General features: G+C 28.8%; 110 protein-coding genes, 1 tRNA gene and 2 riboswitches (2 of these 113 cut by a window edge). Of the genes, 85 read left to right on the top strand and 26 right to left on the bottom strand.

The genetic code is table 11. The features are described from left to right. The 10 genes from frr to JW646_RS02490 all read left to right on the top strand — a co-directional run. A protein-coding gene (frr, locus tag JW646_RS02535; RefSeq protein WP_074918104.1) for a ribosome recycling factor crosses the window boundary here: on the top strand, positions 1-423 show its 3' portion. Its footprint begins 132 nt before the window's first position; 423 of the gene's 555 nt are visible here — the last part of the coding sequence; its start codon lies beyond the left edge, outside the window; it ends in the stop codon at positions 421-423. A gap of 5 nt (positions 424-428) precedes the next feature. Then, positions 429-632 (top strand): hypothetical protein, encoded by a 204-nt coding sequence (locus JW646_RS02530; protein ID WP_074918102.1) that lies wholly within the window; start codon positions 429-431, stop codon positions 630-632. A gap of 30 nt (positions 633-662) precedes the next feature. Next, positions 663-1397: an isoprenyl transferase gene (locus JW646_RS02525; RefSeq protein ID WP_074918099.1), complete on the top strand. Its 735-nt coding sequence runs from the start codon at positions 663-665 to the stop codon at positions 1395-1397. An 11-nt stretch (positions 1398-1408) separates the two neighbouring features. After that, entirely contained in the window at positions 1409-2188 is a 780-nt protein-coding gene (locus JW646_RS02520; protein WP_074918097.1) for a phosphatidate cytidylyltransferase, read from the top strand. 298 nt (positions 2189-2486) lie between these two features. Then, complete coding sequence (locus JW646_RS02515; protein WP_228416470.1) at positions 2487-3638, top strand: 1-deoxy-D-xylulose-5-phosphate reductoisomerase; 1152 nt, start codon at positions 2487-2489, stop codon at positions 3636-3638. Between the two features lie 27 nt (positions 3639-3665). Further along, complete coding sequence (gene rseP / locus JW646_RS02510) at positions 3666-4688, top strand: RIP metalloprotease RseP (protein WP_148557799.1); 1023 nt, start codon at positions 3666-3668, stop codon at positions 4686-4688. Positions 4689-4703: 15 nt separating this feature from the next. Further along, the gene (gene ispG / locus JW646_RS02505) at positions 4704-5765 is read left to right on the top strand and encodes a flavodoxin-dependent (E)-4-hydroxy-3-methylbut-2-enyl-diphosphate synthase (protein ID WP_228108737.1); all 1062 of its coding nucleotides are present in this window, start codon (positions 4704-4706) and stop codon (positions 5763-5765) included. 149 nt (positions 5766-5914) lie between these two features. Next, positions 5915-7072: an ABC transporter ATP-binding protein gene (locus JW646_RS02500; RefSeq protein WP_228416469.1), complete on the top strand. Its 1158-nt coding sequence runs from the start codon at positions 5915-5917 to the stop codon at positions 7070-7072. After that, entirely contained in the window at positions 7065-8624 is a 1560-nt protein-coding gene (locus JW646_RS02495) for an ABC transporter permease/substrate-binding protein (RefSeq protein WP_228416467.1), read from the top strand. Before JW646_RS02500 ends, JW646_RS02495 begins: the two co-directional genes overlap by 8 nt. A gap of 194 nt (positions 8625-8818) precedes the next feature. Then, entirely contained in the window at positions 8819-10954 is a 2136-nt protein-coding gene (locus JW646_RS02490; RefSeq protein WP_228416465.1) for an adenosylcobalamin-dependent ribonucleoside-diphosphate reductase, read from the top strand. A gap of 77 nt (positions 10955-11031) precedes the next feature. Here the strand turns inward: JW646_RS02490 and hydE are convergent, their stop codons facing one another. Then, a complete protein-coding gene (hydE, locus tag JW646_RS02485; RefSeq protein ID WP_331478054.1) occupies positions 11032-12090 on the bottom strand; it encodes a [FeFe] hydrogenase H-cluster radical SAM maturase HydE in 1059 nt (352 codons plus the stop codon). 602 nt (positions 12091-12692) lie between these two features. Here hydE and JW646_RS02480 point away from each other — a divergent pair. The 4 genes from JW646_RS02480 to JW646_RS02465 all read left to right on the top strand — a co-directional run bounded on the left by JW646_RS02480 (position 12693) and on the right by JW646_RS02465 (position 16003). Next, entirely contained in the window at positions 12693-13271 is a 579-nt protein-coding gene (locus tag JW646_RS02480) for a hypothetical protein (RefSeq protein ID WP_228416463.1), read from the top strand. Between the two features lie 86 nt (positions 13272-13357). Next, positions 13358-13461, top strand: a riboswitch (SAM riboswitch). Positions 13462-13550: 89 nt separating this feature from the next. Beyond that, the gene (locus JW646_RS02475) at positions 13551-14516 is read left to right on the top strand and encodes a methionine ABC transporter ATP-binding protein (protein ID WP_228416461.1); all 966 of its coding nucleotides are present in this window, start codon (positions 13551-13553) and stop codon (positions 14514-14516) included. After that, positions 14509-15171 carry a methionine ABC transporter permease gene (locus tag JW646_RS02470; protein WP_074918077.1) on the top strand — a complete coding sequence of 221 codons (663 nt, stop codon included), beginning with the start codon at positions 14509-14511 and terminating at the stop codon, positions 15169-15171. Before JW646_RS02475 ends, JW646_RS02470 begins: the two co-directional genes overlap by 8 nt. Before the next feature lie 28 nt (positions 15172-15199). After that, entirely contained in the window at positions 15200-16003 is an 804-nt protein-coding gene (locus JW646_RS02465) for a MetQ/NlpA family ABC transporter substrate-binding protein (protein ID WP_228416459.1), read from the top strand. A 55-nt stretch (positions 16004-16058) separates the two neighbouring features. Here JW646_RS02465 and JW646_RS02460 read toward each other — a convergent pair whose 3' ends face one another. Then, positions 16059-16979, bottom strand: a complete 921-nt coding sequence (locus tag JW646_RS02460; protein WP_228416458.1) for a Ppx/GppA phosphatase family protein — start codon at positions 16977-16979, stop codon at positions 16059-16061. A gap of 126 nt (positions 16980-17105) precedes the next feature. Here JW646_RS02460 and JW646_RS02455 point away from each other — a divergent pair, with 126 nt between their 5' ends. Continuing rightward, a complete protein-coding gene (locus tag JW646_RS02455) occupies positions 17106-17717 on the top strand; it encodes a DNA-3-methyladenine glycosylase (RefSeq protein ID WP_148557790.1) in 612 nt (203 codons plus the stop codon). Between the two features lie 36 nt (positions 17718-17753). Further along, positions 17754-18554: a pyrroline-5-carboxylate reductase gene (gene proC / locus JW646_RS02450; RefSeq protein ID WP_148557789.1), complete on the top strand. Its 801-nt coding sequence runs from the start codon at positions 17754-17756 to the stop codon at positions 18552-18554. Positions 18555-18598: 44 nt separating this feature from the next. Here proC and JW646_RS02445 read toward each other — a convergent pair whose 3' ends face one another. Then, positions 18599-19858 (bottom strand): DUF1002 domain-containing protein, encoded by a 1260-nt coding sequence (locus tag JW646_RS02445; protein ID WP_148557788.1) that lies wholly within the window; start codon positions 19856-19858, stop codon positions 18599-18601. A gap of 704 nt (positions 19859-20562) precedes the next feature. On the opposite strand from JW646_RS02445, the gene JW646_RS02440 reads away from it, so the two are divergent. Together JW646_RS02440 and JW646_RS02435 are read left to right on the top strand one after the other, a co-directional pair. Further along, on the top strand, positions 20563-21093 hold the full coding sequence (locus tag JW646_RS02440) for an FKBP-type peptidyl-prolyl cis-trans isomerase (protein WP_148557787.1): 531 nt from the start codon (positions 20563-20565) through the stop codon (positions 21091-21093). Positions 21094-21371: 278 nt separating this feature from the next. After that, a complete protein-coding gene (locus tag JW646_RS02435) occupies positions 21372-22256 on the top strand; it encodes a sigma-70 family RNA polymerase sigma factor (RefSeq protein ID WP_074918063.1) in 885 nt (294 codons plus the stop codon). A 116-nt stretch (positions 22257-22372) separates the two neighbouring features. Here JW646_RS02435 and JW646_RS02430 read toward each other — a convergent pair whose 3' ends face one another. Together JW646_RS02430 and JW646_RS02425 are read right to left on the bottom strand one after the other, a co-directional pair. Continuing rightward, entirely contained in the window at positions 22373-22603 is a 231-nt protein-coding gene (locus tag JW646_RS02430) for a hypothetical protein (RefSeq protein WP_074918061.1), read from the bottom strand. Between the two features lie 213 nt (positions 22604-22816). Then, a complete protein-coding gene (locus tag JW646_RS02425) occupies positions 22817-23704 on the bottom strand; it encodes a LysR family transcriptional regulator (protein WP_148557786.1) in 888 nt (295 codons plus the stop codon). Between the two features lie 237 nt (positions 23705-23941). Between JW646_RS02425 and JW646_RS02420 the strand changes: the two genes are divergently transcribed. The 7 genes from JW646_RS02420 (at position 23942) to JW646_RS02390 (ending at position 36934) form a co-directional block, all read left to right on the top strand. Beyond that, positions 23942-25018: an MGDG synthase family glycosyltransferase gene (locus tag JW646_RS02420; RefSeq protein ID WP_074918057.1), complete on the top strand. Its 1077-nt coding sequence runs from the start codon at positions 23942-23944 to the stop codon at positions 25016-25018. Next, on the top strand, positions 25009-25698 hold the full coding sequence (locus tag JW646_RS02415) for a polysaccharide deacetylase family protein (RefSeq protein WP_148557785.1): 690 nt from the start codon (positions 25009-25011) through the stop codon (positions 25696-25698). Before JW646_RS02420 ends, JW646_RS02415 begins: the two co-directional genes overlap by 10 nt. Beyond that, positions 25691-26767: a lysylphosphatidylglycerol synthase transmembrane domain-containing protein gene (locus tag JW646_RS02410; RefSeq protein WP_228416457.1), complete on the top strand. Its 1077-nt coding sequence runs from the start codon at positions 25691-25693 to the stop codon at positions 26765-26767. The genes JW646_RS02415 and JW646_RS02410 overlap by 8 nt, the downstream gene beginning before the upstream one ends. Continuing rightward, on the top strand, positions 26757-27464 hold the full coding sequence (locus tag JW646_RS02405; RefSeq protein ID WP_228416456.1) for a response regulator transcription factor: 708 nt from the start codon (positions 26757-26759) through the stop codon (positions 27462-27464). The genes JW646_RS02410 and JW646_RS02405 overlap by 11 nt, the downstream gene beginning before the upstream one ends. Further along, a complete protein-coding gene (locus tag JW646_RS02400; RefSeq protein WP_228416455.1) occupies positions 27445-29037 on the top strand; it encodes a HAMP domain-containing sensor histidine kinase in 1593 nt (530 codons plus the stop codon). Before JW646_RS02405 ends, JW646_RS02400 begins: the two co-directional genes overlap by 20 nt. A 240-nt stretch (positions 29038-29277) precedes the next feature. Continuing rightward, positions 29278-29468: riboswitch (cobalamin riboswitch) on the top strand. 116 nt (positions 29469-29584) lie between these two features. After that, complete coding sequence (locus JW646_RS02395) at positions 29585-30460, top strand: hypothetical protein (RefSeq protein WP_228416454.1); 876 nt, start codon at positions 29585-29587, stop codon at positions 30458-30460. A 153-nt stretch (positions 30461-30613) separates the two neighbouring features. Next, the gene (locus JW646_RS02390; protein WP_228416453.1) at positions 30614-36934 is read left to right on the top strand and encodes a leucine-rich repeat protein; all 6321 of its coding nucleotides are present in this window, start codon (positions 30614-30616) and stop codon (positions 36932-36934) included. A 96-nt stretch (positions 36935-37030) separates the two neighbouring features. Here JW646_RS02390 and JW646_RS02385 read toward each other — a convergent pair whose 3' ends face one another. Then, complete coding sequence (locus JW646_RS02385) at positions 37031-37600, bottom strand: nucleoside recognition domain-containing protein (protein WP_331478053.1); 570 nt, start codon at positions 37598-37600, stop codon at positions 37031-37033. 40 nt (positions 37601-37640) lie between these two features. Here JW646_RS02385 and JW646_RS02380 point away from each other — a divergent pair, with 40 nt between their 5' ends. The 24 genes from JW646_RS02380 to JW646_RS02270 all read left to right on the top strand — a co-directional run bounded on the left by JW646_RS02380 (position 37641) and on the right by JW646_RS02270 (position 57898). Continuing rightward, complete coding sequence (locus JW646_RS02380) at positions 37641-38096, top strand: hypothetical protein (protein WP_228416452.1); 456 nt, start codon at positions 37641-37643, stop codon at positions 38094-38096. Positions 38097-38394: 298 nt separating this feature from the next. Next, positions 38395-39036 carry a hypothetical protein gene (locus JW646_RS02375; RefSeq protein ID WP_228416451.1) on the top strand — a complete coding sequence of 214 codons (642 nt, stop codon included), beginning with the start codon at positions 38395-38397 and terminating at the stop codon, positions 39034-39036. Between the two features lie 339 nt (positions 39037-39375). After that, positions 39376-40440 (top strand): hypothetical protein, encoded by a 1065-nt coding sequence (locus JW646_RS02370; protein WP_228416450.1) that lies wholly within the window; start codon positions 39376-39378, stop codon positions 40438-40440. Between the two features lie 582 nt (positions 40441-41022). After that, positions 41023-41145, top strand: coding sequence for a hypothetical protein (locus JW646_RS20115; protein WP_255701529.1), 123 nt, complete (start codon positions 41023-41025; stop codon positions 41143-41145). A 122-nt stretch (positions 41146-41267) separates the two neighbouring features. Continuing rightward, positions 41268-41339 (top strand) — tRNA-Phe (locus tag JW646_RS02365). Between the two features lie 24 nt (positions 41340-41363). Continuing rightward, on the top strand, positions 41364-41843 hold the full coding sequence (locus JW646_RS02360) for an HNH endonuclease (protein ID WP_228416449.1): 480 nt from the start codon (positions 41364-41366) through the stop codon (positions 41841-41843). Between the two features lie 129 nt (positions 41844-41972). Next, positions 41973-42467 carry a phage terminase small subunit P27 family gene (locus JW646_RS02355; protein WP_228416448.1) on the top strand — a complete coding sequence of 165 codons (495 nt, stop codon included), beginning with the start codon at positions 41973-41975 and terminating at the stop codon, positions 42465-42467. A 3-nt stretch (positions 42468-42470) separates the two neighbouring features. Then, on the top strand, positions 42471-44138 hold the full coding sequence (locus tag JW646_RS02350) for a terminase large subunit (protein ID WP_228416447.1): 1668 nt from the start codon (positions 42471-42473) through the stop codon (positions 44136-44138). A 42-nt stretch (positions 44139-44180) separates the two neighbouring features. Further along, positions 44181-45425: a phage portal protein gene (locus JW646_RS02345; protein WP_228416446.1), complete on the top strand. Its 1245-nt coding sequence runs from the start codon at positions 44181-44183 to the stop codon at positions 45423-45425. A 75-nt stretch (positions 45426-45500) separates the two neighbouring features. Then, on the top strand, positions 45501-46550 hold the full coding sequence (locus JW646_RS02340; protein ID WP_228416445.1) for a phage major capsid protein: 1050 nt from the start codon (positions 45501-45503) through the stop codon (positions 46548-46550). Positions 46551-46615: 65 nt separating this feature from the next. Continuing rightward, positions 46616-46801, top strand: coding sequence for a hypothetical protein (locus JW646_RS02335; protein WP_228416444.1), 186 nt, complete (start codon positions 46616-46618; stop codon positions 46799-46801). After that, positions 46794-47087, top strand: a complete 294-nt coding sequence (locus JW646_RS02330; protein WP_228416443.1) for a head-tail connector protein — start codon at positions 46794-46796, stop codon at positions 47085-47087. The genes JW646_RS02335 and JW646_RS02330 overlap by 8 nt, the downstream gene beginning before the upstream one ends. 7 nt (positions 47088-47094) lie before the next feature. Beyond that, on the top strand, positions 47095-47412 hold the full coding sequence (locus tag JW646_RS02325; protein WP_228416442.1) for a phage head closure protein: 318 nt from the start codon (positions 47095-47097) through the stop codon (positions 47410-47412). Then, positions 47412-47792: an HK97-gp10 family putative phage morphogenesis protein gene (locus JW646_RS02320; RefSeq protein WP_228416441.1), complete on the top strand. Its 381-nt coding sequence runs from the start codon at positions 47412-47414 to the stop codon at positions 47790-47792. Before JW646_RS02325 ends, JW646_RS02320 begins: the two co-directional genes overlap by 1 nt. After that, on the top strand, positions 47792-48115 hold the full coding sequence (locus tag JW646_RS02315) for a hypothetical protein (RefSeq protein WP_228416440.1): 324 nt from the start codon (positions 47792-47794) through the stop codon (positions 48113-48115). The genes JW646_RS02320 and JW646_RS02315 overlap by 1 nt, the downstream gene beginning before the upstream one ends. Before the next feature lie 48 nt (positions 48116-48163). Next, the gene (locus JW646_RS02310; protein WP_228416439.1) at positions 48164-48751 is read left to right on the top strand and encodes a major tail protein; all 588 of its coding nucleotides are present in this window, start codon (positions 48164-48166) and stop codon (positions 48749-48751) included. Between the two features lie 142 nt (positions 48752-48893). Further along, a complete protein-coding gene (locus JW646_RS02305) occupies positions 48894-49205 on the top strand; it encodes a tail assembly chaperone (protein WP_228416438.1) in 312 nt (103 codons plus the stop codon). Between the two features lie 53 nt (positions 49206-49258). Then, a complete protein-coding gene (locus tag JW646_RS02300) occupies positions 49259-49396 on the top strand; it encodes a hypothetical protein (protein ID WP_228416437.1) in 138 nt (45 codons plus the stop codon). A 141-nt stretch (positions 49397-49537) separates the two neighbouring features. Next, positions 49538-52399: a phage tail tape measure protein gene (locus tag JW646_RS02295; RefSeq protein WP_228416436.1), complete on the top strand. Its 2862-nt coding sequence runs from the start codon at positions 49538-49540 to the stop codon at positions 52397-52399. Positions 52400-52481: 82 nt separating this feature from the next. Continuing rightward, positions 52482-53663, top strand: coding sequence for a phospholipase D family protein (locus tag JW646_RS02290; RefSeq protein ID WP_228416435.1), 1182 nt, complete (start codon positions 52482-52484; stop codon positions 53661-53663). A gap of 73 nt (positions 53664-53736) precedes the next feature. After that, positions 53737-55185 carry an RNA-guided endonuclease InsQ/TnpB family protein gene (locus tag JW646_RS02285; protein WP_228416434.1) on the top strand — a complete coding sequence of 483 codons (1449 nt, stop codon included), beginning with the start codon at positions 53737-53739 and terminating at the stop codon, positions 55183-55185. Between the two features lie 897 nt (positions 55186-56082). Further along, positions 56083-56664, top strand: coding sequence for a DUF3841 domain-containing protein (locus JW646_RS02280; RefSeq protein ID WP_228416433.1), 582 nt, complete (start codon positions 56083-56085; stop codon positions 56662-56664). Positions 56665-57137: 473 nt separating this feature from the next. After that, positions 57138-57518: a hypothetical protein gene (locus JW646_RS02275; protein WP_228416432.1), complete on the top strand. Its 381-nt coding sequence runs from the start codon at positions 57138-57140 to the stop codon at positions 57516-57518. Positions 57519-57580: 62 nt separating this feature from the next. After that, complete coding sequence (locus tag JW646_RS02270; protein ID WP_228416431.1) at positions 57581-57898, top strand: hypothetical protein; 318 nt, start codon at positions 57581-57583, stop codon at positions 57896-57898. Between the two features lie 54 nt (positions 57899-57952). On the opposite strand, the gene JW646_RS02265 is transcribed toward JW646_RS02270, so the two are convergent. From JW646_RS02265 to JW646_RS02250, 4 genes are all read right to left on the bottom strand, one after another. Beyond that, positions 57953-58618 (bottom strand): hypothetical protein, encoded by a 666-nt coding sequence (locus JW646_RS02265; protein ID WP_228416430.1) that lies wholly within the window; start codon positions 58616-58618, stop codon positions 57953-57955. 228 nt (positions 58619-58846) lie between these two features. Then, positions 58847-59638 (bottom strand): UPF0489 family protein, encoded by a 792-nt coding sequence (locus JW646_RS02260; protein WP_228416429.1) that lies wholly within the window; start codon positions 59636-59638, stop codon positions 58847-58849. A gap of 116 nt (positions 59639-59754) precedes the next feature. Then, a complete protein-coding gene (locus JW646_RS02255; RefSeq protein WP_228416428.1) occupies positions 59755-60240 on the bottom strand; it encodes a hypothetical protein in 486 nt (161 codons plus the stop codon). Between the two features lie 281 nt (positions 60241-60521). After that, positions 60522-61130, bottom strand: coding sequence for a hypothetical protein (locus tag JW646_RS02250; protein WP_228416427.1), 609 nt, complete (start codon positions 61128-61130; stop codon positions 60522-60524). A 594-nt stretch (positions 61131-61724) separates the two neighbouring features. Between JW646_RS02250 and JW646_RS02245 the strand changes: the two genes are divergently transcribed. Further along, positions 61725-61997: a hypothetical protein gene (locus JW646_RS02245; RefSeq protein WP_228416426.1), complete on the top strand. Its 273-nt coding sequence runs from the start codon at positions 61725-61727 to the stop codon at positions 61995-61997. 81 nt (positions 61998-62078) lie between these two features. Here JW646_RS02245 and JW646_RS02240 read toward each other — a convergent pair whose 3' ends face one another. From JW646_RS02240 to JW646_RS02225, 4 genes are all read right to left on the bottom strand, one after another. Next, a complete protein-coding gene (locus JW646_RS02240; protein WP_228416425.1) occupies positions 62079-62627 on the bottom strand; it encodes a hypothetical protein in 549 nt (182 codons plus the stop codon). A 5-nt stretch (positions 62628-62632) separates the two neighbouring features. Further along, positions 62633-63328, bottom strand: coding sequence for a hypothetical protein (locus tag JW646_RS02235; RefSeq protein ID WP_228416424.1), 696 nt, complete (start codon positions 63326-63328; stop codon positions 62633-62635). 219 nt (positions 63329-63547) lie between these two features. Further along, positions 63548-64087 (bottom strand): hypothetical protein, encoded by a 540-nt coding sequence (locus JW646_RS02230; protein ID WP_228416423.1) that lies wholly within the window; start codon positions 64085-64087, stop codon positions 63548-63550. 289 nt (positions 64088-64376) lie between these two features. Then, positions 64377-64529 carry a ribbon-helix-helix domain-containing protein gene (locus JW646_RS02225; RefSeq protein ID WP_228416422.1) on the bottom strand — a complete coding sequence of 51 codons (153 nt, stop codon included), beginning with the start codon at positions 64527-64529 and terminating at the stop codon, positions 64377-64379. A 180-nt stretch (positions 64530-64709) separates the two neighbouring features. Here JW646_RS02225 and JW646_RS02220 point away from each other — a divergent pair, with 180 nt between their 5' ends. The 6 genes from JW646_RS02220 to JW646_RS02195 all read left to right on the top strand — a co-directional run bounded on the left by JW646_RS02220 (position 64710) and on the right by JW646_RS02195 (position 71739). Next, the gene (locus JW646_RS02220; protein WP_228416421.1) at positions 64710-65354 is read left to right on the top strand and encodes a helix-turn-helix domain-containing protein; all 645 of its coding nucleotides are present in this window, start codon (positions 64710-64712) and stop codon (positions 65352-65354) included. A gap of 88 nt (positions 65355-65442) precedes the next feature. Then, a complete protein-coding gene (locus JW646_RS02215) occupies positions 65443-66324 on the top strand; it encodes a ParM/StbA family protein (RefSeq protein WP_228416420.1) in 882 nt (293 codons plus the stop codon). Positions 66325-66336: 12 nt separating this feature from the next. Continuing rightward, a complete protein-coding gene (locus tag JW646_RS02210) occupies positions 66337-66648 on the top strand; it encodes a hypothetical protein (RefSeq protein WP_228416419.1) in 312 nt (103 codons plus the stop codon). Between the two features lie 152 nt (positions 66649-66800). After that, positions 66801-69938 carry an RNA dependent RNA polymerase gene (locus JW646_RS02205; RefSeq protein WP_228416418.1) on the top strand — a complete coding sequence of 1046 codons (3138 nt, stop codon included), beginning with the start codon at positions 66801-66803 and terminating at the stop codon, positions 69936-69938. Between the two features lie 147 nt (positions 69939-70085). Then, positions 70086-70256, top strand: a complete 171-nt coding sequence (locus JW646_RS02200; protein WP_228416417.1) for a hypothetical protein — start codon at positions 70086-70088, stop codon at positions 70254-70256. After that, the gene (locus JW646_RS02195; RefSeq protein ID WP_228416416.1) at positions 70222-71739 is read left to right on the top strand and encodes a recombinase family protein; all 1518 of its coding nucleotides are present in this window, start codon (positions 70222-70224) and stop codon (positions 71737-71739) included. Before JW646_RS02200 ends, JW646_RS02195 begins: the two co-directional genes overlap by 35 nt. On the opposite strand, the gene feoB is transcribed toward JW646_RS02195, so the two are convergent. Next, positions 71625-73385 carry a ferrous iron transport protein B gene (gene feoB / locus JW646_RS02190; protein ID WP_228416415.1) on the bottom strand — a complete coding sequence of 587 codons (1761 nt, stop codon included), beginning with the start codon at positions 73383-73385 and terminating at the stop codon, positions 71625-71627. The two genes, JW646_RS02195 and feoB, sit on opposite strands and share 115 nt — an antisense overlap. A 28-nt stretch (positions 73386-73413) precedes the next feature. Next, positions 73414-73641 (bottom strand): FeoA family protein, encoded by a 228-nt coding sequence (locus JW646_RS02185; protein ID WP_074918041.1) that lies wholly within the window; start codon positions 73639-73641, stop codon positions 73414-73416. 253 nt (positions 73642-73894) lie between these two features. On the opposite strand from JW646_RS02185, the gene JW646_RS02180 reads away from it, so the two are divergent. Further along, on the top strand, positions 73895-74362 hold the full coding sequence (locus JW646_RS02180; RefSeq protein WP_083399326.1) for a metal-dependent transcriptional regulator: 468 nt from the start codon (positions 73895-73897) through the stop codon (positions 74360-74362). Between the two features lie 11 nt (positions 74363-74373). Next, positions 74374-75837 (top strand): UDP-N-acetylmuramoyl-L-alanyl-D-glutamate--2,6-diaminopimelate ligase, encoded by a 1464-nt coding sequence (locus JW646_RS02175; protein ID WP_228416414.1) that lies wholly within the window; start codon positions 74374-74376, stop codon positions 75835-75837. A 167-nt stretch (positions 75838-76004) separates the two neighbouring features. On the opposite strand, the gene JW646_RS02170 is transcribed toward JW646_RS02175, so the two are convergent. Beyond that, positions 76005-76931 (bottom strand): LysR family transcriptional regulator, encoded by a 927-nt coding sequence (locus tag JW646_RS02170; RefSeq protein ID WP_228416413.1) that lies wholly within the window; start codon positions 76929-76931, stop codon positions 76005-76007. Between the two features lie 102 nt (positions 76932-77033). Between JW646_RS02170 and JW646_RS02165 the strand changes: the two genes are divergently transcribed. The 17 genes from JW646_RS02165 (at position 77034) to pflB (ending at position 97435) form a co-directional block, all read left to right on the top strand. Next, positions 77034-78059 (top strand): YybS family protein, encoded by a 1026-nt coding sequence (locus tag JW646_RS02165; RefSeq protein WP_228416412.1) that lies wholly within the window; start codon positions 77034-77036, stop codon positions 78057-78059. Positions 78060-78290: 231 nt separating this feature from the next. Next, positions 78291-79925 (top strand): ABC transporter substrate-binding protein, encoded by a 1635-nt coding sequence (locus JW646_RS02160; protein ID WP_228416411.1) that lies wholly within the window; start codon positions 78291-78293, stop codon positions 79923-79925. Between the two features lie 94 nt (positions 79926-80019). Further along, a complete protein-coding gene (locus JW646_RS02155) occupies positions 80020-81012 on the top strand; it encodes an ABC transporter permease (RefSeq protein WP_148557391.1) in 993 nt (330 codons plus the stop codon). After that, positions 81012-81875 carry an ABC transporter permease gene (locus tag JW646_RS02150; RefSeq protein WP_228416410.1) on the top strand — a complete coding sequence of 288 codons (864 nt, stop codon included), beginning with the start codon at positions 81012-81014 and terminating at the stop codon, positions 81873-81875. The genes JW646_RS02155 and JW646_RS02150 overlap by 1 nt, the downstream gene beginning before the upstream one ends. A 9-nt stretch (positions 81876-81884) precedes the next feature. Next, positions 81885-82820, top strand: coding sequence for an ABC transporter ATP-binding protein (locus JW646_RS02145; protein ID WP_074918029.1), 936 nt, complete (start codon positions 81885-81887; stop codon positions 82818-82820). Next, complete coding sequence (locus tag JW646_RS02140) at positions 82810-83442, top strand: ABC transporter ATP-binding protein (RefSeq protein WP_228416409.1); 633 nt, start codon at positions 82810-82812, stop codon at positions 83440-83442. The genes JW646_RS02145 and JW646_RS02140 overlap by 11 nt, the downstream gene beginning before the upstream one ends. A 183-nt stretch (positions 83443-83625) precedes the next feature. Beyond that, positions 83626-86226 (top strand): DUF7948 domain-containing protein, encoded by a 2601-nt coding sequence (locus tag JW646_RS02135; RefSeq protein WP_228416408.1) that lies wholly within the window; start codon positions 83626-83628, stop codon positions 86224-86226. Positions 86227-86395: 169 nt separating this feature from the next. Continuing rightward, positions 86396-87100: a fibronectin type III domain-containing protein gene (locus JW646_RS02130; RefSeq protein ID WP_228416407.1), complete on the top strand. Its 705-nt coding sequence runs from the start codon at positions 86396-86398 to the stop codon at positions 87098-87100. 225 nt (positions 87101-87325) lie between these two features. After that, positions 87326-87862, top strand: a complete 537-nt coding sequence (locus JW646_RS02125) for a CD3072 family TudS-related putative desulfidase (RefSeq protein ID WP_228416406.1) — start codon at positions 87326-87328, stop codon at positions 87860-87862. A 69-nt stretch (positions 87863-87931) separates the two neighbouring features. After that, positions 87932-88756, top strand: a complete 825-nt coding sequence (locus JW646_RS02120; RefSeq protein ID WP_228416405.1) for a transporter substrate-binding domain-containing protein — start codon at positions 87932-87934, stop codon at positions 88754-88756. Between the two features lies 1 nt (position 88757). Beyond that, positions 88758-89423, top strand: coding sequence for an amino acid ABC transporter permease (locus JW646_RS02115; RefSeq protein ID WP_206924823.1), 666 nt, complete (start codon positions 88758-88760; stop codon positions 89421-89423). Continuing rightward, positions 89411-90130, top strand: a complete 720-nt coding sequence (locus JW646_RS02110) for an amino acid ABC transporter ATP-binding protein (protein WP_272491855.1) — start codon at positions 89411-89413, stop codon at positions 90128-90130. Before JW646_RS02115 ends, JW646_RS02110 begins: the two co-directional genes overlap by 13 nt. A 251-nt stretch (positions 90131-90381) precedes the next feature. Further along, positions 90382-91143 carry a DeoR/GlpR family DNA-binding transcription regulator gene (locus tag JW646_RS02105; protein ID WP_074918012.1) on the top strand — a complete coding sequence of 254 codons (762 nt, stop codon included), beginning with the start codon at positions 90382-90384 and terminating at the stop codon, positions 91141-91143. 16 nt (positions 91144-91159) lie between these two features. Next, the gene (locus JW646_RS02100) at positions 91160-92473 is read left to right on the top strand and encodes a four-carbon acid sugar kinase family protein (protein ID WP_228416404.1); all 1314 of its coding nucleotides are present in this window, start codon (positions 91160-91162) and stop codon (positions 92471-92473) included. A gap of 34 nt (positions 92474-92507) precedes the next feature. After that, positions 92508-93506, top strand: a complete 999-nt coding sequence (pdxA, locus tag JW646_RS02095; protein WP_228416403.1) for a 4-hydroxythreonine-4-phosphate dehydrogenase PdxA — start codon at positions 92508-92510, stop codon at positions 93504-93506. Between the two features lie 148 nt (positions 93507-93654). Next, the gene (locus JW646_RS02090; RefSeq protein WP_228416402.1) at positions 93655-95049 is read left to right on the top strand and encodes a GntP family permease; all 1395 of its coding nucleotides are present in this window, start codon (positions 93655-93657) and stop codon (positions 95047-95049) included. A 151-nt stretch (positions 95050-95200) separates the two neighbouring features. Beyond that, positions 95201-97435, top strand: coding sequence for a formate C-acetyltransferase (pflB, locus tag JW646_RS02085; protein WP_228416401.1), 2235 nt, complete (start codon positions 95201-95203; stop codon positions 97433-97435). Between the two features lie 158 nt (positions 97436-97593). On the opposite strand, the gene megL is transcribed toward pflB, so the two are convergent. From megL to JW646_RS02070, 3 genes are read right to left on the bottom strand one after another with little or no spacing between them, the layout of a single operon-like run. Then, positions 97594-98781, bottom strand: a complete 1188-nt coding sequence (megL, locus tag JW646_RS02080) for a methionine gamma-lyase (protein WP_228416400.1) — start codon at positions 98779-98781, stop codon at positions 97594-97596. Between the two features lie 48 nt (positions 98782-98829). Next, complete coding sequence (locus JW646_RS02075; protein ID WP_228416399.1) at positions 98830-99996, bottom strand: iron-containing alcohol dehydrogenase; 1167 nt, start codon at positions 99994-99996, stop codon at positions 98830-98832. Continuing rightward, positions 99989-100786, bottom strand: coding sequence for a DeoR/GlpR family DNA-binding transcription regulator (locus tag JW646_RS02070; protein WP_228416398.1), 798 nt, complete (start codon positions 100784-100786; stop codon positions 99989-99991). The genes JW646_RS02075 and JW646_RS02070 overlap by 8 nt, the downstream gene beginning before the upstream one ends. Positions 100787-101001: 215 nt before the next feature. Here JW646_RS02070 and JW646_RS02065 point away from each other — a divergent pair, with 215 nt between their 5' ends. The 4 genes from JW646_RS02065 (at position 101002) to JW646_RS02050 (ending at position 105527) form a co-directional block, all read left to right on the top strand. Next, positions 101002-101592, top strand: a complete 591-nt coding sequence (locus tag JW646_RS02065; RefSeq protein WP_148557407.1) for a class II aldolase/adducin family protein — start codon at positions 101002-101004, stop codon at positions 101590-101592. 219 nt (positions 101593-101811) lie between these two features. Beyond that, positions 101812-103155 (top strand): Na+/H+ antiporter NhaC family protein, encoded by a 1344-nt coding sequence (locus JW646_RS02060; RefSeq protein WP_074917993.1) that lies wholly within the window; start codon positions 101812-101814, stop codon positions 103153-103155. Between the two features lie 45 nt (positions 103156-103200). Next, entirely contained in the window at positions 103201-104403 is a 1203-nt protein-coding gene (mtnK, locus tag JW646_RS02055; protein WP_228416397.1) for an S-methyl-5-thioribose kinase, read from the top strand. Positions 104404-104474: 71 nt separating this feature from the next. Further along, a complete protein-coding gene (locus JW646_RS02050; RefSeq protein ID WP_228416396.1) occupies positions 104475-105527 on the top strand; it encodes an S-methyl-5-thioribose-1-phosphate isomerase in 1053 nt (350 codons plus the stop codon). Positions 105528-105584: 57 nt separating this feature from the next. On the opposite strand, the gene JW646_RS20280 is transcribed toward JW646_RS02050, so the two are convergent. The 3 genes from JW646_RS20280 to JW646_RS02035 all read right to left on the bottom strand — a co-directional run bounded on the left by JW646_RS20280 (position 105585) and on the right by JW646_RS02035 (position 106295). Continuing rightward, on the bottom strand, positions 105585-105731 hold the full coding sequence (locus JW646_RS20280; RefSeq protein ID WP_074917988.1) for a YvrJ family protein: 147 nt from the start codon (positions 105729-105731) through the stop codon (positions 105585-105587). A 15-nt stretch (positions 105732-105746) separates the two neighbouring features. Next, positions 105747-105971, bottom strand: a complete 225-nt coding sequence (locus JW646_RS02040; RefSeq protein ID WP_074916130.1) for a DUF2922 domain-containing protein — start codon at positions 105969-105971, stop codon at positions 105747-105749. Between the two features lie 102 nt (positions 105972-106073). Continuing rightward, positions 106074-106295 carry a DUF1659 domain-containing protein gene (locus JW646_RS02035; RefSeq protein WP_228416395.1) on the bottom strand — a complete coding sequence of 74 codons (222 nt, stop codon included), beginning with the start codon at positions 106293-106295 and terminating at the stop codon, positions 106074-106076. A gap of 307 nt (positions 106296-106602) precedes the next feature. On the opposite strand from JW646_RS02035, the gene JW646_RS02030 reads away from it, so the two are divergent. Beyond that, entirely contained in the window at positions 106603-107217 is a 615-nt protein-coding gene (locus JW646_RS02030) for a GNAT family N-acetyltransferase (RefSeq protein ID WP_228416394.1), read from the top strand. A 99-nt stretch (positions 107218-107316) separates the two neighbouring features. Continuing rightward, on the top strand, positions 107317-107664 hold the full coding sequence (locus tag JW646_RS02025) for a four-helix bundle copper-binding protein (protein WP_228416393.1): 348 nt from the start codon (positions 107317-107319) through the stop codon (positions 107662-107664). A 75-nt stretch (positions 107665-107739) separates the two neighbouring features. Here the strand turns inward: JW646_RS02025 and JW646_RS02020 are convergent, their stop codons facing one another. From JW646_RS02020 to JW646_RS02010, 3 genes are read right to left on the bottom strand one after another with little or no spacing between them, the layout of a single operon-like run. Further along, complete coding sequence (locus JW646_RS02020; protein WP_083399320.1) at positions 107740-108234, bottom strand: DUF1097 domain-containing protein; 495 nt, start codon at positions 108232-108234, stop codon at positions 107740-107742. Between the two features lie 9 nt (positions 108235-108243). Beyond that, complete coding sequence (hydA, locus tag JW646_RS02015; protein ID WP_228416392.1) at positions 108244-109617, bottom strand: dihydropyrimidinase; 1374 nt, start codon at positions 109615-109617, stop codon at positions 108244-108246. Positions 109618-109666: 49 nt separating this feature from the next. Next, on the bottom strand, positions 109667-110932 hold the full coding sequence (locus JW646_RS02010) for a Zn-dependent hydrolase (protein ID WP_228416391.1): 1266 nt from the start codon (positions 110930-110932) through the stop codon (positions 109667-109669). Between the two features lie 246 nt (positions 110933-111178). On the opposite strand from JW646_RS02010, the gene JW646_RS02005 reads away from it, so the two are divergent. From JW646_RS02005 to preA, 4 genes are all read left to right on the top strand, one after another. Further along, complete coding sequence (locus JW646_RS02005; RefSeq protein ID WP_228416390.1) at positions 111179-112204, top strand: LacI family DNA-binding transcriptional regulator; 1026 nt, start codon at positions 111179-111181, stop codon at positions 112202-112204. Between the two features lie 2 nt (positions 112205-112206). Further along, a complete protein-coding gene (locus JW646_RS02000; protein ID WP_074917975.1) occupies positions 112207-113322 on the top strand; it encodes a nitronate monooxygenase in 1116 nt (371 codons plus the stop codon). Positions 113323-113642: 320 nt separating this feature from the next. Continuing rightward, positions 113643-114848, top strand: a complete 1206-nt coding sequence (locus JW646_RS01995) for an FAD-dependent oxidoreductase (RefSeq protein ID WP_074917972.1) — start codon at positions 113643-113645, stop codon at positions 114846-114848. 46 nt (positions 114849-114894) lie between these two features. Continuing rightward, positions 114895-115343: the start of an NAD-dependent dihydropyrimidine dehydrogenase subunit PreA gene (preA, locus tag JW646_RS01990; RefSeq protein WP_187359262.1), read on the top strand. The gene runs 784 nt beyond the window's last position; only the first 449 of its 1233 coding nucleotides appear in the window; its start codon is at positions 114895-114897; the stop codon falls past the right edge of the window.

The raw sequence follows: 115343 nt of genomic DNA, 5'->3' as shown, positions 1-115343 counted from the left end.
GGCACTCCAACTCCTATTAATCAAGTTGGATCTATCTCAGTACCAGAACCAAGAACTTTAATGATAAGTGCTTGGGACAAAAGCGCAATGAAAGAAATAGAAAAAGCTATAAGAAACTCAGATTTAGGTTTAAATCCAACTAATGATGGAGAAGTTATAAGAATAAACGTTCCAGCATTAACTGAAGAAAGAAGAAAAGATCTTTGCAAGCAAGCTAAAAAAGCTTCGGAAGAATTCAAAGTAAGATTAAGAAATGAAAGAAGAGACGCTAACGACAAACTTAAGAAGTTAGAAAAAGAAGGCGAAATAACTGAGGATGAATTAAAAAAAGCACAAGACAATGTGCAAAAAATGACTGATAAATATATTAAAGAAATAGATGTATTATTAGATGCTAAAGAAAAAGATATAATGGCGGTATAATAACTTTGAAAAAGTACTATGAGCTATTAGGCCTTCCTTTAGATGAAGTTAAAGAATATTTTGATAATAAAGAAATAAAATATACTACAACAATTCTTCAAGGTAAGAAAGATAAGGATAAGTTAATTTATCCTAGAGTAATCAAAATTACACAAAAAGAAAATAACGTAGAGTTATTTGTAACTTACTTTTCTGGCTCCTTAAAATAAGGAGTCAGAAATAATATTTGGAGTATGAATATGAAAAACAATTTGTTTTATGATATAGATTTAAACAGAGTACCTAAGCACATTGCCATCATAATGGATGGTAACGGAAGATGGGCTAAAAGCAAGTTTTTACCTAGAGCTGCAGGACATAAAGCTGGTGTGGAAACTATAAGAACAGTACTTAGAGAATGTAAAAAATTAAGTGTTAAGCATGTTACCTTATATGCATTTTCAACAGAAAACTGGAAAAGACCTAAATTAGAAGTGGATACATTGATGAATTTATTGTCTACTTATTTAAAAAATGAAGTAGCTACATTACATAAAGAAAACGTTAAGTTAACAGCCATAGGAGATATAAATAATTTACCAAACCAATGTGTAAAAGAATTAAATAAGGCCATAGAATTAACTAAAAATAATACAGGGTGTAATTTAAACTTAGCTTTAAACTATGGTGGAAGATTAGATATAAAAAATGCGCTAGTTGATATTATAAAAGATGTTAAAGTTGGTAAAATAAATTTAGATGAAATTGACGAAAATACTATAAGTAATCATTTAAGCACAAAAAGTATTCCAGATCCAGATTTAGTAATAAGAACTAGTGGAGAAGAAAGACTTAGCAATTTTTTATTATGGGAAGTTGCATATGCAGAGTTTTACTTCACAAATGTTCATTGGCCTGATTTTGATGAAAAAGAACTTCAAAGAGCTATTTTTACATATCAAAATCGAGATAGACGATTTGGTGGAATAAAATAAGGAGAATACCTATGAGAACAAGAGTTATAGCAGGATTATTATTAGTTCCATTATTTATCCTTATAATATTTGGAGGAACACCTTTATATATAGGAGAAGCTATAATAATCTCAATTGCCTTAAATGAATTTTATAAGGCATTTGAACAAAAGGATATTAAGCCATTATATTATATAGGTTATATTTTTTCTATTTATTTACTAATTAAAAACTATCTTCAATTACCAATATCTTATACTTATACATTAATATTTATATTATTCTTAATATCTATAATACCAATATTAATTGTAAAAAGAAATATTATAGATATAGTAGTTACTTTCTTTGGAGTTTTTTATGTGGCAGTATTAATAGATTTTATAGTACTAACTATGGATAATTTCTCAAAAGGAGATATTTATGTTTGGTTAATATTTATAATTGCATTTATGACAGATACATTTGCTTACTTTGCAGGTTATTTGTTTGGAAAGCATAAACTAATTCCTAAAGTAAGTCCGAAAAAGACTGTAGAAGGAAGTGTTGGAGGAATATTGGGCTCTACATTAATATGTTTAGCATTTGGGTATTTCTTTAATATTGATTTAAAAGTAATAGTATTTTTAGGTTTCTTTGGAAGTATTGTTGCTCAATTTGGAGATTTATTTGCATCATCAATAAAAAGATATGTTGGAATTAAAGATTATGGGAAATTGATACCAGGACATGGTGGTATACTAGATAGATTTGATAGTGTAATACTAGTTGCGCCATTTGTGTATAGTGTAATTAACTTATTTATAAAATGATTTAGCTTCAGTTAGACTGGAGCTTTTTTGTTTTTAATAATACTTATAAATTTTGATAAGGGTCTTTGTCTGAAATTTCATAGGGCCACCAAGTGGCTTAAAGTGATAGCAAAATGATTGACCCATACGTTGATAAAAGATATGTGGATACCATATGAAGTGTTTGACTCACACGTAGCTTAAGTGAAGCAAATTTTTTATTTGAAATTTTGATGAATATTACAAATAATAATAGTAATAATGATATAATACATAAGTAAAGACAAATTATAATATATCACTGAGAAAGGAATTTTTTATGAAAAGAATTACGATACTAGGTTCTACAGGATCTATAGGTACTCAAACTTTAGATGTGGTTAGAAAAAATAAAGATAAGTTTGAAGTAGTTGCTATTTCTGCAAATAGCAGTGTAGATTTATTATTAAAACAAATATTAGAATTTAATCCTAAATATGTTGCAGTTTACAATGAAGAAAGTGCAAACAAATTAAAGAATATGATTCCAAATAATATAGATATAGAAGTGTTAAGCTCTATGGAAGGACTAGTTAAGATATGCCAACTAAAAGAAGTAGACATAGTATTAACTGCCGTTGTTGGAATGATAGGACTTGTGCCAACTATGGCTGCAATAAAAGCAAAAAAAACAATAGCACTTGCCAATAAAGAAACATTAGTTACAGCTGGTGAGATTGTAATGGAAGAAGCAAAGAAAAATAATGTAGATATTTTACCAGTGGATAGTGAGCATAGTGCTATATTCCAATGCTTAAATGGTGAAAGAAAAAAAGATGTAGAGAAGATAATATTAACAGCTTCAGGAGGGCCTTTTAGGGGTAAAAGTAAAGAAGAGTTAATTAATGTTACAAAAAATCAAGCACTTAAACATCCAAACTGGGATATGGGAAGAAAAATAAGTATAGACTCCTCAACACTTATGAATAAAGGCTTAGAAGTAATAGAAGCTAAATGGTTATTTGATGTGGATGTGGAAGATATTGATATAGTAGTTCATCCCCAAAGCATAATTCATTCCATGGTATCTTTTAAAGATAGTTCAGTAATGGCTCAACTAGGATGCCCAGATATGAGGTTGCCAATAGAATATGCTCTAACTTATCCGGGAAGATCTGAAACAGATTTTGAAAGATTGGATTTAGCTAAAATAGCTACTTTAACTTTTGAAAAGCCAGACATGGAAACATTCCCTTGCTTACAATTGGCATTTAAAGTATTAAAATTAGGTGGAACATACCCAACAGTATTAAATGCTGCCAATGAAGTTTTAGTAAATGAATTTTTAGATGATAAAATTGGATTTTATGACATACCATATTACATAGAAAGAAGTTTAGAGCAGCATAATAATAGAAGTAATCCAACTTTAGAAGATATTTTAGAAGTTGACAAAGAAACTAGAAAATTTTTATCTAACTTACTTAAATAATAGTATTAGAATTAGGAAGGTGAATGTATGACTATAATAGCAGCTTTATTACTTTTTGGAGTAATAATATTAATACATGAATTTGGGCATTTTATTTTTGCAAAGAAAAATGGAATTACAGTTCATGAGTTTTCAATAGGTATGGGACCAAAATTATTTGGAAAAGAAAAAAATGGAACTATGTATTCTATTAGAATTTTACCAATAGGTGGGTATGTATCTATGGAAGGTGAAGATGAAGAATCGAATAAACCAGGTTCCTTTGGGACAAAATCCATACTTCAAAGAGCTAGTGTTATATTTGCAGGACCATTTTTTAACTTAGTTTTAGCTGTGATTTTTTTAATTCCAGTGTTTATTTACATGGGATCTCCAACTACTACTTTAGAAATATTGGATAATTCTCCGGCGTCTAAGGCCAATTTGCAATCGGGAGATATAGTAAAAAGTATAAATGGAAAAGAGGTAAATTCATGGAATGAGTTTACTAAAATAATATCCTCTTCTAAGGGAGAAGAATTAAGCATAGCTGTTGATAGAAATAATAAAACAGTAAAAGTAAATGTTATGCCAGAAAAAAATGAAGAGGGAACATATAAGATAGGTGTAACCTATAAAAAAGATAGAAGTATAATTAGTGCAATAAAACAATCATTTATACAGACTGGACAAATAACAATTCAAATGATAACTTTCTTAAAGCAAATGATAACAGGAACGGTGCCAGGTGGACTTACAAATTCTGTTGCAGGACCAGTTGGAGTAATTAGCATAGTATCAGGAGCAGCTAAAACAGGTATAATGAACTTACTATATCTAGGTTCAATAATAAGTTTAAACCTTGGAATAATAAACTTAGTCCCATTCCCTGCCTTAGATGGAGGAAGATTATTATTACTTTTCATTGAATGGATAAGAGGTGGAAAGAAAATAAATCCAGACAAAGAAGCTATGATCAATATGATAGGTTTTTGTGCATTAATGGCATTTATGGTTTTCATCACTTATAATGATGTAACTAAATTATTTAAAGGCGTAATTAAATTCTAAATAGAAGGTGAAGTTTTGAGTTATAATAGAAAAAAAACAAGAGAAGTATCTCTAGGTAATATAAAAATTGGAGGAGATAATCCAATTGCAGTTCAGTCTATGACAACAACAGATACTAGAGATGCTGTAAAAACTATAGAACAAATAAAAAGATTAGAAGAAGCAGGATGTGACGCAGTAAGAGTTGCTGTTCCTGATATGGAAGCTGCTGAAAATTTAGGTAAAATAAAAGCAGGAATACATATACCTTTAATCGCAGATATACATTTTGACTATAAGTTGGCTTTAAAAGCTATCGAAGAAGGCGTAGACGGTATTAGAATAAATCCAGGAAACATCGGAAGTATTGATAGAGTAAAAGCCGTAGTTGAAAAATGTAGGGAGAAAAATTTAAAAATAAGAATTGGAGTAAATGGTGGTTCTTTAGAAAAACATTTATTAGAAAAATATGGCCATGCCACACCTGAGGCTCTTGTGGAAAGTGCTTTAGCACATATTAAAATTCTAGAAGACTTAGATTTTTATAACATAGTAATATCTTTAAAATCTTCAGATATATACACTGCAGTAGAAGCTTACACTCTTATGAGTGAAAAAGTTGATTATCCTCTTCATTTAGGTATAACTGAAGCTGGTGGAATTAAAAAAGGAACGATTAAGTCATCTATAGGTGTTGGTTCACTTTTAATGAATGGAATTGGTGATACTATAAGAATTTCATTAACAGGAGATCCTGTAGAAGAAGTTCATGTAGGAAAAGATATACTTAGAAGTTTAAATTTATTGAATGATAAAATAAAAATAGTATCTTGCCCAACTTGTGGAAGGTGTAATATTGATTTAATAAGTGTAGCAAATGAAGTAGAAGAAAAAATAAAAGATATAAATAAAAATATGACAGTAGCTATTATGGGATGTGCTGTCAATGGTCCTGGTGAAGCTAGAGAAGCTGATATAGGTATTGCTGGTGGAAAAGGAGAAGGTCTTTTATTTAAAAAAGGTGAAATTGTTAGAAAAATAAAAGGTGATTCATTAGTAGAAGAGTTATTAGAAGAAATAAATAAATTTGATAAATAGAATTTGTAAAAGACGAACTTTAACTAGTTCGTTTTTTTTATACATTTAGTAACTTATTAATAGGCATTTAATTAGAAATTAAATAAAGTGTTGAATGAATATAATAAGAGTGTTATAATATAAACTAACAACTTTAAGAAAAATATAAGTTGTTAGCGAAGGGGGAAGTTATGATAGAAGTTAAAAACATTTCTAAGATAGTAGGAAAAAAGACAATACTAGATGATGTTTCCTTAAAAATAGAAGATGGTAGTTTTGTTGTTTTAATAGGACCTAGTGGCTGTGGAAAAACTACTACTTTAAAATTAATAAATAAGTTAATCCAACCAACAAAGGGAGAAGTTTTTATAAACAATAAACCCATATCTAAGGAAAGTTCTATAAGCTTAAGAAGAAATATTGGTTATGTTATACAAAGTGTAGGATTATTTCCTCATATGACAATAAGAGAAAATATAGAACTAATACCAAAGTTAAAGAAGGAAAAAACTGAAAAAGAAATTGAGGAAAAAACAATAGAATTGATGAATATGGTAGGCCTTAATTCTAAAGAATTTTTGGATAAATATCCAAGTGAACTTAGTGGTGGTCAACAACAAAGGATAGGACTTGTAAGAGCTATTGCAACTGATGCAGAAATTATTTTAATGGATGAACCTTTTAGTGCCCTAGACCCAATAACTAGAACTCAACTACAAGAGTGGTTATACTCACTTCAAGAAGAGTTAAAGAAAACTATTATATTTGTTACTCATGATATGGACGAGGCATTAAAGCTTGCAGATAAAATATGTATTATGAAAGATGGGAAAGTTCAGCAGTATGACACAGTAGAAAATCTACTTAGAAATCCTGCTAATGAATTTGTTAAGAACTTTATAGGTAGCGACAGATTATGGAATGTACCAGAATATATAAAAGCAAGAGACATAATGATTAAAGAGCCTATAAGTGTAAAAAAATCAAGAACTGTTATACAAGGTATGGAAATTATGAGAACAAACAAAGTTGATAGTTTATTAGTAGTTGATAAAGATGAAAATTTCCTTGGTATTGTAACAATAAAAGAGCTTAGAAGAAATGGAATTCAAAACCATTATTTAAGTGAAATTATGAATAATCACCCTGTATTTGTATATGATGACAATAATTTAGTTGAAATATTGGAAGTAATGAACAGAGAAGGAATTGGACATGTACCTGTAGTTACTCGATATAATAAGTTGGTAGGTCTAATAACAAGAAGTAGTTTACTTTCTGTTTTAAGTGAGCAATTCCTTGAAATGGAGGTGAGTATACTTGACTAATTTTATAAATTATTTAGTACAACAAAAAAATCAAATCATATCCTTGTTAATGCAACATATACAATTAACAGTTGTAGCAATTGTTGTAGCTATAATTATTGGTATACCTCTTGGAATATTAGTTTCTAAAAATGAAAAACTTAGAAAGTATATCATAGGTATAATCAATATATTTCAAGCAATACCGTCAATGGCACTACTTGGTTTATTAGTTCCGGTGCTAGGAATTGGTAGTAAACCAGCCATAATGATGGTTGTTTTATATTCTTTATTACCTATAGTAAAAAATACTACAACAGGAGTTCTTAGTATAGATGAAAATATAATTGAATCTGCCACAGGAATTGGTCTTACTTCAAAGCAAATTTTATATAAAATACAGTTGCCATTAGCTCTTCCAATAATCATGGCAGGGATAAGAATTTCAGCAGTAACTGCTGTTGGACTTATGACTTTAGCAGCATTTATAGGAGCTGGGGGTCTTGGCTATTTAGTATTTTCTGGTGTTCAAACTGTAAATAATACAATGATTCTAGCAGGTGCTATTCCCGCTTGTATCTTAGCTCTTTTAGTAGATTATATATTCTCAAGAGTAGAAAAAGTAGTTATGAGCAAATATTCATGTCAAAAATCATCTACTGAAAAAAGAAAAAGTACTCATACGGGCCTAAAAGTATGTACGGCTATAGTTGTAGCGGTTATATTAATAACATCAATAGTGCCTAGTTTTGGGAAAAAAGATACTATAGTAGTAGGTTCAAAGGACTACACAGAGGGTCTTATACTTGGGAATATGTATGCTGATTTATTAGAAGAGTATACAGACTACAATATTGAGAAAAAATTAAATATGGGTACAACAGTTCTTTGGAATTCCATAGTAAATGGTGATATTGATATGTGTGCTGATTATACAGGAACTATTTTAATGAATATTATGAAAGAAGAAGCAAAAGGTGATGCTGATGATGTATATAATCGTGTAAAAGATCATCTTGACAAAGAATATGATATTAAAGTATTAGATCCTATTGGTTTTAATAATACTTATACTTTAGCAATGGAACCTAAAGTTGCTAAAAAATACAATATAGAAACTTATTCTGATTTAGTTAAACATTCACAAGAACTTGTATTTTCACCAACACTAGCATTCCAAAATAGAGAAGATGGGTTACCAGGATTACAGAAATATTATAATATGAAATTTAAAGAAGTTAAAAGTATGGATGGAGGGCTAAGATATCAAGCCTTAAAAAGAGGAGATGCTCAAGTAGTAGATGCGTTTTCTACTGATGGGTTATTAAAGAAATTTAATCTAAAAGTATTAAAAGATGATAAGGAATTTTTCCCACCTTACTATGCTATACCATTAGTTAGGGATGATTTAATAGAAAAATATCCTGAAACAGAGGAAGTTCTAAATAAACTAAGTGGTGTAATAAATGAAGAGGAAATGATTGAATTAAACTATAAGGTTGATGAAGAAGGACAAACTCCAGAAAAAGTAGCACATGATTATTTAGTAGAAAAAAATTTAATAAAAGAATAATTATAAATGACCCTTTTAAGTTATATCTTAGAAGGGTTTTTATAATGAAAAAAATAAATAATTCTTTGTATAATAAATCAATGAGTACAAAATATATTAATATGAAATTAATAATAAAGTACATAGTATATATGTAATAAAATTAAATTAAATGTAATGAAGGAATTTTAATATAATATTTAGGAGCCCAAATTATGATTAAAGTATCTAAAAGAGATGGAACAATAGAAAAATTTGATAAAAGAAAAATTTTTAATGCTGTATATAAATCATCAATTAATAGTAAGTTTGGAACAGATAGGAAATTGGCTAATGATATAGCAATGATGATAGAAGAAAAAATACAAAATAAAGAAATAGAGGCAACTGTAGAAAACATACAAGATGAAGTAGAAGACTTACTAATGTCGTCAAACAGAAAAGATATTGCAAAAAAATATATTATTTATAGAGATAGAAGAACAGAAATTAGAAACTCCAAGTGGAATATGGATGAGTTACAAAAATCCATTTGGAAAAATAAATATCAGTATAAAGATGAAAGTTTCAATGAATGGGTAGCTAGAATTAGTGGTGGAAATCCTAAAATTGCAAAATTAATAAGAGAGAGAAAATTTTTATTTGCAGGGAGAATTTTAGCCAATAGAGGCTTGTATAGAGATAATATAAAAGTTACTTATTCAAACTGCTATGTATTGCAACCACCGGAAGATAATATAGAAAGCATATTTGATACAGCTAAAAATTTGGCAAGAACTTTCTCTTATGGTGGAGGTGTGGGAATAGATATTTCAAAACTTAGACCAAATGGGGCGGCAGTGCACAATGCAGCGAAAACCACATCAGGAGCCGTATCATTTATGGATTTGTACTCAATGACAACAGGTCTTATTGGGCAAAAGGGGAGACGTGGAGCACTTATGATTTCTATGGATATAAGTCATCCTGATATTGAAGAGTTTATAGACGTGAAAACTGATTTAGAAAAGGTTACTAAGGCTAATATATCTGTAAGAATAAGCGATGAATTTATGGAAGCTGTTAAAAACAAAGAAACATATACTTGTAAATTTATAGTACAATCAACAAAAGAAGAAATAATAAAAGAAGTTAATGCTTATGATTTATTTATGAAATTAGTGAGAAATAATTGGGACTATGCAGAACCAGGAATGTTATTTTGGGACAACATAAGTAAATACCACTTATTAAGCGAAGATAAAGAATTTAAACATGATGGTGTGAATCCTTGTGCAGAAGAACCTCTTCCTGCAGGAGGAAGTTGTCTACTTGGTTCCATAAACTTATCAGAATTTGTTGTAGAGCCATTTACAGATAATGCAATATTTGATATGGAAAAATTCAAAGCCTGTGTAGAAGATTGTATACTAGGACTAAATGAGGTGTTAGAAGAAGGGCTTTCTCTACATCCTCTAAAACAACAACAAAAGAGCGTTTCTGAATATAGACAAATAGGCCTTGGTGTTATGGGAATAGCTGATATGCTTATAAAATTAAATATTAGATATGGGTCACAAGAATCAATTAATTTATGTAATGAAATTTCCAAAAATATGTTAAATAGTGCAGTAAAAAAATCAGCGCTATTATCAAAAGAAAGAGGGCCTTTTGAAAAATACAATGAAGAAGCAGTGTTTAAATCTCCTTTCTTTATAAACAACATAAAGGAAGATATTAAAGAACTTGTAAAGAAATATGGACTTAGAAATTCACAAATATTAACAATACCACCAACAGGCTCCATATCTACAATGCTTGGTATAAGTGGAGGAATAGAGCCTATGTTTAATATTTCATACACAAGAAAAACAGAAACACTTCATTCACAAGATGTTTATTACAAAGTATATACTCCAATAGTAAAAGAATATATGAACTTAAAAGATATTACGGAAGAAAGTGAATTACCAGATATATTTGTAACAGCTATGAGTCTTAAGCCAGAAGAAAGAATAGCTATGCAAGGAGTTTGGCAAAATCATATTGATGCATCCATATCCTCAACTATAAATTTACCTTATGAAGCTACAGTAGAAGACGTTTATAATATTTATATGTCTGCTTGGGAAAGTAAGCTTAAAGGAATAACAATATACAGAGATGGTTGTGAAAGAAGTGGTGTATTATTAAATGATAAAAAAGCTGAAAAGGATAAAAAGAAAAAAGAAGAAAAAATAGAAAAGTTTGATGAACACCATACTGAAGAGGGTCATGAAAAATTTATTTGCCCAGAGTGCAAAAATGAATCTATTATTCCAACAGGTGGTTGTACAATATGCCTTCAATGTGGTTATAGTAAATGTAACTAAAGAAAAAACAGTTGTTACTTGTATAACAACTGTTTTTTCTTATTTATTCAAAATGAAAAGTTTAAAGTATTTTAAACTTATAAGGGACTAATACAGTTTATATTATCTCCTCTAGATGTGTCTAATACAAAACCAGCCCTATTTATTCTTTGTTCTATGCAATTTCTACATTCGGCGGCTTCATCGCCTATGCAAATTTTATTATCATATAAAGTATATTTTGAACGAACATCTGTAGGTGAAAGATTTGGCATAACCACATTACATCCAGCATTTAAACCTGCTTCACGTCCTTTTGGATCAATAGTTCCAAGGGCTGTAGTTGCAGGTAAAAGAACAGATGGAAGCAAAAGTCTCGTAAGAGCTAAAACAATAATCGATTTTTCAAGAGAGCCTGTAGGTTCATCTTTAAAAATAGTATCCTGATGAGGGATAAAAGGGCCAATACCAACCATTTCTGGATTTAAATCTTTTAAAAAAATTAAATCTTCAGCTATATTTTCATTAGTTTGGTATGGTGAATCAACCATTAATCCTGCCCCAACTTGATATCCAATTTCTTTTAAATTTCTTAGACAATTAATTCTATTTGATAATCTTAAATTTTTGGGATGGAGTTTTTTATAATGTTCTTGTGTGGCAGTTTCATGTCGTAACAAATATCTATCAGCTCCAGCTAAAAAATACTTTTTATAAGACTCATATGATTTTTCGCCTATAGATAAGGTTATAGCACAATCATCATATTTATTTTTTATTGATTTTATAATTTCAACAATTTTGTCATCAGTAAAATAATTGTCTTCCCCGCCTTGTAATACAAAAGTTCTATATCCTAATTTATATCCTAAATCTGCGCATTCTATAATTTGCTTTAAATCTAGTCGATACCTAGAAATATTCTTGTTTGAACATCTGATACCGCAGTAGTAGCAATCATTTTTACAGTAGTTTGTAAATTCGATCAAACCCCTCATATATACCTTATTATCATAAAACTTCTTTCTAGTTGCTAAGGCTTTTTTACATAAATAATCAATTTCATCACTCTTAATATTATCAAGTATATAGATGATCTCACTTTTACTTAGTGAATTTTCATTATATAGTTTGTCAATTAACTTTATTATATTCATATTTTCCTCCCAATATTTTCATATAAACTCAACAAATAATGCTGAATTTTTAATTAAAAAAGAGACAACAAAAGTACGTAACTAACTATTATTTTAAGCAAAATAAAGTCAATTTTAATCTAATAAGGTCCACTTATAATTTAAGAAAATACAACTTTAAAATAAAAAAACTTTTCTCAAAAGTAATTAAACTAATGAAAGAAAAGTTAGTATTTTTGTAAATAAAGTTATGTATTGATATAAACTAATTTCCTTACAGATCAGTAAATACTTTTCTGGTAGGTAGCAAATTTTTATTAAATTATATCTAAAGAAAATCTCTAAATACAATGATTAAAAACATATATACAAAAAGTATAATATGAAAATAAATAAAAAGCCATAATTATTTAAAAAATCAGCTATTAAATTTAGATGAAAAAACAATAATAGACTTAATTATAAAAAATAATACAATTATAAAGCCTTGAATAAAAATAAATATTACAAATACTACCTAATTTTATAGTGGTTATTTTTTGAAAATATTTATTTGCAAATAAAAAAAATAAAAATTGAGATAATAATAATTAAAGACATAATTCAAAATGGAGGATAAAAAAATGAAAAAAATTGTAACCGTAGCTTTATCTTTACTTCTACTTTGTTCTGCAGTGGCTTGTAGTAACAAAACTAATACTAACACTAACAATGAAACTAAGGATGAGGTAGCAGATAAGACATATTTAAACACTTATACAGGATTATACGACAAAAACCTTGAAACATTATCTGACTATAACATGTATACAGATGTTAATACAGTAACTAACACTTATAAAGAAAAAGAATATCCTGGTAATGAAAAATACTTAAATGATGTAAAAGCTGCTTACAAAGATAGCAAAGAAAAAATTCAAGCATTTGTAGATGGATTAAAAAATGATGGAAAAACTGAAGATGCAGAATTAAAGAAAATGAATGAAAGTTTAATTGCTGAGGGTGAAAAATCAATAAAAGATATAGATGCTAAAATAGCAAAATTAGATAAAATATCTAAAGATGATTATAATAAAACACAAGATGAATTTATTAAATTAGTAGATGATACAGTAAGAGCTGGAGAAAATGTTACTAATAATTTCGTAAAAATGTTAAAAGATATGGACACAAAATTAGGAATCACTAGAAAAGCTAAATAATAAAAAATTATTAATGAAAATAAAAAAATGATTGACATTTGAAAAGAAAATGATTAATATTTATAACATAATAAAAATTAAAAAGACTCTTATCAAGAGAGGTGGAGGGACTGGCCCTATGAAACCCGGCAACCAGTACGTTTGTACATGGTGCTAAATCCTGCAACTATTTTTAGTTGAAAGATGAGTATAAATTAGTTATTTAGCCTAAGTTTATACTTAGGCTTTTTTTAATACCATTTTTAGACAAAATTAAGAGGCTTTTGAGGGGGAAATAATATGATACGAATATGTGAAGTGAATAAACATTATGGAAAAACAAAAGTTTTAAATGATATTAATATGCATATAAAAGAAGGTGAGATATTTGGCATAATAGGCCATAGTGGAGCAGGAAAATCCACATTACTAAGATGCATAAATAGACTAGAAACTTATGAGGATGGAAGTATAACAGTACAAGATAGAGAAGTGAAAAATTTAGATGAAAGAGAGCTTAGGTTTTTAAGAAAAGATTTGGGCATGATATTTCAACACTTTTCACTATTGGAAAGAAAAACAGTATTTGAAAATGTATCTCTTCCGCTAGAATGCTTTAAATATTCAAGAAATGAAATAAGCAAAAGAGTAGATGAACTTTTGTCATTGGTAGGAATTCAGGATAAGAAAAATATGAAACCTAGAAACCTAAGTGGAGGTCAAAAACAAAGAGTTGCCATAGCAAGAGCTTTAGCACTAAACCCAAAAGTACTTTTATGCGACGAAGCCACTTCAGCTCTAGATCCAAACACAACAAAATCCATATTAAGTTTATTACAAGATATAAACAAAAAACTTAATATAACAATAATTATGGTTACTCACCAAATGGAAGTAATAAAACAAATTTGCTCTAGAGTGGCTATTATGGAAAATGGAGAAGTGTTAGAAATAGGAGATACAGAAGAATTATTTTTAAAAAACTCTAAAAATTTACAAAAACTAGTTGGAGAAGATAATATTGTACTGCCAAAGGGAACTAATATAAGAATAATATTCCCAAAAGAAATTTCTAATGATTCCATAATAACTTCCATGGCAAGAGATTTGGATATAAATTTCTCTATTATATGTGGAAAGTTAGAAAAATACGGAGAAGATATACTTGGGTCATTAATTATAAATGTGGATAATGATAATAGAGAAAAGATAAAAGATTATCTAAATTGGAAAAAAGTTAGATGGGAGGAAATCATAAATGAATAAAACAAGCTTATATACTTACTTAACTGAAATACTTGGAGATGCTTTGCTTCAAACATTATACATGATAATTGTGCCTACTGTAGTAGCTACAATCTTAGGATTTATAATGGCCATAATATTAGTGGTTACAAAGCCAAAAGGACTTAAGCCAAATAAAGTAATATACAGTATTTTGGGGTTTATAGTAAACATGGTTAGAAGTTTTCCATTTATTATTTTACTAATAGCATTAATTCCTTTCACAAGATTTATTGTGGGAACGTCTATTGGAGAAACAGCAGCCATAGTTCCTATTACTATAGGTGCTGCTCCATTTATTGCAAGAGTAATTGAGAATGCATTAAATGAGGTAGATGAAGGGTTAATAGAAGCTGCAAAATCTTTTGGAGCTACAAGTTTACAAATAATATTCAAAGTTATGATAAAAGAGGCAATGCCCTCAATAGTATCTGGAATTACTTTATCAATAATTTCCATATTAGGATGTACTGCTATGGCAGGAACTGTAGGAGCAGGAGGACTTGGAAAAGTTGCTATAGTATATGGACATCAAAGATTCGACACTTCAGTTATGATATATGTTGTAATCACACTTATTATAATGGTACAGCTAATACAAAGTGCAGGAGACTGTGCATATAAAAAACTAAAATAAAAATTATAAATACAAGGGGGATTTCAAAATGAAATTAAAAAAATTATTAGGATTAACACTAGTAGGAGTTATAGGAGCGTCATTATTTGTAGGATGCTCAAAGTCTAGTAAAGAAGAAGATAAAACTATAAAAGTAGGAGCGTCACCAGCACCTCATACAGAAATTTTAGAGGTTGTAAAACCACTATTAAAAGAAAAAGGATATAATCTAGAGGTAGTAGAGTTTGATGATTATGTGCTTCCAAATACATCTTTATCAGAGGGAGAGCTTGATGCAAATTACTTCCAACATGTTCCTTATTTAGAACAAATGAATAAAGAAAAAGATCTAAAATTAACTTATACAGCGAAGGTTCATATAGAGCCAATGGGAATTTATTCTAAAAAACACAATAAGTTAGATAACATAAAAAATGGGACAAAAATATCTGTACCAAATGATGCAACAAATGAAGCAAGAGCATTACAATTATTAGCTGATAACGGTATTATTGAGGTTGCTGATAAAGAATTAATAACAGCAAAAGATATAACTAAAAATCCTAAAAATGTGAAAATAGTAGAAACTGAGGCTGCTCAAGTACCATCGACGTTAGAAGATGTGGATTTTGCTGTAATAAATACTAACTTTGCTTTAAATGTTAACTTAAATCCAACTAAAGATGCTTTAGCAATAGAATCTAATGATTCACCATATGCTAATATATTAGCTTGTAGAGAAGACAATAAAGATAGTGAAAAAATAAAAGTATTAACAAAAGCATTAACAAGTGATGAAGTTAAGTCCTTTATAAATGAAAAATATAAAGGAAGTATAGTTCCAACATTTTAATTTATAATATATGAATCTCAATAAAAAGGAAGGATTAATATCCTTCTTTTTTAGTTTAAAATAAATAATTATTTTTCACATAGTCATTAATAATACCTTCCCTTATTGTAAACTTGCTAATAATAATTTTGGTTGAGTGGAAATATGATGTAAGGCTACTTAAAATAATTAAGGCACCTAAAAGAATATCTCCTCTACTTTTGGATATGCCTGTAGTACTGACGATTTCTTCTAAAGACATAGGACTGATTTTTTTCAAAAGAATTTCTATATCATTATAATTTAGCTCATAACCATGAATATTAGACATAATATCGTATTCCTTTTGATGAATTCTGCCTATGGTTTTTATGGATCCACCAATTATAACTGTAGGCAAATTTTTACACTCATTAATCCATAAAATATTTTTTAGTTTATTAAAAATGTACTCTTTAATATGGCTTATTTCTTCATTGGAAATTCCATCTTTAATATGAAAGTTATTTGTAATTATTAAAGCACCCATAGGTATACTAACACTTTTTACAAGAATTTTATCTTTTACTAATCCTATCTCCACACTACCTCCTCCTATATCTAAGTGAACATAATTATTTAAATCTTGCGGAATAGAAGAAACATAACCATAGTAACATTCTTCACTTGGAGATAATATTCTTATGCGTACGTCTAAAGAATTAGAAATATCATTTATAATATCTATAGAGTTTTTAATTTGTCTAAGGGACTCTGTAGCTACAGCAATTATTTCATCACAATTAAAGTCGTCACAGAATTTTTTAAAAGTAAATATAATTCCAAAGAAGTTCTTCATACCTTCAGAGGATAATTCCTTATTTTCTCTTCCTACGAAATCAGACAATCTAGTTTGGAACTTCTTATGAAAGATTTCATTATGTATATTATTATTTATCTCTACAATTATTAATTTTATTGAATTAGAACCAATATCAATTATTCCTAAAGTTTTCAATTTAATCCCCCCTGTATATGTCTATAAATAAATTATAGTTTAATATAATTACTTCATCAATAATTGAAAAAAATAGAGTTATACTAATCTTAATAAAGAGAAAATCCTAAGTAAGGAGGATGTAATTTGGATAAAAAATTTTACAATGAAAATGGAATAACTTTAGCTAAGAATCTTTTAAATAAATTTTTAATTAGAGAGTATGATAATAAAAAAATTGTGACTAAAATAGTGGAGACAGAAGCTTATATGGGAACTATTGATAAAGCTGCCCATGCTTATAAAAATAGAAAAAGTACTAGAACAGATCCTCTATACTTAAGTGGAGGTCATATTTATGTTTATTTAATTTATGGTATGTATAATTGCTTAAACCTTTCAGCTAATAAAGAAAACATACCAGAATGTGTTTTGATTAGAGCGGTTGAGCCTATAAATGATTTTGATGAAATATCTTATAATCGATTTTTGAAACCTTATAGTGAATTGACTAATTATCAAAAAAAGAATTTGACAAATGGTCCAGGTAAACTTTGTAAGGGGTTAAATATTGACAGAAGTCTAAGTGGGAAACATATATTTGGAAGTGAACTTTATATTGAAGATAATACAGATGATGATTTTGAAATTGTGGAAGATAAAAGAATTAATATTGATTATGCACAAGAAGATAAAGACAAACTATGGAGATTTTACATTAAAAATAATAAAAATGTTTCTGTTATAAATAAGCAATGATATAATTAGTAGTATTATGAAAAAGGAGGACAGATTATGAAAAAAATAGGCTTTATAGGTGCAGGAAATATGGGAGGGGCAATTTTAGGAGGAATATTAAATTCTAAAATGATTGATAACAATCATATTATTGCTTCTGCAAAAAGTGATAGAACAATTGGAAAAATAAAAAATGATTATAATGTTAATGTGACTAAAGATTCTAAAGAAGTAGTAGAATTTTCAGATCTTATTGTAATAGGTGTAAAGCCAGATATATACGATGAAATATTAGAAGAAATAAAAGATTTAATAAATGATAAAATAATAATTACAATAGCAGCAGGAAAGACTATTGAAGCAATGGAAAAAATCATTGGAGATGATAAAAAAATAGTAAGAACAATGCCAAATACTCCTTCCCTTGTTGGAGAAGGTATGACTTCTTTATCTCCAAATAAAAATATAAGCGAAGAAGAATTAAGTTTTGTAAAATCAATATTTGATTCATTAGGAAAGAGTGAAGTAGTAAAAGAAGATTTAATTCATGCAGTCATAGGAGCTAGTGGATCATCAACTGCGTATGCTTTTATGTTTATAGAAGCAATAGCTGATGGTGCAGTTCGTGCTGGTATGCCAAGAGATAAGGCATATACATTTGCTTCCCAAGGAGTATTAGGAGCTGCAAAAATGGTTTTAGATACAGGTAAACATCCTGGAGAGTTGAAGGATATGGTTTGTTCACCAGGAGGAACAACTATAGAGGCTGTAAAAGTACTTGAAGAAGAAAAATTTAGAGGTGCTGTATTGAAAGCTATTGAATCTTGTATTAATAAAAGTATAGAAATGAGCAAATAATATAAAAACTCCCATTGTAAAATGGGAGTTTTTCTTATGGAAATTTATTGATTTGTATTTTGTGAATCAAAATGTTCTTCAGTTTCAGTTTGAACATTTATAGAATTATCATCAGTGCTTTGGTTATCTTGTTTATTATCAGCACTATCTGTATTATTTTCTACATTGTTATTAGTAGATTCTTCTTTTGATGGTGTTTGAGTATTATCCTTATTTACATCTTCACTGTTATTATTTTTATCAGAGTCATTATTAAATAAATTTGAGAACCAATTAATTATCTTTTGGAAGAAACCTTCAACTTCTTCACTAGAAGGTAAGTTTTCAGCAGCTTTATCTGTAGCATTTATAACTGCATTACTTCCTAACATATCATCTTTAGTTTCACCAAGTATACCTAAATCCTTGCTTCCACCAAATAAGTTAGAGAACCAATCTCCTATTGAAGAGAATAAACCTCCTACAGAATCCATTATTCCAGAATTTTCTACACTTTCACCAGCTTCTTTTAAGTTGTCTTGAACAACATCAGAAACATTGTTTAATGTTTGTTTCATTGAATTATAGTCATATTTTTGAGCAGCTATTTTTTCCATCAAATCAGTTATTTGTTTAATTTGAGCATCTGTTAAAGTAACATTGTAATTATTAGTTACATTATTAATTATATCAGCTATTTGAGTAGCATCACTTGTACCGTTTTTAATAACTTCAGCTTTTATATCATTAACAACACCAGCTGCTTTATCTTGACCTATTTTACCTTGACCTATTTTATCACCAAGATCTCCTGTAGTTATTAATTCTTCAGAAGCTAATTCTTTTTTATCTTTATCTAATTTTTTGCCAGAAGCATCTTCAAATGCTTTCATAACACCTGTCAAAGCACCAGTACCACTTACAGGGAAAACTGCAGCTATTACTGCATTGGCATTAGTCATACCAGCAGTTGATAATGTAGATGCTACCATTGAAGAAGTAACCCAAGTTATATTTGCTGTTTTTACATTTATTCCACCACTATTAGTTGGTTCTACATAAGAACAAGAGTATGTTTTAGTTCCTAGTTGCGCTTCTGTAGCAACTCCTCCTAAGTATTCTCTTTCTTCTTTGTTATTTACCTCTAATACTTGAACTTCATTTTCTTTTACACCGAAATAACTAAATATCTTTTGCCTTTGCTCAGTTGTATTGTTAACACCTATAGTCACTACTCTAGTACCATCAGCAAAAGAAGGCACAATGCTACTTGCTATTATTGTCATTGCTACTAACAGAGAGCTAACTTTCTTTTTAAATTTCATAATATTTCCTCCTAAAATTCCTACCTAAATAATTATATTACTCTTTTAAGTAGTTTTATGTAAAGATTTAATATAGGGTAAAAATACCCTGTGAATATAGTATAATATTTAGCAACTTAATGCGATTACAACATTGTAACTGTAATTACAATTTATACTTAAATCTTTACTAATTATTATTAGATACATATTAATTATATTATAAAAAAAATTATTTGTGGCTATTTTAAGAAAATTGTAAGATTTGCATAAGAAGTGAAAATAAATAAAAATGTAGAATATTTATTTATTATGGAAAAAAAGGGTTTTAATTATATAAAGAATAATATATAAAGGAAGATAATATTTTTAATCTGAAAATAATTATAAATTAAAGGAAGATGTAATATATTATTAGGGGGAGGATTGTTTGAGAAAGTTAAAATTTAATGCAACAACCTTTTATAAAATACCTTAAAAGGTGTTAAAAGAATAAACTATTGTTAATGGTCCATAGCTTAAAATTTAAATGAAGACAGGGGAATACTTTTCTTTATGACAAGGAAAGAAGAAATTGGGTATTTATAAAATATAATATAATACATTTGTTTATCATTAAAGTAGGAAGATGATTGAAAAATGATGAAATGTATTATACTATATAAAGGAAATAAAATATAATAATGTTTTACAATGCAAACTTAAGCATTGAAAGGAGAATAGTAATGTCACAAGAATTAGTAAAAGAAAGAGTTTTAAAATACCTAATAGAGGATTTATTAGTACCTCAAGATATGATAGATACAAATGTATTATTAAGTGAGTTTGAAGAAGGTGCTGAGGGTACATTAGACATAGTTGTAAATGTAAAAGATAAAGAAGGATATTTTGCACCAGTACTAATAGTAAGATGTACAGACGATGATGTAGAATTAGAAGGAGATGTACTACAAAAGGAAATTGAGTTTTTAGAGTATGTTGATAATATAACAACTGCTGGAAGAATGATACTTACAAATGGAGATCAAATGATGTATGCAGACTGGACAGGAGAAGAATATGATACAGAAGCATCTCTACCTACATACGAACAAATGGAAAAAGAGTTCTTCCAAGCAGAAGAAAGCATAGAATTAGAACACCATCACCATGACGGATGCGGATGTGGTCATGACCATAATGAAGAAGGACATAATTGTGGATGTGGAGATGATTGTGGTTGTAACGATGACCATGATTGTGGTTGTTCAAAATAAATATAAAGTTAGATATAATAATATAATTATTCGTAATAAAAAATAGATTTGTAAATATTTTTTATTAATTATAGAATAGGATATATTTTAATAATTTGTAAAACGTAATAACTTAAATAAAGGTTTTTAGGTTATTTTGTTGAATGTTTAATGAATTAGAAAATATACAAAGAACATGCATTTTTTCATGGAGTAAAACATACTATAGTTGATATAGACGAAATATGTTTTTACCAATTTTTTAATGAACAATATGTATAAAGAAGGGGTTAGATTATATGGGGGCTAACAAAGAGCATACTTACGAAAACTATGTTTTTGCAGATTCATCATCTGCATCAAATGCTATGAAAATGTATTTAAAAGAAATTGAAGAATACAAAATGCTAACACCGAATGAAGAAATAGAATTGGCAAAAGATATAGATGATTCTATTCCGGATGCAAAAGAAAAATTTATTAATGCCAATTATAGGCTAGTTGTCAGTATTGCAAAAAAATACAGAAAAGAAAATGTAGATATGCTAGACTTAATTCAAGCTGGAAATATAGGCTTAATAAAAGCAGTTGAAAAATATGACTACAAAAAAGGATTTAAGTTTAGTACCTATGCTACTTGGTGGATAAAACAAAGCATCACTAGATATATTGATGATTGCGAAAACACTATAAGAATCCCAGTACATCTTCATCAAAGAATAAACTACATTAAAAGGAAAAAACAAGAATTGTCTAATGAGTTACAAAGAGAGCCATTATTAGATGAGCTAGCAGAAGCATGTGATATGGAGCCTGATAAAATTCTTGAGATTTTAAAAAGAGATAAAAATGTAGTATCTTTAGATACTCCTATTAAGGAGGATGAAGATAGTTCTTTAGTTGAATTTATACCATCAGATGCCAACTTAGACGATGTTGTAATTCATGAAGTGGAGCAAAAGAATCTTAGAGAAAAGATAGATGAACTTCTTACAGGACTTAATGATCAAGAACAAAGAGTATTAAGAATGAGATTTGGATTAGATGATGATGATCCAAAAACTCTTGAAGAAATAGGAAAAGTATTTGGGGTAACAAGAGAAAGAATTAGACAAATTGAAGCTAAGGCTATTAGGAAATTGAGACATCCTAGTAGACTTAAGCAACTAAAAAATTTCTATTAAATTTAATTTCTATTAAATTTGATCAATGTTAAATGGGTGATTATAAATTTGTAATCACCTATTTTTATGTAAAAAATTACTTTTCACAATAATATACGCATATTATATAGCAAAGGTTAGACCCTTTTATTTGATAAAATATATAGCTGCATAGCAGATTTTTTTATTAAGTGATTGAAATAATAATCATCCTCATGATCATCATCAATATTATAAAGTTTTGTAACATCCATGCCAAGTAATAAATTTAAATTATTTATACGATTAAACTGGATACAAACTTTTAATAAAAAATAAACAAGACTTAAGGATAGTAAGGAAAAAATAACAATAACAGTAGAACTCATAATAAAACCTCCCATGAAATCTTTTATTAAGAAAATTGTACTATACTTATTCCTTACTTTCACTATAAAAAAAACTACATTAATTTTGCAATTATTAAAAAAAAACATAATATATTTAAAAATAAAACAAGAAAATATAAAATTCTACATGAGAAAATTGTAAAAAATTATATTTACACTATGAAAAAAATTATTCATTTAATGATATTTAATCTATAAAGTTAAAACAAAGTCTTTTAATTCTCTAATAAATAAGTTATTTGCTTTTGAGTGGGTAATATTGTTAGCAAGAATATAAGAAAAATTTCTAGTAAAGCTGTAATCCAATGAAATAATTTTTAATTCCTTGTTATAATATGATGGATAAGCTATTAAACTAGACACAATAGTAACCCCAAGATTATTTTTTACAGCTTCTTTTACAGCGTAATTACTTCCAAACACCATAATATTTTTAGGCTGGATTTTGGAATTATTCAAAAACATATCTAAATATTCTCTTGTACCAGATCCCTTTTCTCTACCAATCCAATTATATTTTTTTAATTTATCCAAAGTAAAATTATCTTCTTTTATATCACTATTGTATGGTAATGCTAAAACCATTTTATCTTCATAAAAATATGTTTGATTTAAATTAGGAGAAGAAACAGTTCCCTCCACTAGACCTATATCAAAAGATATGTTTGATAGTTTGTCACAAATAGATTTTGTATTCTCAATAAGAACTTCAATTTGTATATTTGGATATTTGGAACAAAATTTCTTAAGAAAATTAGGTAAAATATATTCACCTATTGTTAAGGAAGCACCGATTTTTAAATGGCCTTCTACATTTTGGGTAGTATTATGTAATTCATCCATAGTCATATCTAATAAGTTTAATATTTCTTTAGCCCTTTTATATAGTATTTCTCCGTTTTCTGTAATGTATATATTTTTTTGTTTAATAGATCTATCTATTATTATGGTATTAAAATATTTTTCTAAGCTTTTTATATGATTACTAACGCTAGGTTGAGATAGATTAAGGTGTTTAGCAGCCTTAGTAAAGTTTTTAAACTCAACAACAGATATAAATGTTTTTAATTCTTCAATCAAAATATCTTTCCTCCTAATATTAACAATAAGTCATTATAATAAGTATAACTTTAATTTATATATTTTAACCATTAATATTTCTTATTATTATCATAAGAAAAATGAATAAAAAACAAATGTGACAAAAATGTAAGCCAAAATACCAGTAATCTTACGTAATCTTACGAAAATGTAAAGGCAATATGAAAATAATTAATGTATACTTTAAATTAGTTAATAGATTGTGAGGTAATTAAAATGAAAGCATTAATATTTACAGGGGCATTTGGAATGGGCCATTATTCGGCAGCAGAAGCGGTGAAAGAAGAAATATTAAGAGAAGAACCAGAAGCAACAGTTATTATAATAGATATGATAGAGTATATATTTCCAAAACTTAGTGAATTAATATATTTAGTTTTTAACTTTATGGTTAATAAATTCTCTTTAATTTATAATTTTTTTAATAAAATTGTAGCAAAAAGAACTAGTGTACCACTAAAAAAATCGGTAATAAAAAAAGTGGATTTATTATTAAAAAATAATGATGTTGATTTGGTAATTTCTACTTTTCCAGCTTGTTCTCAATATTTTTCAGCATATAAAAAAATGAGAAATTGTGATATTCCTCTTTATACTTATGTTACAGATATATCTGTAAATGAAGAATGGATTAGTGAGCAAACTGATTTATATTTTGTAGGTAGCGACATAACAAAAAAATCACTTTTGAGTAAAAATGTAGATAGTGATAAAATAGTAATCAGTGGTATACCTGTTAAACAAAATTTTAAGGAAGAAAAGATAATAGAAAAGTCAAAGGATAAAAAAGAAGTATTAATAATGGGTGGGGGCTTAGGTCTTATGCCTTGTGCAATGGACTTTTTAGAAAAACTTTCAAAAGATGATAATGTAGAAATAACATTTATAGCAGGTAAAAATAAAAAACTACTAGAACATGTAAAAGAAAAGTATCCTAATGTGGAATCAATTGGATATACAGATAAAGTTGACAAATATATGAAAAAAGCAGACTTAATAATTTCAAAATCTGGTGGAATAACATTATTTGAAGCTATTTTTAGTGGAACACCATTATATGTTATTAGACCATTTTTATATCAAGAAATAGGAAATGCTTTATATATACAAGACAGTTGTATTGGTAAGGTAATATGGACAAATGGAACGGATATTTATGAAGATGTAACATCTTTACTAAATAATGAATTGCTTTTAAAAAGCATGGAAGAAAATATAGTAATTGAAAAAGAAAAATTACAAAGTACATCACCACTTAATTACTATTATGGAGGTATAACAGCTTGTTATTAAAAATTATAATAGCTTTGGTTATAATATTGTTGTGTTATAGTATTGTGCCAACTTATTTATATAAACTTCAATATAAACTAACAAAGAAAAATAATTCAAATGATAAAGTGCTATACTTAACTTTTGATGATGGACCAGATGAAAAGTATACGCCTTGTCTTTTAGATTTGTTAAAAAAACATAATATAAAGGCAACTTTCTTTATGGTAGCAACTTTTGCAAAAGAAAATCCTATAATAGTAAATAGGATGAAAGAGGAAGGTCACTGTATAGGTCTTCATTCTTATGAACACAAAAATGCTTTATATCAGAGTAAATCTTATACTTCATATGATTTTGAAGAAAGTGTAAAAGCCATGGAACAACTAGGCGTTAACGTGAAGTTTTATAGACCGCCTTGGGGGCATTGTAATATATTTACAAATCATGAAGCGAAGAAAAATAATTTAATAAAAGTACTATGGGATGTAATGGCACAGGATTGGGAAAAAAACACAACATCTCAAGTTATATGTGATAAATTATTAAGAAGAAGTAAGAATGGAAGTATAATATGTTTGCATGATGGACGTGGAAAAGATGAAGCGCCATCTAGGACAATAAAAGCCTTAGAAAAAGCAATTCCAGTTTGGGAGAAAAAAGGATATAAATTTTTGACTATGGAGGATTATTATGAGTAAAAAAGTTTCTCCAAAGAATATATTAAAAAACGGTGGTTTATTTATTGGATTAATTTTATTAACTTTTTATATAATTTTTAAAAATAACAATATAGAAGAGATTATAAATGCAATCTCTACTTTAAATATAAATTATATAGTAATAAGCATAATTTGTAGTTTCACTTTTGTTATTTGTGAAGGTATAAATATAGGTAGAAGTCTAAAACTTATGGAGTATGAAATTAATTTTATAACTTCCATAAAATATGCAATTATAGGCCTATTTTTTAGTTCTGTAACTCCTTCTGCAACAGGAGGTCAACCAATGCAAGTTTACTATATGCACAAAGATGGAATTCAAGTATCGCATTCATCTTTAGCTCTTCTTATGGATCTTGCTAGTTTTCAGTTTGTAACAGTTACTATGGCCATAATAGGGTATGTAACTCAACATGAATTACTAGTTAATACTTTGGGGAATATTAAATACTTTGTTGCACTTGGAATTTTTTTAAATACAATAGTGATGATATTTATATTAACAGCAATTTTTTCAAAAAGATTTATAGGAAAGTTTATTGATTTTATTTGTTTTATTTTAGTTAAAATCAAATATAAAAAAGTAGATAAATTTAAAGAAATGGCATTATGTCAAGTGAAAGAATATAAAGACAGTGCTAAATATTTTAAAGAAAATAAATTAACAGTTTTAAAAATTGTATTAACTACAACAATACAAATAATAGCTCTTCACAGTATTTCGTTTTGGGTATACAAGGCATCTGGTTTAAGTGGGTATTCTTTTGTGACAGTAGTTATGTTACAATCAGTTTTATACATTAGTGTATCTGCATTACCACTACCTGGAGCTGTAGGAGCTAGTGAAAGTGGATTTATGCTTATTTACAAAACTTTGTTCCCAGTTCAACTTTTAAGCTCAGCTATGCTTGTAAGTAGAGGAATAAGTTTTTATTTATTAGTACTATTAAGTGGCATTGTTCTTGCTACCACTTATCTTTTAAACATCAGAGGGAATCATTACATTAAAGTTACTAGAAAAAGAAGAGGTGAAAATTTTGACATATAATATACTGGTTGTAGAAGATGATATAGACATAATAAAGCTACTAAAGATTTATCTTGAAAATGATGGCCATAGAGTGATTTCTGCTCAGAACGGATTGGATGCATTACAGATAATAGAAAATATAAAAGTTGATTTAGTAGTAATGGATATTATGATGCCAAAAATGGATGGTTATGAATTAACCATGAGAATAAGATCAAAATATACTATTCCAATAATAATTTTATCTGCTAAAAATGAAGATAGTGATAAGATAATGGGATTAAATTTAGGTGCAGATGATTATATAACAAAGCCATTTAATCCATTGGAAATAGTGGCAAGAATTAATTCTAACTTAAGAAGATTTTATGATTTTAACAAAGTAGTAGTACCAAAAGATGAAGAGGTACAGTTAATAGTTGGTGACTTAACTTTAGATACTCAAAAGTTAGCTCTTTACAAAAAAGGAGAAGAAGTTGTAGTCACACCTACAGAATATAAAATTTTGGCTCTTCTTATGAAAACACCAGGAAAAGTATATACAAAGTTGCAAATATGCGAAGCGATTAATGGAGATTATATTGAAAGTGACAATAATACTATGATGGTTCATATTTCTAGACTGCGTGAAAAAGTTGAAGATGATTCTAAAAATCCTAAGTATATAAAAACTGTGAGAGGAATTGGATATAAAATTGCGAAAAAAGAAAAGTAAATTTTTTACCATTTTAGTTGGAAATTACATTGCTTTTACAGTAATAATTATAATTTCTATTATATGTATATTACATGGTATAAATCATAAAATAAAAGATATTGCTAGTGAACCTAGAATTAATGAATTAGTAGATTATGCAAGCTTAATTACTGAAAATGGAAATCATCAAATTAATAAATCACGTATAAAAAAATTAGCTGGAAAAGATACTTTCATTCAATTATTAGATGAAAATAATAAGGTTATATATGAGAGTGTGCCTGGAAAATTCAACAAAGAATTTACAAAGGGAGAGTTAAGCTGTATACATGATTATTATGTGGATCCATATATTGATATTCAAAAATATAAAAATGATAAAAATAAAGAAAATGTATCAGTATCCATAACTTATTATGATGAAAATGACGATATTCATAATAAAATTTACGTGGTAGATGATAAATTAAATTTAATATATACGAATACGGGAGATACTAGAAAATCTTTTACTAAAAATGAGTTTAAATATTTAACAGGAGCTTATCTAAAAGGATATGATATTAGAAAATATTCTTTTAAAGATAAGGACAATGAAAAGTTAACGCTTTTAATAAATACTCCTTCTCTTACTAATGAAATATATAGTAAAATTTTGATTACTTGCATATGCGCATTTGTATTATTTATACTAATATATATTATCTTAATTATAATATTTATAACTTGGCTAAATCATAAAGTAAAAAGACCGATTAATATTTTAAATGAAGCCATTGTCAAGTTTAAAAACGGTGAGCGTGAAAATTATTTAGATTATGATGGACCACAGGAATTTTGTGATATTTGTAGTAGTTTCAATGATATGTCAAGGAAGTTGTATAATAGTGAGAAAAAGCGTGAAAGCTTGGAAGAAGAAAAACAAAAAATCCTTGCGGATATATCCCATGATTTAAAAACACCAATAACAGTTATAAAGGGATATTCAAAAGCTGTTTGTGATAATCTAGTTTCAGAAGAAGAAAAAGATCAATATCTTATGACTATATATAAAAAAGCAGATCACTTAGATGAATTGATTAATACTTTTTATGAATATAGTAAATTAGAACATCCAGATTACAAATTTGTTTTTGAAAAAATAGATTTATGTGAATATGGTAGAGTTTATCTAGCAGGAAAATATGAAGAATTAGATATAAATGGAGTGGAGTTGGAAGCTGATATTCCAGATGACCCTATTTATTGTAAGTTAGACAGATTTCAGTTAAAGCGTGTTTTTGAAAATATTATATCAAACTCATTAAAACATAATAAAAAAGATTTATCCATATTATTTGAAATAGAAGAATATTTTGATATGGTGAAAATAAATATTGCAGATAATGGCCATGGAATTCCAAAAGAAATACGAAAAAATATTTTTAATCCTTTTGTGGTTGGGGAAAAATCTCGTACTAAAAAAGGTTCAGGGCTGGGACTTGCCATAAGTAAAAAAATAGTAGAAGCTCATGGTGGAAGTATAAAAATTGTGGATGCTAGAAAAAACTATAAAACAGAATTTGAAATTATACTTCCAAGAGAAGTATAGAATTTTAATCAAAAAGATTTATTGATGCCAGGTATGAATTTTCATACCTGGCATTTTTTAATTGCATAAAAACATAAGTACAATATTATGAAGGGTGTGAAAAGTAGTACTATGATGGTACTACTTTTATTAGAAAAAAGACTATACCAAAGTCTGAATAAATATACAGTATAATGAATATGAGGTAATAATTTGTAAACTTATTGAATATTATAGATAATAAAAAATAGTAATGTAAATATATAAATAATTAATATATGTAAAAAATGAAAAATATTTTTTATTTTGGAAGTGCGGTGAGATTCCGCCACAGATTATCCCTGCTGTAATAAGTTACGAAATTTGCTATTACCACTGGAGTTATCTCTGGGAAGGAGCAAAGAGTAGGTTTGAGCTTTAGTCAGAATACAGGCATATTGTAAGTTTATGGTGAAAGTTTCCGAAGGCATAATCGGAGGTTTATTTTTCATGTGGTTTTTGATAATTATATGGAAATTAATCTTCCTTATAAATAATAATATTTTTAATAAAGAAGGGGATGTTTTTTATGAACAAAAGATTTAGAAAATTTGCAACTACAGGAATGGCGGCAGCTATAATGTTATCAATGGGGGCAACATCATTTGCAACTGATTTTTTTACAGAGTATCCTAATTTAACTAATTATAATACTGATTATAATTATACTGTTGAAAAAGGAAGTGGAACAAAGGATCAAGCTTTAATGGTTCAAGGCGCAACAAGTAATTGGTATGGCACAAGTCTTTTTAATAATGAAGCAGATGCAAATTCTATTAATTGGAATATTGTACAAGGAAGTACAGATGCTGTAAGTGTTAGCAAACAAGCTCCGAAAGCAGTAGGAAATCAATTTGCAGCTAAAGGAAATGCTGAGATTGATACGTCAAAGAATGCGGGAGTGGCAGTTGTAGAAGCAACAAATACAAAATCAGGATATATGGACTTTACTGTAGTATTAAATCCAAAGGATGTACAAAAAGATGTTTCTGGTGTGAATGTAAGAGCATACGATGCTTCAAGTGGTAGTTTTAAATTTTTAAAAAGTAATAAAGGGTCTGTATCAACAAGTGCTGTATCATCTAAAATAAATTATCCATCTGCAATGGATGCAATATCTGTTGTAGCTGATAATTTTGTTGATGATTTACAATGGGGAAGTAAATTCTTAAAAAATGTAAATATAAATAATAAAGATTATCCATATATGGAAAATGAACTTGGTTGGATGTATAGAGTATATGATTCTGAAGGAAATGCGACTTCTGAACAAAAAATGGTAGATGTTTCTGAAAAAGTTGGCGGAGAAACATTTGATGTGGAGTCAGGACAAACTGTTGTTTGGGCATATGGAGGCTATAGCGTACAATTCCCAGAAAACTTGTCAGGGTTACCTACTAAATAGTAAACAATTAAACCATTTGTGTTAATAAATATATTTATTATTACAATAAGAAAGATGATAAATTTATTACATAATTGGTAATTTGTTATAAAAGGGGTGCTTTCAGAGCACCCTTTTATAGATTTATAATATTTTAATTTTGGGGGGAAAGATATGAGGAATAAAAACACTAAGAAATTAAGTCAAAAAATTATTAGCTCTTTTCTTGCATTTATTATGGTGTTTACCTTATCTACAGTATCATCAATAAAATCTTTTGCACAAGAAGTGTTAACACAAAAAGTACATGTAATAGTAGAAAATACTACGTACTCTAAAAAAGATGGAGCAGCATGGGATGGAACTTTAGTAGATGATTGGGTAAAAATTGAAGACAATATGACTATGATGGATGCAATAGTTAAAGCACTAGATAAGGTGAAAGCTACACAAACAGGTGCAGAAAATAACTACATAAGTGAAATCAATGGACTAAAAGCATTTGATGGTGGATCTAGTTCAGGATGGATGGGAACTAAAAATGATTGGTTTGTTAATCTAGGATTTGGGGCATTTAAAGTAAAAGCTAATGATGAAATTAGAGTAATGTATACTACTAAGTTTGGATCAGATATAGGTGGAAATTATAGTAAGAATGATACATCATTAAAAAATATAGATTTTAGTGAAGGAAGTTTATCACCTAAATTTAGCAGTGAAACTAAAGAGTATACACTAGCACTTGGAGATACTAATAAAATAACTGTAAAACCAACAGCTGCTAATAAAAACTACCAAGTAAGAGTATATAAAGGTGAAGATGTAGACACATCAAAAGAAGGATATAAAAGAAGTGAAGAAATAAAAGTACTAGATGGAGAAACTATAAAGGTTATATGTGGTGATAAGTCTTGGCCAGGATCAGGCCAAAATATAGAATCTAGTACATATACATTTAAAATAAAATCAAATATTAAATCAAACACGGCTCCAGTAACGAGCAAAGAAAGTGACAGTGCTAGTATTAAGCTAGGAGAAACTTATTCCCTAGATTTATCTAAAATATTTAGTGATAAGGAAAATGACAAATTAACATATAAAGTATCAGTTGATAATAAGGAAGAAGTAGATGCGGATTCAAATTATTCATTTAAACCAGAAAAATCAGGGAATTATAAACTAAAATTCATAGCAAATGATGGAAAAGAAGCATCAAAACCTTATACATTAAATTTATCAGTAGATGATGAAAAAGCCTATGAAATAAAGACTTTGGACACAGAAAATGGACAAATATCAGTAGATGTAAAAGAAGGTAAATTAAATACAAAAGTTACTTTAACTGTAAAACCAGATGAAAATTTTGCAATGGATACATTGGAAATAAAAGACAAAGACGGAAATGATATAAAAAGAGAAATAGATCAAGACAAATCTGATGGTATTAATTATATATATACATTTAAAATACCTTCTTCAGCTGTGAAGATAAAGGCCACTTTTGATAAGGCATATACATATAGCATTGAAGGTCATGATTGGTATAATATGTCCTCCTTAGAGGTATACAATAGATACGGTGAAATAGTAAAGCCAAAAAAACTTAAAGAATGCCACGGTAATAGATTTGAGAAAGGTTCTTACCATCTGACAGCAGGTGAATATAAATACACTTTCTTTGGATATGAAAAAAATATAGGTAGAAAAGGAACGTTCCAAGTAGAAAAAACTAAGGAAGAACAATCAAAAACTTTTTTCCCATTTGAAATATATATAAACGAATATAAATTAAATGAAAAAGATAGCAATAAAGTAAATATAGAAATAACAGATCCAGATGGAAAAATACTTGATATAAAGCCAGGATATAAAGAGAAAACATTTCAGGATTATTATTATGTGTTAGAAGCTAAAGGAGAAGATAAGAAATATAAAATAAAAGTTACTCCAGTAGATAAAAATGTAAATTACACATTTACTACTCAAAATTGTGATTCAAACGATCAAATATATACATATGTAAGTGCTGAACTTGATGGATCAAATTGTACAAGTACTAGAACGATAAAAGTATATTTACAATCTAAATCTGAAGATCCAATAGAATATAGAGTAAATAAAGGGGCAGGTCTTCATCTATACAATATATATGGAGAAGCATACAGAGAGCTTTTTGAAGTTAAGCCACTGTCTGTAGATACATCAAACAAAGAATATGATAGTTATAAATTCCAAGTGCCCTCAGATCACTATAAGTTAGTAGCAGGTGGAGGAGATACGCAATACGTTAAGACAACTAAACCATATTTTTATTTAGATACAGAGAAAGTAAAAGAAGCCATTACCCTAGATTTAGTAAAGAAAAAAGACTATGAAGAAAATCCATACTATCGTAATAAGTGGGATGATATCTATACAAATATTACTGATGAAGGTAGTCATGTAAATATGAATGTGGGAGACACCCAAAAGCTAGAAACATTTCGTGTTTGGCAGGGAATGACAAGTCCCGTTTCAAATAAATTTGTTGAACCAGATAAACATTATGAAGTTATATATGGAAAAGACAATTTATCTATAGAAGAAAAAGGCAAGGAAGGTAGAAAATATGTAAATATGACTGGTAAAAAAGAAGGAATAGCAGTTATTAAAATTACATACGATCCTTTAATTGAAGGTCAAGAAGCAACTAGTGATCCTGGATTTGACAAGAAAAGAATATATGGATTTAATGCAATAGATAAAGAACAAACAGGAATAGTTATAGTAAATGTAGGTGGTAGCAGAGGAGATATAGATCCTAATTTTAAAGTAAGAGATAGAAAATGGACAAAATACGATACAGTATATTTTACTGGAGATACAACATATCCAGATGGAACAGTTGTAAAAGGCAAAGGATATGGAGAATATACTTTTACACCATCTAAAGGTGTTACAGTAGAAACACATGATCCAATACATATAGATAGTGATTTTGCAAATAATTGGACAAAATACGAAGCAGATAAAAATGGTTCCTATACTATTAAAGTTAAGACTGGTAGAAATATAATAAGAATGACATCTGGTGATAATGTACTTTATTATGTATTAGACGCTATGGAAAGTGATATAAGCATATCTAATGATAGCAATAAAGGTAAGGAGCTTAAAGTAGGAGATAAAGCAAGTGTAAGCTTTACAAATTTAGAAGTGCCAATTTATAAAATGGCTACTATATATAACCCAGGTTTTCCTGATAGAACATTCTTAGTGTATGATTTAAATGGAGAAACTATAGAAGGTCCTCATAAGCAATATTCTGTAAATAGCCCTTTAACATTTACAATAGATAAAAAGGGTACTTACAAATTATCTAAAGGAAAAGTACATGCACAGCATATGGGAAGTCCTCTAGATACTCATTGCAAAATACCACAAGAGGGTCTATCACCAAACTTTAATGCAGGATATGGAGATAATGATATTTATTTTAATATTATGCCTGATATACAAATAAGTGTAGATGATGAAGATACATCAATACCAAGAGCTAAAGTATTAGTTAATGATGAAAAAGGTGGAAAAGCTACAGTAGAAAAAGTAAGTGAAGATGTAGACAATAAAACAGCAAAATATAAACTGACAGCAACAGCAAATGAAAACTATGAATTTGAAGGATGGAGCCTTAAAGGATCAGATGAAATAGTATCAACAGATGCACAGTACCAAGTAGAAATAGATAAAAATACAGAGTATGTGGCAAACTTTAAGTTAGCATATATACAAGATAAAACATTAAGATATACAGTATTAGAAGATGAAACATTGTCAGTAAAAGAGCCACTTGATGAAAATGTTACACAAGTTGTAATTCCATCAGAAGTAGAAGGAAGAAAAGTTGTAGAAATAGGAGATAGAGCATTTTATTCTTGCCAAAAACTAACTAAAGTAGAATTAGCCCAAGGATTAAAAGTGATAAAAGCAAGAGCATTTATGACTTGCACCTTATTAGAAAGTATAGAAATACCGGAAACAGTAGAAGAATTAGGTCAATCAGTATTTGCAGGTTGTGAAAACATGAAGTCAGCAAAACTACCAAGTAAATCATTAAAAACAATACCAAGATCATTGTTTAATGGTTGTAAGTCATTAGAGAGTATAGAAATACCAGAAGGAATAGCAGTATTAAAAGATTCGGTGTTTACAAATTGTGTAAGCTTAAAAGAAATAAGACTACCAAAGAGTTTGACAAATATAGAATATCCTGAAATGGTATTTAGATATTGCCAAGCACTAAAAACAGTAAAAGGATACAAAGGAACATATGCAGAAGAATTTGCTAAAAAATACAACTATACATTTGTGGACTTAGATGTAAAAATGCCAGAAGCAACAGTATCAGCTAATGATGAAAAAGGTGGAAAAGCTACAGTAGAAAAAGTAAGTGAAGATATAGACAATAAAACAGCAAAATATAAATTAATAGCAACAGCAAATGAAAACTATGAATTTGAAGGATGGAGCCTTAAAGGATCAGATGAAATAGTATCAACAGATGCACAGTACGAAGTAGAAATAGATAAAAATATAGAGTATGTGGCAAACTTTAAGTTAGCATATATACAAGATAAAACATTAAGATATACAGTATTAGAAGATGGAACATTGTCAGTAAAAGAGCCCCTTGATGAAAATGTTACAGAGGTTGTAATTCCATCGGAAGTAGAAGGAAGAAAAGTTGTAGAAATAGGAGATAGAGCATTTTATTCTTGTCAAAAAATGACTAAAGTAGAATTAGGCCAAGGATTAAAAGAGATAAAAGCAAGAGCATTTATGACTTGCACCTTATTAGAAAGTATAGAAATACCGGAAACAGTAGAAGAATTGGGTCAATCAGTATTTGCTGGTTGTGAAAAAATGAAGTCAGCAAAACTACCAAGTAAATCATTAAAAACAATACCAAGATCATTGTTCAATGGATGTAAGTCATTAGAGAGCATAGAAGTGCCAGAAGGAATAACGGTACTAAAAGATTCAGTATTTACAAATTGTATAAGCTTGAAAGAAATAACACTACCAAAGAGTTTGACAAATATAGAATATCCGGAAATGGTATTTAGATATTGCCAAGCACTAAAAACAGTAAAAGGATACAAAGGAACATATGCAGAAGAATTTGCGAAAAAATACAACTATACATTTGTAGACTTAGATGTAAAAATGCCAGAAGCAACAGTATCAGTTAATGATGAAAAAGGTGGAAAAGCTACTGTAGAAAAAGTAAGTGAAGATGTAGACAATAAAACAGCAAAATATAAACTGACAGCAACAGCAAATAAAGGATATATATTTATGGGATGGGCATCTAAAGAAGATGAAAGTAAGATACTATCAGAAGATGAAACATACTCAGTAACTATATCAAAAGACAGTGAATATGTAGCTATTTTCAAAAAAGAAAATAAGGACCCACAAGCAACAATCGCCTCAACTCCTGAAAAAGGTGGAAGTGCAAAAGCTGAAATGAAATCAAACGATAAAAAAGAAGAAACAGCAACATGGATTTTAACAGCAAAAGCTAATACACATTATGAATTTGTAGGATGGATAGTAAAAGGTACAGATAAAGTAGTATCAACAAATGCGACATATGAGGTGACAATAGACAAGGATACACAATATGTTGCAAAATTCAAATATGTAGGAGAATACCCAATAGCAAAAGTTGAAGCAAATAAAGGAGGCCAAGCAGATACTAAGCTAGTAAGTAAAGATGAAGAACAATTAACAGCTAAGTGGATTTTAACAGCAAAAGCAAATAAAAATTATGAATTTATAGGCTGGACATTAAAAGGCTCAGATAAAATATTGTCAAATGAAAAAACATATGAAGTAACAATAGACAAAGATACAGAATATATAGCAAAATTCAAATACGTAGGAGAATACCCACAAGTAAGCTTAGATACAAATGAAGAAAAAGGTGGAGAAGTAAGTTTTGAACTATTGAGCAAAAACGAAGATGATTTAACATCTAAGTGGAAACTTAAAGCCACTACAAACAAAGGATATAAATTTTTAAAATGGGTAAAATCAGGAGATGATGATACTATTTTAAGTGAAGATGCAGAGTATACTGTAACTATAAGTGAGGATACAAAATTTATAGCCGTCTTTGAAAAAGAAGAATTAGACAATGACAATACAGATAACAATGACCCATCAGATAACAAAGACAAAGATGACAACGATAATCAATCAAGTGACAATGACAAAGACAAAGATGACAACAATAATCAATCAAGTGATGACAAGGATGACAATAAATCAGATAATCAAGATAACAATAAATCAGATAATAATACTAATCAAAATACTAACAATAATAATGATTCAAATTCTTCAGTAAAAACAGGAGATCAATCATCAATATGGCTTTACAGTGGAATTTGTATTATAGCAGTTTGTATATTAGGATTTGTTATATTTAACAAAAGAAAGAAAAGTTAAGAATAAATATTAGAAGAATAGTTCAAGCATAGTTATTAAATTTAAAATAAGAAGGATAGATAAATTTGTATAGGAGCAAATTTATCTATCCTTTTTTTAAACAATAATATTATAAATAGTTGTGGTAATAAAACATACAATAAAAGCTATGGCTGTAGGAATTAAAAATCCTAAAGCAGTCCATTTAATACTATTTGTTTCTTTTTTTATAGTTAGCAACGTGGTAGCACATGGCCAGTGGAGCAAACTAAACAACATCATATTTAATGCTGTTAAATAAGTCCAACCATTATTTTTTAGTAACTCGCCCAATGCTGAAAGTTGATCAAACTCGATCATTTTACCAGTAGCCATATAACTCATAATTAATATAGGTACCACGATTTCGTTGGCAGGAAAGCCTAAGATAAATGCCAATAAAATAAAACCGTCAAGTCCTATTAGTTTTCCAAGAGGATCTAAAAAATTAGCAACGTGAGATAATATGCTCATATCACCAATATATATATTTGCAAAAATCCATGTAATAATTCCTGCAGGAATTGCCACTACTATAGCTCTTCTTAGTACAAATAGAGTTCTATCTATAATAGAAGTGTAGATTACTCTTCCAATTTGTGGCGGTCTGTAAGGTGGTAATTCCAGAGTGAAGACGGAAGAATCCATTTACCACTACAATAGAGTTCTATACAAAGGAGATAGAACAATGAAAATAGTCATTAAATTAGAGTATGAAAAAAAGTTAGATTTCAGTAATGAAAAAGTAGTATTACTTAATACTAGAGAAGTATTTGAAAATGCTAAGAAAGCTAAAGAGGAGTTAAGATTGAAAGTCACTACACCTATTATAAGAGTATGTAGGAGCATCGAAAAATCTGCAGGTAAAATAGATGGTAAACCTATGATATGGGTATTTTATAAAGATTACATAAATATGAGTGAAGATGATATAAATAATAGATTAAACCAATCTAACAATAAGTCTGTTATTTGCATAAACACCAAAGAAGTATTTTATTATTTATCTGATGCAGGTAGAAAGTATAATGTAAATCCATCCTGCATTACAAGATGTTGTAAAGGTAAACAAAAGACAACTGGTTTACATCCAATTACAAAAGAGCAACTAGAATGGAAATATTATAGCAATGTAGAAATATGACGAATTAAAATAATTGAAAAGAAAATATGTAGAATATATAATAATAAATGTGAGGTAATCGTATCTCACTAGTGTGAAAACCAATTTTAAATTAGTGTGAATGGTAATCTTGGATGTGAACTTGATTGCCAAAATAAATAATTAAGGATGCGAACTTAATTATTGAAAATATAACTGTGTATTCGTTTTAAAAATGTGTGTTGTTTTTGGAAACAAGAACGGATAAATAGATAGTAGGGTGCGAACTACTATCTATTTTTATGGAAAGAAAATAATAGGGTATAGGGAGTATGACATTATGAAGTTTAATAAAAAATTATTAGGACTAGTTATTGTATCAACATTAACATTATCATTTGTAGGGTGTGGCTCAAGTGAACTAGATGAACAAAAAGAATCAGAAAAACAAGCAGAGCAACAACAAGAAACAAATGTTGATTTAAATAATCTAACATCTTATGAAGATGTAAAGAGTGCATATGATGCAAATATAGAAAAAATAATGAACAAAGAGCAAGTACAAGAATTGGATATGAAGAGTATTAAGTTAGACGATGTAATTGAAAAGGCTAACAAGGCAAAAGATATAGTAGATACTATAGAAAATACGAGTGATAAAATATCAACTATAGATAAATTAGTTTCAATAGATGATTTATCAAATAATACAACAGAAGATACTATGAAAGAAACTTTAAAATACATAATAGCAGAATATGAGAATGGAAATTTAGAAAACAATCCAGAAACAAGTTTATATATAGTAAGATACTTAGATACTAGATTGGATAATCATCCAAATATGAAAGATGCAGATGAATTGGTATTTGACATGTATCAAATATGTAAAGATACAATAAGAGGTATTGAAGATAGTATAGATTCAAATAAAGAACAAATAAATGAAAAGCTACAATCAGTAAAAAGCAGTTTAAATTGATATTGTAATGATTCAAAAGATTAGGTAATAACCTAGTCTTTTTTTATATCTTTTTTTCATTTAAATATTAATATTCATTATATAAATATATAAATAAAAGAAACTGACATTATATTTGACGTTTCTTTTTCGCTTTCCGTTATGTTGTAGTATAAGGTTTTGATAATCTTAAAAATTTAAATACAAAGTATACAAAAGGAGAATTACATGATAAAAGAATCAAATATAACTTTTAGGGTTATAGCAGAACAAAAGAAACAATTAGAAAGAATTGCAAAAGATAGAATTTTTAGAGAAAGATAATGAATTTAAAATAAGTAGATTAGGGAGACTAAGAAAATGAAAAATGTAGAAATACCGAAGATAGAAAAATTAGAAGTGGGACAAGTTATAAAAAATTATAAACAATTATGTGAAATATTAAAGATAAAAACTAAAACTGGTGGTTCTAAGATAACTCAACTAGATAAGTTGCAGGACTTTATATCTTATCATAAAGAAGGTAATAAGTTTATTATGGATGAAATAAAGTCAACTGGTGCTGTATTGATAGATAAAAGGTCTTTAGGAAATAATACAAGCACAAGTATGGAAATAGGAGATATAATACTACATAAACTAATAACAGAATATAGAGGTAAACAAATAAATGTTACCTCTACGGAGTTGTTATATAGAATGATGCTAACATCTAAAGAATATAAGTTGTTATTAAATGATTCTGAAATGTACCAACATTTTACTGGAATAGATTTTAAATATTTAAATTCATTTGTATTAAAAGTTGGATATCAATTAAATAGAAGAGTTGAAAGTGCTTTAAATAGATTAAAAAATAGTGGATATATAATGTATGATAAAAAAATGTATCTTAAATTTAAAGATATAGATGAATCTGAATATATAAAGACACTAGAAAACGAAGAAGAGAAAAGAGTATTTATAGATTCTAGATTGTTAGCATTTAAAAAATTAAACAATATAAGAAAAGAGGAAGATAAAAAAGTAATACCAGACATGAGTATCATATTCGCATATGGAGAATACAAGAGGTTTAGATATCTTGTGTGTGATGAGCTTAATAAATTTTATGATGATGAATGTATAAATTTTTGGAACTTCTATTCAATAACAACTACAAAATTAGCATTAAAAGTTGTTCAAGATGATGTTAAATATAATAAGAATCTAGAATATGTAAAAAATGAATTTTATCAATTATTAGAACGTAATACAAAAGAAATAAAAGATAATGAGATATTAAGATTGGAGCAAGAATTTAAAAATACGATACTAGAAGAAGATAGAAATATACTGTTTGGAGAGTCACCAAGGTACAAAAGTAGCGAAATAAAAAACATTATGTATAATTTAGAGAGCATGAATAAAAACTTAATAGATTAATAAAAGTTGTCAATTAAACGTCGTATATATATTATACAAAACATATATTATATACGATGTTTAATCGACAACTTTTTAAACTAAAAACCCTAAAAACAAACCTCGTTGTAGAGAGCGAAGCGAACGGAAACGAACGACCCAGTGGCGGTCGGTCGCCACGAAGGTAGAGAGCCAAAGGCGAACGACTGGGTTTTGATAGAATAATCATTAATAATATATAAAGCCATTGCAACTCCGTTGCAATAGCTTTTTTTGTTTGTGGAAAGAAGATTGCAAATTAACTTTCCTTTGAGATTAAATTAGTTGGTCTATGCAAATCTCATATAATCTGTAGAAATTTTAGACATTTTCATATGGATTATTCTTGACCAATTTCCAAATAGTTTCTCCTAAAAAATACTATTTGGAAAATATGCAGTCTTTAGATATTAATGTTAGTGCAAATCCAACAGACTGCTTTAGATTTTCTTTTTTTGTTTTAAACTTTTTAACAAAAGAAAATCTCCTTAAAATCATACTTATTGAGTTTGTGTGGTTCTCTATAAAAATCACACACCAATACTTGAATAAAGATGTATTAGAATGATTTATGATAATTTTAAAGAAATGTTATCAAATGAATTTAAAAAGTATAATGTAACAATTGATAATAAGATAATAGCAATTATATTTAAGGTTTTAAGTGACTTAAATATAATTGAATAAATATAAATAAGAAAGTTTTGCACAAATAGGAGTGCGAATCTAATCTTTTTTTCTAGTTATTTTTTGAATTGATTTCATTGTAGCAGTTGATTTTGATAGGTGTAGTAATACACCTTCTATCTATAAATATAGCATAAGTAATGCAACTATAAATGTAGTAGGTGATGCAGGTTCAAGTCCTGCTATTTATACCAATAAAAATAATAAGAGGTAATACAATGTTGATGGAGTTATGTCAAAGATGTGGCACTAAGATAGCATATCGAACTAAGTACTGCGACAGATGCAAGACTAAAGAAGATGAGGAAAGAGTACAAGAGCATAAGATTAGGTCTAAAAAATATAATTTAGATAGGTATATCAAAGATAAAGCTAATGAATCTTATAGGTTGTTTTATACAACACAACTATGGAAGAATAAAAGAGCAGAGATATTAATACGAGATAGCCATGAGTGTCAAATGTGTAAAGCATTATGTAAATATAAACCTGCAACAGATGTACATCATATTCTTAGCTTAAGAGATAACTATGATAAGAGATTAGAGAATAATAATTTAATTAGTTTATGTCATGAGTGTCATTACAATATAGTTCATGCTTTAGATTTAAATAATAAGAGCAAAATTGAAAAATATATTAATCAAAAGATTAATAGTGATAAATTTATAAAAAAATTATTAGAAATTGAAAATTAATATTCAAAATATAGGTGGGGATAGTTTGAATTTTATTTTTTAGGAAGAGAGATTTCCCTAGAGATGGAGTGTCAAAAAAAATATTTTTGCCCCAATGAGGAAAAAGTCGAAAAGGTGGTGTAATAATAAATGGCAAAGCCTAGAGTACCAATGGAACTACAAAGTAAAAAAGTTTCAAAAGAAGAACGTGAACGAAGAATACAAACAGAGAATCAACTAGTTGGTGATAGAAGTTTATTATCTACACCACCAGAGCATTTAAATGAACAAGAGAAAGAAATATATTTGGAACTAGTAGAGCCATTACTACATATTAAAGCACTAGCAAATGCAGATAGAGAAATAATTGCTATTTGTGCTAATGCTAAATATAGGATGTTACAAGCAAATGAACTAATAGAAGAATATGGTTTATTAGTTAGTAAAGAAAATACTAAAACACATCAAGTTGAGTTAGTAGAAAATCCTGCCATAAAGACATTTAAAACCTATGAAGGAATATTTAATAGAAATATGACTGCAATCGGAATGTCTGCATCTGCAAGAAGTAAATTTGCGTTAAATGTAGAGAATGAGAAAAAAGAAAATCAATTAGATAGTATATTATCTGGTTTAAGGGGTTAATAAATGTATTTTGACAGTGAAGTATATAACACAACTGCTTATAAATACTGCAAAAGAATAGCAGATGGCAAAGTTCCAAGTAATAAGTGGATGATTTTATTCGCTAAAAAGTTCATAAACGATATTGAAAGAAGTAAGGATGATGATTATCCTTACTTTTTTGATGTGCAAAAAGCACAATTTATAGAAGAATTTATATATCAACTTAGATATACAGAAGGTCTTAAAGTTGGTAAGAATATAAAATTAGCAGATTTTCAAGCAAATATAGTACAAAATTCTTTCTGTTGGAGATTGAAAGAAGATAAAAGTATCTACAGATATAGAGAAATTATTGTATATCTTCCGAGAAAACAAGGTAAAAGCTACATTTGCTCAATCTTAGGATTAATAGCAATGATGCTAGAACCTAATGCAGAAGTTGTAAATGGTGCAGGTAAATTATCACAAGCACAAATATTAGTTAATATGGCAATTAAACTAGTAAGAAGTAACCCAGAACTAGCAGAACATTTTAAAATATATAAGAAGTACTTAGAGTTTCAAGGTAGTACATTTAAAGCAGTATCATCTAATGCAGAAAGTATGGATGGTATGAATATTTCAAATTGTATTATAGATGAATCAAAGATAGTTGATAGAGCATTGAGAGATTCACTAACAAGTGGTTTTCTTATGAGAAAAAACTATCAAACTTATATGATAAGTACTGAATATGATGTTAATGCAGAGGATAACTGGTTTGAAGAAATGTTGACTTATGGAAAGAAAGTACTAGAAGGTACTGTAGAAGATGAAAGAATACTTCCTATTCTATATATGCTAGATAGTCCAGATGAAATCCATGATAAAAATCAATGGATAAAGGCATGTCCAATATTAGAAGAAGTTCCTGCAACATCTATAGATAATGAATATAAGAAAGCACTAGAAAATCCTGCTATTATGAAGAATCTACTTATTAAGCAATTTAATGTACCACAAAGAGCCAGTAACAAAGAAGGTTACATGGATATGGACAAGTGGAAAGTTTGTGAAGTAGATAAAGTAGATTTTACTGGAAAAGAAATAACTGTATCAGTGGATATGTCTATTAGTACAGACTTATCTGCAATAAATATGATGTACTACGAAGATGGAATCTATTATACAAAGTCTATAGGATTCCTACCAGAAGAATCTTTAGTTGGAAGGAGAGAACGATTCGACTATAGATTATCAGAACAACTGGGAGAATGTCATATATTAGATGGAGCAGTTATTGATTACAACTATATAGAAGATTATATTAGGAATATTAATAAGAAATATAAATGCAAAATTAAATCAATATGTTTTGATGCATACAATTCTAATCAAATGATGATGAATTTAGCACAAGATTTTGATGTCATAGACATTAAGCAAAACTACTTTAATTTAAATACATCAACAAAAGAATTTAGAAATGCAGTATATCTAAAGAATGTTAGATATGAGAAGTCTAAATTATATACATGGTGCATGAGTAATGCAATTACAAGAACAGATGCACAAGAAAACATGATGTTGGATAAGAAAAAGAGTCAGAATCGAATAGATTTAGCAGTTGCTACAATATTTGGATTCAAAGATGTTTATACACCAGAACAAATTAAAAAGTTTAATATTGATGATATTTTCATCATTTAAGAAAACATAGAACCTTTAAAAATACAATAGAAAGGAGAAAATATGGGATTATTCGATAAATTCACTAAATCAGAGAATATACAAATAAATGATACTTCTAAAGATACTAGTAAAGTTCTTGATATTCAATTTAATGGATTCTCTAAAACTAATAGAGATATTGCAATGAAACTACCTGCATTGTGTAGTGGTGTTTCTCTAATATCACAAACTATTGCATCATTACCAATTTACAAATATAAAATATCTGAAGATGGCTCTAAAGTTAGATGTAAAGACAAGATAAACTATTTATTAAATAGGTCATGTAATGGATATGTAACATCATTCGATATGAAAGATGAATTAATAAAATCTGCCATACTCGAAGGTAATGGATTTATATTAATAGTAAGGGATTCAAAATTTGAAATAGAAAAATTAATTCCTTTGAAAAAGTCTGAATGTGAATTAAGACAGATAAATAATAGTGATGAATATATGTACAGAGTAACTAAGGATGGTTATAAAGGTGAATATCAATATTATGAAGTCTTAAACTTATGTGTTAATTCTGAAGATGGAATTAATGGTAAAGGAATCTTAGAACTAGGAAGAGAAACTATAGGGCTAGGTAATTCACAACAAAGATATATTGGAGCAATATTAGAAAATGGCTCATATACTAAGTCAATACTGAATGTTCCTTCCAACACTACACCAGAGCAGATAGAAAGTTTATATCAAAAGATGATGCGATTCTTCAGTAAAGGAAATAGTGGAAAAGTTATGGTATTACCAGAGGATGTGAAATACTCTGGAATAAGTTTAAGTCCAAGTGATTTAGAACTATTGAAACATCAAGAATTTACGATAAGTGAGATTGCAAGACTATTAAAGTTAAGTCCACACATGATAGGTGGAGCAGAAAAATCTGGTAACTATGGGAACTTAGAACAATCTAATTTACAATTTTTACAATATACATTACTACCACACCTAAGAAAAATTGAAGAGTTGTGTAATATGCAATTATTATCAGAAGAAGAAAAAGAAAGTGGAAACTACTTCTTTGAATTCAATATAGATAACTTATTGAGATGTAACAAAAAAGATGAGATAGAGTATTATACAAAAGCTTTAGATGCAGGAATATATAGTATCAATGAAGTTAGAGCTAAGTTAAATGAAAACAAGGTAGAAGGATTAGATATGCACATGCTATCTAAGTTTAATTCAATAGTTCGTGATGGCGAAGTTGTAAATACAATAATGAATCAAATTGTTGAAGATAAAAAAGAAAATTAAAAAGAAAATGAGAAGTCAGTAGCAAAAGCTAGTGACTATTTTTATATGTATTTTTACAGAAAGGGACAAAAGTTAATGAAAAAACTTATAGAGAAAAGAGCCAAAATAATGGCTAAGTTAGACGAGCATCTGGAACAAGATGGCGAAGTTAGAGCATTAGACAAAGAAAAATTAGAAGAAGTTGATGCAATGATAAACGAAGTAAAAGAAATAGATGCTCAATTAGAGCAATCAAAAGAAATAAGAACACTAAAAAACACAAAAGAAATGAAGGTTGAGGACATGAAAGACATGGAAAAAAGAGAATTATTATTAAATGGAACAGAAGTAGAAGTTAGGGATATGACTAAATCTAATGTAGCAGGCGAAACAGTTACTAATGGAGCATTAGTTGTAGATAGAGCCAAAGAATTAGGACTGAAAGACTATGCAAGAATAGAAAAATTCAATGGAAATTCTATAATTCCAGTTCAACGTAATAAAATGGGTAAATTAGTTAAGGCATCTGAATTAGCAGAAATATCTAAGAAAGATGTTTTAGTAGAACAGGTAGACTTAAGACCAGAGAAATATGCTTTATTAACTGTAGTATCAGAAGAATTAATAAATGATGCTAGTTATAATATAGAGTCACTTATAAAAGAAGAAGGAAATCAAGCAATAGATGAAACTGTTGAAGGTATGTTAGCAGATACTTTAAATAAAGCTACTGGTATAATAGAGATATCACCAATAACAGAAGGAGTAATAACTTTAGATGATATAAATAACTTATACTTTGGGTTAAATGCTAAATATAGAAAGAATGCTATATTTGTTGTAAATGATGCCCATTTGAAAGCATTAGTTGGATTAAAAGATAATGATGGTCAACCAATACTTCAAAGAGATTTAACTCAAGAATTTGGATATAAATTAATGGGTCGTCCTGTAATATTCTGTGAAGATGTAACAAATATGATGTTTGTTGATATGGAAAAAGCAGTTGTTGCAGGTATAGGAACAAATGCACAAGTTAAGAGAAGTGATGATGCATACTTTACCACTGCAGGTGTGGCTTTCCGTACTACTATAGCTTTAGATGCAAAAACTTGTATAGAACAAGCAATAGCTAAAATAGCTTAATTTTAAAATACTAGAGTTGTTGTAGTTGTATTACTATGGCAACTCTTTTTATATGAGGTAATAACATGAAATATGAAGTTATAGCAAAGTCACCTTTTTATTGCACAGTTTTACAAAGAGCATTTACTAATGGTTCTATAGTTGAAATAGAAAACACTGATAGAGCAGATATATTAGCAGGTGTAGGATTTTTAAAACCAGTAGCTGAAAAGAAAAAAGCTACAAGAAAAAAGGTGAATAAAAATGTTTAGTATTAAAGATATTAATTTAGATTTTATTAAGCATTATCTAAGAATAGAAGAAGAATTTGAAGAAGATGATAATGAAATAGAAATGTTTATGTATGTTGCTAAAGAGTATTTAATGCAAGTTTGCAGTCTTTCAGAAGAAGAATACTTACAAGCAAATACACTAGTTCCTGCATTGCTTATTTTAGTATCTGAAATGTATGAATATAGGTCAGCCTTAGTACCATCAAATACTAAAGCAAACTATTTAATACAAAGATATATTAATACACACAGAAAGTTCTTATAGGTGACAAATGTTCAATCTAGGAGAATTAAAGGAAATATTAGAGATACATAAGGAACTAAAAGTTATAGATAAAAATACTGGTATGAGTTCTAAAGAATTAAAGAAATTATATAAACTACGATGCAAGAAAACAGTTCAATCTTCTAAAGAGTATTTATATGCAAATAGAGAAACTGAAAATGAAACTGTAAAGTTTCTTATTCATAGTAGAAGACATATATACTTAGATAATCTAGTTATCTATAAAAATGAAATATATAACATAAAGCACATAAGTCCATATGTAAATGGATATGTGGATTTAATCTGTGAGGTTAAAAGATAATGTCATTAGAATTTGATATGAAAGAACTTACTAAAAAGCTATCATCTTTAGAGAAAAAAGTATCCAAAGATATTACAAAGAAAACCTTATTAGCAGGAGCAGAACCTATGGAAAAATCTTTAATAAGCTCTGCACCAAAAGATACTGGAGAACTTAAAGAAAATATTAAAAGTGCAAAGAAAATTCAAAATAAGAAAGGTCGAAGTACTATTGATATAGGTGTAACTGGTGACAATAGAGAAGTTGTAGAAAAAGCTTATTATAATCATTATGGAGCGAGGTCAAAAGCACCAACTTATTTTATGGATGATGGATTCAACAAAGGTATTGAACCTGCGAGAGAAAAAATGATAGAGGTACTACAGAAGGAGTTAAAATAATGATTAACTCAAAAGTTATACAAGCATTAGAACCATTAAATATTCCCATCTATTGGATAGATTATAATGGTGATGAACGTGAATATATAATATTCCAAACAAACAATCAAGATGATATAAAACATCATGATGATACTGCAAGTGCAGAACAAATAGAAATCGGTTTAATCTACTGGTTTAATAGTCCTGCAGGAGCATTAAAGATAAATGAAATCAAAGTTTTAATGAAAGAAAATGGATTCATTAAACTAAATGAAAAAGATATAAAAGATGAAGATTTCTATGGTAGAAGTTTTCAGTTTAGATATGTGAAGAACCTTTAGAGGTTCTATTTTTATGCAAAAAATCAAGAAAAATGAGGTAATAGAAATATGGCAAAAACAGGTCAAATAGGATTAAGTGAATTAAGATTAGCTAAAAGAGCAGGAGATGGAACTGTAGTTTCAGATAGTACAATGAAAGTAGATGGTTTAGTTACTGCAGAAGTAGAAATAGATATGTATAGTGAGTCGTTTTTCTGCGATGATGTTGTAGCAGATGTGTTTACTGGATTTAGTTCGGGGACAGTTACAGTTGAATTATTAGGATTATCGTTAGAAGAGTATGCATTGGTAAGCGGGCAAGAAGTTGTAAGAGGTGTGGTTGTAGACAATGTAAATACTATAGCACCTATATTAACTATGTCTTTTAAATCATTAAAGTCAAATGGGAAATATAGACTAGTATCTATACCACAAGTTAAAGGAACAGTTAAGGGAGAATCATTTCAAACTAAAGAAGATGGTGTAGAAGTTGCAAATGTAGAAATAGAATTCGCTATAATACCATTAGAAAATGGTGTATGGAGAGTCCGTTGTGATGAGGATGCAACTGGTGTTGATGCATCATTTGCTAATTCATTTTTAACTACATTCCCTACAGATGTACCAAGTACAAGTGTACTAAAAACAAGAAAATAATAAAGTTACAGTAAAATCGACCGATTTAAATTGACTCTATGATAGTTTGAATCGGTCACTTGATACTTTATACATATTAAAAATAAGGAATATTTTATATATTCCTTAGAATTTGAAAAATTAAACTTTAAGGAGTATATAAATGCAAAAAATAATAATAAATGGAAACGAATATAAAATAAGTTTTAACTTTGGAGTTATAAAAAATGTTACTAAGGATTGTGGTGGAATAACTGTACCACAAATGATAGAGAAGTTATCTACAGGTGACTTAGAAATAATATCAAGTGTATTGTATCATGGGATAAGATTTAATCATCCAGATTTTGATATTAAAGAAATAGATACACTAAGTTTAGACGAAGTTTTTAAGTCATTTGAAACAATAGGTACATTAATGAATGATAATATGCCTAAAGATAAACAACCTAAAAAAACAGTAAAGAAGAAATAGATAATACGCAGGATTGGAATTTTTTATTCTTAGAGTATATCTGGTATACATTATTGAGTAGAAATGAAGAATTTGAATCAATAAGTGCGAGATACTTATTTGAACAGTATGAGATTTACTTAAAGGTAAATGGATTATCAAAAGAAGAGAATAAATCTAATAAGTTAGATTCGGTTGAAGATTTCTTTTAAGTTAATACGGAGGTAAGGAGATATTATTATCTTCTTACCTCTTTTTTTTAGATAAATTGAAAATTAATATTCAAAACCATAGGAATAGTTTAATCACTATTCCTTTTTTATATAAAACAGAAGAAATGAGGTAAACATATTATGTCGCAAGAAACAATAAGTTCACTGTTAGTGGAACTTGGTTTAGATACAAAAGATTTTGATAAAAGTTTAAAAAATGTAAATAAAAGTACTAAAACTATGGAGCAAAGTTTCAATGGTGCTAAAAAGGCATTATCACTATCAGAAAAAGGTGTTGAAGATTACACAAAAGCAATTAATTCTGGTGAAAGTGTAATAAAGCAATATCAAAGTAAAATTGATGCTTTAGGTGATGCATATAAAGATCAGGAACAAAAGTTAAAGGGTTATTTACAACAACAAAAAGACTTACCTGCAACTATATCAAAAGCAGAGCAAGAACTAAAAGAGCTAGAGCAATCATTAGGTAAAAGTTCTAATGAATATAAGAAAGCAGAAAATGAACTAAAAACATATAAACAACAACTTGCAGGTATGGACACTACTATTAATAAGAGTGTAAACAGTATGAGGTCATTAGAAAACCAAATACAGAATACGCAAAATAAAATGTCACAAGCAGAAAATGAAGTTGGTCAATTTAGAAATGAATTAAGAGAACTTGATAGTTTGGATATAGATGGAGTAGGTTCTATATTTGATTCTATTAAAGAATCTATAGGAAATATAGACTTAGGTAATTTTACTGGACAAATTGATAGTTTGGATGGTGGATTAGATTTATTATCTTTAGGAGCAAAAGGAGCAGGATTAGCTTTAGCAGGTATGCTAGTTACATCAACTATAAATTCTGCTAAAGAATATGATAAGATTCTTACAGACCTACAAATTGAGTTGGGATTAACAGAAGATAAAGCATCTGATTTACAAAGTAAAATTATGAGTTTTTCAGATGGTGGATACAACATAGAAAGTATAAGTGAAGCAGTAAAATTATTAAGTCAAAGATTTAATATGACGGATGATGATATGGAAAAAGTATCACAAGGTATGTCAATATTAAATGATTATGGGTATGAAACTAATGATATGGTTAGATTTATATCTATGGCTTATGATAGTTGGGGAATGACTGCGAATGATGCATTAGGAATGATAATAAGAGGTCAACAGGATGGTATTAACATTGCAGGTGACCTCATGGATACATTCATAGAGTATACACCAATACTAGGTCAAATGGGATTGTCAGGACAAGATGCATTTAACCTAATGTCAAGTGCTATGCAAACTACTGGTATGGATTCAGATAAAGTTGCAGATATGATGAAAGAGTTGACATTAACTATAACAGATGGTTCTACTACATCTGCAGATGCACTATCAAGCATAGGAATAGATGTAAGTGATTTAACATCTAGAATAGATAGTGGAAAAATAACTATGTCAGATGCATTTAAAGAAGTTTCTGGAGCAATATTAGGTGTAAAAGATGAAACATCAAGGGCAACTGCACTACAAGATATATTTAAAGGTACAGTGGAATATGGTAATCAATCGGTATTAGAATCATGGGTAGGTGTTAAAAATGAAACACTAAATACAAGTAGTGCTATTGATGAAGTTGCAACTGCTTATGAAAATTCATATCAAGCAAGTCAGCAAGACTTTAGTAATAGTTGGTCAGAGTTGTCACAGACTTTAGGCTCAATGCTACTACCAGTTTTAACTGCAGTGATGGATTCATTAACTAGAGTTATAAATGTATCAAAACTAGCAGTTACTAACTTTGGAATACAAGTTCAAACTTGGGCAAAACAATTAAAAGTATTCTTCCAAGAGATTGGAATTAGTATATTAGAAAGTTTAGCTAGTTTACCATTTGCTGAAAAGATAATGCCAAATTTAGATTCTACATTATCTTCAATGAAAGCTTCTCATGAAGAAACTATTAAGTATATTCAAAACAATGAACAAAAAATGAAAGAAAACTCTGCTTTAATTAATGCAGAATATCAATCAGATAAAGAGCAAACATTCTCAAATGTAGCAAGTACTGCAGATGCAAAAACTAAAGAGATGGCAAATGCAGTTGATACTAATACTGCTAATGCTAAAAATAGTGCTAAAGCTAATACAGATGCATTAAAATCTGATGTTGAAGGCGCTTTGTCTGGATTAGGCAATATAGCAACAGATACAACAGGTAAAATACCACAAGCTACACAACAAAATTTAAGTGCATCTTCACAGATAATAAGACAATTTGGTAGCGATGCATACAATGGAGTTAGAGTTTCATTTAGTAAATTAGAACAGTCTGCAAAGCAGTCAATGAGTAATTTATACAATGGTTGTAATACAAGTATGTCTAAATTAAAAACTAATGTAAAACAAGATGCTACTGATATGTATAATCAAAGTAGAAAGTCGTTTGATGCATTAGCTAAAGCAGGTAGACAAGCATTTAGTAATTTATATAATGGTGTTACTACAAGTTCATCAAGGATGAAAAATCAAGTTATAGAAGACTGGAATGGTATTAGAAATACACTATCTAAAGGTATAAGTGGTAGGGTTACAGTAACTAAGACTAATGTGAATCAGAATCAAACAGGGAAATCATCTTTTGGCATAACTGAAAAGTCATCTTTAGGGATGATGCAAGGTATGAACACAGGTATGGCTAGACTTAATACAGATGCTATAGTATATGGTGGCTCAACTTATCAAGCACAACCAGTAGTATCTGCATCTAGTAAAGCATCTGAAAAGCTTAATAACGATACTATATCAGAGTTGAAGAATCAAAATAAATTGTTATCAGAAATGTTAGGTGTCCTAATGAGAGAAAGAACTACTATAGTGGAGAATACTATAAATTTAGATGGTAGAGCAGTTGCTAAAGGAACTGCTAAATATATGAATGATGAAATAAATAATTTAACTAAAAGAAGTAATAGATTAGCAGGGGTTTATTAATAATCTAAGGTACTATTTTGATGTATTTAGTCATAGTTATGATATAATTTTATTGAATAAAATTATATTGGGGAGATATATTATGTCGATAGAATTACTTACAAATGAACATATGGTAAGTTTAACAAATGCTTTAAAAAATACGAATAAGCATATAAAAATAATTAGTCCATTTATAGGATTAAATACATCAAAACTAATATCTGAATTTATGAAAAACAATATACAATGTGAATGTACAGTAATTACCAGATTTTACACACAAGATTTCATAGATAGAGTTAGTAACTTAGAAGGATTAAAGTTATTGAAACAATCAAATGCAAAATTATATGCTTTGAAAAATTTACATAGTAAGTTGTATTTAATAGATGATAACTATGGGATTATAGGTTCGGCAAACTTTACTATGGGAGGTTTTAAAAGTAATCATGAACTTTCTCTAGCAATAAAAGATGAAACTTGCTTACTAAATAATTTAAATGAATATTTTGATGAATTAAAGGATGATATACGTCACGCAGGTGATTGGGAAATAACATCTGAAATAATTGAAAAGGAAATCGAACTTACTGATAGAATGTTTAAAAATAGCAATGATAAATCCGTTAAATTTACAAATAGCAAGATATGGGGAGCAGATATAAAAAAAATAAATAATGACAAAACTATAAAAGAAATAGATATTGTAGAAGAATTTTTAAAAGAAGATTTAGCTAAAAGTGGAGAAATAGCTTGGATAAAATTTGAAGGGAAATCCGATAATAGGACTTCTAATAAATTTAAATACTTGCCACACAAAATTATATCTAAAAATATGTATATAACTTGTTTTCCCAAAAATCCAAGGGGGATAGAAAATGGTGTTACAATATTTTTATCAAAGCTTAGTTATGATGAAAATGGAAAATCAGTACCTATGATAGTTGGAAGAGCTAAAAGTTATGGATTTAATTCTTCAAATATAGCAGATGATTTTGATAAAAAACAAGCTAAATGGTTAGAAGATTATCCTTATTATGTTGAATTATATGATATTGAAATAATAGATACTGAAATAGTTAATGGAATCTCCTTAAATACGCTAATAATGCAACTTGGAAATGATGTATTTCCAAACACAGTAGGAAAATGTTTGGAAAATGAAGATATTCGAAAAAGAACACGTAGAAGGTCACACTTAAGATTAACACCTATGTCAAAAAAATATTTAGATGATAAATTAGAATGTTTACTAAATAAATATGGAAAAAGAAAGGTTTAAATATCTTATTAAATAATTTAAATAAAATTTGGATTTTATAAATATAAACTAAAATAAAGGATTTTGCTTATTTATGTTGAAAATTAAAATAGAATGTTTAAATAGGGAGGTGAAAAATATAATTACAACTAGGGCACTAAAACTTACTATAGTTGGAGATGAAGAAACTAGAAATAAACAATATAAATACATAAGAAATGAACAATATGAACAATATAAAGCTTTAAATTTATGTATGTCATTATTGAATACTCACTATGTACTAAATAGTTATAATACTGGAGCAGAAAATAAGCTAAAAAATCAACTTGAAAAATTGCAAAATAAGATTGATAAAAATAATTTGGAGTTAGAAAAAGAAGATATAAAAAACTCTAAAAAAGAAAAGTTGACAAAACAAAATATGCAGTTTAAAGGTGAATTAATAAAGTTGCAAGAAGAGTATAATAAAGCATCAAAATACAGAAGTGATGTTGATTTAGCAATGAAAGATATGTATATAGATGATTTATATATGGCAATTCAAAATCAAGTAACTTTTAAAAATAAAGATTTTATGAGCTTAGTAACTCAAAGAGCTAAAAAAGATTTTAAAAATTGTTTAATAAATGGACTAGCAAGAGGTGAAAGAAGTTTAACTAATTATAAAAGAAATTTCCCACTAATGACAAGAGGTGAAAGGTGGCTTAAGTTTAGGTATAAAGAAGAAAGTGATGATATATTAATTGACTGGATACAAGGTATAACTTTTAAAGTTATCTTAGGAAGTAGAAAGAATGAAAATACTACAGAGCTTAGGCATACTCTTCATAAAGTTATAACTGGAGAATACAAAATATGTGATAGTGAAATGAAGTTTGATAAATCAAATAACTTAATGCTAAACTTAACTATGGATATTCCTGTAAAAGAAAATACTAACTACATAGATGGTAGAGTATTGGGAGTGGATTTAGGAATAAAGTATCCTGCTTATGTATGTCTATCCGATGATACTTATAAAAGGATGGCTATAGGAAGTGCACAAGATTTCATAAGAGTTAGAGAACAAATTAGAACAAGAAGATTCAGACTTCAAGAGCAGTTGAAAATGGTGAAAGGAGGAAAAGGTAGGGAGAAAAAACTAGGTGCATTAGAAAGAATAAAGGATAAAGAAAGAGGTTTTGTTAAAACATATAATCATATGGTATCTAAAAACATTGTAGAGTTTGCATATAAAAATAAATGTGAATATATACATGTAGAGGATTTAAATAAAAATGGTTTTGATAATGCGATATTATCTAAATGGTCATATTATGAACTAAAAACAATGATAGAATATAAAGCTGAAAGAAAAGGTATTAAAGTTAGATATGTAAATCCAGAATATACATCTCAAAAGTGTAGCAAATGTGGTCATACAGATAAAGAAAACAGACAAAGCCAAGAAAAGTTCAAATGTTTAAATTGTGGATTTGAATTAAATGCAGACCATAATGCGTCAATTAATATAGCAAGAAGTAATGATATAAAAAAATAATATAAAATTATATATAGTCGATTCCACGACTAAAGATTGAGGATATAGATTGAATGGCTAGGATTACCTAAAGTCATCTATAATCACTCGATAAGGGTTAATTCTTAGAATTATGTTACCTCTAAGACGTACTATATAGATTATAAATTTGCAGTGAGCAAGTTTAACCTATTACATAGGCAAAATAATTGGTATTACTTAATTAGAAGTATATTAAAAAAATTATATGGAATCCTTATAGGAGGTACACTGCAAAATTTAATATTTAAAGGTGTTTAAAGTATTGAAAATACTTATGTTCATGTTAGGGTTTAAACATTACTATGTAGTATGGGAATGCTACATTATATATAGTGTCCGATAAAAAAATAAATAGTTTAAACATTACTATGTAGTATGGGAATTATATATAGTTGCAGGAATCTCACTTCTAATGAATCGTTCAAACATTACTATGTAGTACGGGAATATACAAAATATTAGTAAATTCGGATTCGAGATAGTTTTTTTAAACATTACTATGTAGTATGGGAATCACACATAGTAAGTAAAATTTAGATAAATAAATTTATGTAATAATAAAAAGAACTGTCAACTAAATGACTGTTCTTTTTTAAATACGTATTAATGTTACACATGCACTTATGACAAATCTCACTGTAGAATCTATTAAAAATATTGAAGCAAAAAACGCAATTAGTAATATATCTTCTATTTCCATATCATCACCCATTAAGAGAATTAACACATAATATAATATTTATACCATTTATTGGATAAAACTAAAGGGATGTAGATTGATTTCTGATTTTTTATAAATAAAATTCAAGTTTTATTATTACAGAAAATGTATAATTAGTATATGAGTATATATAGAGAGAAAGGATGATTTAAGTTATGAAGTTCTATACCATTCAAACCATGGAATTTTGGGAGAATAATAAAAACAATAAATATTTAGAAAATGATTATAAATATGTCACGAAAGAATGGGTTACTCAGTACAAATGGATGTATAAACAGATGTGTGAAAGAATAGAAGAAGTTGATAGTAGCATGATTTGGGTGTGGACTACTCGTCCAGACCTGAGACGTTCCGGTTATTCAGACAAGGGAAATGAATGTGTTTTACTAGAATTAGAATTAGATGAATCTCAAGTATTATTATCTGACTTTGACATGTGGCATCTTCCTTTGAATAATATGACAGTAGATATGTATGATAATGAAGATATTGATAAAGAAAAGAGCTGGGAAAGAATTTTTGATTTTGATTTATGTATGGAGATTAATAAAATAGCAGAAGAAACAATAGCTAAAGAAATTAAAGAAGGCACGTATGAATACTTAGAATATATTTCATTTGAACCAAATACAAATTTTGAACCAAATAGAAATATAGAAATACTAAAACAAGGGGTAACTTCAAAAGTAAGTCTAGATAATGTAAAATTAATAAAAATATTTAAAGCAAGATAGATAATATTATTTGTCTGTACATATATTCTATTATTATAAAAAACTATAGAGCAGTGTAAACTGCGATTAAAAAAGTGGGTGGTACAGAGTACCATCAACCAAATAAGATTGAATAAGTTCAATCAATAAAAGTTGTCATTTAATCGTCTTATATTATAATAAGCTACATAAATATATATACGATGTTTAAATGACAACTTTCTAATATGGAGCAAAAAATGCATAAAATTAAATATGTATTATATAGCTAACTCATATTTATGCAGAAAAAACTCTTTTTAAATAGGTAATGTATTTTGTCTATATATATTAATTATTAAATAGACAAAATACATTACCTATTTTTTTATTATTAATCTTCTATAAGGGACATGGAAGGTGTTGTCGTGTCACTACCGTTCCACTACACCTTCCAGTCCTTGGTGGGTGGACGGTAAGACTAAAATAATAAAGATTATAGGAGAATATAAATTATGAAAATAATCACAAAAGGTAAATTAAAAAGAGAACAAATAAAAAATATAAAGGAAATAGAAGAAGTTGTAGGTGGAAAAATATCTAATTTTAATATAGTTAAAATTGATTTGGAAAATGGAAGATATGCTAATATAATAGCTTATTTAGATTCTATGAGAGGTACAGTAACTGTATCAATACAAGAGATAGGTGTACTAACTAAAGAAATATTCGTAGAAGAAATATATCATATACATCAAGGTGAATATGGAATGGAAATAGTTCCAGATAAGTGTATTGATGAAGAATATCAAACTAAATATATGTTTGATAACTATAAGAAATATCAATCTATTATAGATAAAATAGTATTAGAAACATTTGAATTTAATAAATAGCCATTAGAGCCACCATAGGGTGGTTCTTTTTGAATTTTAAATAAAGGTAGGTAAATAATAACATGAAAACATTAAAAATAGAATTGTGGAGCTTAGCAAAACACATGAAAAGTAATAAGGTAAATATAGAAAATATATATTACATATACAAAGTAAATGAAGAAGTATTAGAGAAACTTTTAAATATAAAATATTATAAAGATAATCCTAGCTTTATGCCCTTAGACAGAAAATATGGACATGAATTTAAGCTAATAAAGACAAACGAAAATATAAAGAATGTAGATGATTATGAAGTCCTAGATATAGATAGTGAAAATATTTATATTGATGATAAATTAATTTATTATAATATAAATGTATATTTAGATAATAAATAAAGATATAGTAAATTTATTATTACTATATCTTTATTTATTGAATATTATAAATACTTATTTGTTTAAATCTGAATTTAATGTGCCTAGGCAATAACTTGCAGTATGAGTACAGTATCCGTTAATGTCCTTTACTACTAAGTTTGGATTACAATTGCGTAATTTTAAAAACTCTTCTTGATTGTTTAGTATAACCTCTAATAACATATGTACAATTTCAGAGTGTATACTATAAAACATATAATCATATTCTAGTTGTTCTATTTGTTGAGTAATAGGAAAAAATTTATCATAAACTTTTAACTTTTCGGTGTTTTTGGAATATGCATTATTTCCTTTATATGTATCTTGTATAGAATCTATTGTTGAAATACATATGTCTAGTTGTGGAATACGACCATCATTTATCCAACCTTTAATCACATTTTCTTTGTCTTCTAATGTGTTAATATAGTATAATATATTTCTCTTTAGTGATTCAGCATATTCATCTTGATTATATGATACTCGTGCCAACTTAGTATTTAAAATATTTCTTAGTCGTGCTTTGGTTTGCATTGCGTCAGAATAATATAAATTACAAGGATGATTAATTAATTTTGCAATAATTTGTTTAGAGTTACTATCTAAGTTATTTAATTCATGTGAGTTGTTTATGCATTCATTTTGTTTCTTGATTTCATCTTTATTTTTATTTTTTGAAAAAATTGAAAAAATACCCATATTTTACCTCCTAGAATTTATGATAATATAATTATATCTTAATAAGATTAAAAAATGTATAATTTATGAAAAAATCATTTAAGTATAACCGATAATACAATTATATCTTTAATTAGTAGGTAATAAGTGCTTATGACATTAAAGTGTATCATAAAAATTATTTTTAATGGTTTTAGATAATGTTTATTTTTATCAGAACTTAAGAAGGTAATAAATTCGATATTTTATTTAAATTATTTCTATATAATCTCTAAAGATGTCAACAATAAAATCTGAACTTTTAGGAGTGTAATTTGGAGATATACAAAATGTAATAAAGTCAAAATCTCCATAATATTTTACATCATTAATATTTTTTTTGACTTCAAATAGAACCTCTGGTTCTGGTATAGAAGTACTTAGATATTCTTTTTCAAATATATTTATATCTCCAACAATACTTGATAGTTTTTGTATTTTACATCTAGGATTATGATACAATTGTATTATTTTACTTGACTCTTCAAAATTCTTCATAATAAACCTTGAGTAGTCATCTCCTCGTTCATTAGGATTAGAAACGTACGTAAGTTTAGAAATCCATCTAAATCCAATCGCAAATAAAAGGTAGTTACCTATACCAGGCATATAAGCTTCTTTAAAGTAACTTTTATAATTTTCAATGTTGATTCTTTCATGTATAGGCAATCCTAATAATTCGTCTGCAATAAAAGCTCGTTGGTGAATTTCAAATGATGCTAAATCAGCATGTGAGTCCACATGTATTACCTCAAAAGGTGTTATAAGTAGTTTTTGGTTTATCAAATCTCTCCAATAATATAACGCTTCATGGTGATGACATATTATTTTACCTTTAATTTTATTACTCTTTGAAAGACCCAAGTTATTTTCAATGAAATCAATAATCTTGTCCTTATCCCAAGGTTTGTAGTCATCACTAGCTCTAGTTGTACACTCTTGTAATATAAAATAAGGTGCTTTTTCTAGAAAATAATCCATATCAATATCTAAAATTTTCATTTAATTCTCCCTTGTATTCAGTGTTATAAATTTAATTATTAATTATATACTAGATAAAGTATAGCTTTATATGAAAAATATATCAAAAATTTTATTTAAAAATACTTTAATAAAAACTATTTTCTTTTAAGCCATTTAGCTCCATTTTTACTTCTAAAGTAATCTATAAAATATGATTCAACGCCTTCTGCCATATATGAAGGTTCAATTCTAAATGTAATTACGTATATAGCTCTTTCGCGATTATTTATGTTATTTAAATAATGACAAATTTTATCTATACTTGAACCTATAGTTGTTTCATTTTTCACTAAATGTAATCCCAATCTATAGTTTATGCCTTTTTCATTACCTTTTTTACCAACATATTGACAAATAAAATTTTCATCAAATAAAAAGTAAATATTATTATTTTTTGAATATGAAAATTTATAATCATGTTTTACAATGTTTCCATCAACACTAATTATATGAGTTCCAGACTTTGTGGCTTGTTTTGTATTGTCAAATACTAGTTTTATAGCATTATCTTTATTCAAATTCATGTAAATATTCTTCAAATCTGTTTGCAGTTGACTATTAAATTCAAAGTATAAACTCATAATAATACCTCCAATAAAAACTCCTATTTATATATAGTAGTATAATATTTATTATTTTATAATATCATACAATTTGAGCAACATAGTATAATTTAAAGTTAAAATAAAATCATACTCTTAATTATGTTGCTTTAATTAACTTTTTAATTTTTGAAATAAATTTTCGTATCTTAATACTCCAAATAAATACAATTAAATTTATATAGGTTACAAATCCAATCTATCTCATTTATAGAATTTAAACAAAAAATGAGGTTGTCCATTTCGGACAACTATATCTTCTACTTAGTATTTATTTCCTTTATAAAATATCCATTTTTAATATTAAAACTATTTTTAACATAGAAATTGTCTAATTTTCTTTCCTCCCCACCTATATATAGAGTTGGAGCAAATCTATCAACTTCTCCTTTTATTTTTCCTTTAAATCCTTTACTTATTAAATATTGCTCTAATTGACCTAATAAAATACTAGCATGTCTTTTTAGTTTGTAAAATTCATTTGTATCAATTGCATCTATGAATACAGTATCATATGTTGAATTTTTTAAATCTTTATCTTCTTTTATATAATTACCTTCTAACTTTGATACCCAATCAACATCTTTACATGACTCTTGACTATAAACCATATACGTATACATTTTAATATCATCAGACTCATTAATAATTACTATTACAAATATTTTATTTTCTTTTTCATAGATATGGATTACCTCCATATTTTTATCTATAGACCTTGTTAAAATACCATTAATAGACCTTATTGTTTCACTTCTAACAACACGTTCTTTATCTATTTCATCTTTCATTTTCTTTTTTACATTTATTATTTGTGAATGTAATATGCTATTTGTTTCATTTAATTTTTTGAATTTTTTCAGAATCATATAAATTTCCCCTTCATATTAGATTTTATTTTAAAAGCTAACTTTAGCTTGAATTTATAATAATACAATCAAAAAATAAAATCCACGTAAAAGATGTCGTATCAAAAACTTTTTGTACTTATTAAAATATAGCCTAATAATTTCAATACTTTCATGTTCGGTATTTTAGTTTTTGAAGTATTTTGAAATGGTATCCACAAATATTAATTAAATAAAAAAGTAATTTTATTATTACAAAAAGGTGTATATTTTGTAGATAGATATATAATATATTTTATAAATTATACATTTTTCTGTAAATCTAATTAAAATTATAAACACACAAAAAATCCAGAGCAACTTTAGTTGCGATTAAAAAGAAGGTGGTGCAACCACCTTCATAAGAAAGATTGAACAAATTCAATCTATGATTTTAATAGGTAATGTTATCTGTCCATATAATAACTAGTATATATAGATAGGTAACATTACCTATTTTTTCATTAATAATCTTCTATATGGACATAGAAGGTGTTACGCTCACTACACTTTCTAATGCTATTGATTGGTGGTCGATAAGACTAAAAATAATAAAGATATAGGAGATTTCAAATTATGAAAATAATTGCAAAAGGTAAATTAAAAAGAGAACAAATAAAAAATATAAATGAAATAGAAGGAGGTGCATGTGGAATGGTTTCAAATCATGAGAATATAGAAAATGCCAGAAAATTTGAATCTAATTTAATAGGTGAATATAAGATATTAGAATATTTAAATAATTATGAGCCAGAAAGACATAAGATTTTTATTATAAATCAAATGGATTCTAATGTGAAAATTAAAGATAATAGAGTAGAATTTAAGAGTAATTTGATTATAGGTTAATTTAATTTTAACTACAAATTGGCAATAGTAGCACTTTCTAGTACTTCTATTGCCAGTTTGATTTGTTACAAATTCTATATTTTATTTTAGCTTTTGCTCTAATTTTTCAGATTGTTCCTTAAGTTTATCATGTATCTGATTTGCCTTCTCCTTACAGTTACAAAGCTTTTCAACATCTTTAAATTTAAACTCATCTTCACAAACTTCTGTTCCTGTTATTAAAGAATTGATATATGTTTGAACGTTAACATCTTGTTTCAGTAATATATCAATCTCCTCCCATTGCTCACAAGATATAAGCTGTCTTATTTTTTTTAATGAATTATCAACTTCTATAGCCATCTCTTTAACTAATATAGTAAAGTTTGCTCCACGCAAATCTTTTTTATCAATATTGGAAAGCTTAAGTAATTCTGAAAATTTATCTGTTAAGTTTTTACATTCATGATATGATTCTTTAATATTTGCAAACTTTGTTATATCTTTAGCCTTTATATAATATTTTTCTGTTTCATCTTTGTTGTTTTTAGAATTTTTTGCACATATCAATGAGATAATCATACCAATTATTGTTATAACAGAACCTAATATAGATATCTTATCACTAACTGTCAAAACTGGAAAATTCATCTATTTTAAATACCTCTTTCTTTTTTGTAATATATTAGAATTTCACATAAACTTTCATATTCATTAGCTAATTCATATGCCTTTTCTTTATCCCAAGCAAAATGTCCAATTACACCAATAAAATCTTCTGCTTTTTTACCCCAATGATTTTCATCCTGTAAAAACCTTGCTAATTTAGCATAATCAAAAACTCTACCATCATCTACTGTTTGGCAAATAAAATCAAACCATCTGTTTCTATCTGATGGATGTGATGAACCTGTAGATTTATTAGCGCTTTTACAAAATTTTTCCAATTTTTTCAATGCAGTTTTTGATATTTCAGATAATGGGTCAAACTCATCACTTGTTAACTCTGATATATTTAAACTAGAGCCACTTTTTTTATATGGTTTTATTACATCATCATAGAATTTTTGTAATACTTTATTATATTCATCAATACTTAGCTGACTTTTTTCTATAGGAATGATATTTCCGACATGAAGTTCACCACTCATTACATCATCTTCGCCTATATAAATAGATACTTTCGATTTATCAACTTCTTTACCATTATAGTTGAAAAACAAATAATTTTTCCAACGACCTTTTCTTTCTTCTAAAAACCAATCCCCTTTTGCATAATAACCAATAGTTTCAATAAATTCATTTAATTCTTCTTGTGTTCCTGTAAATTGTAACTCACTATAAATTTCCATGAATACACCCCCTATTAATTCTGTTTTTTACATTTTTTTACACTTATTTATATATTATCATATATTTAGAAAAAATTTGATAATATAATTTTTATTACAAAAACAAAAATAGGTATAATAACCATAATAGTTATAGTACCTATTTTTATAAATCCAATATTTTATTTATCATTCTTTATGAAAAAAGAGTATTGTGAATGTTTCTTGATTAAGTAATATTTATAAGATTTTTTTATAAATATAATTATCAATTTTTGTAATAAGAGTTTCTATCTTTTTTATTAATGCCATAATATCTTCTGCATAATTATTTATAATTTTAGCTACATCTTCATATTCTAGTAATTCTAAAGTATTTTCCGTATTATATTTTTTGCTTAATTTTAATATTTCTTTTTTGTACTCATCATTCTTCATTTGGAGTCTTATATCTCTACTTCTAATTTCAATAAATTCATCATTGAAATTTGATAAAATGTATTTATTAGTTTCTATTTTTTGAATCAAAATACGTGCTGAATTTGATAATTTATATCCCTTATATTGTTTAACATATTCACACTCACAAAATTCTACACCATTATTTAATAAATCATTTGTCCACTCACTAAGTAATAGTTTTGTTTCTGATAATAAATCAAACATAAATTGATTTTTTAAATTTTTCTTATTTACTAGATTAGATGTTACTATTGAAATAATCCCACCTGCTGAAACTCCTAGTAAAGTATTTACTATTTCTGATAAATTTAGTTCCATTATTAGCTCCCCTTTATAACAATAAGTATAATTTACTACTGGTAAATTGTAGCATAGAATTTGATTTACATAATATATTTCCTAAAAATAGAATAAAATCATACTTTTAAGAGATGAATTCACTTGTGGAAAAGAAATATCCTAAAAGTAGGATAATCCTAAATATATGATATTAAAATACCTAACTTTAGTATATTCATTATCCTAAGTTAAAGGATACTACAATTACTAATATAATTATTATTATAATTACTATCTATAATAAAAAAAGAAGTTGAGCAACTAAACTCTACTTCTTACTTTCTAAATCTTTCAAGATTAAATTAACTATATAATTAGTCATGGTTCTATTATCTTTATTCGCAAGTTCTTGAACTTGTTCTTTAACTTCTTTAGGCAAAGTTATTACAATCCTAGTATTTTTTTCTTTATTTATTGCCATTGAAATTCCTCCAAATACTTTTTAACTTTTTTATTACTTATTTACTTATATTATAACATACTATATAAAACTGATACATCACTTAAGAAAAAAATGATAAAAAAGTGTTTACAAGAGATATCACCATATGATATCATTTAAACATAAAGTGATATCACTAAAGATAAGGAGGTGGAATAAATGTCTTATACGTTAATAGATAATGAAATATTTGAAGATGAAAATCTAACACATACAGAATTTAGAGTACTGTCATATCTAATAAGAAATTACAATTCAAATTTGGGATACTCTTTCCCTACCAGAAAAACTATGGTAGAAAAGTGCAACATGAGCAAAGATACTTTAAATAAAGTTTTGAACTCATTAGAAGAAAGAGGTTATATTACTAGAAAAACTAATCCTTCAAAATCTGGAAGAAATAATATCTATTATATACATAAGTATTTATTTGTACCTTCTATAGAAGAGGTACCAGATGAAATGAAAGAAATAATAGAAGATAAAGAAGAAGTATCGTTAGAAGAAAAAGATGTACAAGAAACAGAAGAATTAATTAGAAAGTTTTATGCAGGTGAAATTAGTGCACCAGAGCAAGTAAAAAAAGAAGAACTAAAAGAAAAGTTAGAAACATTTCAAGTACATCTTAATAGAAAAATGAGTTCTAATCTAAAAGAGATAATAAAAGATTTAGATTGGAGCGAAATAGTAGATGCAGATATGCAAATAAATATAAATAAGAAAGAGAATTATGTGACTGAAAAATACATAATAAATGCTATTTATGATAACAAAAGAAAAGTAAATTTAAAGTTAGTAAAATAAAAAAGAACATAACCAAAATGGTATATGTCCTTTATGTCGCAATAATAGTATATATCATTGGTTAGTCAAAATCAATGGAGGAATACAAATGAAAAAAATCACAATAGATTTGGGAAATGCAAATTACAAAATATTATTAGAAGGAAAAAGAATAATAGATAACTCTAATGTTCAAGAGGTAGCAGAAGGAACATTTGGAGCATTTATGGTAGATGAAAAACATTACATATTTGGAGAGGTTGCAAAAGCTAAAAGGAGCACTAATAAAATTTGTAGAACTAAAAGAGCTTTACTTGGCAGAGCATTATATCCATTAGTTGAAGATAAAGAAAAGATAGAGGTAGTAACTTTATTACCACTAAGTTTATATGTGAACCAAGAAAATAAAAGCAAATATTCAGAGTTGCTAAAAGGAAAATATGTAGTTACCAATCCGAATGGAGCAAAGAAGTCATTTACAATATCTAATGTAAAAGTTAGAGCAGAAAGCTTTAGTTCATTAGCCACAGAACCTTCTCTTTTAAAAGAGCCAATATACCTAATAGACTTAGGTGGAGTAGATGTAAGTGGATGTTTTGTAAATAAAACACCAGATATAGGAAAATCATTTACACAAGAGAAAGGAATGAACATCTTCTACGGTGAACTTGGTAAGGTATTAACTTCTAAGTTATTAGAAACATATTTAGATAAAGATGCAGAATTAGTATTTAATAAATACGATAATTTATCAGAAGATTTAAAATCAATAATAGATGATTTTGCAAAATCATTTATTAAGGAAAATATATATACACCTTTGAAAGAAATTGGTTATCGTGAACTAATCCATAAACTTGTATTTACTGGTGGAGGTTCTAAAGCATTAGAGAGATATTTATTAGAAGATAGCAATGCTACAGTTCTTCAAAATGCATTATGGTCAAATGTTGAAGGTGCAGAAGTATTAAGTAGAAGGACAAGTAAATAGGAGGACTGGGAAATGTATATCAAACTAAAAATAGAAGATGAATTATTAAAAGCATTAGAAACTGATGCAGAAGAATATGTAAGGACTTGTACACAACAAGCGATGTACATCATAAAGTCACATTATAAGAATAAAAATAATAAGAACTTGATAATACAAGAAAGTTCCTCAAATCTAAATATAGATACTGATATGAAAAAAGAGAAACTTTTTAAAGATGAAATAGAAAAAGAGTTTTTAGAAGTATCAAATATAGAAAAAGAAGAATTAGAAAGTAATATTAGTAGTGACGAGTTCATAGGTGAAGAAATATATAACTTTTAGAAAAGGCAGGAATTTCTGCCTTTTTTGCGTTCAGAAAAAAGTAAAAGAATTTTTTACTTTCGAATTTGGCATTCCGTTATGTATCTTATGTATACAAGATATTTAAATGAAAGGTGTACAAATAGGATGAATTTAAGGAGATAAGAAGGATAGTGGAAATAAAAAGAATAACTAAACAAGTAGTAAAATTAAATAAAGACTTAGAAAGGGGATATAATTTTATATCTAATGAAAAGTTGATAGGAAGATGTCTTGATACTATAGAGCTAGATGAATCATTATTCACACATTATTATGCAACATGGTCTGGAGCAACTGGAGAAGTATTTGCAACAGAGGACTTTATAAAAGTTGAATTTGAACATGATATAGAGATTATAGAAAGAAAAATAGTATTAGATGGTGTAGATTATGTATTTTATTTAGCATCTGCAAGTGATTTAAAGAAATCAAGTGCAATATTTATAAAAGAAAGTTTAGCAGATACTTTAGGTAAGGAACTTATTAAAGATGCTACTGGAGATATAGTATCAAGAATTGAAGGAATGGATGTAGTAATTAATAAAATACAAGCATATATATCTTTTATGTTCTCTGGAGCAACTAAAACTAATATAGAGCCTAAAGTGGTGGTTATAGAAGAACCACAATATAAATATACGGGACTGCATACGGTTTTAGAGAGTGTAGAAACCTTAGAGTTCAAAGAAGAAACAATAGAAACTACTTTAAGTGCATTTGATGGACAAGGTGTTATGTCTTTAGGATTAGCAGAAAGAATAAGACAAGAGTTAAATTCCAAGAGAGAAGATAACAAACAATTAGATTATATAAATTGGATTACATTCAGATTATTTATTATAGGTGGTAAAGGGATGTGTATTGCAATTGATATAAAAGAGCAACTGGAAAAAGTATGGATGCAATTTGGAGATTCTGCAGGACTTAAGAAAATAGATGATAAGTTATATATTAAAGATATATATGGTGATTGGCATGATGTAGAATCTATTGATATGATTCTAAATGAATCACAAACTAAGTTAATAAAATACTTTAATTCTAATGAAGATATAGAGGATGCAAAAAATCAAGTACCAGATGATTTTAAAAGTATTGTTAATAGCTTATATATATGTAAACATAATGAAAATACATTAAGAGCAGACAGAACAAGGATGAACTATCAATTTTTACAAGCATTAGCAATAACATCTAATGATATTATTGAACTTACTAAGAATGATAAAGGAATGTTGGAACAAGCCTTAACAGATATAGATAGTATGTTAATAGTGAACAATTTAGCAGAAATACAAAAGGATGAAGAAGATGATACGACTACAACTAATTCATTTAATTTAGCATTAGATTTAGTTAAGTATGATGAATCATTTTTAAAGGATAAGACAGTACTAGAGCAGATAAGAAGATTATATATGTCTAAAATAAAGAAACTATCTTATGGTAGAGTATTTATGAATGACATGGCATATAGATTATGCGTACAAGACCCACAACCATATATGAATTTTATAGCCACTAGAGATATGGAAACTGCGAGAACTGTAGAATGTCTACAAGCAGGGGAATATAGTGTAGTTGATAGACCAGATGGACAAAGAACAGTTATCGGGAGAAATCCATTATCGAGTCATCAAGAGATGATAAAATTTGAAAATACAAGAAATGAGTATATAGAGAGTTTAGGATATGAATGTGATAGTATTATAGTTTTTAATGGTTATGATGCTACACCAAGCAGAATGTCTGGAATGGACTTTGATGGCGATACTTGTGCAGTTATAGTAGATGATACTATTTATAATTCAGTTATAGAACTAGATACACCATTATTCTTTAATACATTTGATGGACAGAAAGTTGAAAATAAATATTCAAAAGAAAATATTATAGCAATAACTAAAGTTACTGCAGGAGATAAAATAGGCTCATTGGCTTTAGGTAATGCAGGATTGATGAACAGAATTAATGAAGTTCCTTTTTACGATACTAGAACAAATGAATTATTATATTTAGATGATATATATGCAAAAGAGCAAGAGGAAGTTTTAAGAACTTGGGATATGGAAAGTAATATAAATAACTTAGTTTGGAATAGAATAAACAAACTAGAGTTAGATGGAACTATTGTAAATGGAATATTCAATATGAATAATAAGCAAATGAAAGAGTATCTAGAGGACAGACATGCTGAATTTAGATATGAACAATATTTGGTTTTATATGCACAACAATGTGCAATAGATGCGTCTAAAACTGGTGTAGATGTTCCCGATAACATTAAACAAGAAATAAAGAAAATATCTGAAAGACCATATTTCATATGTTTTACTGCAGATAATAGAAGGTTTGATAAATATAGAAATACTGTATTAGATGCATATGCAAGATATACATTTAATGAATTTAACCAAAGGAGAATGCACCTATTAGATGAAATAGATGTGGCACTTGGTGAAGATGTAACAAAAGATAAATCTTTTAAGAATACTAATGTAATAAGAGGTTTATTTAAAAGAGCATCTGTAGATGCAAATGAAGATAAGGTTAAAGAATTACTTTATTACATTAAACCTAGGCTTGATGAATATAGTAAAAACAGACAAGAATTAAGACACCATAAAGATAATAAAGGTTATTACTATACTGCACATGAAAAATATTCAAGGGAAATGAGAATGTTCTTAAAAGAATATTATGATAACTGTAAAAACAATGTAAATGGATTCACATTAGAGGATTTAACAAGAGCCATATATATATTAGATAAACCATCTAAATATATATTAGAGTTCATGCCAGAACTTTTAATATACAATGTAGCAAAGTTAAATGATAGAAGAAAAACATTTGAAGTAGGTAATATAAATTATGGTGGTAAAGTTATTACTTTAGGAAATAAAGTATATACAGTAGTTTACAAAGATATAGCCATAGGTGAACTAGAAAGAAATGTACAACCACATAGTCTACAAGTTATGAAGAAAAGAAAATTGGATATGGGAAGTTTATTAGAAATGAAAGCTACATATGGTATAGATTATGATTTAACAGAAAGGTATACTTTAGTAAGAAAACTTGAAAATAGATATTTATTTAAAGTTATAGATTCATCTGGAACAGTAATAGATGAAGTTAGATTAACACAAGGTTCAAAAGAATTTACAGAAGATATAAATGAACTAAAGATAGTTGTAGAATCTCATAAAACAACAAGTAAAAATAAAAAATATGACACATGGTATGTTGAAAGAAGTATCCAATAATGGGTACTTCTTTTTTACAATAATTTCCGGTTTAAAGTTTTTACAAATCCAGAAATCACTCCGTTATGTATCTATGAAGATGTGGTATAAAGTAAGAACTTTATACAAGCCATCTCCATATTATAGGAACTGAAGGAGAGATTGATAATGTCAAGGTGTAATAGAAAGGTTATAATTAGAAGTAGTGGTAAAGAAATGGATAAAACAGTTCTGTACTCTTTATTTTATGACATGATAGAAAAAGACTTAGAAAAGGATATAAAAAAATCAAGGAGGAATGAACATGAGAAAGAAAACAATATGTCTACTAAGAGTTAGTACAAATATGCAAGAAACTGTTGCACAAAGAACTGAAATTGAAAGGTATGTAAAAGAACATAATATTTTTATAGATGAATTTATTGAAGAAGATGGAGTTAGTGGATTCAAAACACGATTAGAAAATAGAAAAGGCTTAATGAAAATTAAGGAAATGGCAGAAAATGAAGAGATTGATACTCTAATAGTTTTTAATTCAGATAGAATAGGTCGTAGAATGGAAATGGCAGGATTTGTATCATTCTTGGATGAATGTGGGGTTAAGATATTATCTGTTACAGAAGGTTATTTAAATCAAGGAGAAGATACAGATGATTTATTAAATGCTATTAAATTCTGGAACTCAAATTATGAATCTAAAAAAACATCTAAGAGAGTAAAAGCAGGTAAAAGAGCAAAGGCTTTAAAAGGTGAATTTCTTGGTGGTGTACCTAATTTTGGATATAGATTAGGAGATAAAAGATTAGTAATAGATGAAGAGGAATCAAAAGTAGTTCAATTATTATTTGATGCTTATATAAAATATGGTACATCTGCAGTTTTAGAATTATTTACAGAAAAGGGAATTAAAAAAAGAGGTCAAGAATGGACTAATACAAAGGTAAATAAAACCTTAAAAAATACAATCTATATAGGTAAAAAACCATTAAACAATGGAATTGAGTTGCCACAAGATGAAAGTCTAAGAATTGTATCAGATGAAGTATTTAATAAAGCACAACAATTATTAAAAGCTAGGAGAGTATCACGAAATTCTGAAAAGAAATTTACAAATACAACAGATGCACTTTTAGAAGGTCTGGTATATCATGAGTGTGCAGATGGAAAGATAAGAAAACTTCATGTAGACTATAACAGAAATAATAGTGGATATAAACTATTATATAGATGCAGTCATTGCAAAAGTGTAGCAACTAGTACTACGAAAAAAGTTCAGAAATCATACGGTGGAAAATCTGTAAATGAAAAGATAGAAAAAGAAGTTATTAATATTATGGAAAATATAAAATATCAAGATGTTGTTGAAAGTTTTTTACAAGAACGACAATCTGATATTCAATCTATAGAAAAAGAAATAAGATACCAAAATGATTTACTTACTAAGAAAAATAAAGTATTAAATAATGCTTACTTAGAGTTAGAAAAAATATTTATGGAAGAAAGTTGTTTAAGTAAAGAAAGTGTAAATAACATGATAGTTAACTCACAAAAAGATATAGTCAATATTAAGCAAGAAATTAATAATTTAGAAGAAAAGATATTAACAATAAAAAGTGAGGAAATAAACGAATTTTATAAAAATGGAAAATATAAAGAATTTAGAAGAATATATAACAGTGCAACTTTTATAGAAAAGAAAATGTTACTTCAACAAGCTATAGATAAGGTTATATATTTTGAAGATAGGATAGAAATATATCTTAACATGAGAGAGAAAATGATAAATGAAGGAAATGAAGAGATACAAGAGGTTATCTTGTAATAATAACAGACGTGTGATATGGTAGATATACCATATAATTTTTTAACTCTATTAAGGTGGTATTTCATATCACACGTCAAAGTTGATGGAATTCCTTTTAACAAAGTTTTAGACAATATAAATGAAACAAGTAAAGTAGTAAGAACACCTACAATTATTAGCAATGTAATAGATATAGCAGTAATGCTACTAGATATAAAATTGCTACTAATAACTGAGCTAAAGAAAATGGTTGATATGGCTATTAAAGTAGGGAATCGTCCATTACAAGGAACAAAGTTATTAGTAATTATAGCAATTAACCTCTCTCTTGGAGAGTCAATTATTCTACAACCAATAACACCAGCAGCATTGCAACCAAATCCCATACACATAGTTAAACATTGCTTTCCGTGACAACAAGCTTTTTTAAATAAATGATCAAGATTAAAAGCTACTCTAGGAAGATACCCTAAATCTTCTAGTAATGTAAATAAAGGGAAAAATATAGCCATAGGAGGTAGCATTACTGATACAACCCAAGCTAAGGTTCTATACATGCCATAAGTTAACATTTCGTTTAACAATAGGGGCAAACCAATACTATTTAAAAAAGCATAAATTTTTGGTTCTATGGAAAATAAGACATCAGATATTATGGAGGAAGGTACATTGGAACCTTCTATGGTAATCCAAAGTACTCCACAAAGTAGAAGTAGCATAAGAGGAATGCCAAAGACCTTAGATGATACAATCTTATCGATTTTTTCATCTCTGTCCATAGCGTTTTTATCTGCAATTGTTACAACCTCATCACTTATAACCTTTGCATAGTCATAAGTAGTCTTTGTAAAGTGACTTCTTATTTTACTTTTATCAAAAATATCGGGAATTTTACTTTTAACATTATTTAAATCATCTAAAATATTATTTTCAGTGTAATCATTTAAAGAAGTTAAAATACTTTCGTCTCCATCAATTAATCTAAGGCCCAACCATCTAGGATTAATGGATGGAATAATATTATACAGATCTTCCTTAATAGAGCTTACTATTTTTTCGATTTCGTCATCATAATATACTGGCTTATTTTTAAATTTATATTCTCCTTTTACTACTGAATTGAGAGTTTCCTTAAGGTCATCCATACCTAGGCCACTTCTAGCTGCAGTTAAAACTACAGGAATACCAAGCTTAGCTTCTAATTTGTCCTTGTCAATCTTGATGCCTTTTTTCTTTGCTTCATCTAATAAATTCAAGCATAAAATTACATTGTCTGTAAGTTCCATTACTTGAAAAACAAGATTTAGATTCCTTTCAATACAAGTACTATCACAAACAACAATAACAGCGTCAGGATTTCCAAAGCAAATAAAATCACGAGCTACTATTTCCTCTTGTGATAGAGGAAACAAAGAATAAGTACCAGGTAAATCTATAAGAGAGTAGTTAACATCCTTATAAGAAAAATCCCCCCTGGCTGTACAAACAGTTTTACCAGGCCAATTGCCTGTATGCTGTTTTAATCCAGTTAAATAATTAAAAACAGTACTTTTACCTGTATTTGGATTGCCAGCTAGGGCAATCATGATTTCATTATCTTTTTTTTCTATATGAAAAATATCTTCTAAAGATTTTATTTTAGTAGATTGTTGTGTCAAACCCATAATGCTATCCCCCTAAAATAATTAATTGTTAAATATAAGATACTAAAATTAAATTACTCTCTTCTTTACGCAAAGCAATCTTACTGCCACGGATGTTATAAACTGTTAAATTATTTTTTGGACCCTTTCTAAGAACATCTATTTCAGCTCCTTCAGTTAAACCTAAAGCTAGCATTCTTTCCTTTAAATTTCCTGTAGAAAGTAACCCTTCTACTTTAACAGTATTTTTTATTTGAATGTCTGTAAGTTTTTTCATAATGCACCTCCATTATTTATAATTAAGAAAAGTCATTACCTAAGATGATTCTAAAACATAGCAATTTTTCACTACAAAGGTAGCGATGATAACTGGCCTTAGCCAATAAATTAAGCAAATATGTGTTGTTAAACTTAGTTTTAGCTTAAGCTAACATTCTTAATTTAAATTATGCACCTTGTTCAAAAATTGTTCAAAAAATATAGTAATATTTAAAACTTATTATAAATATACAATTATAGGAGGGGTTTTTGTGAGTAAAAGAGAGGATTATTACACTTTTAATGAATATATGAAAAACAATAAATTGACACCTAGTGAAGAGGATTATATTGAGATGATTTATAGATTAAATCTTGAAAATGATAAGGTGCAAGTTAAAGATATCTCTAAAAAACTCAATATTAAACCACCCTCTGTAACAAAAATGATAAAAAAATTAAATGATAAGAACATGTTGATTTATAAAAAATATGATAGTATTGAACTAACTTCTTTGGGGGAAAGTGTAGGAGCAAAACTACTAAGTAGGCATAATACCATAAAAGAATTTTTAACTATTCTTGGTATAAACGAATCTATTCATGAGGAAACAGAAACTATAGAACATACAATAAATGTTGAAACGTTGATAAAAATTGAAGAGTTAATAAACTTTTTTAGAAGTAATGAAGATGTTTTAAGTAAACTTAAATCGTATCAAGAAGAAAATAAAAATTGAAGGGTGATATCATGAAATTAGAAGATCTTTTAAAAGATATAGAAATAATTTTGTTATCAGGCCCAAAAGACGTGGAAATAAAAGGGCTAGAATATGATTCACGAAACGTAAAAGAAGGGGATTTGTTAGTTTGTATTAATGGAGCTAATGTTAATGGTCATAAATTCATTGAAAGTGCAAAGGCAAAGGGAGCAGTAGCCTTTGTAATTGAAGAAGATGTACAAAAAGATGATAATTTAACTTATATAAAGGTAAGAAGTACAAATGAAGTTATATCTACTTTAGGAAGAAATTTCTACAAAAATCCAAGTGAAAAAATTCAATTAATAGGTATAACAGGTACTAATGGAAAGACAAGTGTGGCATCTTTTTTGAAAGACATACTTAGTCAAGATGAAAAATGCGGATTTATTGGAACCATAGGCATTTTTGATGGAAAAAATAATTATTTAAATAAAAATACAACACCAAACAATATTGAAATACAAAGAAGTCTGAATAATATGATAAATAATGATTGTAAATATTGTACTATGGAAGTTTCTTCTCATGCCCTTGCGCTGAAAAGAGTAGAAAATATGAAATACAAAATAGGTATATTTACAAACTTGACAGAAGATCATCTAGATTTCCATAAAACATTTGAAAATTATAGAAAAGCAAAGGAATCCTTATTTTATATGACTACAAGTGCAAATATTATTAATATAGATGATATTAATGGAAGAATAATATTAGATAATATTAAAACTTTGGGAGTACCTTATTATACTTATGGTATAAACTATGATGCTACTTTTAGAGCTAAGGATGTAAAACTTTATGAAGACAAGACAGTATTTACTTTGCATGGTCCCAATAATTTTCAAAGAGAAGTAGCTTTAAATATGGTGGGACAATTTACAGTTTACAATTGTCTTGCTGCTATTTGTGCTTGTTATATATTAAATATGGATGTGGATGAAATAGTAAATAGAATAAGTATACTAAAAGGTGTAAATGGAAGATTTGAAAAAGTGGAAAATAACAAAAATATTCACGTATTTGTAGATTATGCACACACGCCTGATGCCTTAGATAATGTACTAAATAGTATAAAAGCTTTTGCAAGAAAAAGAATAATCACAGTTTTTGGATGCGGAGGTAATAGAGAAAAAGAAAAAAGACCTCTTATGGGTAAAATTGCACAAGAGTACTCAGATATTGCTATAATAACTTCAGATAATCCAAGATATGAAGAACCAAATGAAATAATAAAAGATATATTAATAGGTATAAATAAGGAAAAAGAAAATTATGTTGTTATAGTAGATAGAAAAGATGCTATTAAAGAAGCAATTAGCAGGGCAAAAGAAGGAGATGTAGTACTTATTGCAGGTAAAGGTCATGAAAACTATCAAATAATTAAAGATGAAATAGTAGAATTTGATGATAAACTAGTAGCAAAAGAGATTTTAGACAGCTTGGGTGAATAATATAAATTACTTAATATATAAATAGTCTAAATAGAGTTGTTGATTTATTTAATTAGTTAAATAAAAAGATGCTTAAGTCCATATTATGGATCTAAGCATCTTTTATTTTTAATCACTTTACCTGATCATTATTGTTGACACAGCATAATAGTGAATTTTTATAAAAATTATTTTGTCTCTAACAATTTACATAGGGTTTTATTTGTTTGAAACCATTTAGTAGCAAATTCCTTAAATATATGTTCATTTTTACTAAGTCGTCTATTTTTTAATTGGGCTAAAAATATATTTGCTGAAAAAGAATTTTGTAAATGACAAATATGTATGCTATTATCAATATTTTTTTTGTAAGATAAAGCAACATTATAAGGAAGTAAGGTAATACCTATATTTTCACAAACTAAAGCTAAAAGTGTTTTTGTTTGAGAGTCTATATATAAAGTGTTTGGAAAATAATTAAGGTTACCCCAAGTATTTAAAAATACATTATGTAAATAATAATCACCATTGACGCAAACATATTTTTCCTTAGCAGTATCAAAAATGTCTACAGAGGATCTCATTGATAAAGGATGTTTCTTTGATGTTACAAGAACCAACTCATCATCAACTATTTTATTAAGGTTTAAAATGTTTTTATGTTCATAATGGTAATTAATAAACCCTAAATTTACCACAGAACCACTAATGTATTCTATTATTTTACTGTTAGATCTTTCGATTAAATCTACTTGAATATTAGGATATTCTTTTTGGAAATCCCCAATAAGAGATGCTATACCGTATTCAACCATTGTGTCTATAACACCAATGGAGATAGAGCTACTCTCTTCACAAGCGTATTTTTTCATATCTAATAAAATATTTTTGTAATCTGCCATAGATTTGTGTGCAAACTTGTAGAACTCTTCTCCTGCATCAGTGAGTTTTATACTTCTATGTTGTCTATTAAACAACTCAACTCCAAGTTCTTTTTCTAAAGATTTTATATGTTTTGAAATGGAAGACTGAGAAATATATAATTCTTGTGATGCTAGGGTAAAATGATTATACTTTACTATGGCTAAAAAAGACTTTATTTGTTCAAAATTCATAAAAATCCCCCTAACCTTAACCTATACAATATATTATAACAGATAAATTTCCTAAAAAGTGATATACTAGATTTAACTTAAAAGTTTTTGGAGGCATAAAAATTGAATAGTTCAGTAAAAAAATTAACAGAAGCAGCCATATTATCATCTACTTTCATGGTAATTACAATGATTGCTCTTTCAACTGGTTTGGGATATGGACTGTATTTAGATTTTGGAGTGCCAATTATATTTGCACTAATATATTTCAGATGTGAATTCAAATACACATTAATGTGTGGCATTAGTAGTGTAACTTTAATATTACTTGTGCTTGGGAACTTTGCTGCTGCAATATTAGTAAGCCAAAGTTTCCTTTTAGGTATTTTATGCGGCTATTTAATTGCAAAATCATCAGATATTTTTGATGATTTATTTTTAGGTTCTATAGTTGGTGTTATTTTTATGATATTAGTGGATATTTATGCTAGAAATATTATAGGATATAGCTTTATGGAAGAGTTCCAAGGATACATAGACTACTTTAATGGCAATCCAGCAATAGTTGAAAATATGTCTAAGTTATTGCCATTTGTTAATATCAATTTACAAGTTATTTATTATTTATTTATAGCTGTATTTCCTTTTGGAATGGTATTTTCTATATATTTTGTATCAATTATGTTTGCTAAAAAGCTTAGAATACTAAATGAAAATGGTAAAAGAAAATATTTTATGATGAGATCCATAAGAAATTATAGTAATTTTATGTGTATGAAAAAAGAATATTTTTATTATGCTTTAGGATATGTTGCATTAGTCAGTTTATTGAGATATTCTAATATACAAATTAACAATGTTTATTTAAATACTATAATAACTTGCGTAGAGTATTTATCATTATATTTTATATTTAGAGACGCTAATATATTAATAGGAAATTATATAAACATTAAATATAAGAAAAAAAGTTTGAGTTTATTATACTTTGCTATTACAATAGTTTCCTTTTTCAGTGTGTTTAAAGTTGCATTTTTAGTTTATGTAATTGTGGCAATATTTATGGACAAGAAATTTAATTTAAGAGAAAAGCAGAAATATATTGTGGATAGTCATACAGAAAAATTGATGATTAAGTACAAAATATAAGATTTATTTTCTTTATAAAATAAAAAATATTTAATATATGTTTAATATATGTTGAAAATAAGGGAAAGTAGTGTTATAATTTTATCATAATTTGAATATGAAATAGATCTATGAAGATCAAAAAAAGCCATGAAGGTTAATATACTTTCGTGGCTTTTTTTGTCAAAGATTGCGAATTATAGGGAAAAATGAAGGATTATAGGGAAAACAAATACTGGGGGGCTAAAGAAAATGAAATTAAAGAAAAATATTGCTAAGCTATTATCAATGGTATTATTAGTAGGTGCATTAGCCGGATGTTCTAATTCATCTAATTCAGGATCAGACTCAAGTTCTAAATCTGGTGTGGAACAAAGGAAAAAAAATAATGAGTTAGTAGTTGCTGTTGGAGCAGAACCAGAAGCTGGATTTGACTCCGTAACAGGAGGGCATGGATCTATAACTAAGGTGTTCTTCTCAACATTAATGAAAAGAGACAAAGAGCTTGGATGGGAAAATGATTTAGCAACTGATTATAAAATATCAAAGGATAAGTTAACTTGGACAGTTAAAATAAGAGATGATGCTAAGTTTACTGACGGGAAACCTGTAACAGCTCAGGATGTTGCATTTACATATGAAACAACTAAGAAAAGTTCTACAGAAATAGATTTAACAATGATAAAGGAAGTAAAAGCTAAAGATGATACAACTGTTGAATTCAAATTAGAAAGACCAATGTCAACATTTGTAGAGAAATTAGGTGCTTGTGGTATAGTTCCTAAACATGCTTATAATGACTCATTTAAAGATAATCCAATAGGATCTGGACCATACAAATTTGTACAATGGGACAAAGGGCAACAAGTTATAGCAGAAGCTAATTCAGATTATTATGGTGACAAACCAAGTATAAAAAAATTAACTATGGTATTTTTAGAAACTGATGCTGCTTATGCTGCTGTAAAATCAGGTGATGTTGATATGGCAACAATAAATGGAGATCTTGCTAAAGAAAAAGTTGAAGGTACTAAAATTTTAGATATACCAAGTATAGAAACTTACGGTGTTGAATTCCCAATGGTTGCAAATACTGGTAAGAAAACTGAAACTGGTTATGAAATAGGAAACAATGTTACAAGTGACGAAGCAATAAGAAAAGCGTTTAATACAGCTGTTGATAGACAAGGAATGGTTGATGGTGTTTTAAATGGATATGGTTCAGTATCTACAACTGGTCTTGAAAAAATGCCTTGGTTAAATAAAGAAACAGTTCTTGAAGAATCTGACTACAACAATATCCAAGAAGCTAAAAAAATATTGAAAGACGGCGGATGGAAAGATAGTGACAATGATGGAATATTAGAAAAAGATAAAACTAAAGCATCTTTTAAAATATTATATACTCCAGGAAACTATAGACAGGCATTAGGACTAGAATTACAAAAGACAGCTAAAGAATTAGGTATAGAAATAACTTTAGAAGAAAGAACTTGGGATACTATATTAAAAGACATACATAAAGAAGCTGTATTATTTGGATGGGGTTCAGGAGATCCATCAGAACTTTACAACTTATATTATGGTAAAGCTGCAAATACACCAGTTGAGTGGGATAATGCAGGATTCTATGATAATAAAACTGTAAATAAATATATAGACAAAGCTTTAAATAGTGAAGATGAAAAAGAAGCTCTACCTTACTGGCAAAAAGCTCAATTTGATGGAAAAACTGGTGCTTGTGCAAAAGGTGATGCTCCATACTGTTGGTTAGTTAATGCAAATCACGTTTACATAGTAAGTGAAGGATTTGATATAGGCAAACCAGTTGTTCAACCTCATGGTGGAAGAATTTTCGACAATGTTACAGAATGGGCATGGAAATAAGACAAAATAAGCTATAATATATTATGAGGACATTCTTATTTAGGGTGTCCTCACATTTGAATTATAAGAAATACAAAAAAGGGGAGTTTATTGGATGAAAAATAGCAAAAGTATAGGAGTATTCCTATCTAAAAAAATAATAAGACTAATTACCTTATTAGTTGCCCTTTGTATAATTACATTTGTATTAATGGAGCTATCTCCAATAGACCCAGTTACAGCTTATGTGGGAGCTAGTACAAAAGTAAGTGCGGCACAAAGAGAATTAATTGCAGAGCATTGGGGGTTAAATCAGCCACCAGTTGAAAGATTTATGTGTTGGTTTAAGTCTATAGTGGGGGGAGACTGGGGAACTTCACTAATATACAGAAGACCAGTTTTAGAGATTATAGGACAAAAATTTAAAGCATCTTTATATTTAATGATTATAGCCTGGGTTATTTCCGGTATTTTAGGTTTTGTAATGGGAATAATCAGTGGTAGCAATGAAAATAAAGTAATAGATAAAATAATACGTGGGTATTGTTATATTGTTATATCAACACCAACATTTTGGCTAGGTATTTTATTTATTATGGTATTTTCTGTTTCTCTAGGATGGTTTCCAGTAGCCCTGGGAGTTCCAATAGGTGTAAGTACGGCAGATGTAACCTTTATGGACTTACTCAGTCATATGATACTTCCTGCAATCACTTTAAGTCTTATAGGTGTTTCTAATATTTGTTTGCACACAAGGGAGAAAGTAATAGAAGTTATGAATAGTGATTATATTTTATTTGCAAAAGCTCGTGGAGAAAGTAAAAAAAGTATAATTTTTAATCACGTAATAAAAAATGTTTCCCTTCCTGCCATTACATTACAGTTTCTATCATTTAGTGAATTATTTGCAGGAACCATATTTGCAGAACAAGTATTCTCATATCCAGGACTTGGCCAGGCCACAGTTTCAGCAGGTCTTAAGGGAGATTTGCCTCTTTTAATGGGAATAGTAATTATAAGTTGTATTTTTGTTTATAGTGGAAATGTAATAGCAGACTTACTATATAGAGTTATAGATCCAAGAATTAAAGGAGGGGAAGTAGCATAATGAGTCAGATAAATAGCACTGTAAATAGAAAATCTTCATCCTTTGAATTTGGAATTAGAGAAAAAACTATACTATCCCTGGGAATATTTTTAGCATTTTTTATAGCTATCTTAGTTACAGGAAGCGTTATTGATCCGGATAAGTTTAGTATAGATTTAATTAATAAAAACCAGGCACCGTCTCTAACTCATATATTTGGTACAGACTGGATAGGGCGCGATATGCTCTTTAGAACATTAAAAGGTCTTAGTATAAGTATGAAAATAGGAGTTTTATCTTCAATTATAAGTGGAATAATTGCTGTAATACTGGGAATAATCGGACCAACTTGTGGTAAAAAAGTAGACTTAGTTATAACTTGGTTTATAGATTTGGTTTTATCAGTTCCTCATACTTTGATAATAATATTAATTTCTATGGCAGCAGGTGGAGGACTAAAGGGAATAGTACTTGGAGTATCCTTAACTCACTGGACTTCACTTACTAGAATAATTAGAGCAGAAGTTATGCAAGTAAAAGAATCTGAATATACAAAGATTGCAAAGAATTTTGGAAAATCAAATTTATATATAGCTAAAAATCATATTTTACCTCATGTAATACCACAGCTTTTAGTTGGAATTGTATTAATTTTCCCTCATGCTATCTTACATGAAGCATCAGTTACTTTCTTAGGATTTGGTTTACAATCACATGAACCAGCCATAGGAATAATTTTATCAGAAGCCATGAAATACCTAACTAGCGGAAAATGGTGGTTAGCATTTTTCCCAGGATTATCTTTAGTTTTAGTTTCTATGATGGTAGATAATATGGGTAAAAAAATAGGGAAATTAATTAATCCTAAAACAGCTTATAACTAGGAGGTAGCTATGAAGAAGGAGCCAATTTTAAGTGTTAGAAATTTGGAGATTTGTTTTAGCCAATATACAAAGGGATTAAATAGAATAGATTCAAAGGCTATAAATAATTTAGATATAGATTTGTACAAAGGCGAAATATTAGCAGTTGTTGGGTCTAGTGGTTCAGGTAAAAGTTTACTTGCTCACTCAATTCTTGGAATACTACCAAGTAATGCAGTGACAAGAGGAGAGATAACTTATAAAAATGAATTATTAGACGAAAAAAGAAAAGAAAAACTTAGAGGAAAAGAAATTGTATTTATTCCTCAATCAGTAAATTATTTAGATCCACTGATGGAAGTGGGAAAACAAGTTAAGATTTCCATAAAAGATAAAAAGAAAAGTAATAGTATACTTAGAAATGTTTTTAAAAAATATAGTTTAGAAGAAAAAGTAGAAAAATATTATCCTTTCCAACTATCAGGTGGAATGGCAAGAAAGGTTCTTTTATCAAGTGCTTTAGTTAGTGACTGTGAGGTAATAATAGCAGACGAACCAACACCAGGCTTAGATGAAAAATCTTTAAATGAAGTCTTAAAAGATTTTAGGGATTTGGCTGACAGTGGATGTGCACTACTTATAATTACCCATGATATATCTGCTGCTCTAAAAATTGCAGATAGGGTGGCGATTTTTTATGGAGGAACTACTCTGGAAATAGCAAAAGCAGAAGACTTCAAAAACGGTGGAGAAAATTTAAGACATCCATACACAAAGGCACTGTTTAATGCACTGCCAAATAATAGTTTCACACCAATAAAAGGTAGTCAACCACTAGCCAGTGAACTACCTGTAGGATGTTTATTTTATGATAGATGTGAAAAAAGAACACCTGATTGTGAAAACATAAAACCTGAAATGAAAGAAATAAGAGATGGAAAGGTGAGATGTTTATATGCTACTTAAAGCTGAAAATATTAACTTTAAATATAGAGGAGATAAATATATATTAAAAGATATAAATTTATCTGTAAAAAACAATGAAATAGTTGGTATAGTAGCTCCAAGTGGATTTGGAAAGACTACTTTTGCTAAGATTTTGGCTGGATATATTAAACCAGATAAGGGAGAGGTTGTTTTAGAAGGTTGTGAGAAAAAGAAAAATACTTTCAACCCTATACAATTAATTTTCCAACATCCAGAAAAATCAGTAAATCCAAAATGGAAAATGAAAAAAATTTTAAATGAAGCTTACGAACCAAGTGATGAAATGATAGAATCCATGGGGATTAAGAAAGAATGGTTAAATAGATGGCCAAGTGAACTTTCTGGTGGAGAGTTACAAAGATTTTGCGTTCTTAGAGCACTTAGTCCTGAAACTAAGTTTCTTATAGCTGATGAGATGACTACTATGCTAGATGCCATAACTCAGGCTCAAATTTGGAATGTGGTTATTGATTATTGCAAGAAAAACAGTATTGGGCTTATTGTTATTAGTCATGATAAAGACTTGGTTAATATTGTTTGTGATAGAGTTATTAACTTAAAAGGCAATAAAAAAGAAGAGTTAGTTGAAAAAATTGTATAAAGTATAAGATAAGACTGTCTATTTTATGATTAAAATATTATAAATTAGGCAGTTTTTTTACTTATTTCATGTCTTAGTATGAGATAAAATATATTAAAAATATAAAAAATTTTACAAATAGTAACATATTTCTGTTTTAATTCATAAAATATATTGCACTAACTATAATAAGTAGGTGATTTAATGAGTGATACACCAAGTGCAATGAGTTCAATACCCTTTATGTTTGAAAAAAATATAGGACAGCATAAAAATGAGTCAAAGTTTGTTCTTAGAAATAGTAAAAATTCAATATATTTTTTAGAATCTGAAATAGTATTGTCTATAATGAAATTTAAAGAAGATAATAAAGAGAAATCTTATAAATATAAATTTGATACTAAAGAAAATATGTCTCAAAGAGAATTTGAAGTAAACTTATTAAAAATGAAGTTAGAAAACTCTAATAAAGACCCAGAAATAATAGGATTAAATGAGTTTGATTGTAAAATAAATTACTTTAAAGGAAAAGATAAGACTGATTGGAAAACAGGTATACCAGTTTATGAAAAGTTACTTTACAAAGAAGTTTATCCAGGAATAGATTTGGTATACTATGGAAATGAAGGTACACTAGAGTATGACTTTGTTGTAAGCCCAAATGGAGACTTTAGTAAAATAAAGCTAAATTTTGATGGTGCAGACAAAGTACAGTTAGATGAAGATGGAAACCTCATAGTAGAAATAAATGAAAGTACAATAAAAATGTTAAAGCCTAAAGTTTATCAACAGGTAAATGACAAAAAAATAGATTTAGAAAACAGCTTTGTTGTTGATGGAGATAATATAAGATTTGATATACCTAATTATGATAAAAGTAAAGTTTTAGTAATAGACCCACCTCTTTTATATGGAAGTTATTTAGGAGGAAATAATGAAGATGCTGGATATAAAGTAGCAGTAGACTCAAAAGAAAATGCATATATAACAGGATGGACTTATTCAACAGAAGAATTTCCACTACAAAATCCTTATCAAGGAACAATAAAAGGTTATTGCGATGCATTTTTAATCAAAATAGATACAAAAGCAAGTGGAAGTGCAAGTTTAAAATATGCAACCTATCTAGGAGGAAATAATAGTGACTATGGGTATTCAGTAGCAGTAGATGGAAGGGAAAATGCATATATAGTTGGAGAAACTAGTTCAACAGAGCAATTTCCATTAAAAAATGCCTATCAAGTAACTGGTAACGAAAATTCCAATGGATTTTTAATCAAGCTAGATACAAGAGCAACTGGAGATGCAAGTTTAAAATATGGAACCTATTTAGGAGGAAATAACTATACTGTTGGTTATGGAGTAGCAGTAGATACAAGTGAAAATGCATATATAGCAGGTTATACTGGTTCAACAGAGCAATTTCCGTTGAAAAATGCATACCAGGCAAGTTTAATCGGCTCTACAGATGCATTTTTAATAAAAATAAATACAAGAGCAATTGGAAGTGCAAGTTTAAAATATGGAACTTATCTAGGAGGAAATAAATATACCCAAGGATATGGTGTAGCCATAGATGAAAAAGCTAATGCATATATAACTGGATACACTAGTTCAACAGAGCAATTTCCACTACGAAATCCATATCAAGAGATATTAAATGGATATAGTGATGCATTTTTAATTAAGTTAGACACAACAATAAGTGGAGATGAAGGTTTAAGATATGGAACTTACCTAGGAGGAAACGATAGTGAAGTAGGATATTCAGTAGCAGTTGACTTAAATGAAAATGCATATATAACAGGACGTACCAGTTCAACAGAGCAATTTCCATTAAAAAATGCATACCAAGAAACTTTAAATAGTTATTCTAATGCATTTTTGATCAAAATAGATACAAAAGAAGTTAGATTAGAAGTATCAAAAGCAAATGAAAAATCACCTTTCAAATTAAGTTCACAGCAATTTGGTCCATCTAGTCTAAAATACGGAACCTATCTAGGAGGAAGTTATTCATCTTTAGGATACTCAGTAGCAGTAGACTCTGGTGAAAATGCATATATAGTAGGTATTACAGCTCCATCAGATGATTTTCCACTTAAATATGCATATCAAGAGAGTATTGATGGTGACTATGGTGCATTTTTATTAAAGATAAATACAAAACTAATTAAAAGTGAAAGCCTAAAATATGGAACTTACCTAGGAGGAAATAGTTCCACTTATGGAGGCGGAGTAGCAGTAGATGAAAAAGCTAATGCATATATAACAGGAGAAACTTTTTCAGGACAAATCCCTCAATTAAAAAGTGTATCAGGCGGTTTTCCACTAAAAAATGCATATCAAGAGACTTTAAAAGGACAAAGTGATGGATTTTTAATAAAATTAAATACTTTAGTATGTGACTTAAAATTAGAAAAATCTACTTGCAAATGCAATCCTTGTACAGGAGAAAAAATATCATACACATTAAAAATTACAAATAATGGTCCAGATGAATCTACTAATATAGTAATAAATGACATACTTCCAAGTGGTCTAAAAGTAGAGTCTTTTATTTGTACAACAGGAACTATAGGAAAATTAGGAGATAAGCTTGTTTGGAAAATACCAAAACTAGAAGTAAATCAAATTGAAACAGCCATGATAGTAGTAATAATTGATAAAACTATACTTTGTCAAGAAGGTAAAAAAGGTGAATATGTGTTAAATACTGTTACTTTAACATGTGATAATACTATAATAAATCCTTACAATACAATAGACACAGATATAATATATATAAATTGTAATTGTGTATAAGAATAATATAAAATCAATTACAGTATTTCTATATATAATATAAAAGATGTTAAAAGAGACTGTATCTTTATTTTTTAAGGTACAGTCTCCTTATATTTTTATGTATTGAAGGGTAAATTATAAATGAAAATAACCTTGTTACATAAGAATGAAAATAGGAGGAAATGCAATGATACAAAAACTTAAAAATATCACAGTAGTTTTTTTAGCTTTAGCACTAATAATGAGTAATATGGGAAGTTTAGCTTATTCTTTTGGTCAAACAAACATAGCAAAAGATAATATTACTACAGATTATAGACCTGACAAAGTAATGGAACTAAGAGTCACTATGAAAAATTCTGATTGTATAAAATTACAATGGAAAAATGTAGAAGGTGCTAGTGGATATAGAATTTACAGATCAACTATGAAAAATGGATTTTATAGAAAAATTGATGAAGTATGTGGCAAAACTACATGCTATATAGATAAAGAACTGGACAGTGGAACAAATTATTACTATAAAGTTAGGGCTTTCAAAAAAATAGATGACAAAATATGCTTAGGATTGTCATCAGATATACTAGACACTACAACTTGTCCACCAGTTGTAACAAATTTACATGCCAATTGCATATCTAATTGTTTTGTAGAGCTAAATTGGCAAACTGTATACAAATCTTCTGGATATGAAGTTTATAGAGCAAGTGGTGAAAGTGGAAACTTTACAAAAGTAGCAACACTTACAGACAATGGAAGAAGCTGCTATAAAGACAAAAACTTAAAAAGTAGAAAAAAATATTACTATAAAGTAAGAGCATTTAAAGAATTAAACGGTCAAGTATGCTTTGGAGATTTTTCAGATGTTTTAACTATATGTACGGAGAAATAATATACTCACATAAAACAGCACCTATTATAGGTGCTATTTTTACGTGACAAAATAACTATTTTATAGTGAGGAGTGAATTTCCAAGTACTTATATCGAAATAATCTATACAACTAATGTTATATAAAAACATACAATAATGAAAAATTGCCAAACAACACTAAAAAAATTTCTATTATTGTATAATAAAATAGCAATTTAAATAAAAATATCAAAAAGGGGGTGTTATGATGAAAAGGTCGAAAAAAATTGTCTTAGTTAGTCATTGTATATTGAATATAAATTCAAAGGTAGAGGGTCTTGCTACATCAAAAGCCTGTGTAAGAGAAGTTATTGATTATCTTTATGACAATGATTATGGAATAATACAATTGCAGTGCCCTGAACTTACGTGTATGGGAATTAAAAGATGGGGTCAGTCCATAAATCAATATAATAATCCTTTTTACGAAGAACATTGTACAAAACTAGCAGAAGATGTAATTAAAAGTGTTAGAAATTACATAACAAATGGCTATGAAGTTAAGTATGTTATTGGAATAGATAAAAGCCCAACTTGTGGAGTAAATTTAACTTGCTATGGAAATGCAGGTGGAGAAAATTTAGATTTTGATGGATATGAAACAAGAGAGGGTCAAGGTGTATTTATGGATACTTTGATGAAAGAAAATGAGAAGTACAATTTGGGGTTAGAGTTTGTAGGAATAGATGAAGAAGATCCAATTAAAAGTATGAAAGATTTAAAAATGATAATACCTGGATAATTAAACATAAGTCATGGAAAGTGATTGTGTTTAAAAAATAAATATTACATATTAAGAGGGAGTTATGTTATGAAAAAATTAAAAAAATCATTGGCACTAGTATTATCAACAATGCTATGTATAGGAGCGGTAGGGTGTTCTGCTCCAAAAGAAGGCGAAAAATCGGAGTCTAAAGAAAGTAAAAGTACAGCTTGGAATACCATAAAAGACAAAGGTGAACTAGTAGTAGGTATGTGTCCAGAGTATCCACCATTTTCAACAAGAAATGAAGCAGGAGATGTGGAAGGTTTTGATGCAGACTTTGCAAAAGCTTTAGGAGAAGAATTAGGTGTAAAAGTAACAATCAAAGATACACCATGGGAAGGACTAGTAGCAGGATTACAAAAGGGTGATCATGATGTAATAATATCGGCTATGTCACCACAAGAAGCAACATCAGCATCACAAAACGTAAATATGAGTAATCCTTATTATGAACTTAGTGACATTATAATTGTTCAAAAGGATAATAATGATATAAAAAGTAAGGAAGATTTAAAAGGTAAAACTGTAGGACTTCAAGCAACAAGTAGTTGCGAGGTAGCAATAGAAGAGTTAAACAAGACTACAAAGCTTAAAGATATAAGAAAGTATAACAGAACTCAAGAAGCTGTGTTAGACTTACAAAATGGTAGAATTGATGCAGTAGCTGCAGGGATTGCTTTTGCAGCATCTCAAATAAAAGATAATGACGCTCTTAAAATTATTAATGACCCAATTCAAAAATGTGATTTAGTTGTAGTAATGAATAAAGGTGAAGATGAATTAACAAGTAAAATAAATGATGCCATATCAGCAATTAAAGAAAATGGTAAGTATGATGAGCTTGTAAAGAAATGGTTAGATATAAAATAAAATGAATAATTTAGATTTTCAGTTTCTAATGCCGTATATGCATCAATTTGTAGATGCAGGAAAAATAACACTACAATTGGGAATATGGACATTTTTTATAAGTTTATTGCTATCAATTATGATAGGCTTTTTAAGAGCATACAAAACACCAAAAATAATTAAATTTATATTGGGCGTTTATGTTGAAATATTTAGAGGAACACCTTTATTGGTGCAACTATTTTTAATTTACTATGGATTACCATATTTTAATATTACACTGGAGCCTATGACATGTGCAATTATTGGATTATCTTTGAATTCTGCAGCATATATGTCTGAAATAATTAGAGGTGCAATTTTATCCATAGATAAGGGACAATATGAAGCAGCATTTTCCCTAGGGTACTCAAAGGTAAAAACTTATATTCAAATAATACTACCTCAATCATTTAGAGTAGCATTGCCATCATTAATGAATTCTTTTGCCAGCATAATAAAGGAAACTTCTTTAGTATCTATAATTTCAATTGCTGAAATAACTAGGGTAGGAAATCAGATTTATGCTAGAACATTAAGACCTTTTGAAGTATATTTAGTAATTGCATTAATATATCTTGTAATGACTTACTCAATTTCACTTCTAGCTAAGTTTATAGAAGGGAGAAGTACAAGATGGAGTCAATAATAAAATTAGAAAATGTACATAAAAGTTATGACAAATTAGATGTAATAAAAGGAATATCTTTAGATATAAAAAAAGGTGAAATTATATCTTTGGTAGGAGCCAGTGGTTCTGGTAAAAGTACTTTAGTAAGATGTATTAACGGACTTGAAAAAATACAAGGTGGAAACATTTATATAAGTGGTGAAAAAGTAAATAGTCATAGCCCTGTGGCAGGTAGGGTTGGAATGGTATTTCAAAACTTCAACTTGTTTCCCCACTATACTGTTATAAATAATATAATAAATCCTTTAGTTAATGTAAGAGGAATTAAAAAAGATAGGGCAAAAAAAATGGCTGAGTCCTTATTGGAAAAAGTTAAACTAAGTGATAAAGCAAATTATTATCCAAATGAATTATCTGGAGGACAAAAACAAAGAGTAGCTATAGCTAGAGCTCTTTCCATGGAACCAGATATAATACTCTTTGATGAGCCTACATCATCTCTAGATCCTCAACTATCATTTGAAGTTTTTAAAACGATAAAACAATTGGTAGAAGAAGGATATACAATGGTTATTGTGACTCATGAAATAAAAATGGCTTTGGACATTTCAACTAGAGTAGTCTTTTTAGATAAAGGCAAGATATATTTTGATGGGAAACCAGATGAATTTTATACTCAAGAAAGTGAAAGATTAAAGGATTTTTTAGAAAACATAATTATATAAAAGTAATATAATAACAAATCCCAGGGTACTTTGTATCCTGGGATTTATTATTGGTAATTATTAAGGAGTTAACTTAGCTTGCTAAATTAATGTATAATAAAATATGTTCAAATATGTTTGAATTTGTTAGTTATTAAATAAACAAACATAAATAAACAAAATATGTTGCGGATTATAAAAGTTTGTGGAATAATATAAACATAGATGAACATAAACGAACTTCAAAATAAACATGAAAAGAAGGTATGAAAATGTTCCAGTTAGATAGACATAAAAAAATTTATGATTACATAGTGAAAAATAAAAACGCTACAGTAAATGAACTAGCTCATATTTGCCAAGTGGCAACTATGACTATAAGAAGAGATTTAGATAAGATGGAAAAAGACGGTCTTATTACTAGGGTGTTTGGCGGGGCTGTAATAGATAGTTCCATGGTAAAAGAAGTTGACTATGAAGAAAAAGAAAAATGTTATATGGAAGAAAAGGTGAGAATTGCAAAAGAAGCAGTAAAACTTGTCCATGATAATTCCATAGTTATTTTAGATTCAGGTACAACTTGTATGGAGATTGCAAAGTTATTAGTAAAGAAAAATAATTTAAAAATAATTACAACAGACATATTAATTGCAGCTTATTTAATGAAGTATGAAAATTTAGAAGTTTATTGTACAGGTGGAAGAATTCAAAGAAACACAGGAAGCTGTTTAGATACTTATACAATAGATTTTTTAAACAATATAAATGCAGATATATGTTTTGTGGGAGCAAGCGCCATAAATCAAAACTTAGAACTAGCAACATTTGTTCCAAACAAAGCAAAGGTAAAACAAACTATGATAGATGTATCTATGCATAGAGTGCTTGTAACTGATAATTCAAAATTCAACAAAAGAAGTTTTAATAAAATTATAAATTTAAAAGATTTTGAAATAGTTATTGCTAATGAAGGATTAGAAGAAGAGATATTAAAGAAAATGAAAGATAAAGGTGTAAACATAAAACTAGTTTAGAAGATGGGGGAGACATATGAAATTATATGTAATAGCCGATGATCTTACAGGCGCAAATGCAACAGGTGTTTTATTAGCAAAGGAAGGATTTAAATGTTCTACATTTATAGATTCTAGACTTTTAAATGATGAAAATATGAGCCTTTGTGACGTAGTAGCTATAAGCACTGATAGTAGAGGCGTTACAAAAGAAGAAGCCTATGAAAGAGTTAGTAAGGAAGTAGAAAGAGTAAAACATTTAAAACCCATATATACAAAAAGAATAGACTCAACTTTAAGAGGAAATATAGGCTCAGAAATAGATGCTATCTTAGACAAGGATAAAGAATCCATAGCTGTTGTTGTGGCATCTTATCCTGATTCAGGAAGAATTTCCATAGGTGGATTTTTATTAGTAAACTCAGTGCCACTTCAGAATACTTTGGTGGCAAAGGATCCAAAATGTCCAGTTACTAATTCAAGTGTAAAAGAAATAATACAAAGTCAAAGTAAGTATAAGGTGGCGGACATACAAATTAGTGATGTGTTAAGAGGAGAAGAGTTTTTAAGTAGAAAAATAAATTTATTAGTAGATGAAGGAAATAAAATAATTGTTGTAGATGCAGTAACTAATGACGAAATAGAAACAATAGCAAAAGCATCTGAACTGACAAAATTAAATATTATTCCAGTTGACCCAGGACCATTTACTAAATGTTTGATGAATGCTAAATATGGATCATCTCAAGTAGAACAAGGTAAGAAAGTTTTCTTTGCCATAGGAAGTGTAAGTAAAACTACCATAGGCCAAATAGAAAATCTAGTTGCAACAAAATCACCAGCTCTTGTAAAAGTTAATCCATTAAAGCTTATAGATGATGAAAAAATAGATAAAGAGGTTGAAAGAGTACTACACATAATAGAAGAAAAATTAAAACTTAGTACATCTAATATTGTTGGAATAACTACAACGACAAGGGAAGATGAGGTTTTAAATTTAAGTGAACTGTCTAAGAAACTTGGTATAGATGAAGAGGCCATATCAGTTAAGATAAATAAAGGCTTAGCTAAAATAACAGAGCTGGCTTTGGAATTATCAAATTCGTCCATAGGAGCCCTATATACTAGTGGCGGTGATGTAACTATGGAAGTTATGAAAAGGCTAGGTGTTGAAGGTATAGACATAAAAGATGAAATAATACCACTAGCAGTGTATGGCAGATTTATTGGAGGTAAATACCCTAATATGCCAGCAATAACAAAGGGCGGTCTTATAGGAGACAAGAAAACCTTATCCCTTTGTATAGATTACTTGGCAACAAAAATATCAACACAATATTACATTAGATAGTATAAATTATAAAGTTCAATTTGGAGGAATAGTCATGAATAGAGAATATATAGGAGTACCTTTAGGAGATCCAGCAGGAATAGGACCAGAGATTGTGGTTAAATCCATAGCTAAAGAGGAAACAAACACTTATGCGAACATAGTTGTATTTGGAAATAAGGAAATATTAGAAAAAGCCATAGCAGTTTGTGAAGTGGATATGAAAATAAATATTATAGAAAACCCACAAGATGGAGACTACAACAACAAAACATTAAATTTAGTAAATGTTGATAACATAGATATGAACAAATTTGAACCAGGTAAGGTTAGTGGAATGTGTGGAAAGGCTGCTTTTGAATATTTAGCCAAATCTATAGATTATGCAATGGAGGGAAAAGTTAAGGCCATAGCAACTACACCACTGAACAAAGAGTCATTTAAGGCAGGTAATGTGCCATATATAGGTCACACAGAAGTATTAGAAGATTTAACAAAAACATACAACCCTTTAACTATGTTCCAAGTAAAAGATTTAAGAGTATTCTTCTTAAGCAGACATGTATCTCTTAAGAAAGCTTGCGACTTAGTTACTGAGGAAAATATGTATGAATTTATAATAAGATCAAAAGAAGCATTAAGACAACTAGGAATAGAAAATCCTATAATGGCAGTGGCAGGGTTAAATCCTCATTGTGGAGAGCATGGATTGTTTGGAGACGAAGAAAGAGAAATAGAACCAGCAATTGAAAGAGCAAGAAAAGAAGGAATAGACGTGGTAGGTCCAATAGGAGCAGACTCAGTATTTTTCTTTGGGCTTCAAGGAAAGTTTGATGCAGTGCTTTCTCTATATCATGACCAAGGCCATATAGCTACAAAAACTGTAGATTTCCATAGAACTATATCAATAACAAACAACATGCCTTTCTTAAGAACATCAGTTGACCATGGAACGGCATTTGATATAGCTTGGAAAAACATAGCAAACGAAATAAGTTTAGTAGAAGCAATAAGACTGGCAGGAGATTATGCTCCAAACTTTAATAAAAAGTAAACAACAATTTATTTATATAAAACAATGTATCTAAACCAACGCATACGCTAATGGGTGTGCGAAGTTTAGATACATTGTTATTAAAGTTTATTAAATATAATTTATATAAAATTAAAAATTAAAAATTTATTAACTTGGAGGAATCATAATGAATAACGAATTAGTTGTATCAGGACCGCAAATATTAATAGGTCTAGGCCTTGGAATAACATTATTAATATTTATGATGTTAAAAACAAAGATGCATCCATTCTTAGCAATGATAATAAGTGCATCAATAACAGGATTAGTTGGTGGAATGCCAGCTGGAGACGTAGTAAACAGTATAACAACTGGATTTGGGAATACACTTGGTAGTATAGGTATTATTATTGGATTTGGTGTTATGATGGGTGAAATATTTGAGGTATCAGGTGCAGCAAAAAAGATGGCCCAAATATTCGTTGAAAAACTAGGTAAAGGCAGAGAAGAACTAGCTTTAGCTATTACAGGTTTTTTAGTATCAATACCAATTTTTTGTGATTCAGGATTTGTAATTTTATCACCACTTGCAAAATCAATATCAAGAAATACAAAAAAATCAGTTATATCTTTAGGTTTATCACTAGCTATAGGTTTAGTTATTACACATACGTTAGTACCACCTACTCCAGGACCAGTTGGAGTTGCAGGAATATATGGTGCAAATGTAGGTACAACATTATTACTTGGAATTGTTTGTGCAATCCCAATGACTTTGGTAGGACTTACTTATGCTAAGTATATAGGACAAAAACAATATAAAGTACCAGGTGAAGATGGTGAAAGTTATTTAAGTAGTGAAGATTTAGGAGCAATGGCTCATGACGAAGTAGCAGCAACTTTAATAGACAGTGAAGAAGAAGTATTACCATCAGCATTTATGTCATTTATGCCAATATTTGCACCTATAATATTAATATTATTAAAAACAGTTACTACACAAATGGGCCTAGAAGGTGGATATATAGAAGTAATAAACTTTTTAGGAGCTCCAGTTATAGCTGTTGGTTTAGGTTTAATAATAGCAATATATGGTTTAGGTAAAGGCCAAGACAAAAAAGAAATAACAAATACTATGGAAAAAGGTATAAAATCTGCAGGAGTAATAATGTTAGTTACTGGTGCAGGTGGAGCTTTAGGAATGATAATAAGAGATTCTGGCGCAGGAGACTACATAGCAGGACTTATAGCAAATACAGCACTACCAGCAGTAATAATACCATTTGCCATATCATCAATAGTAAGACTAATACAAGGAAGTGGAACAGTTGCCATGACAACAGCAGCATCTGTAACAGCTCCAATGATGGCAACACTTGGATTATCACCAGAGCTTGCAGTATTATCAGCTTGTATGGGTTCATTAGTATTCTCTCACTTTAATGATTCATATTTCTGGGTTGTTAACAGAACTTTAGGAGTTACTGAAGTTAAGGAGCAATTAAGAGGTTATTCTGTAGCAAGTACAATAGTATGGGCTGTAGGATTTGTAGAGTTAATGATATTAAATATGTTTATGTAATTATATTAGGGTGTTTCGCTGAAATAGCGAAACACCTATTTTTTATTTTTTTTGAAAATTTATCATTAAATAATAAGATGCAAATTTGGGGATATTTATTATTAGATAAAAAAATTTACTTATGACATAAATGTGAAAGGATAAACTCAAAATGGAAGTAAATGCTTGGAAAGATTTTAATGATGGAATTTGGCAAGATAAAATTGATGTTAGGGATTTTATACAGGGCAATTACTGCCCATATGAAGGGGACGGTAAATTCCTAGCAAGCGCTACTGAAAATACTAAAAAATTATGGGAACAAGTATTGGAATTAAATAAAAAGGAAAGAGATAATGGTGGAGTTTTAGATGTGGATACTCACACTGTATCTGGTATAAATGCGTATAAAGCAGGATATTTAAACAAAGATTTAGAAACTATAGTAGGTTTTCAAACAGATGAACCATTTAAAAGAGCAGTAATGCCTTTTGGTGGCATAAGAATGGTAGAGTCTGCTTGTAAAGCTTATGGCTTTGAGTTAGATGATGATATAAAAGAAATATTTACAAAATATAGAAAGACTCATAATCAAGGTGTATTTGATGCATATACAAAAGAGATGAGATTAGCAAGAAAGGCTGGAATTATAACAGGTCTTCCAGATGCTTATGGTAGGGGTAGAATAATAGGAGATTATAGAAGAGTTGCACTATATGGTATAGATAGATTAGTAGAAGAGAAAATAGTTGAAAAAGATGAGCTAGATAATGAAGAAATGTCAGAGGATGTAATTAGATTAAGAGAAGAATTATCAGAACAAATAAGAGCTTTAGAACAATTAAAAGAAATGGCACAGTCTTATGGATTTGATATTTCAAAACCTGCAACTAACGCAAAAGAAGCTATACAATGGCTATATTTTGGATTTTTGGGAGCTATAAAAGACCAAAATGGTGCTGCCATGTCTTTAGGAAAAACTTCTACTTTTTTAGATGTTTATATTGAAAGAGATATAAAAGCAGGTTTAATTACAGAAGAGCAAGCACAAGAAATGATAGATCACTTTGTTATGAAATTAAGATTAGTTAAATTCCTAAGAACTCCTGACTACAATGAGTTATTTTCCGGGGACCCAACTTGGGTAACAGAAAGTATTGGTGGTATGGGTAGTGACGGAAGAACTTTAGTAACCAAAACTTCTTTTAGAATGTTAAACACACTTTATACACTAGGACCATCACCAGAGCCAAACTTAACAGTTTTATGGTCAACTAAATTACCACAAGGATTTAAAGATTTTTGTTCAAAAGTTTCCATCGACACAAGTTCAGTACAATACGAAAATGACGACTTGATGAGAGATTACTATGGAGATGATTACGCCATAGCATGCTGCGTGTCAGCTATGAATCTTGGTAAACAAATGCAGTTCTTTGGAGCTAGAGTAAATTTAGCAAAAACATTACTTTATGCTATAAATGGTGGTATAGACGAAAAACTAGGAATACAAGTATCACCGGATTTTGGTAAAATAGACAGTGAATATTTGAATTATGATGAAGTAATGGAAAAATTTGAACATTATACTGATTGGTTAGCAAAACTTTATGTAAATACATTAAATGTAATACATTTTATGCACGATAAATATTGTTATGAACGTTTGCAAATGGCTCTACATGAAAGAGATATAATTAGAACTATGGCTTGTGGTATAGCTGGGTTATCAGTTTGTGCAGATAGTTTATCAGCTATTAAGTATGCAAAAGTTAAACCTATAAGAAATGAACAAGGTATAGCTGTTGATTTCCAAATAGAAGGAGAGTTTCCTACCTATGGTAACAACGACGACAGAGTAGATAGTATAGCTGTATATTTAGTTGAAAACATGATGAACAAAATAAGAAAAAATAAAACTTATAGAGATGCTATTCATACTCAATCTGTTCTTACTATAACTTCAAATGTGGTTTATGGTAAGAAAACAGGCTCAACACCAGATGGCAGAAAAGCAGGAGAACCATTTGCACCAGGAGCAAATCCAATGCATGGTAGAGATAAAAGTGGTTCATTGGCATCCTTAGCATCTGTTGCCAAGTTACCATATAATCATTCTATAGATGGAATATCAAATACTTTCTCTATTATTCCAGATGCTTTAGGTAAATCAGGAGAAGAAAGAATAAGAAACTTAAGCAATTTAATGGATGGATATTTCTCACAATCAGCTCACCACTTAAATGTAAACGTACTTGTTAGAGAAACATTGCTTCATGCTATGGACCATCCAGAAGAATATCCTCAACTTACAATAAGGGTATCTGGATATGCAGTAAACTTTATTAAACTAAGTAGAGAACAACAAATGGATGTAATTAATAGAACATTCCATGGAAAAATGTAATATATCTTAAAATACACATGAAAATAAACATGTGATAAATAGAAAAATTATAATATGTTTAGAATATGTTTAGAAAAATAAAAGAAAGTATATATCTTCAATAAGAAAATATATACTTTCTTTTTTATATATAGGGATTACACTAATATTAAGTGAGTTTACTTAATAAGTAAATCTAAGGCGTTTTTTAAGTCATCTATTATATCTTCCACATTTTCAAGTCCAACAGCAAGTCTTACTAGTCCATCAGTTATATTTGCATTTGCACGTTCTTCAGGAGTACAAGCTGAGTGTGTCATAGAAGCTGGATGCTCAATTAATGTTTCTGCATCTCCTAAACTTACAGCTAATGTACAAAGACTCAATGTATTCATTAGTTTTTCTCCTGCTTCAAGGCCACCTTTTACTTCAAAAGATATCATTGCTCCAGGTAGATCCATTTGTTTTTTAGCAAGTTCAAATTGAGGGAAACTTTCTAATCCAGGGTAGTTTATCTTCTCTATTGCTGGATGTTTTTCTAAGAATTTAGCTACTTTCATAGCATTTGAACAATGTTGTTCCATTCTTACTGCCAATGTTTTTAGTCCTCTATTTATTAAAAAGGCATCATTTGGGCTTAGAACAGCACCAGTAAAATCTTTTATACCTTCAAATCTAACTTCATTTATAAATTCACTATATCCAACTACAAAACCAGCTATAACATCACCATGTCCGTTTAAGAATTTAGTAGCAGAATGTAGGACAACATCAGCTCCAAGTGACAAAGGTCTTTGGATATAAGGTGTACAAAACGTATTATCAACCATAACTAAAACATTTTCTTGGCTATGAGCAATTTCACATATTTTTTCAATGTCGTATAATCTAAGTGTTGGGTTAGCAGGTGTTTCAAAGTATACAACTCTTGTATTAGGTTTCATAGAATTTTTTACTTTTTCTAAATCAGTGAAATCAACAAAGTCAACTTCGATGGCAAATTTAGTTAGACCTCTAGATAATAATGCTTGAGTACAACCATAAAGAGTATCACTAGCTACCACATGATCTCCAGCCTTTAATGCTGTCCATAATGTTGAAGATATGGCACCCATACCAGATGCAGTTGAGATACAAGATTCTCCACCTTCAAGTTCAGCAATTTTTTCTTCTAATGATGTATTAGTAGGGTTGCCTAATCTAGAATATATATATCCTTCTTCTTCTCCCTCAAATCTTTTTCTTCCTTGTTCTGCACTGTCAAAGACAAATGTTGAAGTTTGGTAGATTGGTAGTCCTAATGCACCTGCTGCGTTTTTGTGATGTCCTGCATGTATAGCTTTTGTTGCAAATCCTTTAACTTTCATTGTAAAGTCCTCCTAAGTATATATTGTTTTTATTAATAAAATTAATAATTATAAAGCTAGTTTTAAGATATCTACAAATTTGGATGCGTCTAAAGGTATGTAGTTGCCAACTGTGGATTGATTATTATTAGTAGCACGCATTGCCATTAAATCAAAATGTTCATCTGTTATGCCTTTTTGTGATAATTTAGTATCTAAATTTAGTGATATGAAGAAGTCCTTTAAGTGATGAGATAATTTAAGTGCCATTTCTTCTTCAGAGTAATTACTGTAATCTATGTTAAATAAGCGATTAGCCAACTGTGCAAGTTTTGAAGGTTTGTTATAAGCCATATATTTTGTCCAAGCTACTAAAACGATAGCCATACCTTCACCATGAGTTAGCCCATACTGAGCACTTAGTTCATGTTCTATTCTATGTGATCCCCAATCAGGTACTCGACCAGTGTCTAGCAAATTATTATGAGCTATAGAAGCTAACCACTGAATTTCTGAACGTGCATTTATATCATTAGGGTTTTCCATTAGTCTTTGTGCATTTAGAATAAGTGCTTTACAAGCTCCCTCAATTAAATAGTCAGTTGTATCTACATATTTAGTATTAGTAAAGTAACGTTCTAATAAATGAGAAAATATATCTGCTATTCCACAAGAAGTTTGATATTGTGGTAGAGATAATGTGAACTCAGGATTCATAATTGCGAATTTTGGAATTATGAAATCGCTTTCAATACCTAGCTTATAAAGCCCATTTGAAATAATGGAGCAGTTAGATGTTTCTGACCCACTTGCAGGTATTGTTGAGATAACCCCAATTGGAAGAGCTGATGAAATTGAATCTTTGCCTTCAAAAAAGTTCCATACATCTCCTTCGTAAGGTATTCCTACAGATACGGCCTTAGCAGTATCCATAGAGCTACCACCACCTGCAGCAAGAACGAAATCTACATTATTTTCTTTACCTACTTCTATAAGTTCTCTAACATGTTCTATTTTAGGGTTAGGAACTACACCACCTCTTTCAGTAAATTTAATTCCTAATTCCTCACATGCTTTACTTACTGTATCCCATATTCCTAATCTTTTTACAGTCCTTCCACCATAAATTAAGAACAGAGAAGTTACATTATAATCTTTTAATAGCTGTTTTATATTTTGGTGTGAACCTTGGCCAAATATAACTTTTGATGGATTATAGTACTGGAAATTAATCATTATTTAAAACCCCCTTATTTGTTAAAGCATAATCTATTTTACAATTTAATTTTTTACAAGTTTCATTCCATTCTTTAGATAATTTATAATCAGTTATTAAAACATCTATATCTTTAAGATTTGCAAATAATATATCGGATTTATTGCCAATTTTCGTATGGTCCATTAATAAAAAATGTTCTTTTGAATTCTTAATCATTAATTCTCTTATTTTGGCACTATCAAAGTTGTTATCTGACAGACCGTATGTAGTGTCTACAAACGGACAACTTATAAAGCATTTATCTGCATAATAAACACTTAGATTATCTAAAGTATGATACCCTACAAAAGAGCTTGTACTTGAGTGAAATTTACCACCTAAACATATTAGATTAATATTTGACTGGTAGCTTTCACATAAATTACAAATTCTAAGTGAATTAGTGATAAGTGTTACATTAAGTTGAGAAGTAATCAGTGCTTCTGCCAGTTTTAAGCATGTGGTACTTGAATCAAGCATTATAACATCGTTATCTTTAATATAGTTTAAGACTCTTTTAGCCATATGTTCTTTTTCTTCAATATAAAAAGTTTCTCTTAATTGTATTGGAACACCCTTGTCGTATTTTTCTGGTAAATATGCTCCTCCATGAATTCTACATAATTTATTTGCCTTTTCCATTTCTCTCAAATCTCTTCTTATAGTTTCTTCGCTACATTCTAGTAGTTTGCTTAAGTCAGAGATTAGTACGCTTCTTTTTTTATGTAGTTCTCTCTCTATAACATTATGTCTATCGATTTTTAACATAATTAACTCCTTGGTATTCGATATTTGTATGATTCAATTGTAGATGAATTGATTTTAGAATGCAATATGAAATTAACAATAAATCACAAAAAACAACAATAATCAAATTAAACAGTCAAAAAAACAAGAGAAAAAACGTTTTTTTGTTGGGAAAATGTTGTTTTGTGATTATTTCTGTGATATATTTATGGTAAATAGAGGAGGGGGGCACAGAAATGAACTCGAGAAAACTAGTATTAGACGCAGCAAAAAAATTATATAATGAAAAATTAGTAGCTGGTACAAGTGGAAATATAAGTATAAGAAATGTTGATAAAGGTGACGATAGTTATTTAATAACTGCAAGTGGATTGTCTTACGATATTATGACTGAAGAAGATATTGTAGAAATTGACGGAGAAGGAAACTCAAAAGTAGAAGGTCAAAAACCATCATCAGAGTGGAAAATGCATATAGAAGTATATAAAAAATATCCACAAGTAAATGCAATTGTTCATACGCACTCATCAGTAGCTACAGGATTTGCAGTTAACCATCAAGATATACCTTTAATATTAATAGAAATGAAACCTTTCTTAGGGGGAGATGTAAAGGTGGCTCCTTTTAGACCAGCTGGTTCTGAAGAGTTAGCTCAAGTTATATTACCTTATTTGAAAGACCGCACAGCTTGTTTATTAGCAAACCATGGAGTTATTGCAGTTGGGAAAACTATGGAAGAGGCTTTTGTAGCAGCAGAATATGTGGAAGATGCAGCAAAAATTTATTATTATGCAAAAACATCAGGAGTTCCAGTTATTTTAGACTAAAAATAATAAGTATGAAGCTTTAGATGAATCTGCATTCTAATAATAGATCTATATTTATTTTCATACATAAACACAATTCAATCATATATAAATCATTAACAAAGAATTAAATCTAATCGTACTTATTTCAAAAATTATAAAAAGGATTCATAAAAGTTTCATACTCCAAAATTATTTTATAGATTATAAAAATCCAATAAATTATTTTAGGAGGAAAAAATGGAAAATAATAAGAAATCAAAGGGTAGTTTTTTAGGATTAGTTCCACTGGTTGTATTTTTAGTTTTATATTTTGCCGTTGGTATAGGAACAGGAAGTTTCGATAATATGCCTTTAATGATAGGCATATCAATTGCAATAGGTGTAGCATTTGTTTTAAACAAAAAAGGAGAAGAAAAGCTTACATTTGAAGAAAAGGTTACTTTGTTTTGTAAAGGGGCAGGAGATAGTACATTAGTACTTATGGTAATTATATTTTTATTAGCAGGAGCTTTTTATGGAATTGCAGGTGCAATGCATGCTAGTGATTCTGTTACTAATTTTGGCCTAAGCATATTACCTTCTAATATGGTACTGCCAGGATTGTTTGTGATAGGGTGTATATTAAGTTTCTCTATGGGTACTTCAATGGGAACAGTATCAGCTTTAATGCCAATTGCTGTATCTCTTTCTAAGGCAACAGGATTTAATATGGCTTTAGTTTGTGGAGTAGTTGTAGGAGGTGCGCTATTTGGTGATAACTTATCATTTATTTCTGATACTACAATAGCAGCTACACGTACTCAAGATATACCAATGAGAGACAAATTTAAAGCAAATATATTAATGGTTTTACCAGCAGTTATTATTACTTTAGTTTTATTATCTCTACAACCAATGGGTAGTGCATCAACTGACGCTGCTGGAGATTATAGTTTTATAAATATGATTCCATATGTTATAGTTATAGTTTTATCATTACTAGGAATAAATGTTATAACAGTAATGAGTACAGGAGTGCTTGTTGGAGTGATAATAGGAGTTATGCATGGTGATTTTACTTTAATAGGATCATTGGCAGTAATTCATGAAGGTATGACTTGGATGGAAGATATGGCCTTGATAGCTTTATTAGTAGGTGGTTTAGTTGCTCTAATGGATCATCTTGGTGGTATAGATTGGTTACTTCATAAGTTAACTAGAAAAACAAAAACTGCTCGTGGTGCAGAGTTATCAATAGCAGCATTAGTAAGTTTAATAGATATATCAACAACTAATAATACTGTATCAATTATAGCAGCAGGGCCTATAGCTAGAGATATAGCTGATCAATATAATATTTCAAGAGCTAGAACAGCAAGTATACTTGATTTATTCTCATCTGGTTTCCAAGGGTTACTACCTTATGCAGGACAATTACTAACAGCGGGTGCATTAGCAGGCATATCACCAGGTTCGATTTTACCTTATTGCTGGTATTCTATGCTAATGATAGTATTTGGAATAGTGTTTATTTTAATAGGTTGGCCTAATATGTCATCAAAAACAAAGCCCAAATTAGTAGTTAATCAACTTGAAGAATAAAAATTGTAACTTAAATTATCTATTTTATATACTGGGGGGCGTAACATGGAAAAATATTTAGAACACTTTTTAATGAATACTAATACTGCAAAAGAGTATGCAAAGGATAAATTAGAATATTTTCAACCAGAATCTGAACTAGAATGTATAGAAATTGGAGATGGAAATATTAACTATGTGTTCAAAGTATGGGAAAAATCAACAGGAAAATCTATTATAATTAAACAAGCAGATAAATTTTTAAGATCATCGGGAAGACCACTTGATGTATATAGAAATAAAATAGAAGCGGAAATTCTTATGATTGAGGGCAAACTTGCAAAGGAATTTGTGCCACAGGTATTTCATTATGATGAGAATATGTGTGCTCTTTCAATGGAAGATATATCTGAGTATAAAAATCTTAGAACTGAATTGATGAAGGGGAAAACGTTTAGCTGTTTAGCGGATGGTATCTCAACATTTTTGGTAAATACTTTATTACCTACTACAGATTTAGTTCTTGATAGAGCAAGGAAAAAAGAATATGTAAAATTGTTTACTAATATTGAACTATGTGATATCAGTGAGGACTTAGTTTTTACTGAACCATATTATGATTATAAAGGTAGAAATATAATTTTAGATGAAAATAAAGAATTTGTAGAAGAGTTTTTGTATAATGATGACAAATTAAAAAAAGAAGTGGCTATACTTCGTGACAAATTTATGAATCAAACTCAAGCTTTAGTACACGGTGACTTACACTCTGGTTCTATATTTATAAATGAAAAGGGATTAAAAGTTATTGACCCAGAATTTGCATTTTATGGACCTATGGGATATGATGTTGGAAATGTAATAGGCAATCTATTCTTCGCTTGGGCTAATAAATATTATACTGATAGGGAAAATGAAGATTTCCTTAGCTGGATATCATCTACTATTGAAGATACTATAAACTTATTTATAAATAAATTCTCAGTAAAATATGATGAATTAGTTACTTTCGATTTATATAATAAGGATTTTAAAGAAGATTATACAAAGAAAGTGATATCAGATTCTTTTGGCTATGCTGGAACAGAAATAATACGTAGAGTAGTTGGTGACTCTAAGGTAATAGAAGTAACATCTGTAGAAGATATTAGTAAAAGGTTGCCAATGGAGAGAAGCCTAATAAAAATGGGTATTAGTTTGATTAATAATAGAGATAAATTTTCAGATGGAAAAGATGTAGTAAATGAGTTTAAGTTACTATTATCTTAATCAAAATATAAAAAATTTACAGAGTAGTAGTTAAAATTACTACTCTGTTACTTAAAATGAGGTTTATTATTATGAAGAGAATGGATCAAGATTTAGCTTTCATGCTTCAGTATGAAAATGTGGCATGGTATGAAGATGGAAAAGTTAGAATATTAGATAGACGTATTTACCCAACGCAAGTAGAATTTGTTGAGTGTACAACACACGAAGAAGTTGCAAAGGCTATTCAAGATATGGTTACTCAAAGTGCAGGACCATATACAGCAGCAGGAATGGGAATGGCCCTAGCAGCCTTTGAAGCAAAGGACAAAAAAGAAAAAGATCAATTGGAGTATATGGAAAAAGCATCTTACACTATTTCTCATGCAAGACCAACTACGGCCAATCGTATGGGACTTATAACAGATGGATGTTTGAAAGAATGGAAAAAAGCCCTAGATAGTGGACAAGACCCTGTGGATGCTGTATTTAACAGAACCATAGATTCATTAAATAGAAGATATTCTACTATGGAAATAGTAGGAGAATATTTGGCTGATATGTTTCCTAAAAATGGAACAATACTTACTCAATGTTTTGGGGAGACAATTATAGGAATGATGTTACGTGCAGCTAAAAAAAGAAATAACGAGGTAAAAATCTACTGTGCAGAAACAAGACCTTATTTACAAGGAGCTAGACTTACATCTAGCTGTTGTTCACAAATGGGATTTGATACAACTGTAATAACAGACAATATGGTAGCTTATGCAATGGAGCATAAAAACATAGATTTATTTACATCAGCAGCAGATACAATAGCTAAAGACGGCCATATTGCAAATAAAATAGGTACTTATCAAATTGCCCTATTAGCAAAACATTTTTCTATACCTTATTTTGTTACTGGAATACCAGATATTGATAAAGAAAAAGGTACAGATATTGTAATAGAAGAAAGAGATCCGCAACAAGTATTAAGTTATAGAGGTATTAAAAATACTTTAGAAGAAGTTAAGGGAATTTATCCTTCATTTGATATAACACCACCTAGCTTAATTAGTGGTATTGTTACTGATAAGGGAATATATTCACCATATGATTTAAATAGATATTTTGATAGTGAAGTTAAAGAATTTTATTAAGTTGTTTAACAATATAAAAAGTGTGAATTTTCCATAGAGGGAAATTCACACTTTCTTTTACTTACTAAGTTTAATAATATTTTTGGACAGTTCATTTATACTATCTGTCAAACCTTGCAGCTTCCCTTCAATTCTCACCAACAAATAAAGGGAAATTGCAATGGGAAAGCCAAGATTTGCAATGATAGATTGAATATTATCCATATATATCACCCCAGACTATACTTCCAAATCGTACTCAGTAGTTGTAGAATCAACCACTTTAGCAGATACACAAGTTGATATATCGTATCCCTTTGGCTGGAAGATATTTTTATCTTTTATTAAGTTCATAGCATCTATTATTTCCTGTTCACCAAGGTCCTCTCTTGGGTCTTCAACAGCAACAGAAAAGCTGTTTCCTAAAGTGTTTTTAAACGTCATTACAAGTATTTTCTCATCCATATTCTAACCTCCTAAATTTTAAAAGTAAGGGAGTTACCTTGAAGGTAACTCGTTGGCACTATGAAGTGTAGCGCCCACGCAGTGTGAGCACAGGGAATTTTACTACTCTGATAAAGAAGAGTTATCCACTCTGTTTGTGCCAGCTAAAGTGTGCTGTTGCATAGCTGCTAGAGCATTTACTACAGCCATAATATCCTCATTTGAAGCACCTGATTTTATACTGGAAGAAGTCTTAGTTTTTACTATTCTGTCTCCATTTAAATTGGTTCCATGATCAAATTTAACCTTTATAGATGACGCATTGGGTGTTGAAACAACTGCCATATTATTACCTCCTTAAATTTTTTTGAGCAAGGATATATCGCCTAGGACATGAGCCTTGCGAATTTTTCAGCAACGGAGTTGCCTGAGCGGTAGCGAAGGCATCTCGTTGGCGATATGAGCCTTGCGAATTTTATTTGTGAGCTCACTTTCTATTTAAATAATAGTTGACAAATTAAAAATAAAGTTGAAAAAAATATTTAGAAGTTATATGTTAAAATAAAGGATAAAATCTTATATAAGAAGAAAGTAAAATAAATGATATAGAATATAATAAAAATTTAAAATAACTATTTTAGAAGGAGGTTATATGAATTTAGTACTTAGAAAGATAAACCCTAATGACTATAAAGAAGTGGAAATTTTGACAAGAGAAGCATTTTGGAATGTTTATATGCCTGGATGTTGTGAGCATTTAGTAATACATAATATGCACAAGGACAAAAGATCTATTGAAAAGTTGGAGTTAGTTGCAGTATATGATAATAAAATTGTAGGCCATATTGCTTATACAAAGGGATACATTAAAGGTATTGACAATGAAACTTTTGTTACATTTGGACCCATAAGTATTATGCCAGAGTTTCAAGGAAAGGGCATAGGTAGCAAGTTGATTTTAGACACATTAGAAAAAGCTGCTAAGCTTGGATACTCTGCTGTGTTTATTACTGGAGACAATAACTACTACAGTAGGTTTGGTTTTGAACCAGCCTCCAAATATGGTATTCATATGGAAGGAATACCTATGGAGGATGAAGCACCATTTTTCATGGTAAAAACACTTAAAGATGATGCTTTAAAAGATGTAAGTGGATTTTATATATTTGATGATTGTTACAATGTAGATGAAGAAGCTGTAGATCAGTTTGATAAGTTATTTGAAGAGAAGAAGAAAGAAGTTAGAGAAGGCCAACTTAAGATGTAATATAAAAAACCATCATTTACATGAAAGGGAATGGATAAGTTAAAAAGATTAAGTTAATACTAAGCATGGAAAAAAATTAAAACTTTGGAGGTATTAACTATGGGTGTAGTAGGTAATGTGGGAAATGAAAATATGCAATCTTGTATAGATAACTGTGTAAAATGTACACAAGCTTGTGAAGAATGTCTTACTTTATGCTTAAAAGAACAAGATGTAGCAGCAAGAATAAAATGTATACAAACTCTTCAAGATTGTATAGATATTTGTTGTTTATCAGCTAAATATATGATAAGAAATAGTGAACATGCAAAACATATTTGTAAAGAGTGTACAGAAATATGTGAAATTTGTGCTAAAGAATGTGAAATGTTTAAAGATGAACATTGTCAAAAATGTGCAGAAATATGCCGTCAATGTGCACAAGAATGTATGAATATGTCTAAATAATTATGAAAAGTAAATCAAAACTAGACTTTTGAATCTAGTTTTGATTTCTTTTTTTATATAATGAAGTAAATACTCTTATTCAGCCTCCACATCACTATCATTAGGGTTGTTATTTGTTACAACTTTATAGAACCAGTCTCCACCCTTATCACATGATATACCAAGTAGAGCACCAAGTAATAAAGAAGGAACTAATAACATCCAATTACCGGCAGCGGCAAATGTTGTAAAACATCCCATAAAAGTACCAGGGATAAAATCAAACCATTTTGATTTACCTATAATACACATTACAAATGTAACTATGGCACACCAAACACCTGTAGTACCAAGTACTGGAACTAAACCAGATAATAATATAATTGTCATACCACAAAGAACACCAGCCATGTTTGGTAAGATAGTTTTTTTCAAACCTTCAACTCCATGATGACCACTGGCAAAGTATGTAGTACATCCAGCAAAACCAGCCCAAGTAAACAGTCCTAGAGAACCAGAACCCCAAGCCCAGATACCACAAAGTACGCCAGTTACTATTCCAAGGGCACATATATAGCTCATTTTTTTCATAGCATTCACCTATAACACTATAGATTTGCCACGTTTGATAAATTCACCACGGTTGTTTTCACCTATATATTCGCCATCTTTAGCTATAACATCACCTCTAGATAATGTCATAACAGGATATCCATTAACTTTTATACCTTCATAAGCAGTATAGTCAACATTTTCATGAAGTACATCTTTTGTTAAAGTAACTTCTTTGTTTTCATCATATAATACTAAGTCTGCGTCGCTTCCTACAGCTATTGTACCTTTTTTAGGATACATACCAAATATTTTTGCAACGTTTGTAGAAGTAACTTCAACAACTTTATTTAAAGATAAACCATGTTTTGGTCCTTCTGAAAGCATTATAGACATTCTAGTTTCTATACCAGGTCCGCCATTTGGTATTTTAGTAAAATCATCTTTTCCTAATTCTTTTTGTTTCATAAAGAATGGGCAGTGATCAGTTGCAACTGTTTGTATTACGCCATCTTTTAATTGTTGCCATATGTAATCCCAGTTTTTGTTACTACGTAGAGGAGGTGACATTACATATTTAGCACCATTGAATCCTGGCTCATCGTAGTTATCTTCTGATAACATAACGTATTGAGGACAAGTTTCTCCCATTATTGGAAGTCCAGCTTCACGAGCTTCTTTTATTCTAGAAATTGATTCTTCACAACTATTGTGAACTATATAAAGAGGAGCATTTGTTAATTTAGCAAGAGTAATAGCTCTATTAGCAGCTTCGCCTTCACATGTTGCTGGTCTAGAAACAGCATGATATTTAGGTTCAGTTTTACCAGCTTCTAAAAGTTGTTTAGTTCTGTGATTTATAACATGATAGTTTTCACAGTGAACACCAACTAAAGCGCCATGTTCTTTTGATTTTTCTAATATATTCATAAATGCAGCATCATTTACTCTCATAGCATCATAAACCATAAATACTTTAAAACTAGTTATACCTTCTTTAACCATTGTAGGTATTTCAGCTAAAGCATTTTCGTCAGCTTTTGTTATAGCAACATGAAGACCGTAGTCTACACATGATTTAGAACCTTTTTCTTTCCAAATGTTAACTGCATCAGCCAATGTTCCGCCAGCAGGTTGTATAGAGTAGTCTATAAAAGAAGTAGTACCACCTATAGCAGCAGCTTTAGAACCAGATTCGAAGTCGTCACTTGAAAAAGTTCCACCAAAAGGCATATCTAAGTGAGTATGTGCATCTATACCACCAGGTATTATTAATTTACCAGAAGCATCTATTACATTATCACCTTCTAAGTTTTGGCTTATTTCAACTATTATACCGTCTTTTATTCCTATGTCACCTTTATATGTATCAGAAGCAGTTACAATTGTACCATTTTTTATTACTTTATCAAATTTACTCATAATTTCCTCCTCAAATTTTTAAATTATTTTAAATTATGAATTTTAATTATTAGTCTTCTAAATCAGCTTTTAATACAGCGTTTAATAAAACAGTAGCTCCGTTAGCGCATTGCTCTGGAGTAGAGTATTCTTGTTCACAGTGAGAATGTCCATCTTTTGATACTACAAATATCATAGTTGTTGGCATTAAGTAGTTTACGAACTGAGCATCATGTCCAGCACCTGAGTTAATGTATTGGTGAGGTATATTTAATTCTTCAGCAGATTTTTTTACAAAGTTTACTAGTTCTTTATCGAAGTAAACAGTGTCTCTATTCCAAGCTAATTGAACTTCGCATTTACATCTAGCCCATTCTTTACCTTCTAAACTTCTAACTATTTCATATACTTTTGATAATAATTCTTGATCTTCGTGACGAACGTCTATAGAGAATTCAACAAAATCAGGTATTACTGTATGTACACATGGGTGACATACTATTTCACCAGTTGTATAAACTAATTCTTTATTTCCTAATTTATCGATTTCTTCGTGTAGATAGCAAAGAGCTTGAGATGCAGCATATAAAGCGTCTTGACGCTTGTGCATAGGAGTTGTACCAGCATGATCAGATTGACCATGGAATTTTATACGACAGTTAAACATTCCAAGAACACAAGTAACAACACCAACATCGTTGCCAGCATCTTCTAAGATAGGACCTTGTTCTATGTGAAGTTCAAACATACATTTATATTTATCAACATTTAAACGATTTTCTTTTTTTCCTTTGTATTTGAAGTTAGCTAATTGAGAACCAAAAGTAGTTGTTTTATCTAACATGCTTTTAGAATTCATCATATTATCATATTCAAAGTTTTTAGCAATTTCACCAGGAAGTACATCATGACATACTATACCAGAACTCATCATTGCTGGTGGATATAGAGAACCTTCTTCATTTGTCCATATCATAGCAGTAAGTGGATGTTTGTGAGAAATTTTTTCAGTAGCAACAGTTTCTAACACTTCCATAGCACCCATTACTCCTAAAATACCATCATAGTTACCACCATTTTTTACAGAGTCACAGTGAGAACCCATTACAATTCTTTTTGCATTAGGATCTGTACCAGGTAATGTAGCGTACATGTTAGCCATATCATCTGTTTCTATAACTGCACCAATTGCTTCCATTCTTTTAACGAACTCATTTCTAGCTTGAAGAGCTTCAGGCGATAATGAATATCTTGTTATTCCGCCATGTCCTGCATCTCCAAACTTTGAAAATGTTTTTATTTTATCTTCCATTCTATCAGTACTACATCTAAACATACAAACTTCCCTCCATATAATTAAATTGATATAAGAAAAAATGTAAACGTTTACACACTTTCTATAATAAATATATAAGGCTATTAAGTTAGAAAGTCAACTAAAAGAATAAATTTTTAACTATTCCAAAATGGAATACGATAATTATATAACAATAATCTCTATTTGAAATCGTTGCAGTAATAGGAAAACTTAGTTAAAATAAAAATGAATCAAAGATTATAAAATAGTTGGGGAAGGTAAATTATGGATATACGTGAAATTGCAAAAAAAGCTGGTGTATCAGTAGCAACTGTATCCAGGGTGCAAAATCATCCAGAAACAGTTGCAAATGCAACGAGGGAAAAAGTTCAGGCTGTTATAGATGAATGCCACTATACACCCAATTGGTTTGCTAGAGGTATGAACTTAGGGAAAGCAGAAACAATTGGAATAATCGTTCCTGACATATTAAATCCAAGTTACATGGAAATTATAAAAGGTATTGAGGATATTATGTCAGAAAGTGGTTACATTACAGTTATTTGTGATGGCTCCTATAATTGTCAAAAAGAAGAAGAAAGTATAGATAGCTTAATCAAAAGAAATACTGATGGGCTAATAATTATTTCAAGTTCAATAAGCCGTAAGAAGTTACTTTCCATTAAATCCAAAGGAATTCCAATAGTATCTATAGGGGAAAGTAATGCTTGTAAAGAAATTGATACAGTAAAAATTGATTATGAAAAAGCAAGTTACAAAGCAACAAAGCATTTGATTGACATTGGATATGATAAAATAGCTATAATAAACGGTCCAAAAGAAAAGAGAGAAAACACTCTAAGACTAGAGGGTTTTAAGAGAGCTTTGGAGAATAGTAATATTAATGTTGAAAATAATTATGTTCTACATTCTCAAATATCTCTAGATGAAGGGTATTTACTAACTAAGAAGTTGCTTAAGCTAAAAAATCCTCCAAGAGCAATTTTTGCTACAAATGATATTTTTGCTTTTGCATCAATGGCAGTACTAAGAGATAACGATATAAAAGTACCAGAGGATATAGCTGTTATAGGATTTGATAATATTCAGCTTTCTAGAATGATCGAATCAAAATTAACAACAATAATTAATCCTCTACATAAGCAAGGTGTTTTGGGAGCTAGATTACTAATAGATATTATTAATAACCAAGACTCTGAAGATAGTTTTACTCAAGAGATACTGCTAGAAACAAAGATTAAAATACGTAAATCATGTGGATATGGTAATAGAATAGGGGAGATATTTTAATTATGTTAGAGACGAACTTCATGGGATTAAAACTAAAAAATCCAATTATTGTTTCAGCTGGCCCTTGGAATGGGGATGGGAAAAAATTAAGAAATAATTTGAAAGCTGGGGCAGGAGCTGTAATTACAGAAACTATAGTAAGTGATCCATATTCAAAGATAAGTGAACAGGTAGCGTACAATGGTCAAGGATTGCAAAATATAAGATTTTATAGTCGTTTTCAATTGGAAAGATGGAAAGAAGAGTTAAAGATAGCCAAAAGTGATGGGGGAATTGTTATTACAAGTATTTCAGGTCACTCACCATCAGAAGTTACATATTTAGCAAAAAAACTAGAAAAGTATGGTGCAGATGCCATTGAGATTTCTTTATCAAGCCCTTTAGGTGAAGGAGTAGAAGTTGCTTGTTCTGATCAAAATTTTGTTTACGACATAGTAAAACATGTGGTGGAAAATGTTAAAATACCAGTTATGGTAAAGTTATCTCAACATGTAAACAATATAAGTGAAGTATCAAAAGCAGCTAAAAATGCTGGAGCAAGTGCAATAAGTGCCATAAATACTATAAGATGTATTTTAGGTGTAAATATTGAAAAAGGAGTTCCACTACTGCCAACTTACGGTGGATATTCTGGAGCACCTATTAGACCCATTGCTTTAGCAAGTGTAGCATCTATTGCCCAATCAGTTGATATTCCTATATGTGGTGTGGGAGGAGTAGAAAACTATGAAAATGTAATAGAGTATATGATGCTGGGCGCATCAGCAGTACAAATTGGTACAGCTCTTATGTTAAATGGAGAGAGTGTAATTGGAAAAATAGCAAATGATTTGGAAAAGTGGTGTACAGATAAAAAAATCAGCTCAATAGATGAAATACGTGGAAAGGCTTTAGAACAGATAAAACCTTTAGACGAATTATCTTTGCAACCTATGACTTGTAAATGTGATGATAAATCTTGCAAAGAAGATTGCAATTTATGTATTGAATATTGTTTGGAAAATGCTATAGAATTTGTTAATAATAAAATAAAAATTGATAAACTTAAATGCATTGGTTGTGGCCTTTGCGTTCATATTTGTCCTACAAATAAATTACAAATTTATGATGAAAATTAATATACTAAAAAGGTGCTATATACTGGGTTATATGGCACTTTTTTTTATTATGGATTTAGAATGAAAAAAAAACTTTAACAAAAAAATAACAAATTATTGTTGACATTAACAAAAAATGGAATTATAACTTAAGTATAAACGTAATGTAAACGTTTACAGTCAAGTCCTTGTTCTTAAAGAAAGGAGTACAACAAAAAGAAACATTAACAATCGGGTTAAGGGTAAGGCAAATAGGTATATGTTAGGTATAGGTATATGTACGAATGTAACAAAGCCTTATTGTGGCTTAAAATAAAAATAGTTTAGAAAGGAAGATAAAAATGGATCAAAATAAAATAACAGATAAGAATTTTGAATTAGTAATACGTGAAGAGGCTTCTAGATGTCTACTATGTCATGACGCACCATGTTCTAAGGCTTGTCCAGCTGGAACAGACCCAGCAAAATTTATAAGATCATTAAGATTTGAAAATCCAAAAGGGGCTATTGAAACAATAAAAGCTAACAATGTTTTAGGTGGAGTTTGTTCTAAGGTATGTCCATCAAAGGCATATTGTGAAGGAGCTTGTAGCAGAGTTGACCTAAAAACACCAATAAAAATAAAAATGCTTCAAGAATATTTAATGGAATTAGATAAAACATTAAACGTTCCATTATTAAGAGAAAGAAAACAAGGTGACAAGAAAGTTGCTATAGTTGGATCTGGTCCAGCTGGTCTTGCAGCAGCATTGGAATTGGTAAAAGAAGGATGTAATGTAACTGTTTACGAAAGAGATGAAAAATTAGGTGGTTACTTATCATATGGAATACCAAGTGATAGATTATCACAAGAATTAGTTGACCATGAAATAAATCAAGTAAAAGAATTAGGTGTTGAATTCAAAAACAACACTAAAGTAGAAAATCCAAATGATTTACTAAGTGAAGGTTTTGATGCTGTTATATGGGCATGTGGACTTCACAAAGGTAAAGCATTAAATATAGATGGAATGAATTTAGAAAATGTGGAAATCGGTGTTGACTATTTAAGAAGAGTTAAAGAAGATCCACAAAACTTATATGCAGGTAAAAACGTTATAGTAATTGGTGGTGGAGACGTTGCCATGGACGTTGCTAGAACTGCAAAATTAAGAGGAGCAGAAAACGTAAATATATTATACAGAAGAACTGAAAAAGAAATGCCAGCATACATAGATGAAAAAGTTGAAACAAAAGAAGCTGGTGTAAACATATTTGTAAAATTCAAACCAGTTAGTATAGAAGGAAATTCAAAAGTTGAAAAAGCCACTTTTGAAAGTTTAGGTAATGACACAACAATTACAATGAAATGTGATCAGTATATATTAGCAATAAGTCAAGAAAGTGAAAGAAATATAGAAGACTTAGTAGATGCTTCAAAAGGAATATTTGCAGCTGGAGACGTGGTTTCTAGTGATAAAACTGTTGTTTATGCAATAAAGAGTGGTAAAGAAGTAGCTAATAAAGTTATTGAATATGTAAATAACACATGTTTAGAAAAATGCTAATAAAAAATATAATTAATATCCCTAAATAAAGAAAGGTGGGCAAATAATGTTTAAAAAAGATTTATCAATTGAATTTTGTGGTGTTAAGTGTGAAAATCCATTTTTTCTATCTTCTTCACCTGTAGATAACTGTTATGAAATGTGTGCTAAGGCTTTAGAAACTGGATGGGGTGGAGTTGTATTTAAAACTCTTGGTTTCTTCATACCAACAGATTGTTCTCCAAGATTTGACGCTTTAAGAAAAGAAAGTACTGAGTTTGTTGGATTTAAAAATATGGAACAAATTTCTGAACATCCATTAGAAGAAAGTTTAGAAGCTTTAAAAATGTTAAAAACTAATTATCCTACAAAAGTTATCGTTGCATCTATAATGGGTGAAAACGAGAAAGAATGGGAAGAATTAGCTAGATTAGTTACAGAAGCTGGAGCAGATATGATAGAATGTAACTTCTCATGTCCTCAAATGACTAGTCATGCTATGGGATCTGATGTTGG

The sequence above is a fragment of the Terrisporobacter hibernicus genome (assembly GCF_020809405.1).
Lineage (GTDB): Bacteria > Bacillota > Clostridia > Peptostreptococcales > Peptostreptococcaceae > Terrisporobacter > Terrisporobacter petrolearius.
This window is presented reverse-complemented; position numbering and strand designations above follow the sequence as displayed.

Bases quoted from the DNA above. Each gene is read 5' to 3' on its own strand.
- JW646_RS02525 (WP_074918099.1), top strand. From the start codon at position 663: ATGAAAAACAATTTGTTTTATGATATAGATTTAAACAGAGTACCTAAG.
- JW646_RS02520 (WP_074918097.1), top strand. From the start codon at position 1,409: ATGAGAACAAGAGTTATAGCAGGATTATTATTAGTTCCATTATTTATC.
- JW646_RS02515 (WP_228416470.1), top strand. From the start codon at position 2,487: ATGAAAAGAATTACGATACTAGGTTCTACAGGATCTATAGGTACTCAA.
- rseP (WP_148557799.1), top strand. From the start codon at position 3,666: ATGACTATAATAGCAGCTTTATTACTTTTTGGAGTAATAATATTAATA.
- JW646_RS02490 (WP_228416465.1), top strand. From the start codon at position 8,819: ATGATTAAAGTATCTAAAAGAGATGGAACAATAGAAAAATTTGATAAA.
- hydE (WP_331478054.1), bottom strand. From the start codon at position 12,090: ATGAATATAATAAAGTTAATTGACAAACTATATAATGAAAATTCACTA.
- JW646_RS02480 (WP_228416463.1), top strand. From the start codon at position 12,693: ATGAAAAAAATTGTAACCGTAGCTTTATCTTTACTTCTACTTTGTTCT.
- JW646_RS02475 (WP_228416461.1), top strand. From the start codon at position 13,551: ATGATACGAATATGTGAAGTGAATAAACATTATGGAAAAACAAAAGTT.
- JW646_RS02470 (WP_074918077.1), top strand. From the start codon at position 14,509: ATGAATAAAACAAGCTTATATACTTACTTAACTGAAATACTTGGAGAT.
- JW646_RS02465 (WP_228416459.1), top strand. From the start codon at position 15,200: ATGAAATTAAAAAAATTATTAGGATTAACACTAGTAGGAGTTATAGGA.
- proC (WP_148557789.1), top strand. From the start codon at position 17,754: ATGAAAAAAATAGGCTTTATAGGTGCAGGAAATATGGGAGGGGCAATT.
- JW646_RS02445 (WP_148557788.1), bottom strand. From the start codon at position 19,858: ATGAAATTTAAAAAGAAAGTTAGCTCTCTGTTAGTAGCAATGACAATA.
- JW646_RS02440 (WP_148557787.1), top strand. From the start codon at position 20,563: ATGTCACAAGAATTAGTAAAAGAAAGAGTTTTAAAATACCTAATAGAG.
- JW646_RS02435 (WP_074918063.1), top strand. From the start codon at position 21,372: ATGGGGGCTAACAAAGAGCATACTTACGAAAACTATGTTTTTGCAGAT.
- JW646_RS02430 (WP_074918061.1), bottom strand. From the start codon at position 22,603: ATGAGTTCTACTGTTATTGTTATTTTTTCCTTACTATCCTTAAGTCTT.
- JW646_RS02420 (WP_074918057.1), top strand. From the start codon at position 23,942: ATGAAAGCATTAATATTTACAGGGGCATTTGGAATGGGCCATTATTCG.
- JW646_RS02410 (WP_228416457.1), top strand. From the start codon at position 25,691: ATGAGTAAAAAAGTTTCTCCAAAGAATATATTAAAAAACGGTGGTTTA.
- JW646_RS02395 (WP_228416454.1), top strand. From the start codon at position 29,585: ATGAACAAAAGATTTAGAAAATTTGCAACTACAGGAATGGCGGCAGCT.
- JW646_RS02390 (WP_228416453.1), top strand. From the start codon at position 30,614: ATGAGGAATAAAAACACTAAGAAATTAAGTCAAAAAATTATTAGCTCT.
- JW646_RS02385 (WP_331478053.1), bottom strand. From the start codon at position 37,600: ATGGATTCTTCCGTCTTCACTCTGGAATTACCACCTTACAGACCGCCA.
- JW646_RS02380 (WP_228416452.1), top strand. From the start codon at position 37,641: ATGAAAATAGTCATTAAATTAGAGTATGAAAAAAAGTTAGATTTCAGT.
- JW646_RS02375 (WP_228416451.1), top strand. From the start codon at position 38,395: ATGAAGTTTAATAAAAAATTATTAGGACTAGTTATTGTATCAACATTA.
- JW646_RS02370 (WP_228416450.1), top strand. From the start codon at position 39,376: ATGAAAAATGTAGAAATACCGAAGATAGAAAAATTAGAAGTGGGACAA.
- JW646_RS20115 (WP_255701529.1), top strand. From the start codon at position 41,023: ATGATTTATGATAATTTTAAAGAAATGTTATCAAATGAATTTAAAAAG.
- JW646_RS02360 (WP_228416449.1), top strand. From the start codon at position 41,364: ATGTTGATGGAGTTATGTCAAAGATGTGGCACTAAGATAGCATATCGA.
- JW646_RS02355 (WP_228416448.1), top strand. From the start codon at position 41,973: ATGGCAAAGCCTAGAGTACCAATGGAACTACAAAGTAAAAAAGTTTCA.
- JW646_RS02350 (WP_228416447.1), top strand. From the start codon at position 42,471: ATGTATTTTGACAGTGAAGTATATAACACAACTGCTTATAAATACTGC.
- JW646_RS02345 (WP_228416446.1), top strand. From the start codon at position 44,181: ATGGGATTATTCGATAAATTCACTAAATCAGAGAATATACAAATAAAT.
- JW646_RS02340 (WP_228416445.1), top strand. From the start codon at position 45,501: ATGAAAAAACTTATAGAGAAAAGAGCCAAAATAATGGCTAAGTTAGAC.
- JW646_RS02335 (WP_228416444.1), top strand. From the start codon at position 46,616: ATGAAATATGAAGTTATAGCAAAGTCACCTTTTTATTGCACAGTTTTA.
- JW646_RS02330 (WP_228416443.1), top strand. From the start codon at position 46,794: ATGTTTAGTATTAAAGATATTAATTTAGATTTTATTAAGCATTATCTA.
- JW646_RS02325 (WP_228416442.1), top strand. From the start codon at position 47,095: ATGTTCAATCTAGGAGAATTAAAGGAAATATTAGAGATACATAAGGAA.
- JW646_RS02320 (WP_228416441.1), top strand. From the start codon at position 47,412: ATGTCATTAGAATTTGATATGAAAGAACTTACTAAAAAGCTATCATCT.
- JW646_RS02315 (WP_228416440.1), top strand. From the start codon at position 47,792: ATGATTAACTCAAAAGTTATACAAGCATTAGAACCATTAAATATTCCC.
- JW646_RS02310 (WP_228416439.1), top strand. From the start codon at position 48,164: ATGGCAAAAACAGGTCAAATAGGATTAAGTGAATTAAGATTAGCTAAA.
- JW646_RS02305 (WP_228416438.1), top strand. From the start codon at position 48,894: ATGCAAAAAATAATAATAAATGGAAACGAATATAAAATAAGTTTTAAC.
- JW646_RS02295 (WP_228416436.1), top strand. From the start codon at position 49,538: ATGTCGCAAGAAACAATAAGTTCACTGTTAGTGGAACTTGGTTTAGAT.
- JW646_RS02290 (WP_228416435.1), top strand. From the start codon at position 52,482: ATGTCGATAGAATTACTTACAAATGAACATATGGTAAGTTTAACAAAT.
- JW646_RS02285 (WP_228416434.1), top strand. From the start codon at position 53,737: ATGTTGAAAATTAAAATAGAATGTTTAAATAGGGAGGTGAAAAATATA.
- JW646_RS02280 (WP_228416433.1), top strand. From the start codon at position 56,083: ATGAAGTTCTATACCATTCAAACCATGGAATTTTGGGAGAATAATAAA.
- JW646_RS02275 (WP_228416432.1), top strand. From the start codon at position 57,138: ATGAAAATAATCACAAAAGGTAAATTAAAAAGAGAACAAATAAAAAAT.
- JW646_RS02270 (WP_228416431.1), top strand. From the start codon at position 57,581: ATGAAAACATTAAAAATAGAATTGTGGAGCTTAGCAAAACACATGAAA.
- JW646_RS02265 (WP_228416430.1), bottom strand. From the start codon at position 58,618: ATGGGTATTTTTTCAATTTTTTCAAAAAATAAAAATAAAGATGAAATC.
- JW646_RS02260 (WP_228416429.1), bottom strand. From the start codon at position 59,638: ATGAAAATTTTAGATATTGATATGGATTATTTTCTAGAAAAAGCACCT.
- JW646_RS02255 (WP_228416428.1), bottom strand. From the start codon at position 60,240: ATGAGTTTATACTTTGAATTTAATAGTCAACTGCAAACAGATTTGAAG.
- JW646_RS02250 (WP_228416427.1), bottom strand. From the start codon at position 61,130: ATGATTCTGAAAAAATTCAAAAAATTAAATGAAACAAATAGCATATTA.
- JW646_RS02245 (WP_228416426.1), top strand. From the start codon at position 61,725: ATGAAAATAATTGCAAAAGGTAAATTAAAAAGAGAACAAATAAAAAAT.
- JW646_RS02240 (WP_228416425.1), bottom strand. From the start codon at position 62,627: ATGAATTTTCCAGTTTTGACAGTTAGTGATAAGATATCTATATTAGGT.
- JW646_RS02235 (WP_228416424.1), bottom strand. From the start codon at position 63,328: ATGGAAATTTATAGTGAGTTACAATTTACAGGAACACAAGAAGAATTA.
- JW646_RS02230 (WP_228416423.1), bottom strand. From the start codon at position 64,087: ATGGAACTAAATTTATCAGAAATAGTAAATACTTTACTAGGAGTTTCA.
- JW646_RS02225 (WP_228416422.1), bottom strand. From the start codon at position 64,529: ATGGCAATAAATAAAGAAAAAAATACTAGGATTGTAATAACTTTGCCT.
- JW646_RS02220 (WP_228416421.1), top strand. From the start codon at position 64,710: ATGTCTTATACGTTAATAGATAATGAAATATTTGAAGATGAAAATCTA.
- JW646_RS02215 (WP_228416420.1), top strand. From the start codon at position 65,443: ATGAAAAAAATCACAATAGATTTGGGAAATGCAAATTACAAAATATTA.
- JW646_RS02210 (WP_228416419.1), top strand. From the start codon at position 66,337: ATGTATATCAAACTAAAAATAGAAGATGAATTATTAAAAGCATTAGAA.
- JW646_RS02200 (WP_228416417.1), top strand. From the start codon at position 70,086: ATGTCAAGGTGTAATAGAAAGGTTATAATTAGAAGTAGTGGTAAAGAA.
- JW646_RS02195 (WP_228416416.1), top strand. From the start codon at position 70,222: ATGAGAAAGAAAACAATATGTCTACTAAGAGTTAGTACAAATATGCAA.
- feoB (WP_228416415.1), bottom strand. From the start codon at position 73,385: ATGGGTTTGACACAACAATCTACTAAAATAAAATCTTTAGAAGATATT.
- JW646_RS02185 (WP_074918041.1), bottom strand. From the start codon at position 73,641: ATGAAAAAACTTACAGACATTCAAATAAAAAATACTGTTAAAGTAGAA.
- JW646_RS02175 (WP_228416414.1), top strand. From the start codon at position 74,374: ATGAAATTAGAAGATCTTTTAAAAGATATAGAAATAATTTTGTTATCA.
- JW646_RS02170 (WP_228416413.1), bottom strand. From the start codon at position 76,931: ATGAATTTTGAACAAATAAAGTCTTTTTTAGCCATAGTAAAGTATAAT.
- JW646_RS02160 (WP_228416411.1), top strand. From the start codon at position 78,291: ATGAAATTAAAGAAAAATATTGCTAAGCTATTATCAATGGTATTATTA.
- JW646_RS02155 (WP_148557391.1), top strand. From the start codon at position 80,020: ATGAAAAATAGCAAAAGTATAGGAGTATTCCTATCTAAAAAAATAATA.
- JW646_RS02150 (WP_228416410.1), top strand. From the start codon at position 81,012: ATGAGTCAGATAAATAGCACTGTAAATAGAAAATCTTCATCCTTTGAA.
- JW646_RS02145 (WP_074918029.1), top strand. From the start codon at position 81,885: ATGAAGAAGGAGCCAATTTTAAGTGTTAGAAATTTGGAGATTTGTTTT.
- JW646_RS02140 (WP_228416409.1), top strand. From the start codon at position 82,810: ATGCTACTTAAAGCTGAAAATATTAACTTTAAATATAGAGGAGATAAA.
- JW646_RS02135 (WP_228416408.1), top strand. From the start codon at position 83,626: ATGAGTGATACACCAAGTGCAATGAGTTCAATACCCTTTATGTTTGAA.
- JW646_RS02130 (WP_228416407.1), top strand. From the start codon at position 86,396: ATGATACAAAAACTTAAAAATATCACAGTAGTTTTTTTAGCTTTAGCA.
- JW646_RS02125 (WP_228416406.1), top strand. From the start codon at position 87,326: ATGATGAAAAGGTCGAAAAAAATTGTCTTAGTTAGTCATTGTATATTG.
- JW646_RS02120 (WP_228416405.1), top strand. From the start codon at position 87,932: ATGAAAAAATTAAAAAAATCATTGGCACTAGTATTATCAACAATGCTA.
- JW646_RS02115 (WP_206924823.1), top strand. From the start codon at position 88,758: ATGAATAATTTAGATTTTCAGTTTCTAATGCCGTATATGCATCAATTT.
- JW646_RS02110 (WP_272491855.1), top strand. From the start codon at position 89,411: ATGGAGTCAATAATAAAATTAGAAAATGTACATAAAAGTTATGACAAA.
- JW646_RS02105 (WP_074918012.1), top strand. From the start codon at position 90,382: ATGTTCCAGTTAGATAGACATAAAAAAATTTATGATTACATAGTGAAA.
- JW646_RS02100 (WP_228416404.1), top strand. From the start codon at position 91,160: ATGAAATTATATGTAATAGCCGATGATCTTACAGGCGCAAATGCAACA.
- pdxA (WP_228416403.1), top strand. From the start codon at position 92,508: ATGAATAGAGAATATATAGGAGTACCTTTAGGAGATCCAGCAGGAATA.
- JW646_RS02090 (WP_228416402.1), top strand. From the start codon at position 93,655: ATGAATAACGAATTAGTTGTATCAGGACCGCAAATATTAATAGGTCTA.
- pflB (WP_228416401.1), top strand. From the start codon at position 95,201: ATGGAAGTAAATGCTTGGAAAGATTTTAATGATGGAATTTGGCAAGAT.
- megL (WP_228416400.1), bottom strand. From the start codon at position 98,781: ATGAAAGTTAAAGGATTTGCAACAAAAGCTATACATGCAGGACATCAC.
- JW646_RS02075 (WP_228416399.1), bottom strand. From the start codon at position 99,996: ATGATTAATTTCCAGTACTATAATCCATCAAAAGTTATATTTGGCCAA.
- JW646_RS02070 (WP_228416398.1), bottom strand. From the start codon at position 100,786: ATGTTAAAAATCGATAGACATAATGTTATAGAGAGAGAACTACATAAA.
- JW646_RS02065 (WP_148557407.1), top strand. From the start codon at position 101,002: ATGAACTCGAGAAAACTAGTATTAGACGCAGCAAAAAAATTATATAAT.
- JW646_RS02060 (WP_074917993.1), top strand. From the start codon at position 101,812: ATGGAAAATAATAAGAAATCAAAGGGTAGTTTTTTAGGATTAGTTCCA.
- mtnK (WP_228416397.1), top strand. From the start codon at position 103,201: ATGGAAAAATATTTAGAACACTTTTTAATGAATACTAATACTGCAAAA.
- JW646_RS02050 (WP_228416396.1), top strand. From the start codon at position 104,475: ATGAAGAGAATGGATCAAGATTTAGCTTTCATGCTTCAGTATGAAAAT.
- JW646_RS20280 (WP_074917988.1), bottom strand. From the start codon at position 105,731: ATGGATAATATTCAATCTATCATTGCAAATCTTGGCTTTCCCATTGCA.
- JW646_RS02040 (WP_074916130.1), bottom strand. From the start codon at position 105,971: ATGGATGAGAAAATACTTGTAATGACGTTTAAAAACACTTTAGGAAAC.
- JW646_RS02035 (WP_228416395.1), bottom strand. From the start codon at position 106,295: ATGGCAGTTGTTTCAACACCCAATGCGTCATCTATAAAGGTTAAATTT.
- JW646_RS02030 (WP_228416394.1), top strand. From the start codon at position 106,603: ATGAATTTAGTACTTAGAAAGATAAACCCTAATGACTATAAAGAAGTG.
- JW646_RS02025 (WP_228416393.1), top strand. From the start codon at position 107,317: ATGGGTGTAGTAGGTAATGTGGGAAATGAAAATATGCAATCTTGTATA.
- JW646_RS02020 (WP_083399320.1), bottom strand. From the start codon at position 108,234: ATGAAAAAAATGAGCTATATATGTGCCCTTGGAATAGTAACTGGCGTA.
- hydA (WP_228416392.1), bottom strand. From the start codon at position 109,617: ATGAGTAAATTTGATAAAGTAATAAAAAATGGTACAATTGTAACTGCT.
- JW646_RS02010 (WP_228416391.1), bottom strand. From the start codon at position 110,932: ATGTTTAGATGTAGTACTGATAGAATGGAAGATAAAATAAAAACATTT.
- JW646_RS02005 (WP_228416390.1), top strand. From the start codon at position 111,179: ATGGATATACGTGAAATTGCAAAAAAAGCTGGTGTATCAGTAGCAACT.
- JW646_RS02000 (WP_074917975.1), top strand. From the start codon at position 112,207: ATGTTAGAGACGAACTTCATGGGATTAAAACTAAAAAATCCAATTATT.
- JW646_RS01995 (WP_074917972.1), top strand. From the start codon at position 113,643: ATGGATCAAAATAAAATAACAGATAAGAATTTTGAATTAGTAATACGT.